The sequence below is a fragment of the Enterobacter sp. SCRI0065 genome (assembly GCF_059766475.1).
This window is the reverse complement of record NZ_JCBAJB010000001.1, coordinates 173,015-287,823: the sequence shown is the minus strand read 5'-3', so window position 1 is coordinate 287,823 and position 114,809 is coordinate 173,015. Positions and strand designations below refer to the sequence as shown.

Below are 114,809 nucleotides of genomic sequence, written 5' to 3'. Positions count from 1 at the left end.
CCCCAAGCAGGGTGATGACCAGCGCAATCACCATCGCGAAACGCGGGCGTTCAATAAAAAACGTCAGCATGATGGCTCCTTAAGGCAAAATCTGAACGGCAGCGCCGGGCTGCAACCGTTGCGCGCCATCGGTGACCACGCGCTCGTTCGGCTTGACGCCGCTGTTGATCGTAAACTGCTGGCCAACCTGTCCGGCCACCGTCAGCGGACGTCGTTCCGCTTTGCTCTCGTCATTCACCACCCAGGCAAAGAAGCCATCGCCGTTTTGCTGAACCGCTGCCGCCGGGAGCATTAACGTCTCCTGCCCGGCCTGCGGGCGCAGGATCACGTTGACGTTACCGCCGGGAAGCAGGCGATGCTGCGGATTGGCAAATTCGGCGCGCATCATCACGCTGGCGGTTCGAGGATCGATGCGGTTATCCACCGAGGTCAGCGTGCCGTTTTCACGCCGATCGCCGTTCTGGATCTGTGCCATCCACGCCTCTTTCAGCGCCGTGAGATTGGCATGTTCAACGGCCTTGGCCGCAAACGCCCCCTCTTCCAGCGCAAAGGCGATGCGAACCGGATCGAGTTGCACAATGTCCACCAGCACGCCGCTCGACGGATTCACCAGGCTGCCAACGTGATACTGGCTGTGCCCGACACGCCCATTAATCGGCGAGGTGATGCGGGTAAATCCGAGCGTCACGTTGCGCGCTTCAAGACGGGCTTTGGCCTGCTCCAGCGCAGCGCGAGCCACGTCGCGTTGCATGAGCGCATTATCGACGTCGTGGCGGCTGATAGCATTACTGGTGCCGAGGCTCTGAAAACGGGTGAGCTGTTGCTGGGCCTGACGCAGCGTGGCCTCGGCGCTGTTGACCTCCGCCTGCGCCAGACGCACCGCCGCGCGCGGCTCCGCGTCGTCAAGCTCAAACAGCACGTCGCCCTGTTTCACGGTTTGCCCGTCGCGGAAATGCATTTTGGTGATGACGCCTTCCGTGCGTGCGCGCAGCTCAACCGTGTGGATAGCCTCGATGCGGCCCGGGATCTGGCGCTCGGGGGCGTGGATCGCCTGTTCGACGGTAGCGACGCGCACCGGAACGGCAGCGGCAAAGGCGGGTTGCAGGGTACAGACGAGGAGCGCGCACAGGACAGGAATTTTCATGGCGTTTATCTCAGAAAATGTTTCCCCTCACCCCGACCCTCTCCCCAGAGGGGCGAGGGAGAGTACCAGACTGTCCCCTCTCCCCTTTGGGGAGAGGGTTAGGGTGAGGGGTAAGGTGTTAACGTTCGTTACGCAGTCTTACGGAACCTGCGGGTCAGTCGCTTCTCGATTTCAACGATAAAGAACATCACGCCAGCAATCGCCAGGGTCACAAACCAGTAGCGCAGCGGCAGGGCTTCGGTGCCAAACAGCATCTGCATAAACGGCAGGTAGATAATCGCCAATTGCAGCAGAAGCAGCACACCGGTCACCAGCCAGATGCCTTTATTTGCCAGCAGGCCGCGGTTCAGAGAGAACCCATCCGCGTTGCGGCAGTTGATCATGTACACCCACTGGGCGCTGACCAGCATTTGCAGCAGTACGGTACGGATAAACTCGGCGCTATGGCCGCGCGGCGCGAGCCAGGCTTCCAGCGCAAAGGCCGCTATCGCAATCATAGTTCCCACGAAGGCCACTCGCCACACGGCGAAGGCATCCATCACGTGCTGTCCGGTCTCACGCGGCGGACGCTTCATGATATTACGCTCGGCGGCTTCAAAGGCCAGGCCGAAGGAGAGCGTGGCGGACGTCGCCATGTTCATCCATAAAATCAGCACTGGCGTCAGCGGAATGATGTTCCCCGCCAGCAGCGCAATCACAATCAGCAGGCCCTGCGCCAGGTTGGTTGGCATAATGAACAGGATGGTTTTCTTGAGGTTGTCGTAAACGCGACGCCCCTCTTTTACCGCGCCAGCGATGGTGGCGAAGTTATCGTCCGTCAGCACCATGTCGGCGGCCTCTTTGGTCACCTCGGTGCCTTTGATACCCATCGCGATACCGACATCCGCCTGACGCAGCGCGGGCGCATCGTTAACGCCATCGCCGGTCATACCGACAATTTCGCCTTTGTCCTGCAACGCTTTGACCAGGCGCAGCTTATGCTCTGGGCTGGTACGGGCGAAAATATCAAACTCAACTGCCGCATTCGCCAGCTCCGCATCGTCCATTTTCTCCAGCTGATAGCCGGTGACCGCCTGCGCGCTGTTAGTAATACCCAACATCTGGCCAATGCTCATGGCGGTCTGCGGGTGGTCACCGGTGATCATCTTCACGCGGATCCCGGCCTGCTGACAGGCGTGGATAGCGTCGATGGCTTCCGGACGCGGTGGATCCATCATTCCGGCAATGCCAAGGAAGATCAGGCCGTTTTGCAGATCGTCGTGAGTCAGCGTTTGCTCACCTGATGCGGGTTTAAACGCAGCGGCGACCATTCGCAAGCCCTGGCTTGCGTAGCGCTCCATCTCGGCTTCCCAGTACGCGCGGTCAAAGGTGCTCGCACCGTCACGGGTCAGCTGCTGGGCGCATAGGTTGAAAATCACGTCCGGCGCGCCGGTAATCAGAATCTGCTCCTCGTCACCGATGCGGTGGTGAGTGCTCATGTACTTATACTGCGAGTCGAACGGGATTTTGTTGATGAGCGCGGTCGCCAGCGGCGCAAGGTTCGCTTTGGCGGCGAGCACCTTCAGCGCACCTTCGGTTGGCCCACCGGTAATGCCCCACAGGCCGCGCTCGTCCTGAATCATCTGGCTGTCGTTACACAAATCGATGGTGCGCAGGTACTGCTCCAGAACCGTACCCGGCTGGATCTGTACCGGCTCGTCGCTGCCTTCCAGATAAATATCACCCACCGGCTCGTAGCTGTTGCCTTCTACGCGGTAGCAGCAGTCGGCGGTGATGATCGCCTTGGCGGTCATCTCGTTCATGGTCAGGGTGCCGGTTTTGTCAGAGCACACCACGGTCATTGCGCCCAGCGTTTCCACCGTCGGCAGCTTGCGGATAATCGCTTTCTTCTGCGCCATCGCCTGTACGCCGAGCGACAGGATAATGGAGATAATCGCTGGCAGACCTTCCGGTACGGAGGCCACCGCCAGGCTAATCAGGGACAGCAGCAGCTCGCCCATCGGAATGTCGCGCAGCACCATGCTGAAGACAAACAGCGCCGCCATCATTGCCAGAATAATGGCAAAGATCGCCTTGCCGAGCTTGTCCATCTGCACCAGCAGCGGCGTGCGGTGTTTTTCGATACCCGCCATCATCTGGTTGATATGACCCAGTTCCGTATCCTGGCCCGTCGCCACGACCACACCCATGCCGCCACCCGCACTCACGGTAGTGCCGGAAAACACCATATTCGTGCGATCGCCCAGCGATAATTCACCGGTCAGCGGGAGAATATGTTTATCCACCACCGTAGACTCACCGGTCAGAATCGCTTCTTCAACGCGTAAATTATGCGCTTCGATAAGACGCATATCCGCCGGAATACGATCCCCGGCGCGCAGGATAATTATATCTCCAGGGACAATATCCTTCGTTGAGATGGTTTCGTGAGCGCCATTTCGAATAACCAGCGCATCGCTGGACAGCATATTTCGAATGCTCTTCAGGGATTTTTCAGCGTTACTTTCCTGAATGTGACCAATTAATGCGTTGATAACCGCCACGCCAAGAATCACCAGCGTATCGACCCAGTGCCCCATCACGGCTGTTAATACCGCGGCCGCGAGCAGAACATAAATCAACACATCGTTAAAATGGGCGAGGAAACGTAGCCAGGCCGGTTTGCCTTTTTTCTCTGGCAATGCGTTTGGCCCGTGCTGCTGCAAACGCGCCTGCGCCTCTGCGCGGTCCAGGCCGTTAGCCTGACTCTGCATATTTGCCAGCACCTGCTCTGCGGTCTGGTGGTAGGACGGGGTTTGCGAATTCATTTTTTTTGTCATTAATGCAATTCCTTAAATTTCCGGTGGACGCAAGCCTGAATTCCTTTCTGGCTTTAATAAATTGTTTTTAGACTTGCCGGGGGAAATATTCTCCCGCAATATATTCCTGTCTGGTTGATACCATTGATTTTTACAAAATGTTTCTAAACGAAAACTAAACGAGGAGATAGCATGCTGGGTATTTATCGCGGACGGCGTCTGGCTTTGTACATAGTTGTTGCCATTGTTATTGCGACGTTAATCGGATTTAGCACCTATACGTTTGTAAAATTACTTGCCTGATAATGACAGTAATTTACAGTACGAAAGAGTAATTTAATCCTGGCGATTTTTAGGGTTATTTTTTAGAAATAAAAGGCAAATAATAAATGCGTTTCTAATAATAACCCTTTATTCGCCGGATATTGCTTTACGTTGCAAGATGCAGGACAATAACTTTTTTAACTGACGATTAACATTTATATGAAACACCCGTTAGAATCGCTGTTAACGGCGGGCGGAATCCTGCTTATGGCTTTGATTTCGTGTTTGCTGCTCCCGGCCCCTTCCCTTGGGCTGGTGCTGGCGCAGAAGCTGGTCGCCACCTTTCACCTGATGGATCTGAACCAGCTCTACACCATTCTGTTCTGCCTGTGGTTTGTGATGCTCGGCGCCGTTGAGTTTTTCGTTCTGCGTTTCATCTGGCGCCGCTGGTTTTCACTGGCTGCGTAGTCCGGTTAAATCGCGCATGCCGTGGATCAACGCTTCGCACCAGGCCGCATAGTCGTGGCCGCTGGACCACGGATGGAAGCTCACGCGGTAGCCCTTATCGCGTAGCACCTGCTCAAAATCCTGCGTATTACGATAGATCCCACCGTTCGGCCCGCTGGTTTCAAATCGTCCGGCCTGTAGCCAAAAGCGAACCGGATACGGCGGCGACTGCTGATACTGCCGCGTCAGCCAGCCCGGTGCTTCACCCTGCGGCGCCCACCAGTACGATCCCGACAGGCTCAGTACGTTGCCAAACAGACGTGGATAACGCAGCGCCACCCATGACGAGGCAATTCCCCCGTAGCTCGACCCCGCCAGCACCGTTTTTTGCCGCTGCATCGCCATGCCCTGCCCACGCAGCCACGGCAACAGTTCGTGCGCCATAAAATCAGCAAAGTCGGGGTTAGGCGGTAACTCTTTTGCGCGACGCGCGTGATCGAGACTGTCGATAAACACCACGTTGACCGGCGGGAGATGATGACGGGCAATCAATCCGTCGAGCACGTTGGCAAAATGATACTCATCCTGATAAATCTGCCCGTCGAACAGCACCAGCGTCCAGCGTGCGGGCTGCGTGCCCCGTGGTTTATAGAGCATCACCTCTCGCGAATTACCCAAAATCTTACTGCTAATGCTGTGCCGCGTGAGCGTGCCTTGCACCAGCGACTGGGAGGTCGCCTGCGCCGAGCAGTAGCGCATCGGGCTCAGATCGAGCAGCGAGTAACGGTTCCAGCGATCGGCCTGTTGATCGCCATAGGTGTTGGGATTGAGCGGATCGGCCTGAGCGCTGACCAAAATAGCGCGGCGTTGATCGCGCGAGCTGCCCTCCACGCGAGGCACATCCGGGGCGAGTTTGTACTGCATGATCGTATCGGCGGGAACCACGTAGCTTCGAAACCACACGTCGGTATTGCCCAGGCGAAACAGGGGATCATGATCGCCCGCGGGTGAGCCCAGAATAAACACGTTGTTGCGTGCGCCGCGCCACAGGAAAGTGACGCGCTTGTGCGTGGCATCAAACGGCTCCACCATCGGCGTTCCCTGCCGAATCTGCGTCTGCCAGAACGCATCTGTTTCTCCACCGGCAGCAATCGTTTTAGCCAGTTTTTGCAGCGTGGGGCTTTCTGGCTCAAGAATTTGCGTACGAGGCAGTGGCAAGGTTTCTTTCATCCGCCACTCAAAACGCCACGGCTGGCCTTCTTCGCCATGTAAAACCAAAGAGGTGCTCTGCTGTACCGGAAGCGCAAACAGCAAGGAGTGTTCACCATCGCCAGGGCCGTTTTCAATCAGCGTGCGTATGCGACGGTTTTGCTCGTCCAGCAGGTTTGCGTCCGTCACCCCTTTTAGCGTGGCGGAGACATAGTTTTCGCCAAGCGCGGGAAGCACAAAACAGACCTCCCCACTGGCATCAAACTTGCCCTGTTGCTCGCCCTGAATGGACGAATGTTCGCACGTTGCCGCCATCGCTGGCAGCGTACTTATCCCTAACAGCAACCCACTCCACGCCCTTTTCATTCAACCCCATTCCCCACCATTATTTGCCACCAACGCTAATGCAAATGGTAATAATTTGCAATATCATCTGGCGAGTTATTCAGGTGTTTTAATGGCGATAGCAACCAAGGAAATATCACTAACATGTTTAAAAATAATAAGATAATGCAGCTCTGGGTCATGAGTCTGGCCGCCGGTAGCATGGTGGCGCAGGCACAAACGAAAGAAGAAACGATGGTGGTTACGGGAACGGCAAGTCAGGAACCGACCGCGCCAGTGAAAGGCATCGTGGCGACGAAAACGTTGTCTGCGACCAAAACCAGTGCGGAAATCGTGAAGACACCGCAGTCAGTTTCCGTCATTACCCGCGATCAAATGGAGCAGCTTGATGTCACATCCGTGTCACAGGCACTGCGCTATTCGGCGGGCGTGTTTACCGAATATCGCGGATCGTCCAACCGTAATGACGAAGTGTTTGTGCGCGGCTTTAGCTACGTGCCGAAATACCTCGACGGCCTAAGCTTTGGCGCGACCGCCTCTTCGCAAACCGGCAGCGTCGATCCGTGGCTGCTGGAGCGCGTAGAGCTGGTGCGTGGCCCGGCGTCCGTGTTGTTCGGCCAGGTTAATCCCGGCGGGCTAATTAGCATGACCAGCAAGCGCCCGACCAGCGAACCGATTCATAACATACAGTTCCGTACCGGCAATAACGACCTGGCAGAAGGTGCATTTGACTTCGGCGGACCGCTCAGCGACGACGGCCGCGTGCTGTACCGCGTAAACGGCATCGCCCGCACGCAGCATAACCAGGTTGAAGATTATAAAGAGACGCGCATGGCGATTGCCCCGGCGATCACCTGGTATCCGAACGATCAGACCCGCTTTACGCTGCTGACCAGCTACCAGAAAGATCCGGACGCGGGATATCGTAACTTCCTGCCGGCTTACGGCACAGTGACCAGCGCCGACGGTAAATACATCCCACGCGACTTTAACGTCAGCGATCCGGATTACAACCAGTCCTGGCGCGAACAGACCATGATCGGTTACGAACTGGAGCATCAGTTTGCCGACAACCTGACCTTCCGTCAGAACGCACGTTACGCCACCATCAAGCAAAAATACCGTTATCTGGTGTATGCCAATAGCGCGGCAAACAGCACCGTGCTGACGCGCCGCGCTCAGCATGAAGCGCGCACCACCAACGAGTTTGGCCTGGATAACCAGCTGGAATATCTGCTGAATACCGGTGAAGTGAGCCATACGTTGCTCGGCGGGCTGGACTACAAAACCAGCAAAGATAAACAACTGCTGGAACGCGGTATGGGGTCGCAGTACGACATGGACTGGACGAACCCGGTATATGGTATCAACGTTGATGAAAGCACTTTCAGCACGGCTACCGACGAACAGCAAAACCTGGATCAGATGGGCCTGTATTTGCAGGATCAGATGAGCTGGAACAGCTGGGAATGGCTGGTTTCCGGGCGCTACGACTGGAGCGAAGTGCGCACCAATGACTTTACCGACGACAGCTTTACCCAGCAGAACGATAACAAATTCACCTGGCGTACCGGCCTGCTGTACGCGTTCGACTTTGGCCTGTCACCGTATATCAGCTACAGCACCTCGTTCGAGCCAAGCCTGCAAACCAACCGCGCACCTGGCGTGGCACCGTTTAAGCCAACCACCGGCGAGCAAACGGAAATCGGCCTGAAGTATCAGCCGGTCGATTCCACGCTGATGACGTTAGCACTGTACGATTTAACCCAGGACAACGTGACGACCTACAACAGCGCCGAAGGCTGGTTTGAAAATGCGGGTAAAGTGCAGTCCAAAGGGGTAGAAGCTGAGATTCACTCTACGGTGATGGATAACATCAACCTGATAGGCTCGTATACCTATATCGATGCCACGACCAAGAGCACCACGGTAGCGGGAACCGAAGGCAAAACGCCAGCGCGTATTCCGGCGCATATGGCCTCTGCGTTCGCCAGCTATACCGTTCCGGGTGGCGCGTTGAAAAGCCTGACCGCAGGCGTAGGCATGCGCTATATCGGCACCAGCTACGGCGATGCGAAAAACACCTTTAAAGTGGGGTCGGTGGATCTGTATGACGCAATGGTGAGCTATGAGCTGGGTGAGCTAAACGTCAGCCTGAAAGGCGCGAGCGTTCAGTTCAACGTCAATAACGTGGCGGATACGAAATACGTAGCGTCCTGCGCCAGCGATACCGCGTGCTTCTACGGCATTGGCCGGACGATGACGGCGACGGTGAATTATAGCTGGTAAATTGTGCGGTCTGGGGTCCTCATCCTCACCCAGAGGGGATGAGAGTTCCCCAGAAAATTTGCCTACAAAAGCGATTTACATTGTTTCAGTAGAATTAAGTACTTACAGCGATGCTCTGGTCCGGCTGTAAATCGCTGAGTCGTTTCCTGAAGGCTGGGGAGAGGGGACGGTTTCGTGCAACGATTATTACTGGGGATCCCTCCCCCAGGGTAGAGAGAAATAACTCAGTGCGTCCGACTGTGATTTTCCTTGCGATACGCCCCCGGCGGCTGATTAAACGTGCGGGTAAAGATACGCGTAAAGGTCTGCTGAGAATCAAACCCATAGCGCAGACAGATATCGTACACGCGCTCGTCCGACTCGCGCAGATCGCGCGCCGCCAGCAGCAATTTGCGCTCGCGGATATAGCGCCCCAGGCTTTCGCCTTTGTATTGCATAAATAAGCGCTGGAGATGCCATTTGGAGTACCCGGCGTGGCGTGCAATCTCTTCAATGCGCAGCGGCTGATGAAGATTGTCGTCGATCCACTCGACGATAGTATCGATAACCTGAGCGGAAATAGTCATGCTGTTCTCCCCCTCGACTGCCTGATTAATCATCATTCCCACCACGCCCGAAATTGCTGCGTCGCATCATTAACCTGCACCGGCTCGCCGAGTTCTGGCGTCAACAAGCGATAGTTTTTGTTTTTGCTGGCCTTCGCCAACTGAATCAATGGATCGTTCCAGGTGTGCTTCGCCAGCACAAAGCGCCCGTTATGACCTGGTACCACGGCTTTGGCATTGATATCCGCCGAGGCCTGCGCGGTTTCATCCGGCAGCATGTGGATGTACTTCCAGTCCTGGTCATACTGACCGTTTTCCATGATCGCTACGTCCACTTCGCCAAACTGATCGCCAATCGCCTTAAAGTGCGGGCCATAACCGGAATCACCGCTGTAGTAGATTTTTTGCTCAGGGGTAACAAACATAAAGCTGGCCCACAGCGTCTGGTTGCGCTTTAAGCCACGCCCGGAGAAATGACGCGCGGGCAGCACGTGCACCGTCAGTTCATCGGTGATGCGCAGCGACTGGTTCCAGTCGCGCTCGTCGATAATGTTCGGGTTCATACCCCAATAACGCAGGTGCGACCCGACACCCAGCGGCGTGACCACGCGTTTCACCTTCGGCATCAGCGCCTTGATGGTGGCATAATCCAGATGATCGTAATGATCGTGCGAGATAATCAGCAGGTCGATCTCTGGCATCGACTCGGCGCGCCACGGGTATTCCCCGTCGAAAGCTTTATTGAGGAATGAAAACGGCGCGGCGTAGTTGCTCAGCACCGGGTCAATCAGGATGCGTTTCCCGGCCAGTTGCAGATACCAGGAAGAATGCCCGAGCCAGACCAGCGTGTCCTGTTCCAGCGGCAGACTGGCAAGATCGGTCTTCACCAGCGGCAGCGGCTTTGCCGGACGGGCATTTTCGGTTTTGGTGGTCAAAAACTCCCACATCGCCACCAGCATATTTTTGTCGCCGTTGTAACCCGGCGTGGGCAAGGTATTGTGAAACTGCCCTTCCCGATAATGGGGCGACGCCTCCACTTCGCTGAGCTGCTCACCCTGCGGCGGCTGACCAAATCCGGCATTGAGTACAAACGGTAAACTCGCCGCTGAAGCAATAATCATGACAAACACCACGCTAACAATAAGAGGCTTCTTCATATCCTGACCCGATGACGCGCTCCGTCCGATGGTTAACGCGGTTGAGCTTGATTATGAGTGAGTAAGCACTCATTATAGATACGATGAATATATCGTCAAGACGTTTTCGATCTTTGACATTCCGCGTTGCAGCGTGACAAAGCACGTGTTTCAATCAGGGTTTTTATTATTGACATGAGGGGAAAATGAGTGGCACGTCCGAAGAGTGAGGATAAAAAACAAGCGTTACTGGAAGCGGCCACCGTCGCCTTTGCGCAGTCCGGCATTGCGGCATCAACCGCGTTGATTGCCCGTAGTGCGGGCGTCGCCGAAGGCACGCTGTTTCGCTATTTTGCTACCAAAGACGATCTGCTTAATGCCCTCTACCTGCATCTGAAACAAGATCTTTGCCAGACCATGCTCGCCAATCTGGATCGCGCGCTGAGCACCCCGAAAGAACATACCCGCAATATCTGGAACAGCTACGTTGACTGGGGCATTCGCAACCCCATTGCCCACGGTGCCATTCGCCAGTTGGGCGTGAGCGAGAAAATCAACGCCGAAACAGAACAGGCGGTACACGAGATGTTCCCGGAACTCCACGAGCTGTGCCGTCGCTCTGTGCGCCAGGTGTTTATGTCCGATGAATTTAAATCCTTCGGTGATGCCATTTTCTTATCGCTCGCCGAAACCACCATGTCATTCGCCACCCGCGATCCGTCCCGGGCGACGGAATTTAAGGCCCTTGGATTTGAATCCATGTGGCGCGCGCTCGCTATCGAGGATGTTAATGGACAGTAAATCCCTACAGGAACATGCCAAACGCGTGGCGCTGGAGCAGCCGTTTACCGAGCACTGCTGGCCGTTTGGCCCGGAATATGACGTGTTCAAAGTCGGCGGCAAGATTTTTATGCTGATGGGCGTCGCCCGCGGACGGCCTCACGTTAGCCTCAAATCCGATCCCGAAAAATCGCTGTTAAATCAGCAGATTTATCGCGGCATCGAGCCTGGGTATCATCTGAGTAAGAAGCACTGGATCTCACTCTACGCGGCGGACGATATTACACCTGAGCTGGTGAGCGATCTGATTGCTGACTCGTGGAATCTGGTGGTCGATAAGTTGACGAAAAAAGAGCAAAAGCGAATTCGCCCAGACTGATTGTTCGTCACAGCCGAACAGTTTAAGCGCCCGAATCGCACTTATCATTTGCGGCTTACCCTTGTAATCTGCTTTCCTTTCGCGCCCGTGCGCGGGTGAATTTCATCATCAGGAGTTGTTATGGATATTATTTCTGTCGCCAAAAAGCGTCATTCCACCAAAGCATTCGATCCAGCCTTTAAGCTGAGCGCAGAACAGGCTGAGAAAATCAAAACTCTGTTACAGTTCAGCCCGTCCAGCACCAACTCCCAGCCGTGGCACTTTATCGTTGCCAGCACCGAAGAAGGTAAAGGGCGCGTCGCAAAATCAGCCGCCGGCACCTTTGTCTTCAACGAACGCAAAATGCTGGATGCCTCTCACGTGGTGGTCTTCTGTGCGAAAACCGCCATGGACGATGCGTGGCTTGAGCGCGTGGTCGATCAGGAAGAAACCGATGGCCGTTTTGCGACACCGGAAGCCAAAGCCGCCAACCATAAAGGCCGCTGCTACTTTGCCGACATGCACCGCGTGGATCTGAAAGACGACGACCAGTGGATGGCAAAACAGGTTTACCTGAACGTGGGTAACTTCCTGCTGGGCGTAGGCGCGCTGGATCTCGATGCAGTGCCTATTGAAGGCTTCGACGCCGCGATTCTGGATGAAGAGTTTGGCCTGAAAGAAAAAGGTTTCACCAGCCTGGTGGTGGTGCCGGTTGGCCGTCACAGCGTGGAAGATTTCAACGCGTCACTGCCGAAGTCCCGCCTGCCGCTGAGCACGATTGTGACTGAGTGCTAATATCGAATGGGCCGCTATGTGCGGCCCATTATGTTTTTCCGATCACCAACCTGCGATGCGGATGAACTTCACGATCGTAGCCCCACGCAAACGCAATCCAGCGTTCTTCCAGTTCAGCGTATGAATGAACAGGTGTTAATTGCCACTCTTCCCCTACCGTACCGTCTGCCACGCTAATCTGATAATTCATGGTAAACGCCCAATCGATCATGCGTAGCCAAAATCGTTGACCATCACCCGTTTGTTCGCTGTCAGACACAACAATGTCGTATTCGTTTAACAGCCACTGAAAGAATAATTGGGGTAGTCCGCTTATCACGCGTTGATGTACCGCGCGTGGCGTACGCCAGACCATAACTTGCGTAGCTGCACCGTGAGGATAGGTAATTTCTTTATGAAATGTCAGCCTCACGGCATACGCCGTGTAAGGTTTACCGTCATCGGTGGTCACAAGACGATATTCATCGCTATAACGCGATCTCAAGAGACGGTACCCTACAGGCAGCAAAAAACCCGGCAGATGAAAATCCTCCGTACCTCTCGCAAGGAACGCTTCGGTATGTTCAACGTTTCGGGAGATAAGGCCGAGTTTTTGGCTGAAATCTGCGGAATCAATCATCAGTGGCGACATCAGTGGTTTCTCATCGCATAAGTATAGTCCACTTTACTACTGATCAAAATGACATAGATTCAGTAGGTTGGTTTAATTCTGACCTCACCTTACGCGTTTTTAACCAACATAATAGAATCGGCGCTGATTCCCTGAAAGCCGCTCGCAAAAAGCTTATTTATCGACGCTCCCCGCGTGCCAAATCCGCTCCGCATAGCGACCTATCACCGCAAGCGAGGCCGCGAGAATCAGGAAAAACACCACCTTGTTCATCCCATCCCAGAAGTATTCGAAATAGCGTGTGTAGAGATTGATGGCGAGGAACGTCAGGCCAAAACCGCGCAGCATGCCGTCGTCGGTTTTGAGGCTGATGTAAATGCACACTATCGCTGCCACGGCGAAAAGCAGCGCCCAGGGCAGCAATGCTGCGCGGGTCATGCCGTACCAGTTGTCGATATCGTAGTTGCCAAAAATCGACATAATCCACAAGGCAACAAACAGATAGGTCAGCCCCATCGCTTTGCTGGTGGCGTAAAGATGGCGGCGTTGCAGCATCGTTCGCAGCAGCCAGCATAGCGCCAGCAATGCTCCGCCGAAGAAGATGAATCGTACCGGGTAGTTCATCCCCAGCCAGTACGCGCCCCAGCCAGACATGTAGCCTGTTTCCGCGCCAAACCAGTTACCGAGAGACAGCAAAAAGAACAGCCAGACCAGCCCCGATCGGCCAAAGAATCCCACCAGCCCGTATACCGCGCAGCCTGCAAGGAACAACGGTGCGATATGCCCGCTGCCGTTATCCAGCCGCTCTCCCAGTTGCCAGAGGGCTATCGCAGTAAACAACACGCCGAGAAAGAGAATCGACTCCGTACTGTAATGCCACTGGGTTTCTCGCCGCTGGCGGCTGAATCCCCACAGGTAAAATAGTGTAGCACTCAGCGCAGGCAGCCCAATGCGTGCGAGGGAGGAGAAAGACAAGAATTCGATAATCTGCGCCATCAGTTCGCTGTCGGCGAACAGACTGCCGATAGCGATAATCACACAGGCCATCGCGGTCCAGAAGGCGTAACGACTGAGCCGCTGCCAGTCCATCGAGACCCGCTTTAAGGTGCCAGACAGACGCTGGTGTTCATCGGCGCTTAATGCGCCCTCCTGCTCCCACTCGGTAAGTGCGCGGCGAAGGAGCCGTTCCTGTTTACGGGTGACGTTCATGTTCTGTCCCTGAATACGTTGGATTCAATTGAGTATAACAGCCTGTTCCGCCAGCCACGTTAGCGCCCGTTCCCCCACCTCATCCACCGGCAGATACACCAGCAGTCGCGAACCGTTACGCGGGGCAGAGTACCAGTACATCTGCTGCAAACTGAAATCCCCCAGTTCAGGGTGGCAGAACAGCTTCAGCTGATTTTCCACGCCACGCACGTCATTGCGCTGGTGCCACAGCGCTTCAAACTCTTCAGATACGGCAAAGAACCGTGCCAGCTTCGCTTCCCACTGCGGATCGCCACGGTGTTCCGCCATCGCCGCACGGAAGTAGGAGACAAAAATCGGCAGCACGTCGTCGCGTTTGCCCAGTCGGCTGCGCCATGCCGGATGAGTCAGAAAGAGGTAAATGCAGTTGCGGTCTTCCGCTGGGATCGCATTAAAGTCGACGCCCATAAGATGACCAAAGCTGTCGTTCCACGCCACGATATCGAAATTCGGTTTTTGGATACTGGCGGGTTTGGGCATCAGGGTATCGAGCAAACGCCTTGTGCCTTCGCTGATGCCCTCACAGCAGGCGGTCTGTGGCGCTTCACCCGGCGATAAACCGGCCAGCACAAACAGGTGTCGGGTTTCGGTGGGAGAGCATTGCAGCGCTTTTGCTACCGCCGCCATCACCACGCTGGACGGGTTAACGTCCCTGCCCTGCTCAAGCCAGGTGTACCAGGTCACGCCGACGTCGGCGAGCATGGCGACTTCTTCACGACGCAGCCCCGGCGTGCGGCGACGACCACTACGCGGCAGGCCAAGGCGCTGCGGGTCGAGGCTTTCGCGACGTGCGCGTAAAAACGCGCCAAGCTGCTTTCGGGTGTCATCCTGGAGTGAGATGACAGGTTCAGACATCAACGCCATAAATCCCCCTGCATGGTAGTACCAGTACCAGTATAAGCAAGAACTGGTACCCGTTTATTAGATAGTTGATGCTACGACCATCCGCTGAATGACGCAATGGAGTTCCCATGAATACGTCAGTTGTTTCACCGGGCCGCGCAGGCCTGATATTGCTGTTAACTGGCCAGATGCTGCCGCTGATTGATACGTCGATCACCAACGTGGCGCTGGATTCGATCACCCACTCGTTGCACGCCACCGCCACTGAACTTGAACTGATCGTCGCCCTTTACGGCGTGGCTTTTGCCGTTTGCCTGGCGCTCGGCAGCAAGCTTGGAGATAACCTCGGTCGTCGCCGCCTGTTTATGGCGGGCGTTGCCATTTTTGGTGTCGCCTCGCTGCTGTGTGGAATGTCGGGAAGCGTCGAACAATTGCTTGGCGCGCGCATCGTACAGGGCGCGGGTGCGGCGCTGATCATGCCGCAGATTCTGGCGACCCTGCACGTCACGCTGAAAGGCACTGCGCACGCCAAAGCGATCAGCCTGTTTGGTGGCATCGGCGGGATTGCCTTTATCGTCGGGCAGATGGGCGGCGGCTGGCTGGTGTCGGCGGACATCGCCGGGCTGGGCTGGCGAAATGCTTTCTTTATTAACGTGCCGATTTGCCTGGTGGTGCTGGCCTTGAGCCGTCGCTACGTGCCGGAAACCCGTCGTGATACCCCGTCGCGCATCGACTGGCTGGGCACCGCGCTGCTGGCAGTAATCCTGTGCTGTCTGCTGTTCCCGATGGCGCTCGGCCCGCAGTGGCACTGGTCGTGGCCGTTAAAGGCGGCGCTGATTGCCATTATCCCGCTGGCCCTGTTGATGGCGGCAAACGCACGTAAAAAAGAACGCGCGGGCGCGCACCCGTTAATCCCGCCGCGTTTATTGCAGTTGCACAGCATCCGCTTTGGGGTACTGATTGCGGTGCTGTTTTTCAGCGCCTGGTCCGGGTTTATGTTCTGTATGGCGCTCACCATGCAGACCGGTCTTGGCATGGCACCCTGGCAGTCGGGCAACAGCTTTATCGCTCTCGGCGTGACCTACTTTATCTCGGCGTGGTTTGCCCCGCGCCTGATTGCCCGCTATAGCACCAGTCATATTCTGCTGATCGGTCTGGCGATTCAGATTATTGGGCTGTTGGCGCTGATCGCCACCTTCCGTGTCTGGGGAATGGATAACACCGCGTTGACCTTAGCCCCGGCAACGGGTCTGGTGGGCTACGGGCAGGCGTTGATTGTGAACAGCTTTTACCGCATCGGGATGCGCGATATTCAGCCCGACGATGCCGGTGCCGCCAGCGCGATTTTGAGCACGCTGCAACAGGCCGCACTGGGCCTTGGCCCGGCGATCTTTGGCGCTATTTTGCTCCACGCGCTGCAAAGCCACCACGGGGATTACGCTCGCGCCATCGACGTCTTCTTGCTGGTTGAAACGGTGATGATGATTGGGCTGGCGCTGGCCACGCTGCGGATGCGCCATCGTCTGTGTATCCCAGTGGTCAAGCCCAGCCACGTAACAAAATAGGTCGACCTGAATTTGCATAATGAATCCGCAGCCGTCATCATGAGGCTGCATCAATACAGGAGACGTTATGCAGGAATTAATTGCTCAGGTTGAAGAGTTAGGGATTGAAATTAATCACACCACCTCGTTGGTGATTATCTTCGGTATTATTTTTCTTACCGCCATTGTCGTGCATCTTATTTTGCACAAGGTGGTGCTGCGCATCTTTGAAAAACGCGCGCAGGCCAGCAGCCATTTGTGGCTGCAAATCATCACCCAAAACAAACTGTTTCACCGTCTGGCCTTTACCCTCCAGGGGATTATCGTTAACGTCCAGGCGGTTCTGTGGCTGCAAAAAGGCAGCGAAGCGGCGGATATGCTCACCACCTGCGCCAAGCTGTGGGTGATGGTGTATGCCCTGCTGTCCTTCTTCTCGCTATTGGACGTGATTTTTAATCTGTCGCAAAAGCTCGCCACCGCGTCTCAGCTTCCGCTCAAAGGAATATTCCAGGGCGTTAAACTGGTCAGCGCCATTCTGGTCGGCATACTGATTATCTCCCTGCTGATTGGGCAGTCTCCGGCCATTTTGATTAGCGGCCTTGGCGCGATGGCCGCGGTACTCATGCTGGTGTTTAAAGACCCGATACTGGGATTAGTGGCCGGAATACAGCTCTCCGCCAACGATATGCTCAAGCTCGGCGACTGGCTGGAGATGCCGAAATACGGTGCCAACGGCACCGTGACGGATATCGGCCTGACCACCGTTAAGGTCAGCAATTTTGATAACACCATCACCACCATTCCCACCTGGGCGCTGGTGTCTGACGCGTTTATTAACTGGAGCGGCATGTCGGCCTCCGGCGGGCGTCGCATTAAGCGCAGCCTGAATATCGATACCACCAGCATTCATTTTCTTGATGAGCAGGAACAGCAGCAGCTGATTCAGGCAAAACTACTGAAACCTTATATGGCGGCTCGCCATGAAGAAATTAATCTGTGGAATCAGGAAAACGGTGAAGGTGAGTCGGTATTAAACCTGCGCAAGATGACCAATATTGGCACCTTCCGCGCGTACCTTAATGAATATCTGCGCAATCATCCACGTATTCGCAAAGATATGACCTTAATGGTTCGCCAGCTCGCGCCGGATAACAACGGCCTGCCGATTGAAATCTATGCGTTTACCAATACGGTCGTGTGGGCAGAATATGAAAATATTCAGGCCGACATCTTCGACCATATTTATGCGGTAGTGGAAGAGTTCGGCCTGCGTATTCATCAGTCACCCACCGGGAACGATATTCGCTCGCTGGCGGGGGCATTCACGCAATAAGCATCAGGTACTGGCGCGGGCCACAAAGCGCCAGTCCATCATCACCCTTTCCGTGGGCGCATCCGGGTTGTCGATTTTGTTCAGCAGCAGTTCGACCGCCTTGCGCCCGATATCCCGCGACGGCTGTTGGATTGTCGTCAGGGCAATCATCTCGGCAAGCTCCGTGCCGTCGAATCCAACCACCGCAATATCCTGCGGCACGCGCAGTCCCGCCTGCTGAATGGCGCGCATCGCACCTGCCGCCAGGGTATCCGACACCGCAAACACCGCATCCGGCGGGTTCTCTTTCAACAGCTTTTCCATCGCTGCCGTGCCCGCGCCGGAGCTAAGATCGCTGGCGTATTCCACCACCTGATAGTCCAGACTGCGCAGATGCAGCACGCTTTTATAGCCGCGCTCGCGCAGGCGAGCATATTTGTAGCTGAGATCGTGGTTAATCAGCGCAATGCGCTGGCGTCCACTATCTGCCAGCTGGCTGACCACGTGCTGGGACGCATCGACATCGTTAATCCCGACGCAGGAAACCGACCCGGCATCGGCATATTCGGCACACTGTACCCACGGTGCATTACCGATAAGCGCGGAGAGTTCCGGGAGTTTTGAGAAGGCATCCATGGTGATAATGCCATCGACGATTTTGCCGGAGAGCAGGCTCAAGCCCGAACGGGAGCGTGCAATATCGGAGCCGGAATTGCAAAGCAGGATGCGATAACCGCTTTTCTCGGCTTCTTCTTCGATGCCTTTTACCACTTCGGCACAGAACGGGTTGGCAATGTTAGAGACCATCACCAGCACCATATAACTGCGGGCGGTGCGCAGCTGGCGCGCCAGCAGGTTGGGCTGATAGTTGCTCTCTTTAATCGCCTGCAAAACGCGCTCGCGGTTTTTCGCTTTGACTGTGTCGCTGTTATTGAGCACACGCGACACCGTCGCCACCGACACCCCGGCCAGCTGAGCGATTTTCTGAATTGACATAACGACGACACATCCTGCGGTTAGCATTTTATGCAGGCTACCATAAATTTGTGCCCGGCGAACCGGGCAACACGTTATCGCTCCACGCTGACCCAGCGCTGCTGCTGATGGCTTTTCACAATCGCATCAATGATATACATCACGTTCGCTCCATCGTGGAAAGTGGCAAACAGCGGACTTTCGGGCATCGTGCCCGCCTGCACGGCGCGGTAGAACTGCGCCATCATGTTTTTAAACGCATCCGGCCAGCCTTCGATGTGCCCACCGGGGAAGTAGGCGCTGTCGGCGGCGTCGCGGTTCATCAGACCCGGATCGTCAGATAACGTCTGATTCGCCTGCGCGCGATGGCCAATCCACAACTGCTGAGGCACTTCCTGATCCCACGCAACGGACTTATCGCTGCCGTTGATTTCAAAGCTGAGGCGGTTTTTACGTCCAGCGCTAACCTGCGAGACGCTGAAGCTGCCCTTGCTGCCGTCGTCAAAGCGGAACAGCACCGAGCCGAAGTCTTCAGTGGTGACCAACTTATCCTCGTACTGCGCGTGTTGCTCCTGAGCAAACGTCTGATTGCCCTTCACACTGGATTTGCGCGTCGGCCAGATGATAGAGAGATCGGCCATCACCTCGACAATCCTGCGTCCGGTAACGAACTGTACCGTGTCACACCAGTGCGATCCGATATCCGCCACCGCTCGTGAGGCCCCGCCTAGCGCGGCATCCACACGCCAGTTGTAGTCAGTTTCCAGTAACATCCAGTCCTGTAAATAGCTGCCATGGGAGGCAAACAAGCGCCCGATGCTGCCCTCGCGCATCATGCTGGCCGCCTGGCGCACCATCGCAAACTGGCGATAGACAAAGCTCACGCCGTGGACAACGCCGGCTTGTTCTGCCAGCGCAACCAGCTCGCGCGCCTCTTCCGGCGTCATGCACAGTGGTTTTTCGGAGAAGACGTGTTTCCCCGCTTGCAGGATCTGGCGGTTGATTTGCGCATGCAGATGGTTAGGCGTGCAGTTGTGAACCACGTGTAAATCCGGGTGCGCGAGCAGTTCCTGTACGCTGCCGTAGGCGTGCGGCACGTTCAACGCCTGCGCTTTTTCTTGCGCCTGCTCAAGCGTGCCGTCGCACAATGCGACCACCTGCACAAAGCCCAGTCGCCTCAGCGCCTCAATGTGCGCCGGGCCAATAAACCCGCTGCCGATAATCCCAACATTAATCATCGGTACCTCCTGCGGCAAAATCGTCAAACGCGCGGGACGACACCGGAATAATATGGCGGCGGATAAACTCGCTGCCTTCGCTCGCGCCCGTGTCGCCGTCCTTCATGCAGCATTCCCACTCCAGCACTGCCCAGCCCTCAAAATCGTACTGGGTGAGCTTGCTGAAAATGCCTTTGAAATCGATCTGCCCATCGCCCAGCGATCGGAACCGCCCGGCGCGGTTGATCCACGGCTGATAGCCGCCGTACACGCCGCTGCGCCCGTTGGGCAAAAACTCGGCGTCCTTAACGTGGAACGCTTTGATACGCGAATGAAAGATGTCGATAAACGACAGATAATCCATCTGCTGCAAGAGCATGTGGCTGGGATCGTAGAGAATATTGCAGCGCGGATGGTTATCGACCAGCGCCAGAAAACGCTCAAACGTCACGCCATCGTGCAGATCTTCGCCCGGGTGCAGCTCGAAGCACAGGTCAACGCCGTGCTGATCAAAGACGTCCAGGATTGGCCGCCAGCGGTTTGCCAGTTCCTGAAATGCGTCCTGAAAACGCTGTTCGTTGTGCGGTGGCCACGGGTAGAAATACGGCCACGCCAGCGAACCGGAGAAGGTGGCGTGAGCGCTCAGTCCCAGCTTCGCCGACGCCGCTGCCGCCTGCTTCAACTTTTCTGTCGCCCATGCCTGGCGCGCGGCATCATTACCGCGCACCGCAGCCGGGGCAAAGTGGTCGAACGCTTCGCCGTAAACCGGGTTGACCGCCACCAGCTGTCCTTCCAGATGCGTGGACAGCTCGCTGATGACCAGCCCGTACTCCGCCAGCCTGCCGGTCACGTCATCGCAATAGGCCTGGCTTGTAGCGGCCTGTTCCAGATCGAAAATCTGAGGATGATTGCAGGGAATTTGCAGCGCTTTGTAGCCCTTTCCCGCCGCCCAGCCCGCCAGCCCATCGAGCGAGTTAAACGGGGCTTGCCCGCCGATAAACTGCGTCAGAAAAATGCCCGGTCCCTTAATCGTTCTCATACCACCTCCAAAAAATTACGCCTTGTCATCGTCATACTTGAACGAGAAAAGGAAAATCAGTGCGATAACGGCAGCGGCCACCGCCGGGATCCACCAGAATGTCACCCACGCCTGTGGCACAGTTTGGCCCGCGACCAGGCTGTTATACAGTGCGCCGGAAATCTGCGAGCCGAGCAGCATGCCGATGCCATAGGTGAACATCACGATCATGCTCTGCGCCTGGCCTTTGACCTTTTCGCCCGCCACGCGGTCGGTGTAGATAAAGCCGACAACAAAGAAGAAGTCATAGCACACGCCGTGCAGCAGGATGCCGAGATAGAGCAGGAAGCGCCCTTCCTCGCTCACGCCCAGCGCAAAGAAGGCGTAACGCACAAACCACGCCAGCATGCCGATCAGCAGCATGTATTTCACGCCCAGGCGGCGGAACAGCAACGGGATCACCAGCATAAAGACGATTTCGGACATCTGCCCGAACGACATCGCGGTGCTGACGTCTGCAATACCCGCATCCGCCAGGTAAGAGGCGGTATAGGCGTAATAGGTGCCCAACGGCACGGAAATCAGCATCGCGCACAGAGAGAAGATAAAGAAGTGACGCGTCTTGAGCAGCGCAAAGGCATCCGCGCAGAACAGATCGCGCACCTGTACCGGCAGCCCTTTCGCCGGCGCTGGCGTGTGCGGCAGCGTCAGGCTGTAGATTGCCAGCAGTACCGAACTGACCGCCGCCACCTGGAAAATGGTCACACTGGAAGAGACCCCGGTGACGCCGATAAAGATCCCGGCAACAATCCAGCCGATGGTGCCAAACACACGCACCACCGGAAAGGTTTTGTCCACGTTGTTCAGGCTGTGAAACGCGATGTTGTTGGTCAGCGCCAGCGTCGGCATGTAGCAGAGCGTATAGCCAAACAGCAGGCCAATCAGCAGCGCGCCGTTTTCCGCGATGAGTGCGCCAGGCACAAACCACAGCACCGCCGCACCGGCGAGGTGCATGACCGCCATGACTTTTTGCGAGGGAAAGAACCGGTCGACCAGCATCCCAAGTACGAACGGCGACAGTATTGACGCGATCGGCCCTGCGGAGAACGCATCACCAATCAGCAAAGACATGTTGTGCTGGGTCATCACCAGGCCGAGCGTGACCGACCAGCTACCCCAGATAAAGAATTGCAGAAACATCATCAGCGACAGGCGCGGCACCAGCAGCCGGTGCTGCCCTATCGCCTTTCCACTACTTTCGGTTGTTGACACCATGATAAGCCTCACCCAGAAAAAAAAGTAATCGATTACAAAACGGTTCAAATAAAAAGTAATCGATTACAAAATAAAGATCCCGTGGATCAAATCAGAAATGGGAGGGGGGTCACGATAAAGGAGGGTGATGTATTTTGGTCATAAAGTGCCTCTTGAAATTATAGCCTTTTAGCTATAAATTGATTATAGCTAAAAGGCTATAAAGGAATTCACGATGTGGGTAGTCGAAACGACGGATACGTTTGAAGAATGGTTTCACCGGCAAACGCTGGACTTGAAGGAAGATGTGCTGGCAGCAATGCAAATTCTTGCTGAGTATGGCCCACAGCTTGGGCGGCCCTATGTTGATACCGTAAATGCATCTTCTTATCCGAATATGAAAGAGTTACGGATTCAACATGCAGGCGATCCCGTTAGGGCCTTTTTTGCATTCGATCCTTTACGCAAGGCGATTGTGTTATGCGCTGGCGATAAGACGGGAAAGAATGAAAAAAAATTCTACAAAAACATGATCAAAATGGCTGACGCTGAGTTCAGTCAGCATCTGGAAAGTATGGAGGCCGTATGGCAACGCTAAAAGAACTGATGGCACAACAAAGCGAAGAAAGTCAGGAGCGCATCGCGGCTAAAGTGGAAGACATGCGCCGTGTTATCGCACTTAACCAACTGCGTGAAGAACTTAACATGTCTCAGACTGAGCTAGCCGCTGCAATGGGGGTTAAGCAACCTACCGTAGCAAAAATCGAGCAGCCCGGTAATGACCCTCGCCTTTCGACGTTGAAACGCTACGTCGCCGCGCTTGGCGGGGAATTGAGCATTGACGTCACGTTACCGAATGGAAAACGAATTGCCTTTCAGATTTAGCGGGGTATGTGCGGTCTGATGCCCTCCCCCCGGACCTTACACACCCACAGGGAGAGGGAGAAAACCGTGCTACTTTTTACGCGAAAGCTTAAACGCCACAAACAGGAAGACAATCCACACCGGCAGCAACATGGCTGACAGTCGCATGTCGTCGAGGGTACACATCAGCACCAGGATCATCGCCAGGAAGGCGATGCAGAGGTAGTTACCCGCCGGATAGAGCAGCGCTTTGAACTGTGTTTCGCGTCCTTTGCGACGCATCGCGGCGCGAAATCGCAGGTGTGCCAGGCAGATCATTATCCAGTTCAGCAGCAGCGTTGCTACCACCAGCGCCATCAGCAGGCCAAAGGCTTCTTTCGGTAGCAGGTAGTTAATCAGCACGACGAGTGAAGTGATGCCCCCAGAGAGTATCAGCGAGTTGACCGGCACACCGCGACGACTGACGCGGGTTAAGAACTTCGGCGCGTTACCCTGGACGGACAGCCCAAATAACATGCGACTGTTAGAGTAGACGCCGCTGTTGTACACCGACAGTGAAGCCACCAGAATCACGAAGTTCAGCGCAGACGCCACCAGGTTGCTGTTCATATCGTGGAAAATCATCACGAACGGACTGCTGTCAGATTTCACTTCGACCCACGGATAAAGCGCCAGCAGCACCACCAGCGAACCGATATAAAACAGCAGGATGCGATAGACCACCTGGTTAACCGCTTTCGGGATGCTTTTGTGCGGATCCTGCGCTTCTGCGGCGGTGATGCCGATTAGCTCCAGCCCGCCAAACGAAAACATAATCACCGCCAGCGACATGACAAGGCCCTTCCAGCCCGTTGCCAGGAAGCCGCCGTGCTTCCAAAGATTATCGATATTGGCGCGCTCGCCGCCGTGGCCGGAGAACAGCAGCCACAGGCCAAAGCCGATCATGCCGATAATCGCCAGCACCTTGATCAGCGCAAACCAGAACTCGGTTTCGCCGTACAGGCGCACGTTCACCAGGTTAACGGCGTTAATGATAATGAAGAAGGCTGCGGCCCAGATCCACGTCGGGACATCCGGGAGCCAGTACTGCATATAGATGCCGGCGGCGGTCAGCTCGGCCATGCCTACCAGCACGAACATCACCCAGTAGTTCCAGCCGGAGAGGAAGCCCGCAAACGGTCCCCAGTATTTATAGGCAAAGTGCGCGAACGAGCCTGATACCGGCTCCTCGACGACCATTTCGCCGAGCTGGCGCATGATCAGAAATGCGATAATCCCGGCAATGGCATAGCCCAGCAGTACCGCCGGCCCCGCCATTTGAATGGCAGGCCCGATACCGAGAAACAGCCCGGTACCGATCGCACCGCCCAGGGCAATTAATTGAATATGTCGATTTTGCAAACCACGTTGCAGCGTCGGAATCTGTTCCGATGAGGCTTCAGAAACGCTATTACCTGAAGCGGATGACGCGTCTTTCACGTCCTACCCCTGTCTCTTTTTATTGAAGGGGCACCTTTTAACACTTCGAGTCAGCAGGAGCAAGCTATAGGTCAGCGGAGGGATGGGGGCATCCTTGCCCCTGATAACGAGGATAAAGCTTAGAACTCGTAGCCGACAGAGACTTTAAAGGTGCGCGCTTCGCCCTGGAACACGTAGGTTCCCGAGTCGTCCACGCTTGACCAGTAGTTCTCGTCAGTCACGTTGTCGATGCCCGCACGAACGGTCATCTGGTTTTGATTCTGGTTCACCGCAAAGCGATAGCGCATGCCCAGATCCAGGGTGGTGTAGCTATCGAGCTTTTTAGTATTCGTCAGATTGGCATACTGTGAGCCGGAATGGTTCACGCGCGCGGTGGCGGTCAGGCCGTCGATCGGCTTGATGTCGTATTCGGCACCCAGTACCGCATAGAAGTTCGGCACGCCGACCGCATCGTTGCCCTGGTTCAGGCCGTTGTTGGTTTTGGTCAGCTCCGCCTGCAACCATGTGGCGCTGGCGTTCAGGCGCATCCCCAGCATTGGCTCACCGAACACATTCAGCTCCACGCCGCGGTTACGCTGTTCCGCATCCAGACCGTAGTGTTTGGTCTCTCTGTCGAGGATCGCCGACGGCATTTTGATTTCAAACAACGCAAGAGAACCGCCCACACGACCAAAGTCAGCCTTCACGCCCACTTCGTTTTGTTTGGAGTGAACGATACCGGTGCTCTGCCCGTAGTTGGTCGCGGTGTTTGGCGCGGTTTTACCCGGCTGGAGTGCTTCGGTGTGGTTAGCATAGAGGGAAATTTCATCCCACGGCTTGTACACCACGCCGTAGGTCGGCATCCAGCGGCTACCGTCAAAGCTGTCTGCTGCGTTTTCTACACCGGTGATTTTGTTATAACCACGGATCACCACCTTCTGATGGCGTGCCCCGGCGGTGAACAGCAGTTTGTCATCCAGTACGCCGAGGGTGTCACTCAACAACCAGCCCTGAGTACGCGTGCGACCGCTGGTGAGCGGATCGCTGTAATTGCCGCCCGACCCATTGAAGTTGCTACTGTCAGGCTTCTCCACGCCGTTATTGTGATAGATGTTGGTGACGGGGTTATCGGCCGCCGCCGACATCCTCCACGCGATTTTTTCGTTTTTGGTCTGCGCCGAGTAGCCTACGTTCACCTTGTGTGACACAAAACCGGTATCAAAGTTACCGCGGATCCCCGCCATGCCGCTGACCGAGTCGCTGATACGGTTGGTATCCAGGCGCGTTGCCGTCGCGTTGCCGCTCTTGTCGATTAGCTTCGCACCGCTGTACAGCCCTTCTTCATGGGCATGCTGTGCGCCGAGTCCGGTATAGGCCGTCCAGCTATCGGTGATGTCGTACTCGCTGCGCCACATCCCAAATTCGTTTTCGATATTGCTGTAAGCCCACTTCTGCGAATAGTTACGGTCGTTTTTGGGAGGCTCTGGTACGAAATCCACACCCGAAATATTGACGCCCGTTTCGCTGCCGTGGAAGGTTTTCTTCTGGTAGCCCAGATCGACAGAGGTGCGGAAGTTGTCACCCTGGTAGTCAAGGCCAGTTGAAAGCAGCGTGGTGCGACGACGATCGTTCGCCACCGGCGCTTCGCCTTCACGGTGGACCAGATTAACGCGCGCACCAAACTGGTCGCTATCGCCAAAGCGACGACCCGCATCAAGCGTCGTGCCAATCTGGGAATTGGAGGTGTAGTCTACGCCGACTTTCGCCTGCGGCACGTCGCCCGCGTGTTTCGGTTCGAGGTTGATCATCCCGCCAACGCCGGAGCTGGCCGCGCCGTTCATCAGCGAGTTTGCCCCTTTAAAGATCTCAATGCGATCTACCATTTGTGCGTCCACTACCTGGCGCGGCAGCACGCCGGAGAGGCCGCCAAAGGTCATATCGTCGCCGTCAAATTTCAGGCCACGAATGCGGTAGCTTTCGGCGCTGTTGCCGTAGCCCTGCACGGACTGCACGCCCGCATCATTCGCCACAACATCGGCAATGGTTTTTGCCTGCTGATCTTCAACCAGTTTAGCGGTGTAGCTGATAATGCTGAACGGCACGTCCATCGCATTTTGCTGGCCGAGCATCCCCATACGACCGCCGTTGGCAACTTGCCCATCGAGGAACGCCGGAACCAGTTGATCGCCGCCCGGTTTAAAATCATTCGCCGGGGCTGCCTGGACTACGACGGTCTCTTCTTTTGCCGTTTGCGCAGCAAAGGCGGGATGCATAACCGTGCCGATGGCGAGCGCCAGCAGCGTTTTGTTCATTGTGGTGTTGTTCATGATTAACTCGTTCAAATACGCGCAAAATGGCCCGTTTCCGGGCCTAATCTTTTTTATTTCAGAGCAATACGGACAACGCTGTCCGGCCCGTTAGTCGAGTGGTCTTTATTGAAAGCCTGCTTGACGGTGACGTACAGCGTCTGACCGTCTTCCGACAGCACCATGCTGTTAGGATTAGGCGGCAGATCCCAGGTTTGCTTCACGGCGTACGTGGTAGCATCCAGGCTCAGCAGTTTTCCGCTTTCACGCTGGGTGATGTACAGCTCATTGCGTTTGGCGTTGAATATCACCGCCAGCGAATCGCCCACTTCAAGCTGCTTAATCACTTTGCCGGTGTGGATATCCAGCACCAGCGTGGTTTTCGCCTGGGAGTTATCGGTGACAAACAAACGCCCGGTGGCGCTGTCTTCCGCCATGTTAAGCAGCAGCGCCGGTTTGTCGCCGAGCGGCTTCCAGCGTTTTTCGATGCGGTTGGTACGCGGGTTGATAATCAGAATTTCGCCGCCGCCGTTCGCCACATAAATGCGTCCGGTTTGTTCAGACCACAGCAGGCCAGTCACCCACTGACCGGCGTTTTTGATGGTTTTTTTGAGCTTCAGCGTTTCGGCATCCACCACCCAGACTACGGCAGGATCCGCGACGCCGCCGATGTACAGCAACCCATCATGCAGCAGCACCTGACGTGCGCCGTAAGGGAAGCCTTCTTTATTGCGCTCGGTGAACAGCAGACGATTTTTCACTTTGCCATCGGCGGTGCTAATGGCGCTGATACCGCCGTCCAGCGAGTTAGTGACATAAAGGGTTTGACCATCCGCAGAAATCGCGAGGGCGAAGTTTTTCAGATCCGTATGGCTGCGACCGATAGTTTTCAACGTCGTCGGATCGAGCTTGTAAACTACGCCGCCCTGCACATCTTTAAAGCCTTCGGAGCTGGCGACATACAGTGCGTCACCTTTCGGGCTGAGCACCATTTCGTACAAGCCGTCTGCCAGGTCGCGTTTCACCACGCCCGTTTCAGCCGGTGCGGTGACGGTGGTTTGTGCTTCAGGAGCAGGCTTTGCGGCATGTTGAGCGGCACAGCCGGAAAGAGAGGCAGCCACCAGCAATGCCAGCGCGGACAATTTTTTGGTCATCAGGAACATCCTTTACCGTTCAAAGAGATCAATCAGGCGGGGAACTGCGTCGCATACTGCTGTGCGATTGAGGTTTTGTTTACAGGCTGTGAGGCCAGTGCAGAATCCACCGTAAAACTCAGTGTTCCGTGTGAGATCTGCGCTCACTGTTTATGCGGGAGATGTCCATCTGCGCCCACAAACACTAAAGAGAATGAGAACTATACTCATTATCTATTTGTGATCAAGTGTAAACAGAGGAAACAGGATAAAAGTAGCCGGGAGATTGAAGGGATAAACTTCCCTTCACCCTTTGGCGCAATAAAAAAGAGGCGTGTTGGAATAGCTGAAGAAATAGCCGGCGGAATGTGCTGGCGTTATTTTAATTCGAATACCCCGATCGCGACTGTGGTAAAAATCAGGGATATTCAGGCGATAAGGCTCACTTTTCTTAGGCAGTTCATTGGTATCATTGGAGACCATGATAACGTCTCCCCCTTCCCGCCAGAAGGCAAAGCTAATTTGATTACTGATCGCCATCTGACTCGCGTCGTTTTTCACATATTCCCCGGATGAGCGTAATGTTCCCGCATCCCCCTTAAAGTTATAATTTGTCATAACGTCAACTACGGAATCATCATCCACGATGATCATATGTGCCTCGCAGCGAAAATGATTACGCTGATAATGGCTGTAGCCTGCGAATATCAGCGGAGTGATGATAGCAATCACAATCAGTGACCAGCGCAGCACGGGATGATTAATTCTCATAATACTTCTGCCTGTAAAAAATAGAGTCGCACTGCGCACCGCGCTCGTCAGGATGACGATCGCAGATAAAAACGGAACTGCCTAACTGAGAATGATTAAGCGACATCCAAACCATGCCCCCGGCCTGACACTGAATCGGATATCGCGATGAAAGCGTCATAAATTTAGTAAGGCTTTGCGCTTTATCCTGCCAGGAGGAATAAATTTCGCAGCCGTTACGTTTACCCACGTGCTGATAATTGGCAAATATCGGCTCATCGCTTTGAATAGCACTAAAAAGTACGCCACAGGAAATGAGAAATACAACGGCAGCAATCCAATAGGCAATGCGGGAGCGTAAGGCTGTTTTCTGAGTGACCTCTGACGTCGTTAACCTGGCGCCTTCCAGTTCAGTAGAAACCGCTGGAGAATCTTCATAGATAGCCGTTTTATGCGAAATGACAAACGTCGCCAGCTCACCTGTGCGAACCTGTGCGACAGACTTAAACCCTTCCTTAGGGATCGTTTTAATGATGTTCTCTTCAAGGCCCGCGGATTTCAGCGCCTTACGGATTGAGGCAATCGTCTGATAAAGCGCATTGGTGGTGACGACCGCACCGTGCTTCTCCCACACCGAGGTGAAAAGAAAACGCTGTGTCAGTACCTGTTGGTTGTGTTCGAGGAGCTGAAGCAGGCACTCACTTACCGGCCCGTGAAGCGTTGCCGCTCTGCGCGGATACTCTGCCAACGGTCCGAGGCGACGCAGTTCGGGCTCAAAAATCAGGGTCTCGTTGATAAGATAAACATTCTTCATGACGTACCCATTAGCGATGCAAAAAAATCTGATTCAGAATTTTATTCTTATCTATCAGTGCATTGAAATTTAAGCCATGCTCATCAGTTGATGAAACCGTCCTCCGCGCTCAGTTTATGATTCAGTATAAATCATATAACTTCACTCCTCTTTTTGTCAGGATCTTCTTATCTTTATCGCTATCGCCATCACAACAAGGACGATTCATTATCGGGTGCCGTACGCATCAGCTATTGATGCTGAATTGATCACTAAATTCACGATTTAATGTTGATGAGAAGATAAATCACGCATTTGCAGAATCTAAAACCTTAAAACAATGCAGCTATAGGGTTAAAGACTAAAAATAACGTTTATGTAAAACGAATCACTACGGAACCCGGTTTCATAACCGGTGCCTCATAGTGCACAGTGTTGTGTATTGGAAAGCACTCATCTCAGCCATATAATCCACCTTATAAAGAGTAAGGATTATTTCGCTGTATATCTGTCGACATACACACCAGGGTTTTCTTATCTAGGTATAATAGAGATGAGCTATCGTCTATATGGATTTATGATCGGTGCGGAAATTCATTTCGATATTTCAAATCGAAGGCTGTACCGATTGACGGGTAGCCATACTGATAAAAGCGTTTCCTTTGCATCAATTTATTTTAACGAAACAATGCTTAGATTGTTCTTGTATCTCCTTAAACATGCCAGATCAAAAATAGTCACTAAAGAAGAGTTATTTGAAAAAATCTGGGAGGATCATAACTTAAGTCCTTCAACTCAGCGATTATGGCAAGTCCTCCATAATTTAAACAACAAGCTTAGCTTGCTTGGATTGCCTGAGGATTTTATTCGAAACATTAAAGGGCGAGGTTACATCATTGATTATCCTGATGTGATCCCCGTTTATTACAGAATGAGTGAACTCCCGACTCATTCCGCTAAAAAAGAGGAGAAGACAGATACCCTGGATGAGTGATGTCAATCCAGCGGTTTTGCCCTGAGCACACGGTGCGAGGGGCTTTTTTTTTACCTTATCACGATGAACCCGTATTGCAAAAATGATAGCAAACAAAAGCACTGTTGCTCGGTAAATACCGACACTGGAAGAGTATATGAGCATATTAAACCGCTTTGTGAATTTGAAAATCAGCAAGAAATTATTTTTTGGTTATTCGACCGTCCTGTTAGTCACCCTTACCATTCTCACCACGGGCCTGATGGGGTTACTCAACGTTCAAGATAAAGTTGATAAAAACGGGCATACCACGGACCTGTTTAACGCCCTTTCTGCCGTACGGCTTGGTCGCACCAATTTTCAGTACACGTTAGATCAGAAATACCTGGAACAGACCAACGCGGCAACGGAACGGATGCAGGCCACCGTGGCTAAAATGGATACGTTTACCTGGACCCCGGAGGGTAAAACAGCCCTCGATAACACCACGCGGGCGGTTAACAGCTATGTTGAGACGCTGGCGGCGTTCACAAAATCACTTTCAGCTAAAAAAGACAGCGAGCGCAAGCTGAACACGCAGGGCCTGTGCGATAGCTCCACGGTTGCCGCTTCCCTGAGCCAAAATACTACGCTCGATCTTGCGCATTCGCTGATTGCTTCCGATCTCGCCTTTGTGATGAGCGATATTGATTCGCAGGTATCCACCTTCAAACAGCATCCTTCCGATGAACTTCAGCACAGCATTCTTTCCAGCATCGACAATGGCAAACGTGATGCCGACAGACTGCTCACCGTCGCCACGCAGGAGCACAAAGTGTGGATCCTCGCGAGCATAACTACCATGCAAAGCGTCGCCGCCGAGTTGGATAATTACAAAAGCGTTTGGACTGCCCAGTCAACGCTTTCAGACAGTTTAACCGGCAAGGCCGCAGTGCTCACGCAGGCGATTCAAACCCTGTTTAACATGCAGCAGAAATTGGTTGCCGAGACGGTGGGCGATGTTCAGATGCAGATGGGGATTGTTGCCTCGATAGGTATTGCGCTGGGCGTTCTGCTGGCGATGGGGATTACCTTATCGATTACGCGTCCGCTTAATGAAACGCTGCGCGTCGCCGAGCAGATCGCTAAAGGTGATCTGACCAGCACGCTGTCCAGTACCCGCCGCGACGAGCCGGGGCTGCTGATGCAGGCAGTGGCGACCATGAATGAAAATCTCAAGAACATCATTAATGACGTCCGCGACGGCGTGGATAGCGTAGCGCGATCGTCAACGGAAATCGCCGCAGGCAACATGGACCTCTCCGCACGTACCGAGCAGCAATCCGCAGCGGTGGTGGAAACCGCCGCCAGTATGGAAGAGCTGACGTCGACCGTAGCGCTGAATGCTGAGAACGCCAACCACGCACGCCTGTTGGCGGAAGAAGCCTCACTGAATGCCAACGAGGGTAGCCAGATTTCGAAGAAGGTGATCGACACCATGAAAAACGTGCGCACCAGTTCGCACCGTATTTCTGAGATAACCACCGTCATTAACAGCATCGCCTTCCAGACCAATATTCTGGCGCTGAATGCGGCGGTCGAAGCGGCACGCGCGGGCGATCAGGGTAAAGGCTTTGCGGTGGTCGCCGCCGAAGTCCGTACTCTGGCGCAGCGTAGCGCCCAGTCGGCGAAAGAGATCGAAAATCTGATCCTCGAATCTGTTGGGCATGTGGATACCGGATTTAACCTGGTGGAGGGTGCCGGGGAGGCGATGTCAAAAATCGAGACATCGGTTGCTCAGGTACGCGACATCATGAGCGAAATTGCCGCTGCCACCGACGAACAAAGCCGCGGAATAGCGCAGATTGCTCAGGCGATGGCCGAGATGGATACCACGACGCAGCAAAATGCTGCGCTGGTGGAAGAGTCTTCAGCGGCAGCCAGCTCGCTGGAAGATCAGGCCGTTCAGCTTGAGAAAGTGGTCTCCGTTTTCCGGGTCTCAAAAGAGGCCAATCCGCAGCGCGAGTCCCGGACCCTCGGTAAAAGCAGCATGGTGTCGTTGGCAACCAAAAAACATGCTACGGCCAACAATCATGATGACTGGGTCAAATTCTGACTTCGGCCTGATGATTTAGCCCAACCTCGCCAGGCTTTAGCCTGGCGACAGCGCGACACAAAAAAATGCCTAACACCTATAAAAAGAACACCTTCTTTCCTTCTGCCATAAGCTCGCTTTTGGCTCGCCATTCGTCATGGCGTAAATCAAAGCAGCTGTCCGTGCAGGTTAAAGCCCTACAAACTGCGATTGTTCAACGGCAAATCGTCCCGTTTTATCAGTCCTTTGTGAATGCAGAAACGGGGGCATTAGCCGGAATTGAAGTGCTCGCAAGATGGAAACATCCGCTGTGCGGCTATGTTTCCCCAGACATTTTTATTCCGCTGGCCGAGCAGCATCATCTTATCGTTGCGCTAACGCATTCACTGATGCAGCAGGTGATTTTCGATCTGCAATATCAGATCCACCGTTTCCCGACGGGCATCTATATTTGCATTAATATCAGCGCACAAAATTGCCTCGATCCTGGTTTTGAATCCGATACCTGCGAGCTATTAAAGAAATTTAATGCCAATCAAAGTCAGGTGGTTATAGAGATAACTGAACGGCACCCGTTGCATTTTACCCCTCAGTTGAGCGAGTGGTTTGCCGCACTAAGAAGAGCCAACGTCTCGGTGGCGCTGGATGACTTTGGCACGGGGTATTCAAATTTGTCATACATCTCGGCCCTTAATCCGGAATTCATTAAGATCGATAAAATGTTTGTCAGCCAGATTGGCGTCAGTTCCGATACTCGCCTGGTCGACAGTGTGATTGCGCTGGCAAAGAATATGCACCTAAAAGTGATTGCCGAAGGAGTCGAAACGGAAGCTCAGGTCGCATACCTGCGTGATAAACATATCGATTTCCTACAGGGGTTTTATTTTTCAAAACCGGTTCCGGCGGCCGAGCTGATTAACGCCGTGGTGAGCTAACGATTACCCCCGCGCCAGCGCGGGGGTAGCCGGTTAGAACAGATAGCTCATGCTCACCGACACGCTACGCGGTTCGCCATAGACAGCGGAATCGTCGAGATAAGAGTAATATTCACGATCGAACAGGTTGCTGATATTGGCCTGAACCGCCAGCTGTTTGGTCAGTTGATATTGCGCAAACAGGTCCACCAGCGGATAGCTGCCCTGATACAGACGCTGCGTTTCCCCATCCGGCCCGGTGACATCTTTATACACCCGGTTTTGCCAGTTAACGCCCCCGCCCAATGTCAGCTCCGCAAGCACCGGAAGACGATAGCGGCTGAAGAGTTTAAGCTGCGTTTGCGGCGCATAGCTGTTGAACCGACCCTCGGTATCCCGCGCAACGTAGCGTGTGGCGCTGAAGGTCAGTTGCAGGTTATCGGTCACTGCACCGTTCACCTCAAATTCCGCCCCTTTACTCACCGCCCCTTTTGTTGCGCGATAGGCCTGCTCGCTGGAGCCATTCACAAATTCACCGCTGATGGCTTCTGCTGCGTTTTCTTGTTCAATACGGAACACGGCGAAGTTGGTCGTCAGACGACCGTCCATCCAGTCGGCTTTCAAACCCGTTTCGTAGTTTTTGCCGGTCACCGGAGCGAGCCACGCGCCGTCTTTACTGCGCTTGGTTTGCGGGGCGAAGATTGAGGTGTAACTGGCGTAAGCCGATAAACTCTCGGTAAGGTCATACACTACGCCACCGTAAGGGGTGGTGTTGTATTTACGCATATCGCCGCTGCTGCCATTGGTGCTGTACTGGGTATAACGCGCGCCCAGGATCAGCGACAGCGGGTCGGCAAGCGAGAAACGGGCTGCCGTGTAGACCGATTTTTGACGCACAATATCATCCGCATTTTGATACCAGTCGCCCCACTCCGGCTCGGCCACGCTGCCATCCCAGTGATTATTGAATATACCGAGCTGGTCGCTGTCCATTGGCCCATCTTTACTGAACGTCGCGTTATGCTGGCGACTGTAGCTCGCCCCGGCCATCAGCTGATGCTGACGCCCCAAAAGCGCGAACGGCCCGCTGGCGTAAGAATCGAAAGAGTCCAGCGTGCGTTTTCCGCGATCTTTGCTTCCCCAGCCGCTCGCGCCCTCACCCGTGTCTGCGTCGGGGTTCCCCATCACGTAGAGCAGCGTATCGTTGAACGTTTGTTCGCCGTGGGTGCCGTTGAAGCGGAATGACCAGCCGTTATCCCAGTTATGCGTCAGGTTAGCGAAGACTTTCCGCGATTCAATGTTATACCCGGTCCAGTCTGCTGAGGTGTTCACATTGCGATCGTAATGCGTGCGCGAGCCGTTGCTGTACAGGCTCGGCAACCCACCCCAGGTAGGATTGGCGGTATTGGTTTGTTGGTAGTCCCAGCCGAGTGAAACCGTGGTGTTATCTGTGATATCAGCATCCATCACACCATAGAGGAATTTCTTACGCTTTCCGTAACGGTCCAGCCAGCTGTCTTGATCCTGATAACCGGCGATGACGCGCGCGCGCAGGCTGCCGTCTGCATTCAGCGGCGCAGAAAGATCGGCCACATAACGCTGTTTATTCCAGCTCCCGTAGCTGACGCTAAGATTACCGGCAACGGTTTTGCTGTCGGCACGCTTTCGCACCATATTCACAGAGGCTCCCGGATCGCCCGCGCCCGTCATCAGGCCCGCCGCGCCGCGCACCACTTCGATGCGTTCGTAAATCGCCGTATCTCCCGTCGCGTCGCCGAAGTTCCAGGCATCGCCCATCGATGTCGGGATATCGTCATAAGAGAAGTTGGTGATTTCAAAACCGCGCGAGAAGTAGTTTGAGCGTTCACTGTCAATCTGCTGCGACGAGACGCCCGTTGCGTTTGTCAGCACCTCATCGACGTTTTGCAGATCCTGATCCTGCATGCGCTGCTGCGTGACCACGCTAATGGACTGCGGTATGTCGCGCGGTGCCATCAGCATTTTGGTTCCCGCGCGGGTCGTTTTAACGGTGTAATCTTGCCGCTCGTCCGGGGTGCTTTCGGTCGCACCATAGACCACCAGATCCTGTTCACTGGTGTTCTCAGCCGCCAGCGCAGGATGCGCGACAGCCTGGATTGCCAGCGTCAGGAGCGAAATCGTAAAAGGTTTTTTGAATGCCAATGCGGGTAAAACCCCGCCATTATCCCTGTCATTGAAATACATGAATTTCCCATCCGGAATTGTTTTTGTGTGTAAATGAGAATGGAAATCATAATTATTTAATTTATTATGCGCAGGCTAATTTACTGGCAAAATGTAACCAAATGTTTACTTTATAAAAATCAGATTGTTATGACGGGAAATGGAGGGAGGGGTTGACCGCCCCATCGCGGGGCGGCCAGAAAGGCTTATTTTTTCTTGTAGATATCAGCAGTGCCGTGGATTTTTTTATCAGTATTGCCTGAGGTCAATACCAGCACATCAGCACCTTTTTCATCGGCTTTTTTGATGAGTTCTTCTTTTGCATCAGAGACGGCTGTTTCACCGGAGGTCGACACGGTCCCGATCTTTTCATACTGCGTTTCTACTTTCTTAAAATCTTCGCGAGTGAGCAGCTCGGCAGCGAAGGCGTTAGAGGTAAACAGAATGGCAGTTCCCAGCAGAATGGCAGTCGTCTTTTTCATAACCTAATTCCTTGTGATTAATAAGAAACAGCGTAAACCTCACTGCAAACAGCAAGGTTTAATCAGCATGGTCGAGAAATGAGAGAAGCGCCATTTCGGGAAGACGATTCTTTTATAACAAATGGCGTGAAGTTATAACGTGTCATCATCGGCTCAAATGGATTTTTTTGTCAGTCAACACACCACGACAGCAACATAATCCTGGCAAAGCACAAGCAGAGATAGCAGCTTCCCTCCCTCTCCATGACACCATGAAATCTCTTTTCACGTCCGACGATCGCCTGTCGGTCATTCGTTTTAAGAGATAAGGTCGTTGAGAAATGGCGAGTTCTTTTTTTTCTATTCCTAAAGTCTATTTTGGCGAAAACGCCATCGCAACGTTGCGCAGATTAAACCATAAGAAGGTCGGGATCGTGACCGATGACTTTATGGCGTCGACCGGTAAAACGCGCTATTTGATCAACGAGATGCCGTTGGCTTCTGTCTCTATTTTTAGCGACGTCAAACCTGACCCCAGCATTGAGATCCTGCAAGCAGGTGCCGCGCAATTTAAGCGTTTCAAGCCGGATGTGATCATTGCACTCGGCGGGGGATCATCGCTGGACGCCGCGAAAGGAATTAAGGTGACGCTGGAGGAGTATTTCTCCGACCACGCCATTGAACTCATTGCCATCCCCACCACCAGCGGCTCCGGATCGGAAGTCACTGCCTATGCCATTATTTCAGATCCGCAAAATGGCCGAAAATATCCTCTTGTCGCGGATGAACTGGTGCCAGATTGCGCCATTTTGGATCCCCATCTGGTGAGCTCCGTTCCCCGTCACGTCGCCGTTGATACCGGCATGGATGTCCTTACGCATGCCATCGAGGCGCTGGTCTCCACAGGGGCAAATGACTTTAGCGACGCGCTGGCGGAAAAAGCCATTGCGCTTGCCTGGCAGCACCTGCCCGTCATTTTTGCGGATGAGAAAAACAGTCAGGCACGCGCGCACATGCACAATGCCTCCTGCATGGCAGGGATGGCGTTTAATTCTGCGGGGCTGGGCCTGGTGCACGGCCTGGCGCACGCCATTGGCGGCATGCTCCACATTCCGCACGGCAAAATTAATGCCATGCTGTTGCCGTTGATTATTGAGGACAACGCTGAACATTCGCCCTATGCCTGCGAACGTTATCTGAGATGTGCCGCGATCATGGGTATTCAGGCTCCCACCCACCGGGAAACAGTCCGCGCGCTAGTCAATAGCCTTTGCGATATCAATCGCCACTTTGGCATTCCCGCCACGCTCGCCGAGCTTGGCACAGATCTGGCGACTCTCGAATCGTTACGCCAGCCGCTTATCGCAGCCGCGCTGGCCGATGGGTGTACAGCCTCAAATCCATATTCTCCCACGGCAAGCGATGTTGACCGACTCCTGACGCGGATCGCCGGGTAAATCTGGACAAGATTGTCATCTTTCTTTCCGGGCGGTCAAAAAACTCCTGCGTGAGGGCAAAAAGCGCAACGCGGGAACGAATACGCTAAATCAGCCCTATTTCATTCCTTATTCAGGTCGTTGACGTTATGAATACCAACCAGCAGCAAGCCGAATTGATTACCCAACAAATTATCCAGGAACTGAAAGCTCAAGGTGCAAGGCCTGCCATTCAGGCGGCCAACGCAGTACAGACTCTGGATATCCCGGTGGGGATTTCTAACCGCCATGTGCATCTTTGCCGGGAAGACATGGACGTTTTGTTTGGCTATGGCTCAACGTTAACCCGCATGAAAGCCGTCAAACAGCCAGGCCAGTATGCCGCCGTTGAGACCGTCACCTTGTGCGGCCCTAAAGGTGAATTGCAGAAAGTGCGGGTACTCGGCCCGTTGCGCAGCGCCACTCAGATTGAAATCTCCGTTTCCGATGGTTTTGCGCTCGGTATCAAAGCGCCGGTGCGGATGTCCGGCGATCTACAGGATTCACCGGGTATCGACATCATCGGCCCGTGCGGACGCGTGACAAGGCACGGCGGCGCAATTGTCGCCTGGCGCCATATTCACATTTCCCCTTCCGAAGCGGAGCAATTTTCCCTGCGCGATGGGATGGAGATTGACGTGCGGATTGATGGCCATCGCGGCGGTATTCTTAGCCACGTGCGAGTACGCGTTAGCGCCGATGCTGTGCTGGAAATGCATATTGATGTGGAAGAGGCCAACGGCTTTGGCCTCCGCAATGGCGACTGCGTGCGACGCGTGATAACGGAATGCCATTATGGATGAACGCCTGAAAATCAGGCTGCCTGGCAGAATCGCTGAGGTAAACCGGATCGACAACGATCGTTTTTCACAGCGAGTGGACGCCATCATCGATGAACTGTTGGCGCGTCGCCAGCAGCGCTTGCAAACGCATCAGGTCATGCGCGTAGTGGTGAGCGGAGAAGATCTCTCCACCCTACCCGCCACCCTGGAATGCCTCGCCGCACTGAGCAACGGGGGGTATTTATTGCTGCTGACCTTCTCGCATAGCGCCGCGTCTTCTTCCCTGCAAATGGCCTGTCTGGAAGGCCTTGCGCAACGCGGTATCGATGCCTTGTGCGATAACAGCGATCCCGCTCAGGCATCAAACGACTATTGCGCGCTTTACCTGCCGGCTTTGTCCAGCAACAGCATGAGCAAAATCGCCTTGGGGATTCGCGATAACCTGGTGTGCCGCTGGGCGTTCCATGCCCTGAGCCAGACCAAACAGATTGTTGTCACCCTTAACGCCGAATGCCAGGACACCACGGCTGGCGCATTTTCACCTGCCTTTCAGGCGCGTCTTTCGCTTTATGCTCAAACGCTTGTGGAATATGGCTTTACGGTCATCGGTAAAGCTATCGCCACCAGCAATACGCCAAACGTGCGCCGCGAGAAGCCGCTGATAACGCTTAGCGACGTACGACAAATGCAGGCAGGCCAGTCCATGCAGATAGGCAGTAACACGCTGATTACGCCGGCCGCCCGAGATGAAATACGGGATCGCGGCATCACCATTATTCAGTCTTCCTAGGGGGGGAATATGTATCTGGCTAAGGTCACAGGGGCATTGGTCTCCACGACAAAACATGCCTCACTCAATGGGGCGAAACTGCTGATTGTCGCCCGCCTGGACGAGCATTATCAGCCCACGGGGACAGCGCAGGTCGCCGTTGATTGCGTTGGCGCGGGGAACGGCGAAATTGTGATCGTGACGACGGGAAGTTCCGCCCGCATGAGTAACAGCAAAGAGCATTCGGTGATTGATGCGGCAGTGGTCGGCATCGTCGATGCTCTGGATATCAACGGGCAATCATCCACCGGTGAGAAATAGCATGAAACACAGTCTGGACCTCGAACTTGAGCACCGTATCAGCGACGCCATTTCTCGCCAGCTCTCATCACGACGGATTTCGCTGAGCCTAACGGATGCGGCTTCTCTGGCGAAATATGCCCACGAGGTGGCTGAGGACCGCAATGTTCCCATCGTATTCAGCCTGGTCGATGCGGGCGGTCAGCAACGCTACTTCTTTAGCATGGATAACGCCTTGCTCATCAGCCACACGCTTGCCGGTCAAAAGGCCTGGACGGCTGTCGCACTGAAAATGCCGACCCATATGTTGGCAACGGCTGTCCAGCCAGGTGCCAGCCTCTATGGTTTGCAGAATGAACCGGGCATCTGTTGCTTCGGCGGTGGCTTGCCCTGCTGGTCCAACGGCATTCTGCTTGGGGCAATTGGCATCAGCGGCGGCACCGTAGAAGAAGACATTGCGATCGCCAACACCACGTTAGCGCACTTTAGCCACGAGCATTTTCCGCTTTCCCCCTTTAACGCGTCATTGTCTTGAATGACAGGAGTCATCATGTCGTTAGCTTCACTGGTTTTGGTGATTAACTGCGGTTCTTCATCGCTTAAATTCTCCGTATTACCGCGCAACGAGGACGTGCCGCTGCTGTCCGGACTGGCAGAGAAACTGGGTCTACAGGACGCCAGCATCACCTTTCAAGACCCGGCGGGCCATAAAACGACCCAACCGCTTGAAGATGCCAGCCATACCAGCGCATTAACCGCGCTTTTTTCCATGCTTAATATGCAGGGGCTGTTGCCTCGCCTGAGCGCTATTGGGCATCGCGTGGCACATGGTGGCAGTGACTTTACGGAGTCGGTGTTAATCACGCCGTCCGTCATCGCACGCATTCGGGAACTCTCTGCCCTGGCCCCACTGCACAATCCGGCCAACCTGGTCGGCATCGAAGCGGCCATCTCGCTGCTGCCTGCGCTTGCGCATGTTGCCGTGTTCGATACGGCTTTCCATCAGACGTTACCGCCCGAAGCCTACACCTATGCCATCCCTCTGGAATATCAACAACAGCACCAGGTGCGCCGCTATGGATTTCACGGCACCTCGCATCGTTTTATCGCCGAAGAGGCGGTCGCTCGTCTGAATCTCGACCCTGACGATCATGGGATCCTCATTGCTCATCTGGGCAATGGTTCGTCGGTTTGCGCGGTTAAAAATGGCGAAAGCGTGGATACCTCGATGGGCATGACGCCGCTTGAGGGGCTGGTGATGGGGACACGATGTGGCGATCTGGATTTTGGTGCTGCCGCCTATATCGCCCGCACCACCGGACAGTCCATCGACGAGCTTTACACCATGGTGAATAACGAATCCGGGCTGCTTGGCCTTTCTGGTCTTTCCAGCGATTGCCGGACATTACAGGAGGCGCGAAGTCTTGGCTGCCCTCAGGCCAGCCTCGCAATTGACGTTATGGTCCACCGGCTTGCACGTCATCTTGGCGCACACCTCGCCTCGCTGCACCGCTTTGATGCCCTGATTTTCACCGGCGGCATTGGCGAAAACTCAGCGCTGGTTCGTGAGTTAACGGCACAACGCCTTGCCGTGTTTGGCGTCCGGCTCGATACCGCAAAAAATGCGCAGGTATTCGCAGGTCGGGACGGAGTGATTTCATTACCTGATTCGCCTGTCGTTGCCGTGATCCCCACCAATGAAGAAAAAATGATTGCCCAGGATGCGGCGACGCTTTCATTGACGATGTCCGCCGTTGCCTGATCGGGTTATTTCAGAACGGTTCAGAGAGAGGATTTTATTGTCCAGCCAGCAAGCGGAAAACAAGAAAGTCTCTCTGGCGGGCAAAACATTTTTTCCTCAGCGCAATAATATCGTAGTGCATGAATTATTAAGTCAATGGATGCCGCTTTGTTGGTTATTCCATTACTTGCTTTTACTCTCACCTGGAATATTGAGGTCATTATGCAACAAGAAGCATTAGGTATGGTTGAAACAAAAGGTCTGGTATCTGCAATTGAAGCCGCTGATACCATGGTTAAATCCGCAAACGTCACTCTGGTTGGCTATGAGAAAATTGGCTCAGGTCTGGTCACCGTAATGGTGCGCGGCGACGTGGGTGCGGTGAAAGCAGCAACGGATGCAGGCTCGGCCTCAGCAAGTAAAGTGGGTGAACTGGTCTCCGTGCATGTTATTCCACGCCCGCATATCGAAGTGGAAAAAATCCTGCCAAAAGCTGTCAGTTAATAAAGCCTAAGGATACTGACCATGAAAGATAATCTTGTTGAACAGATTATATCTGAAGTAATGAATAAACAGTCCGATGTTAGCGCAAATAAGAAATCGACAACCAGCATCGCCGGGTGTGGATTAACCGAATTTGTCGGCACCGCTCTGGGACACACGATTGGACTGGTTGTTGCCAACGTCGATCATCAGCTCCATGAAGTCATGAACATCGACAAGAAATATCGTTCGATCGGTATTCTTGGTGCACGCACCGGAGCCGGCCCGCATATTTTCGCTGCTGACGAAGCGATTAAGGCCACCAACAGCGAAATCCTCTCTATTGAGCTGGCACGTGATACTCAAGGTGGCGGTGGACACGGATGCATGATTGTTTTCGGCGCCTCTGATGTGTCTGACGTTCGCCGCGCAATTGAAGTCGCGTTGGCCGAAATTGAGCGAACCATGGGCGATGTCTATGGTTCTCCTGCGGGCCATCTTGAATTTCAGTACACCGCACGTGCCAGTTTTGCCCTTAATAAAGCCTTTGGCGCCCCGATTGGCAAAGCCTTCGGTATGACCTGCGCTTGCCCGGCAGCCATTGGTATCGTGGTAGCGGATGCTGCCGCGAAAGCCGCCGTTATTGAGCCCGTGGGCTACGCCAGCCCTGCCAGTGGTACCAGCTTTAGTAATGAAGTTATCTTCACCTTCGCCGGAGATTCAGGCGCCGTTCGTCAGGCCGTCATTGCCGCCAGAGATGTTGGGCTGGCGCTGCTGTCAACGCTGGATCCAACGCCTCTCAAATCAACGACAACGCCGTACATTTGATGGCACGACAATTAACGCGCAAAGCGATGTGAAGTAAGGAATGAACAGCATGAACGATCTTGAAATTTCTCAGGCCGTCTCCCGCGTTCTGAGCAAATACACGATAACAACAGCGCCAACACCAGATCCTGTCGTGCGACCGCCGCACGACAATATTGAGGAGATAGTGGCCAGCGTTCTGGCGAACCGGGCGCGCCCGGAATCGCTCGGCGTCACCTGCGCAAGCAGCGGTGCTTTTGCCACGATGGATGAAGCCATCGCCGCCGCTCAGCAAGCGCAGATTCAGTATCGTCACTGCACAATGCAGGATCGCACCAGCTTTGTTGACGGCATCCGCCAACTGTTCCTGCAAGAAGATGTTTTACAAGCTATTTCGCGAATGGCCGTGGATGAAACCGGGATGGGAAACTACGCGGATAAGCTGACCAAAAATCGGGTGGCGGCACAGAAAACCCCAGGAGTCGAAGATTTGGCAACCGGGGCGCTGAGCGGCGACGGCGGTCTGACTCTGACGGAGTACTCCGCCTATGGCGTTATTGGTTCAATCACCCCGACGACCAACCCGACGGAAACCATTATCAACAACTCCATCGGTATGCTGGCGGCGGGAAATACGGTTATCTTCAGCCCTCACCCGCGTTCACGTGAGGTGTCGCTCCACTGCGTTGCGCTAATCAATCAACGGCTGGCCCAGTTGGGGGCACCCGCCAATCTGGTTGTCACCGTGACAACGCCTTCCATCGATAACACCAACGCGTTAATCAACGATCCTCGCGTCAATATGCTGGTTGCGACGGGCGGCCCCGCCATCGTTAAAACCGTCATGTCGTCGGGTAAAAAAGCGATTGGCGCGGGAGCGGGTAATCCACCTGCCGTGGTGGATGAAACCGCCAATATCGAGAAAGCTGCTCGCGACATTATCAACGGCTGTAGTTTTGACAACAACCTGCCATGCGTCGCGGAAAAAGAGGTCATCGTCGTTAATGAAGTGGCGGATTATCTCATCCACTGCATGAAGAAAAGCGGCGCGCTGCTGTTGTGCGATAAACAGCACATTCAGCAGTTGCAGGCGCTGGTGCTCAACGACAAAGGAACGGGTCCGAACACGGCATTTGTCGGCAAAGATGCTCGCTATATTCTGCAACAAATCGGTATTAGCGCCCCCGAAGAGGTCAAAGTCATTTTGATTGAAACGGAGCGCGACCATCCGTTTGTCGTGCATGAGTTGATGATGCCGGTTCTGCCCATTGTGCGGGTCGAAAATGTCGATGAGGCCATCGAGCTGGCGATAAAAGTGGAACATGGCAATCGTCACACCGCCATCATGCACTCCACCAATGTCGAAAAACTCACCAAGATGGCACGGCTGATCCAGACCACCATTTTTGTGAAAAATGGTCCGTCCTATGCCGGAATTGGTGTCGGCGGTGAAGGCCACGCCACGTTCACTATTGCAGGTCCTACCGGTGAAGGGCTGACGTCGGCACGCACGTTCGCCAGAAATCGTCGGTGTGTGATGGTCGAAGCGCTCAATATTCGCTGATAAAGGCAGGATGGGTAAACCCTTGATGAAAAAACGCATTATCAACGCACCGACACCGGAAACGCTGGCGATGATCAAACGCCGTATGCCATCCGAGTCACGCAACCGACTGGATACAATCCGCATTGATGCCATCGGGTTGATCATGCTCCCCGTACCGGACTTGTACTTTTACGCCGATCGGGCCAGTAAAAGCGCGCATGTCGCGGTGTCGGAAATCTTTGGGAGTTGTCCGCAGCACATCACGACATTGGCCATATTCGGTGAAGTCGCCGCCGTGAATGAAGCCATGCACGTTATTGAGGATGATAATAGTACGTTCTGAGGACGGGCTATTTCACCATTCAGCCCGATATCGAGATGACAGGCGATATTTGGGTTAATGCCGCTGACGATGAAGCGATACAGGAAGTGAGGTTAAACCATTCAGGTGTGGTGTTATCACCATGCTCATATCATTTCGGGAGTTATTGTATGTTAGAGAAAGGCTTTACTCATCCGACCGATCGTGTTGTAAGACTCAAAAATATGATTCTGCACGCTAAACCTTACGTAGAATCAGAACGAGCCGTGCTGGCGACCGAGGCTTATAAAGAAAACGAACACTTACCTGCTATTATGCGCCGCGCAAAAGTCGTGGAGAAAATTTTTAATGAATTACCGGTAACGATTCGCCCTGACGAATTAATTGTCGGTGCGGTTACCATTAATCCACGTTCGACCGAAATTTGCCCTGAGTTCTCTTATGAATGGGTCGAAAAAGAATTTGATACCATGGCGCAGCGTGTTGCCGATCCGTTTATTATCCCTAAACAGACCGCATCAGAACTGCACGAAGCCTTTAAATATTGGCCCGGTAAGACCACCAGTTCCCTGGCGGCGTCTTATATGTCTGCTGAAACCAAAGAAAGCATGAGCAACGGCGTATTCACCGTTGGAAACTACTTCTATGGCGGCGTGGGGCACGTCAGCGTTGATTACGGCAAAATTCTGAAAATCGGTTTTCGTGGCATCATTAACGAAGTCACCCGAGAGCTGGAAAATCTTGACCGCAGCTCGCCGGATTACATCAAAAAAGAACAGTTTTATCACGCCGTGATTCTGAGCTACCAGGCGGCAATTGGCTTTGCTCACCGCTATGCTCAGGAGGCCACCCGCCTTGCCCGAGAAGAGCGTGACCCGGCACGTCAACGCGAACTGGAGCAAATCGCAAAAAACTGCACCCGCGTACCGGAATACGGCGCAACCACCTTCTGGGAAGCTTGCCAGACATTCTGGTTTGTTCAGAGCATGTTGCAGATTGAATCCAGCGGTCACTCCATCTCCCCTGGCCGTTACGACCAGTACATGTATCCGTACCTGGCCGGAGATCAATCCATCAGCAAGGAATTTGCTCAGGAGCTGGTTGACTGCTGCTGGATAAAACTTAACGACATCAACAAAACGCGCGATGAAGTATCTGCCCAGGCCTTTGCCGGTTACGCGGTATTCCAGAACCTGTGTGTCGGGGGGCAAACGGAAGACGGTCGCGATGCGACTAACGCGCTGACCTATATGTGTATGGAAGCCACCGCCCATGTGCGGTTGCCGCAACCCTCTTTCTCGATTCGCGTCTGGCAGGGCACACCGGATGAATTCCTGTTCCGCGCATGCGAGCTGGTTCGTCTGGGGCTCGGCGTGCCGGCCATGTACAACGATGAGGTGATCATTCCGGCCCTGCAAAACCGTGGCGTATCGCTGCGTGATGCACGCGATTACTGCATTATCGGCTGCGTGGAGCCGCAGGCACCCCATCGCACAGAAGGGTGGCATGACGCGGCCTTCTTCAACGTAGCCAAAGTACTGGAAATTACCCTGAACAATGGTCGTTCAGGCACCAAACAGCTGGGGCCCATTACCGGTGAATTGACGCAGTATACCGGTATCGATGATTTCTTTACCGCCTTCAAAAAACAGATGGCGCACTTTGTACATCAGCTGGTAGAAGCGTGTAACAGCGTGGACATTGCTCACGGAGAACGCTGTCCTCTGCCGTTCCTGTCCGCCATGGTGGATGATTGTATTGGTCGTGGTAAATCGCTTCAGGAAGGCGGAGCCATTTACAACTTCACCGGCCCGCAGGCCTTTGGGATTGCCGATACCGGAGATTCCGTCTACGCCATCCAAAAACAAGTCTTCGAAGATCGTCGACTGACGCTGCAAGAGCTGAAAAGCGCTCTTGATGCGAACTTTGGTCATCCTGTGGGGGGTAACCCGCACGCGGCATCGGCGAAATCCTCTCTGGGCGAGCAGGAAATTTATGAAGTGGTTAAACGCATTATCGACGAGCACGGTTCACTGAATCCGGCTGCGATTAAAAACGAAGTCTATCGCCAGCTTTCCAGCACCCATGCTGCGCCAGCCACCGGTAATTCTCGGTTCGAAGAAATTCGCCATATTCTGGAAAACACGCCGTGCTTTGGTAATGACATCGACGACGTTGACCTGGTTGCCCGGGAATGCGCGCTGATTTACTGCCAGGAAGTGGAGAAATATACCAACCCACGCGGTGGCCGCTTCCAGGCGGGGATTTACCCGGTTTCAGCCAACGTTCTGTTTGGTAAAGATGTCAGCGCCCTGCCCGATGGCCGTCTGGCGAAAGAACCGCTGGCAGACGGCGTTTCCCCTCGTCAGGGCAAAGATACCCTTGGCCCAACCGCTGCGGCGAACTCTGTTGCCAAACTTGACCACTTCATTGCCTCCAACGGCACGCTGTATAACCAGAAATTCCTGCCGTCGTCTCTGGCCGGGGAAAAGGGGTTACATCACTTTGGTGGCCTGGTTCGTAACTACTTCGATAAGAAAGGGATGCACGTTCAATTTAACGTTATCGATCGTAACACCCTGATTGAAGCTCAGAAAAACCCGCAGCAGCACCAGGATCTTGTCGTGCGAGTGGCAGGATACAGCGCCCAGTTCGTGGTGCTGGCCAAAGAAGTTCAGGATGACATTATCAGCCGTACCGAGCAGCAATTCTGATTTTGCGCTTCCCTGTTGGGCCATGCCAGGTTGCATGGCCCATTTTCAGACCCGATTTTGACGGTCGACACGTTGATAGCCTGACGGCCGCTTTTTTATGACGAGTGATGTTATGAATAGAGTCGAATACGATACGGAAGGCGTTTTATTCAATATTCAGCGCTATTCCCTGCACGATGGCCCAGGGATCCGCACCATTGCGTTTTTCAAAGGCTGCCCGCTAGCCTGTAAATGGTGCAGTAATCCAGAATCACAGCGCCCGCAGCCCGAGCTTATCTATAAAAAGAACGACTGTATTCGCTGCGGAAAATGTATTGATGTCTGCAAGCAGCAGGCATTGTCCACCAGCAATCCTTTTTTTATCGATCGTGAACGCTGCATTCAGTGCGGTGATTGCACCCGCGTTTGCCCGACACAAGCGTTAGAGATGAAAGGAAAACGGATGGCGGTTAGCGAAATCATTCGTGAACTACAGAAAGAAGAGAATCTGTTCCGTCGGTCTGGTGGTGGCGTGACGCTCTCGGGTGGAGAGCCGCTGGCGCAGCCAGAGTTCGCCAGAGAACTGCTGAAAGCCTGTAAATCGAAAGGCTGGCATACCGCCATCGAAACCACCGGATTCGCTACCAAAGAGGTGATCGAGGAGGTGTTCCCGTGGATCGATTTGGCGTTAACCGATATTAAAGCGATTAACCCCGCTATTCATGAAGAGAATACCGGCGTGAATAACAGCCGCATTCTGGAAAACCTGATTCGCATCTCTTTTATTACCAAAGTAATTGTCCGTATTCCAGTTATTCCCGGAGTTAATGACAATCCCGATGAAATTCGTAGTATCGCTGAATTTGCCAAACTCATGTCCGGCGTCGATACCATCCATTTATTGCCTTATCACACTTTCGGAGAGAATAAATACAGCCTGTTAGGACGAATCTACCCACTGGATGACGTTCAGTCTCACCCGGAAGAAAAAATGGAAAGCCTGAAGAAAATCGTAGAATCGATGGGTTTCCATTGCCATATCGGCGGTTAATGAGCAGCCATAACCTTGATGTAATTTTACTTATTATTATCCTCTCGTACTCAACATTCATTAAGTGATGAGTCCCTGCATCACTTAATACAGGAAACCATTATGAGTAACACTCTTGATTCAGTAAAAGGCCCCTGCATTGCCGAGTTTCTGGGTACCGGATTATTTATATTTTTCGGTACTAGCGTGTTATGCGCCGCAAAACTGGCAGGTGCCAGTTTCGGTCTGTGGGAAATTTGTCTGGTATGGGGGCTAGGCATCGCCCTCGCGGTATATCTGACATCCGGTATTTCAGGTGCCCATCTCAACCCGGCGGTGACGATTTCGTTATGGATGTTCGCCTCTTTTAGTGCCAAAAAAGTGCTGCCGTACATTCTGGCGCAGATGGCCGGTGCGTTTTGTGGGGCGGCACTCACCTACATGCTGTATCACAATCTTTTTGCCGAGTACGAACTGGCCCATCAGATGGTACGTGGAAGCGAGGATAGCCTGTACCTTGCCAGTATTTTCTCCACCTACCCGGCATCATCCATCAGCGTAGGGTTGGCCGCACTCGTGGAAATCGTCATTACCTCGATTCTGATGGGGCTGATTATGGCGCTGACGGATGATGGTAACGGCGTACCGAAAGGGCCGCTGGCACCGCTTTTAATTGGGATTCTGGTGGCGGTGATTGGCGCATCTACAGCACCGCTAACCGGGTTCGCAATGAATCCTGCGCGTGACTTCGGACCGAAACTCTTCACGTTCTTTGCTGGGTGGGGGAAAATTTCCATGACCGGCGCCAGAGATATCCCTTACTTTATCGTGCCGCTCATTGCGCCGATTATCGGCGGGCTTCTGGGTGCAGGGATTTACCGCTATTGCATCGTTCGCAACCTGCCTGCGGTGAAAGCCGCCAACGCAACGAAGACACCTTCTATCTGACGCATTGCCACTAATACAGTCCGTCTCACCGTAATCGGGAGGCGGATTTTTTTGCAGGTAGGAACGTCAAAAAGCCACCCGAAGGTGGCTCCTGTTTGCCTCGAAAAACTATCTACGCGAATTTTTGCCCCGCACCCGTAACGGTTTTTCCTCTTCCTGTATGTCATCTTCAACCGTAACGACAGGGATGGTCATCGCTTCAGGCTCCGGCTCCACGGCTAATGGTGCAACCTCGGTCTGAGGTGAAGTCTGTTGCAAAGACGGTACGCCATAGGTTTCCCGGGAGGCAATCAGGTTATCAATACCGGTCGCCGTACGCGCTATCACCTTCCAGGCATAGACGTTTCCGATCCGGCCTGCGGCCGCTACACCTGCCGCCACTGCGGCGTTCATGGCCCCCACTTCTCCCGCCAACTTTACGGTCACCAGCCCCCCGCCCTTGGTCAATTCATAGCCGACCAGTTCGACGTTTGCGGATTTCATGGCGGCATCTGCGGCCTCGATTGCCACCGCTAAGCCAACGGTTTCTATTAAGCCTAAACTTTGCCCGGACATAACTTTCTCCTGTTATTTCAATTCAGTGAGTCTCCACAGGAATACGTACCGCAAAGGCTGCTGCATCACGCAGCAGCGCGGCCTTGTCGGTGAGTTCCCATGGAAATATTTCCCGACCAAAGTGGCCGTAACATGCCGTCTGGCGATAGCGAGGTGCAAGTAGGTCGAGCTGCCTGATGATTCCATAAACACTGAGGTCAAAATGGTCTTCAACCAGCTGTGTCAGCACTGTTGACGCCAGACGCGCCGTGCCAAACATCTCAATACGCAGCGACACCGGGCGCGAAAGCCCAATAGCCCAGGCCAGCTGAACTTCGCAACGCGTTGCCAGCCCTGCCGCAACAATATTCTTTGCCACGTAACGTGCCGCGTAAGCTGCCGAGCGATCGACTTTTGAAGGATCTTTACCCGAAAAAGCACCACCGCCATGGCACGCCGCGCCGCCGTAGGTATCCACGATGATCTTCCGCCCGGTTAAACCGCAATCTGCCGCCGGGCCACCGTGAACAAACTCACCGGCGGGGTTAATCAATAACCGAGTGTCTGGCGTCAGCCAACGCGAGGGAATCACTGGCTTGACTATCTCCTCAATCACCGCCTCCCGCAGTGTGATGAGCGAGATATCCGCACGGTGCTGGGTGGAAATCACAATGGTATCGGCATTAATGATTTGGCCATCGCGATAGCGCAACGTCACCTGACTTTTGGCATCAGGCAGTAAGCCGTCAAGCTTGCGGGTTTTACGCAGCATCGCGTGGCGCTCCATTAATCGATGCGCGTACAACAAAGCAGCGGGCATGAGCTGGGGGGTTTCATTGCAGGCATATCCGAAGGTAATGCCCTGATCGCCCGCGCCGAGCGTGGTCGGATCGCTGGCGCGTATTCCCTTCGCAATATCGACAGACTGCCTGCCCAACATATTGATAACGGCGCAGGTTGCACCGTCAAAACCCTTTGAGGAGTGGTCGTAACCGATAGATTTAACCGTGGCCCGTACAATTGACTCGATATCGACATTTGCAATGGAGGTTATTTCTCCGGCCAGTATGACCGCACCGGTTTTAATCAGACATTCGCAGGCGACTTTTGCCCAGGGATCTTTCAGCAGATAAGCATCGAGAATGGCATCCGATATTTGGTCTGCCATTTTGTCCGGGTGCCCTTCAGCAACCGATTCAGAGGTAAAAAGATAATCATCCACGGCAGGGCCACTTAGTGATGGGAGTCTTTTATCTTAGTGGGAGTCGCTATTTGGAGCAGTACACTATATTGCTGAGAACGCGGACTTTTTTGCGCTCGCGTTGGGCGTAAGCGCAAAAAATCCCCTGCGGCATTAACAGATATCGGGTGAGATTGTCTTGCGGAAATCCGAAGGGGCAATCCCCGTTTCTTTTTTGAAGATCCGGCAGAAATAGTTCGCATCCTGCCAGGATAGCTCCAGTGCAATCGTGTTGACTTTTAAGTCACTGAACTGCAACAGTGATTTTGCCATACTGATTTTTCGACCGGTAATATAGCTAGAAAAGCCAATGCCCGTACTTTTCTTGAAGGCACGGCTCAAATAGCAGGGACTGACAAAGACTTTTGCCGCAATATCATCCAGCGTTAAATTACTGACAATATTTTTTTCAATATGAAATTGCGCGCGAGCAACAAAATCCATGCCGCTGCCAGAGAGTTTAAACGACTGGTTGAAAATAGCGTCACTGATGCTTAATAACGCATTAAGTACCCGCCAGTAATGGTTTTCCGACAGTCCTTGCTGGCGAATATTTAACACCAGCTCGGCAAGCTTATGCCGACATTCGGTATAGCTATCGCCCTGGCTTGCGAGATGCTGCTGAACGATTTCCAGCACGTCGGTGAGATGTCTGGAGCGATCATGACCTTGAGGGTGCTCGGCGTAGGCCGTATCAAGAACGCTGAATAAAAAGGTATTCCAGCGCGGATAATCGCAGGTATTTATCATCTCACCGATCTTCTTTCGCAGATCGCGCGTCGCGATAGCGACCTGTTCATCAACCTGCAGCGTCTTGCGAATGGTATCGTTCAGAATACTTTGCTTTACCGGTTTTAAGAGATAGTCATCCACTTTCAGGCTCAGCATATGGCGAACGATTTCAAAATCATCGTTGGCAGTGGTGACAATCACTTTGGTATCCGTATTTTTTTGCTTAAGGTACTCGATAACCTGGTTGCCATTAGGCAGCGGAATATTAATATCAACGAATATCATATCAATGTGGTTAAGCTGATCGATCAGCTGGATAGCCTTGTTACCTGTCGATGCCTCATGAATGACAGAGTTTTCAACACAGCGTGAAATAATGCGTTTAAGCGACTCCCTTTCAATGTGCTCATCTTCGACAATAACAATATTATACATATTTATACTCCGGGCTCAGGCAGGCACCATTGGAAAGCGTAGTTTTATTGTGGTGCCCTGCATCGGTTTATGGGGGCTAATAATTTGCAAGCCATAACTTTCCCCAAAGAGTAGCTGGAGGCGGTTTTTAATATTATTAATGCCAATGCCTCCTTTTTGTCGATTCTGGTTCCCTGACAGGATATATTCAATATCATCACGCGAAATACCGTCGCCGTTGTCGGTAATTTCAATTATCACATCCTTCCCATCGTCGGTTGCACGCAGAAAAATATGACTCTTGGTTTCACGTGGTTCTACTACATAATTAAAGAAATTCTCAACCAGCGGCTGAAGAATTAAAAACGGACAGACAACATCGTTATACTTCACCGGAATATCACAGACATAATCAAACCGGTCATTCATCCTGACTTTCTGAATAGCCATATAGCAATTAACGTAGTTCATTTCCTGGCCGAGGGTGATCAGACCATTGTTACTTTTGCGCAGCAGATAGCGCATCATATCGGAGAAATCATGGACCATGGTTTCGGTACGACTGGCATCCTCCAGGAACGCCAGCCGACCAATGGTATTCAGCACATTAAATAAGAAATGAGGGTTAATTTGATAGGAGAGCGCCTTAAATTCTGCATCATGTAATGAACGCTCTATCTCGACACGCTTGAGTAGCTCATTCGCTAATTCGTGATCTTTAGCGCGCAGTTCGCGCTGGATATTATTCGCATGCGCCTGGTCCACCAAATATGAAGCGACATGAAGTAACGTGTGGGCTGTAGATTCAAAACGCTCGTAGGGCATACGCTGCGTATTATGATGCAGATTAATAAGCCAGGGATTCTCTTCCCATAAATTGTTGTTATCCAGAATATAGGGAATGCTTTTTTCTTTTTCTTCTTCGACCTTAACCTGGCCCGAGATAAATGCGCCGAGATAGTGATTATTCACAAGGATCGGTACAGCAAACTCAACAAACCCACAGTAACAACGATAGACCACCGGTTCACCGGCACGCATCGCCGCCTCTCCCCCCGCGCTGTCGCTGTCATAACAATGCTTCGCGAGCCCCTCATTCATTCTGGAACGTGCGCAAAAATCGGAAAAGCCGCTAGGACGCGTCACCGGAACGCCGTCCTGGTCCACCACGACAAGGGCAATCATCATCGATTTACTAAAATTATCTTGTAGCGTTTGCAAGCGATCGACATCAAGAAATTCGTGCAATTTGTATTTGTTATTCATGATAGCGGCTCACTTAATTTCAACACCCTTAAACCTTACCTTATTTATGGATTTGAAAAAATGAAACGGCTCACAAACAATAAATGAGTTGTAGGCAACATGTTAATACAATGGTAAAAATGTGATAACTGAGAAGCGCATTAAGCCGATTCTTACCTCAGGTAAATTTTTGCAAATGATAGTGTATTTTTGCCAGGATCGTATTTCTATTGTCTATGAGATAAAGGTTATCCGTCCTGCAGGTTCTTATACTCATATTTTTATCATTATAAGGACGCAACATGGCCACTATTTCAATTAGCGCGTATGGAGCAGATGCCACTGCGCAACGGCTATCAACTTCCGCTATTCAGCAGGCAATTACTGACTCACAACGTAATGATACGGTGGTGATCCCCGCAGGACGCTTCCTCACGGGGGCCATTTTTCTTAAAAGCGGCATGACCTTGCACCTTGAAGCGGGTGCAGAGCTTATCGGTAGCCAAAATCTGGCCGATTACCCTGAGATTGATACCCGCGTGGCTGGGATCGATATGCGATGGCCTGCAGGCATTGTTAACCTTATCAACTGTGAAGATGTCAGCATCACTGGCGCGGGCACGATTGATGGGCAAGGGTTGGTCTGGTGGCAACGCTTTTGGGGCGATGACGAACAAAGCGGCATGTTGGGGGACTATAGTGCCAGAGGTCTGCGCTGGGTCGTGGACTACGACTGTCAGCGACCGCGCAATATCGTTGTTTATGAAAGCAAGAATATTGCGCTCCAGGACTTCACCAGTCGTGAGTCCGGTTTCTGGAATCTTCATCTCTGTTATTCAGAAAATGTATCCGTAGACGGTGTCCAGATTTGTAACTCTGCGGGGCCGAGCACCGATGGGATTGATATCGACTCTTGCGAACATGTGCGTGTGGAACGCTGTGTGGTTTCCTGTAACGACGACAATATCTGTATCAAAGCGGGGCGAGGCCGCGATGCGAAGCAAAATGCACGTGGCGCCAGAGATATCATTATCCGTGATTGCACGCTCAATAAAGGATCTGGCATTACCCTGGGCAGTGAAACATCAGGGGGCATCGAACGTGTGCTAATTGAACATAACCGCTTTAATGGCACCGGTGTGGGATTCCGTATTAAATCTGCTCGAAATCGCGGTGGTTTTATCCGTGATATCACCGTGCGCAATTTGCACCTTCTCGACGTGCGATTCCCGGTGTTAATCCAGCTTAACTGGTTTCCGCTGTATAGTTATGGGCAGACAGAAAACCTCCTGGATAAGCCCGCACACTGGCGTAAGCTGGCAGAAGGTGTTGACGGCGATGAAGGTCTGACTGACGTCTGTCGTCTGACGCTGGAGAACATTTCGGCACAACGTTCAGACCGTCAGCTATTTTCACGTGCGCTATTTATTGAAGGATATCCAGAACGGCCTATATCGGCGTTGACGCTTTCTTCACTTGATATCGATGCCAGCGAGTTTGGTAAAATTTCTGGCGTAGACGGGCTGATTTTTAACGACGTTCGGATCGTGGCTACTGACATCACGCTGGATAATAACGACAGTTATGAGCGCTAACGCTTTTTCCCCGATGGGATCTTTGCGCCTGTGCTTTTGCCACCATGGAATTTACAGCTCCCATTTGAATAGTTCACGCTATACCATCACCCACGCATATTATGGTTAATTATTGACAATCAATCGTTACATTTTCTTTATTCTGTCCGGAGTATGGTTAATTCAATCTTACAAACCAACACGGAGTTACCACAATGGCAATACCAGTTTATCTATGGCTTTACGAGGAGAACGGGAAGCTACTTAAAGGCGGTGTTGATGTTAACGGACGTGAGGGAAGCATAGAGCTGGTGGGTATGCAGCACGACGTGTTTATTCCCACAGACGATATGACCGGTGCAGCTACCGGTACACGCCAACATGAGGCATATACTTTCGAAAAAGAAATTGACCCATCATCCCCGCTTTTGTATCGCGCCCTGACAACCGGCCGCACGCTGGAAAAGGCTGAATTAAAATACTACCGCATCAACAATAACGGCATGGAAGAAGAATATTTTAATATATTGCTGGAGAACGTGAAGGTGTGCCACATAGTGCCAATAATGTTTGATATCCAAGATCCTGAGTTTAAAAAGCATGGTCATATTGAACACGTTGGCCTGCGTTACGAAAAAATCACCTGGAAATATGTCGATGGTAACATTCAACACCCTGACAGCTGGAAAGAGCGTAAAACTGCATAAGGAAATCACACATGGCAAACTGGAAATATAAGCAAAGCACTGGCGAGCTCTTCAAAGATGGCAAGCTGATTGAAACAGGTTACTCCGGCGCTCTCACTAATAAAAACAACCCTGACCGTGAAAATGTTCGAGAAATGGGGCCAATCCCTCGCGGTATGTGGAAGATCGGTAGCTCCGGCACCAGCAAAGGGCCGCTGACCATTACCTTGAAACATATCAGCGGTAGTTCCTACGCACGTGATATGCACACCTTCCGTATGCACGGTGATAAGCGTGTTGGTATTGCCGGATTCGCTTCCGAAGGCTGTATCATCATGAGCCATTCGACCCGCCTTCTTGTGAGCAAAGATACAGGGGCGTCACTGGAGGTTGTACGATGATCCGCAGCTATGAGCTAGCTATAGTGTTAATGCCTGTATGTGCAATGGCTGCAACTCCCGGTAGTGAATGCGCAGCGCCAGGGCATTATGTCGAAGGTATGTTACTGACCAGCATAAAGAACGATCTCGGCATAGACCTGACATCCATCCAGTACAGCAAAACAACCGTGGAAGTGCTTGATGTGCTGCCAGTATCTGATGTTTTCGCCAGAAAAATGGCGATTGCCGATAGCCAAGCCGATTTAAAGAAACCCGCCGATCTCAGGCTTTCTGAGAGCGATTATTACAGCATGTATCACGATAGGCATGTACTGTCCGTGACGGCTAAATATACGTTTACGGATAAAAACAGCAAACGTAATGAGTTCATTTCCTCAGCGTTCGCCAATGAAGATGAATGCTCGGTACGGTACAACGGATATATCACCTTATCACGAGAGTTTTGACGATCTTGGCCCGCATTACGCGCTGTAGCGGGCCAGCTTCATCGTTCATCTTACAAATGTGAATTTCAACAGAGAATGAGATGTGCCTTTAAGAACGCCGCTATCTGTTTTGCTGGAAATGGGTGGCTGGGAAGCATCGAGACGGTTCGTCGATATGCTCACCTGGCACCTAACCATTTAACCGAGCACGCACGGAAAATTGATGCCATTTTTGGCAATCACGACACAGATATGACACAAGGGGAAAATCAGGCAGACTTGAAACGGGCGTAACTATATGATTCTTAATGGCCCTGTAGGATTCGATAAAAACCAATAACACAATGTTATATAACAATATTTTTAAATAAACCAATTTAACATGCCCCCATTAATGCCCCCAAATGTTTTAGCGACCTGTATATGTGGCTATTTTTTGTACTTTATCAAAGCACCATCACCAAAGATGTAGAGTGCTGTAACGTTCTGGCCTGTCCAGTTTCACTTCACTCAGCGAAGCACGGACAATGCCTGTCTCCAGCTCCGCCGGCTGCTAACCCATCCCGATCTTCGCGCAGATGAAAATTTTAATTTCGCGGGTATAAAAATCCGACCAAGCGGGCCATCACACTGGCTATGGCTTCCAGAGATTTTCCTACCCCTTCACAACCAGATTTCGACATGTATGCCTTTGGACAAAGGCGGCTCGATGGCCGCCTGACGGTTTTAAGTATTACGCACCAGCCAAACTACCTTTTCCCCGAGGAATACAGCCACAGCCGCCGCCAACGCATTAAACACGATGTACATCGTGAAATAATTATACTCTACGCGATCAGGGTATGGCTCCAGCTTCTCAGTCGGGATGTAATTCATCAGGTTCGTGACGGTATATTTCAGGCTTTCGGCCAGCGGGTCGAATATCCCTGAAAGCATCAGGACAAATGTGATCGCCAAAAACACCAGGAGGCGTAACGACCACTTAGCCGGGCGTAACATCGCAGCTCCCCGACGTATTACCGATCACCGTCACTTCACCATAAGCCCAAAGTTTATCCCCCTGTAAAATACGGTGACGGTGGGCCTTTAGCAATGCAGCACGTACAACGTAAAAGTCACGCGAGAGGAAAAAGGTTATACAGCCCTCACTGATGCCAGAACCATCTGGTCGGGGCGGATGCAAACGGAAATGGCCGCGCTGGTAGTGATGGCGTGCATCGACGTCAAAATTCATGTAGTCATCTACGAGCCCATCCTTTCTGAACAGCGCAAACCAGTCGTAATAGTTATTACCTGTGAATGCATGTTTAAACCAGGTTTGGGTGTGGGAGTAAAACCCACCAGCCGGACGATCAACAATCCAGTAACTACCGGGCGGAACCGTGGCATTCGTCATATATGAACATTCTGGCCTGTTAGCTAAATCACCCAAGCCGGAAAACACCGGAAACGAACCTACGCCGCCAACATCCAGACGAGCTACACGCCCTTCGTCATAGAGGTGATTAAAATCGACTCTGCAACTAATCATCAGGCTACCACTCGCTGATTCCATGAGTCTGTATATGAAATATTCCCGTCGAGATAAAGCCATGTAATGCTTTCATAAGCCAGTGAGATGGATTCCGTAGGGTTGTTCATCTGGCCGCCAGTATTTTTAAAATTGTGCATTACTGGCGTGACGGCCACCACTTTGACGTTTTTCAAAATGATGTGCATAAATTCTTCTTCTACGCCAGCGTCATTAATTCGATACCATTTGATAATGGCTTGCTGGAGAGTTTCCCCCTGGCAGACTGCACGATTCAAATAAGGCGTGGCCTTGTCCAACTCTTTCGTGAAACTGAGCTGGTCATGCACACGAGTGCCAGTGAGTTTGCCGAAAGTATTATCGTAGGGAATGTGTACGCCGTGGTTAAAACTCTGCATTTCAATAGCACCCTCACGCAACAGAACGTTGCTACTTCCATGAATCAGGGTTCCAGCGGAGTTATAGAGCCAGATATATGCGGGAACAGCCATTTTATTATTCTTTCAGTGGGTTAGTTTTGCCACTTTTTTACACCTGAACAACGGTATTCCCAAAGCTAAAAATGCTATTTTTCATGTGGATATTCTGAAACCTTAATTCACTCAATGCTCCCGCAACTATGGATGTGAATACAACGGCGATAAATGCCATTTACCTGCCATGAAGCGGTTAGGGCGCTATTCATCGCTCCCCTCCAGACGACGAGCTAACCAACGCTGAGAAAGGCGGATCAACTCGGCCTTACGTTGTGGGTACGGCTGCGCCAGCTCAATCAACGTGATATTGGTTTGCTCAAGGTAAGAAAGATGTTCCAGCTGCGCCGAGCTCATATGGTCGCGTGGTTCTCCTGCGAGGCCGTTCGACTTTGCCCACTGTTTAGCCGTCATACCGCCCAACACGATACGTGCCAGCATGTTTGATTCAGTGGTGTAATGGTGGTGCTGCGTAGTTTTGCCCAGGTCGGTACGGTATGCCTCCAGTGCCTCGCACATAGGCTTAAAATAACTTGCTGCCGTAACACGGGCTTTCAATTCACGGCGCAGCGCTGCGGCCTGCCCTGGTGCTTTTCTGCGTAACTCTTCCTCACATTTAATGAAGTAGTGCCGGATAGCTCGCCCCTGCTCAGTGCGTTCTACCATCGACAGCTCTTTGCCCATACGCAGGGTGATCAGGTAGTCATGCGCTAAGCGTTTTCGCGATTTTGAGCTCACCAAATTGGGGGAGGTCAAATTTTCCACAACATCAAAATCGGCCCCTGCAGTAAAACCATATTCAGCAATTCGGTTTTTTATCCAGGTAGTAAAGTCGCGCCTTACACCCAGCGCCGCATGCAACGATTTGGCGCTCACAATCTCAGCGGTATGGCGGCCAATAACACCGGAAATTACCGGGATCATTTCGGCAAAATTATTCTCATGCTGGATTTTAGGTTGAGCGAAGTCCTGACCGGGAAGGCCACTATTTTTCGTGTTCACTTTGTTACTCCGTATCTTTGTCTAGTCCGGGAGAAGTAGAGCACTCGCCCGGCACTGCAACAAATCGTTCTCACAAGTATTGTTTGCGGAACCTAATTTACTGAATGAGGATTCTGCTTAATTAGGCCGATCGACGGCTTTCTGCAATTCGCTGTTCAATCCACTCGTCAACTTCACTTTCAACAAAGGCGATGGAACGCGAGCCAATTTTGATGGATGCAGGGAATTTCCCCTCACTCATAAGGCGATAGAGCCAAGCCTTACTATAACCAGTACGGCGTTGGGCTTCGGAAAAACGGATAAGAGATTGGGACATAATTACCTCGTAACGTCTATTGTGGTTTACGAGATAAATGATTGCATGGAAAAACGATTTATTTTCATACCCTTTGGCTTAATGGTGCTAAAGAGCATATTTACCCTAAAGGTGAAGGGGCAAAGCACCAATTCAGCAAGAAACTAACCCTGAGGGTAATGCCAAAACACCCTGAGGGTCATAGGCTTTGGCACCTTTTAACCCTGAGGGTAGGAGGTAAATCAACGTCGGATAGGGCAAGACACCAGCTCAATGGCCTCTGCCTGCCGCTTGTTAAACCCTTTGCTTTCCAGTTCTTGGGTTATCGCGGCTTGGCTACCTCTGGTCGCACGGTCATTATCAGGATCGTACTTAGCCCATTCGCTATTTCTTATCTGGATAGCCAGCAAAAGAGGATCATCTTCTCTAAAAGCTCCTAACAAAATTGGAACTTTCGCAGAAAGTTCTACTATTTTATTTTTCATCTGTCTGATTTCATCTTGTAGTGTCTCAACTGACACTTTTTTATCAGTAGCTGAATTTAACTTTTCAGCCAGTTTTTCCGCATTCCTTTTTATTTTATTTCTTGCATAACTTTCAAATTTCTCAAGGCAAGGAGGTAATTTAACATCAGCATCAATAAAAGAAGTAGCTAATTCCCGACCTTTAAAATAGAACCCATGATACCATCCATCACTCCAACCATGCCCTCCATCAAGCCTACGGTATACACCTTTATTTCCCGGCTCTTCCTCGTACTCTTCGCCGTTCGCCATGCTGCGCAGGAAGCTGAGCGACTGCATAGAAAAATCCCGGTCACGAATAAAGCCATCAACAACATCATATTTATACAAATAAAAGGGTTGATAAAAACTAAGTGGCACTTCACTATTATGCTCTTCAGCTTCACGAGCAATGACACCGCAAGCCTCAGAAAAAGTGATTTTCTCCTGATTAGCTATCTCACTAATCAATGTTTCAAAATGAATAAGTTCATTTTTCTCTTCATGAATTCGTTGAAACAGACCCACTTCGCCACCTCACGCCCTCTAATTTTGGCGGCTATGCCAGCCCGCAGAGGTGTACGGGTTTTCGGGGATCAGCCTAGACATAGCCTATTCTTTATTCGTCTACTGAAGTCTACAACCAACTACTTTTACTGTCTATTCATCCAGTCATGCCATTTTACCGAATGAGCCGTGAACCACACTTCCACCATTTTCCAAAGACTGCACATAGTCTGCATACCACTGGAGCATTTCCCGGCGGCCATCAAGGTATTGAGCGTGGTTGTAGGTTCCACGGATAGAGTTCTTATCGACATGTGCCAGCTGCGTTTCAATCCATGCAGTGTTATAGCCTTGTTCGTGCAGAATAGTGCTCATGGTGTGACGGAAGCCGTGGCCTGTTGCCTTACCATCGTAGCCGATGCGTTTGATCACCTGATTTATGCTGGCTTCACTCATTGGCTTGCCTGCATCGTTTCGTCCGGGGAATACATATTTCCCGCGCCCGGTGAGCTGGTGGACTTCCTCCAGCAGCTTTTTTACCTGGCTGGTGATCGGAATAATATGCGGTCTGCGCATTTTCATTCGCTCGGAGGGGATATTCCAGATTCCTTTTTCAAAATCAATATCAGCCCACCCTGAAGCGCGTAACTCGATAGTTCGCAGTCCGGTGAGCATAATCAAACGAGTAGCATTCCGAGTGACCAAACTGCCGCTGTATTCGCTTAGAGCCCGGAGAAAGCCCGGTATTTGATCGGCAAGAAGATGTGGGAAATGTTTTTGCTTTGGTGCCTTTAATGTGCTGGCGAGATCCACGACGGGATTATTCTCTGCTCTGCCATTAATAACCGCATAGGTGAATATCTGGCGGCAAGCCTGCCGGGTTTTCTTGAGTTTATCCAGAACGCCGCGCTGCTCCATTTTTCGCAACACGGCGAGCATTTCGGCAGGTCTGATATCGGCGTGGCTCTGAATGATACCGCATGCAGGGTATTACGAAATCAGATTGGGAAGAGCAAGGTTTGGGTGTTCGCTCACACAAAGGCTGCCACGCGTCCGAATGGGACTTTGACACCGGCGGTGAGGAAAATGCGCATTGATGACAACACCGCATGGAAGATTGGTCTGGGGAAAGCTGGCATTGAGGATTTCAGGTTTCACGATCTGAGACATACCTGGGCAAGCTGGTTAATTCAGTCCGGCGTTCCACTTTCTGTTTTGCAGGAAATGGGAGGATGGGAAAGCATCGAGATGGTGCGCCGATACGCTCACCTTGCGCCGAACCATTTAACCGAGCACGCACGGAAAATCGATGCCATTTTTGGCAATCACGACACAAATATGACACAAGGGGAAAATCAGGCGGGTTTGAAACTTGCGTAAGTGCATGATTATAAATGGTACGCCCTGTAGGATTCGAACCTACGACCTACGGCTTAGAAGGCCGTTGCTCTATCCAACTGAGCTAAGGGCGCACTGGGGATGTGCACTGCATGGTGAAGCGCCTGGAATTATACGGTCAATGGCAGGTGAGTCAATGCCTTTTAGCGTCCCTGCCTGTCTTCTCATTGGTTAGCTGACGATCGGGGGTTATTACGCTGATTTTTTCGGCATTTGTCCGTAACACCTCTTACTTTAGAAAACTGCGAAAAAGCTTAGCGGTTAATAAGTAACGCCTGGTATTTTCCTGTCATCGGGTTAAGCACACTAGTCTATGGTATCCCGGCACCCTGGAGGCCGGAAGAAACAGGACAGTGAAGTGGCCGCCTCGACTTTCTTTTCAAACTCAGATCTCCCTCGTAACAATTTCGCCTCCTTGCATGGCGTGGCGCATGAAATTGTGGGCATCAAACTTGAACCTATCGTCGCCCTCCCGACGTCCTGCATCGTGGGCATGGAGGTGCTCAGCCAGCTCTCAGCCCCCCACGACAATGAGCAGTTCTTCCAGCATTTATCCGCCAGCCAGTCGCTTAAGTTATTGAAGGCACAGCTTGCTACGCTAAAAAACGCACTTTACGTCCATGACCTTTTTATCAATCTGCCGATAACCGTACTAACCGGGATGGAATCCTTCTCGCAACTTCTGCCAATGCTCTCCCCTGAGTTGAATATTGAAATTGTCGAACCCGAATCGTTCTTCGAACTTAGCGAGAACTTACGCGAACGCGTTGTTCGACATTTAAGAATCTTATCCGATCGCGGTTGCCGCATATGGCTGGATGATGTTGACGAAGCAATAGCGCATCAGTTTTTAACCTGTCGTTTACCTCTGTGCGGGATCAAGATCGATAAAATGGCGTTCTGGCGGCTACGGGCTACCCCTGCGTTGGCGCAGTTAGTTAACCTGTGTTCACACATCGCGAATCATGTGCTTATCGAAGGCATTGAATCAAACAGGGATCGGGAATGCGCGCTGCAAGCAGGAGCGGGATTCGGTCAGGGATATTACTGGCCATCCATGGACTGGCCTGGAGAGTAAAAGGACAGTCGCCTGAGAGGGAATCTATGCGCATGACAGTACGCCGCTATCGGCGTCGTCGAACGGGAAGTGATTCGCTGGGATTCGCACACTCACACTTCAACTCTCCATTTTTTGATCGCCTTGTCTACCTGAGCCAGTCCATCAATCAGACACGCAAAACCGATGCTCCTTTTATTATCCTTGTCACGCGCGATAGCTTTCTTCGCACAGGATTTCAGCGTGGCCCCTCGCCCCTGAATAACTGCTGCGATTACGATACCTTGATACCGGCAATCAGCGCTCTCGAACACTGGCCAACGGCAAAGTTAGTTATCGATATCGACAGTCGGGCAGCGCCGCTGATGGAGATGCTTGATACGTTGCGTCGATTGATTTTGTATCCGCCTTTCGCATCGATAAACCTGCTGATACGGGCTGATGACTACGATACGCGGCTCTTTTGTAAGACCACCGGCCCTTTTGAGGTATTTGAGCGCCAGCTCTCGGCGAAGACCTTACAGCAGGCGCTGCTGGATCCCCCTGCGCGCAACACCAACCGTCATGACTGGTTTTCCAGGGATGAGTGGGCCATCCTGCAAAAGTTGTCTCAGGGTGAGTCTCTTAAACACATCGCCTTGCTGCACCAAAGACCTTATAGCAGGATTGTCTACCGCGTGGGTCGGATCGTCGATAAGTTAGGTCTACATCACCGCCAGGAATTAATACACCTCCTTCACCGCCTAGTGGCTTCAACCGATAACATCACGCTTTAACCTCTTAATTCCTAAAGATCTTTAGGAAAGTACTTAGGCATGAATGTTAATTTTATGTTTTATTTTTACATTTAATTAATGATTACAACTATTCCTAATTTCAGGTTTCAGGCGAAGTTAAATCCTGGAAAAAATTCACGATGCAGAATCTTCATCCAGAAGTTAAACATTTCACCAATCCGTTAATAAGATGATAATGGTGTAAAAACAAACAGATTCACCGATTTTCAGAAACGCCAAAGCTCAGCAACTAGCAGATTCTCCTGTCATCAGCATCGCTTTTGTCGATCTTATTTCTGGGCTTTCAAATGAAGGCATCACGCGGTAAACCGTGGTTTAGCAGAACGTCTGTAAGAGGCGAAAAGCAGCTGTTTACCCTAACTTATCGAAACAATAAATTAACATTCAGGCGTATGTATTATTTTTTGTTATTACATAAACATGATAAGTCACACTATGATAAATTAACAGCGATTTACCCCAAATTTGAAATAAAGGCTTTCCATATCCAGAAGATAATATTAAGAAATGTACTTAAGATAATTAACAGGCTTTTCGGAAAATACTTACACGGTATAATAAGAATGTTCCAGATATGAATAAGAAATAGCTTTAGTTACCAGTCAAATTAAAATTAAACCTCTACATTGGGGCAATGTTTTTATCACTACGTAAACAAGGATGCTTTCGCTCTTTCCAGGGAAATACCCCGTATAAGGATCTTAAGAATTATCCTTCCGGCTTACCAGGCGCTTTTTCAAAGTTCGTTAGCGCTCTAACAATCTGAGGCATAAAAATGAAACCGGCATCCGTTATCATTATGGACGAGCATCCTATCGTTAGAATGTCGATAGAAGTCCTGCTACAGAAAAATAAAAATATTGAAATCAAGCTCAAATCCGGAGACAGCCATCAAGTACTCGACTATATCCGTAATCATCACGTAGACCTGGTGATACTCGACATCGAACTCCCTGGCACGGATGGATTTTCTTTTTTAAAGAGAATCAAAAACTTAAATGATAAAATCAAAGTTCTTTTTTTATCATCTAAGTCCGAGTCTTTCTACGCCGGGCGCGCAATACGTGCCGGTGCGAATGGTTTTGTCAGTAAACGAAAAGATTTGGGAGATATCTACAATGCCGTTGACATGTTGCTGGCGGGATATTCATTCTTCCCTTCGGACACACTGAACTTTATTAATCACTTGGGTGTTCAAAGAGGAGGCATCGATGACATGCCATTATCGAACAGAGAGGTAACGGTGCTACGTTATCTGGCAAATGGATTATCGAATAAAGAAATTGCCCAGCAATTACTCCTTAGCAATAAAACAATTAGTGCCCATAAGTCGAATATCTATTCAAAATTAGGTGTCCAGACTATCATTGAGCTCATTGATTATGCCAAAGCGCATGAATTGCTATAACCTGAAAGCACTCCCCGCAGATCTTTCGAGCTGCGGGGAGTGCGGTTAGCCTCAGTAATAATTAATCATAAACGTCGCATCAGCGTCCGCACGACCTGGCTCAGGATTATCCGCCGTCGCAATATAATTAGCATAGAACGACAATGTCGCATTACCTTGCGTATCGACCTTTACGTCCTTACTGGCCTGCTGTAATGGCAGACGCAATTTATCGCGATCGCGAATTTCTACCGCAACATTGCTCGCCTGACTGGCATCGTTTAGCGCCAAAAGTTCGCTATTGGCCTCGCTCGCTTTCCCCGAGAAGGTAATCGAGGCTGCCCCCGGCGGACATCCTGTCAATTTCAACGTGAAGGGCATCGATTGGGTAGTGCTGCCCGTCGTTTTGAGCTGCTTCGTGGGCCAGGTTCCCAGCGTTACTGATTTAGCGCTGTCGCCCGCTTCAACCACGCAGGTGAAGTCAACAATGTTGCCATACAGTTCAATATTGATTTCGCCCAGTGGCGTCGCCGCCAGCGTATAGGCTGGCAGCAGAGACGCGGCGATGAAAAGTAGATTACGCATCGCGGTTCCTTAGTCGTAATCCACGCGCAAATAGCCGCGTGAGGTAAAACGTCCTTCGCTCGGTTTATTGCCGGTAATGCTCACCGGCCACGCGCTAATCCCCACCTGCGCCGAGGCGTTATCATCCAGGCGGAACGGTATTTTGCTGGCAAGATTATTCGGCGTCAGCGGCGTACCACTCTGATTAGCCACGATAAAACCTAAATCCGGATTATCAGACACCAGCGCATTGCCTTGCACTTTTTCCGATTCAATACGCATGGTCAGATAGGCGTTGGCTTCGACGTTAGTGCATTTAATGCCGATGGTCTGGCTCTTAGGCTGCACGCTCTGCGGACGATTCCCGGCCCCGGCCTGGCTAAACATCGACGCACCGATATCGCCAAAGTCAAACTCCACCACCGTCCCCGCATTGATGGCGCAGCTTTGCGGCACCTGGATCGTGCCGCTGTAGCTGATGGTATAAACCGGCGAACTGAGCGGGTCAGAAGATGTCGTGGTGACATACACGCGGAACATGGTTTGACGGGGAATTTCGACCATATTGATAAAACGCCGCGTCACTTTAAGTCGAAACACCAGGTTGGAGTCCTTTACGCCAAACGGCTTATTTTTCGAGACGTTAGGGTGGCTCCCCATCTGGATAAAGCTTTGCGGAGGATAAAACACCCCCGCGTAGCTGTCGGTGATTTTCATCGCCCCGTCGAGATAGTCATTCAGCTTAAGATATTTGTAATTATCCACGGTGTTGGTCACCGTAAAATCCGTCACGTAGCTACGCTTGGTGGTGTTACCGGACGTCCCTTTCGGGCATACCGCGTTCACACCGACCCACTGTGACTTTTCGCTGAGCGTCACAATCTGTCCAACCTGATTATTGGAGCTATTAAATTTGTCCGTCAGGTCGTAATGAACCTCGGTCGGCACACCATTTTCGTTAACGCAGACGCTGGCCAGCGCCTGCGCCGCCGGCAGCACCATCAAAAGTGCGCCAGTCAAATATCGCGGGTTAATCACAGCGTAGCTCCTTAAGCGTGATCGCCTGTTGCAGGCTTTTTTCTGGCAGGGTGTAGGACGCCCGGCATTGCGAATTCGCCCCATTTCCCCACTGAATCAACAGCTCACCGGCAAGCGGGAGTCCGCTCAGGTAAATCTGTCCGTCATCACCAACCATACTGGTCACGCCACTTTGGGTTTCACGTACCACCGCGCCAAAGGGTACGGGCTGATTGCCACGTTTGACGGTCAGCAATGCGCGCACGCCGATACGGGTATCGAAACTGGCACGTACCAGCGCGCCTTTGGTGGGCACCACGCTACTGACGTTATTTTCGATATCGGTATTGTTACTCATGGTGTTGGTATCCAGCGCCACGCGGTTATAGCGATACACCGTGGCGTACGGCATGACCGCATAGCCACGCCAGTCGGTTTTTACCCCGGTCTGGTTCTCGATGCTCACGCCCGATGCACCTGGCGCTTTGATCAATACGTTGGTGTCGCCCAGCGGCTGGCCTAACGTAATGCCGTCCGAATGGCCCACCACGCCGCCTGACATTTGCCAGTTAAGATCGTGTTGGTTGCGAGAATAGTTGTATCCCGCGCCCAGCGTGCCGTAGGTCGCTTGCCAGTTGGCGCTGGCGCTTCCGCTCGCCCCATTGCTGCTGGTATGGCCCTGAGTCACGCTGTAGTTGAGGTTACGATCGTCGAGCAATGTGCCGCTGACACCGGTCTGCCAGCTATTTTCGCCATCGCTATTACGGCTGGCAGAAGCCGTGGCATAGGCGCGATCGAACGCGCTGTCACGACGATATCCGTGACGGGAAAACAGGCTGAAGGGTATCGAGACGTTAAATGAGGCAATTCTGTCGGTGCCGCTAATGCCGACCGCCTGATTCCAGGACCATGACACGGAGTAGCTGATCCCCTGCAAACCACCCGCGTAGCCCAGTTGATACCAGATATTGGAATCGCTGGTGCCCCAGTAGGTCTGTTCGCTACCGGACACGTAAAGCGAGCCGTAGTCACCGAGCGACTGGGAAATATTGACCTGGAATCGCCCTTTTTTATTCCACGTCAGGTTGTGATAACTCTGCACATCCGGTACGCCGTCATCGTCTTTACTGTCGCCGTACTGGTAGCCTTCCATCGAGTTCCACGCCACATCGTCAAGGGTGTAAAACCCTTTGGTAGAATAGCGATAGCCCAGAAGCTGGAAGTTGGTGCCAAAACCATTCAGCGATTTGGCATAAAGGAAACGCAAAGATTGCCCTTCGTGGCGGCTGTCATCAGCCAGTTGGCTGCGGGCATGGGTGAAATCAAGGGAGACCGCTCCCCAGTCGCCCAGGTTTTTACCCGCCCCGATGGCGAGCGCGGTATAGCGTGAGGCTAACTGTGTACCACCGTACAGCGTGTAGCCATCAGCTATCCCGGCAATGAGGGTACCCTGCGTGAAGAACGGCGTGTCCTGCTCGCTGTTGCCGCTGCGGTAATCCCCGGCCACCAGATCGTATTTCAGACGACCTTCACGCTGGAGTAGCGGCACAGTGGAATACGGCATGGTATAGCGCTGCTGACTACCGTCCTTCTCTTCGACCGTCACTTCCAGGTCACCGCTTGACGACGTTGGGTTCAGGTCGCTAATCGCAAACGCTCCGGCCTGAACATAGCTCTGATAAATGACGTAGCCGTTCTGGCGGATAACGACCTTCGCGGGCGTACGGGCGATACCGCGCACGGTAGGTGCGTATCCCTGCATGCTGTCCGGATACATACTGTCGGAGGAGAAAAGACGCCCACCACGAAAACCGATGCTGTCAAAGACGTCATTACCCGTGTTGCTGTCACCCAGTACCAACTCGCTTTTCAGCGGGATAACCGTGCGCTGCGCCCAGGTGCCAATGTTTTGCCAGCTGCTATGGCGCTCGCCGTTGCCGCTGGTGTAGCGCCACGCGCCGTTGTTGCGCAGTCGCCAGGCACCGTAGTTCAGTCCACTTTGCAGGTTCAGATAATAACTGTCGTCGTCACTGCCCCGATTGCCGGTAAAGCTGTAGTTGACCAGCGCAGCCGGGATGCCTTCGTCCCACTGATCGGGTGGAATATACCCGCGCGCGCTATTTTGCATCGCCACCTGCGGCAGGTTAATACCCAGACGCAAAGAGGCAAAGTCGAAGACGATTTCCGTTCCCGGAATGGTAGTGCTGACCGGAATACAGCTTGCACCTGAATACTGAGCCAGATCGGGGAACGCGCTGATGTTAACGCCAAAACGTTCCAGCATCCCGTGGGTAATACAGGGTGCAAGCCCACCAGCGGCAGGCGCAGCAGACTCTTTTGCTTCTTCAAACTGCACGTCCTGAGTACCGAGAAACTCGTCGTTACGCCAGACATCCACGCGATAGGTTCCCGGAGCCTGCTGATGCCCTTTTTCAAAACGTGACAAATCCGCCACGCTGGCGGCATCGTCAGACAAGAAGCCCGGATTGAAATAACTTTCCCCCCACCCAATCTGCGGCCATAGCGCTGCCAGTAACGCCAGCGCCAGTGGACAGGGCGAATAAGGGAGTCGATAAGTGCTCATAGCCCCGGCTCTTTTCACAATTTGACGCTACGCGCCGGAGTAATCGCGCCATAGTCGTTCACGCTCTGCCAGGAAAGCATGCCGCTCGCGCCGACCGGCAGCGTCTGCTGTGCCGAGTTCTTTGGTGCGATCATGATATTTTCCAGCTTCTGCGCACCGAGCTGTAGGTTCACCAGCGTGACGTAATACGGAGAGGCATTGCTGATTTTTAAATGGTTGCCTGCTCGCTCAAATCGCAGATGTGAAAGCGCCTCTTCCGGCTGCATCGCCAGATTTTGTGGGCGCACGAAGAGTTTGATACGTGACAAAATCGCCAGTTGCAGAACGTTTTTACCCTCCAGATTCGCTTTGTTCACCGAAGGAATCGCCTTCACGTTCATAAAGAACAAGGATTCGCGATCGACAGGCAGCGCTGGACCGGCATAAATAATGCGGAGCGTATTTTCGCTGTCCGGCTCGCTGACAAACAGCGGCGGCGTGACGGCAAAGGTTTTTTCTTTTTGCCCCCGATCGTTATCAATCCACGCGTTAATTAAATAACGCTCCTGATTGTTACTGTTGGTGATCGCAAGCGAAGTCTGTTTAGCATCGGCAGGATAAATAACGCGCGTCGCCCCCAGCGCAATCCCGCCGGATGCACTCACGGGCAGGGAAATCATCATTAAAATAAGTGAAACTACCAAACCTGGTTTAAATAGGGTGTTCATCGCAACAATACCTTTAATAATGTGTTCGCAGGTGTGTACGGCGCTACGGATAAATTAAGGTGAACCAGACATCCGACTGAATATTGCCCGGCATAAGATGTTCGGAAATAACCCGGTAGCGAGCGCTAAAGTGCATAACCAGTTCGCTGGTATTGACAGGCAGCCAGCTTGCGGCAGTCGCATTAGGGATAATCTGGCGCTGCTCGGTATCAAATAATGCCAGCCCAACACCGCTATTCACGCTGGTGCCACCTGGGCGCGATGTGGCTAAAAATACCTGCGGATCTTCAGCAGGCGTGACGCCCTGAAACATGATGCCCACGGTGCGGGAGACATCCACGCTGCAATCCACCAGACGCAACGTAAAGGGCACATTAACCGTTGAAAAACTGCCTACGCCAGAAAAGGAGTTAGTGCGATATTGTCCCATCTCAACGCGCAGATTCTGACTATCAGGAGCAACAGCACAGCCGCCGTTGACCAGCTCGCCTTTGATATGTACTTTTCCGCCATCTACCACCACGGTATGCGCCATCACCGACGGCACGGCAACGAGCGTCAGCAGAAACAGAATCCCTTTGCTGGTCATCCTCGTCCCTCAGTTTCGCGTAATTGGGCCTCTTCCCTGAGGCCACTTTCATCCGTGAAAAAGGCTTATTCGTATTTCATTACGAAGGTTGCATCGGCGTTTGCCTGACCAGGGGTTGTGGTCGCTGCCGTGGCTTTGTAACGCGCGGTGAAGTTCAGCGTGTTGGAGCCTTCAATCAGATTTTTAGCAGCAGAGAAGCTTGCGCCGTCTGGCGTCAGCGTGGTGGAAGTGCTGTCCAGGATCTCGATACCCACACCCTGTGCGGTGTTATCGTTGTCGCCTGAAGTCACTGCCAGCAGGGTTTTGTCGGTCGCGTCGATCTGACCGGTAAACGCTACCGCGGCGGTTTTTGCCACAGCCGGGTCGCAATCATTCAGCACGATGGTGAAGGGAATATTTGACGTGGTGTCGCCTACTTTGGTGAATTTCGCCGTGCGATATTGACCCAGGGTGACAGTCTGCTCGGAAGATGCGGTATTAACGGAGCACGCTGCGTTAACTAATTCGCCTTTAAAATGAACGGTACCACCATTTACAGAAACCGGAGTTGGATCTTCTGCATGTGCGGCACTTGCGACCAGTACCAGAGAAGCAATAACGGTAGAAGCAATATTGCTGAGTTTCATGTCTATTCCTTTAAAATGTAAAAAGCCCTTCCCGGGTTAATCGGGAATAAAGAAAAACACTTCAATCACTGAATTGAAGACTTATTTCGGAGAACACAAAGTAGCCGAATATTACATTTAAAAATATGTCAAAACACTGTGACTTTGCCTGGCAACATCCTAATCGACCCTAGGAAAAGACCCGATAAAGCGCAGGGCCTTAGGCAGCCATGAAACGTTCGCAGTGGAAATGTCGCAATGGGTGACTGACAGCGGCCCTCGCTTCTGACAAAATATAGGCAATCCCCCTTTTAAACGTTACAGACGGAATCCTCTCTCTGATGGCAGCAAAGATTATTGACGGTAAAACGATTGCGCAGCAGGTACGCTCTGAGGTCGCGGAAAAAGTGAAGGCGCGTACAGCCGCCGGAAAACGCGCTCCAGGGTTGGCCGTTGTGCTGGTTGGCAGCAACCCGGCATCGCAAATTTATGTCGGCAGTAAACGCAAAGCGTGTGAAGAGGTAGGGTTCGTCTCCCGCTCCTACGATCTGCCAGAAACCACCAGCGAAGCAGAACTGCTTGAGCTGATTGATACCCTGAACGCCGACGATGTTATTGACGGTATTCTGGTGCAATTGCCGCTGCCCGCTGGCATCGACAATGTGAAAGTACTGGAACGCATTGCGCCAGACAAAGACGTGGATGGTTTCCATCCGTACAACGTCGGTCGCCTGTGCCAGCGTGCGCCGCGCCTGCGCCCGTGTACCCCGCGCGGCATCGTGACGCTGCTGGAGCGCTACAACATCGACACTTACGGCCTGAACGCCGTGGTGATCGGCGCATCCAATATCGTTGGTCGCCCGATGAGCATGGAGCTGTTGCTGGCAGGTTGCACCACCACGGTCACTCACCGCTTTACTAAAAATTTGCGCCACCACGTTGAAAACGCCGACCTGTTAATCGTGGCCGTCGGTAAACCGGGCTTTATTCCGGGCGAGTGGATCAAAGAAGGTGCGATTGTCGTGGACGTGGGCATTAACCGTCTGGAAAATGGCAAAGTAGTGGGCGACGTGGTGTACGAAGACGCGGCAGCGCGCGCGTCGTATATCACACCCGTACCGGGTGGCGTGGGTCCAATGACCGTCGCCACTTTGATTGAGAACACTTTGCAGGCATGCGAAGAGTATCACGACGTAGAGGAAGCGTAAGATGGCAACATTTTCATTAGGTAAACACCCGCACGTAGAGCTATGCGATCTGCTGAAGCTGGAAGGCTGGAGCGAAAGCGGCGCACAGGCCAAAATTTTCATTGCTGATGGCCTGGTTAAGGTCGATGGCGTGATTGAAACCCGCAAGCGCTGCAAGATTCTCGCCGGACAGACGGTGACTTTCGGCCAGCAGAGCATAACCGTAACCGCATAAACCTTTCTCAAAAGCCCGGTAGCACTCACGCCATCGGGCCATACGCCTCTGTTTTATCCTCTTAACTACTCCGCTAACAAATAGAACCACTAAAATTAATCTCAATACGCTGTGAAATTTCTTCAACTCATACAAACATGGGAGTGAGTTATTTTTCCCTGAAAAGATCCGTCATCAAATGTGTTTTTTAGTTGGGTCTGCATAATATAATTTGGCGCATGGGGAGGTCTTGTTAGATATCTCCTTGATGTTCAGTCTGGCAAGGCTGGGGACGTTATTTCACAGTAGATCATCGGTCATTGAAGAAGTAACGGGTTCGACTGCGCAGGTTAAAAGGGTTCATGTATCCGCATGAACCCTTTGTCCTGAAGAGGTTTCCCCTTCCCCTTCCACGTTAATCCTCACTTCCATCACGGTTAATTATCGATCAACTTCAAATAATCACTATTTCATCTGTCGAAATGTGAAAATTAAGTTGCACGTTTTTCGCGCTTTCCTCACGATAAGTAGAACGTTCTACTAAAACGTTCTACTTACAATAACAGCGCCAAAAAAAGCGCTACTCGGGGGAAATCAGCATGGGTCTGATATCAGGATTTGTTAAATCGTTGTCTAAGTTATCGATGATTGGTCGCGCATTAATGCTGCCAATTTCACTGCTTCCTGCTGCGGGTCTGCTGTTGGCCTTTGGCGATAAATTCCATATGCCACTGATGATGAACGCGGGCGGTGTTATCTTTGATAACCTGCCGATGCTGTTCGCGATTGGCTCGGCCGTTGGTCTGGCGTCAGAGTCAGGCATTGCCGCGCTGTCGGCGGCGGTCTCGGTCTTTGTCACCAACATTACCATCAGCACCGTGCTGACCATCACGCCAGAGATGGCGTCTCAGGGCGGTAAGTACGCCATGGTTGTAGGCATTCCCACGCTACAGATGGGCGTCTTTGGCGGCCTGATCTGCGGTATTCTCGCAGCATGGTGCTACAACCGTTTCCATACCTTGCAGCTGCCGGAGTTCCTCGGCTTCTTCTCTGGTAAACGCTTCGTCGCCATTGCCACCGCGTTTCTGTCGTTTATCCTTGGTCTGCTGCTGCCCTACGTCTGGCAGCATATTCAATCCGGGATCGATGCCCTTTCCGTGGTGGTTAACGGCGATAACCAGGCCGCCTCAACCTTTATCTTTGGCCTGGTCGAACGCGCGTTAATCCCGCTGGGGCTGCATCACATCTGGTATCCGTCCTTCTGGTACTCGTTTGGTGACTACACCACGCAGGCAGGCCAGGTGATCCACGGCGATCAGACTATCTGGTTCAAAATGCTGGAAGAAGGGGTGAAATCCTTTAGCAGCGATACCTACCAGAATGCCGGTAAGTTCATGCAGGGCGAATTCCCGCTGATGCTGTTTGCACTGCCAGCCGCTTGTCTGGCGATGTATCACGAAGCGCATACCAAGAATAAGAAAATTGCTGCCGGTATTCTGTTCTCTGCGGCGTTGACCTGCTTCCTGACGGGGATCACCGAGCCGGTTGAGTTTACCTTTATCTTCGTGGCACCAATCCTGTACGTCTTTAACGCCATCATGGCGGGCCTGGCATATATGACCATGTATCTATTGCATGCCCACATTGCCAAATCGTTCTCCGCCGGGTTTATCGACTATCTGTCATTCGGTATTCTGCCGTCGTTTAACGGCTATCAAACTAACTTCCTGAGCGCCGTGATCATCGGTATTCCGATGGCGTTGATTTACTACTTCACCTTCCGTTTCGTGATTCGTCGTTTCGATGTCAAAACGCCGGGCCGTACAGAAGTCACTGCCACAACGGACAATAAATCAGATACCGAACTCGCCACGGAGATCATCGGGTTGTTGGGTGGCGCGAAGAACATCGACTCAGTTGGGTCCTGCATCACCCGTCTGCGTCTGGAAGTCGCAAAAAGTGATGTTGTCGATAAAGATGGCCTTAATGGTCTGGGTGCTCGCGGCGTGGTCTTCGTCGGAGACAATGGAATCCAGGTGATTTTCGGTGCCAGAGCACAGTTTATCGCCCAAACCATGTCCACCATGATCGGCAAATAATAAGATGTCTGGCAAACACGTCTCCTGTACTCTGGAAAACGTGTTTGCCATATCAGGCTGATAATTGAGAAATTTCAGGGAGCGGGTTTGAAGAAAGTCAGCATTATTGATGTCGCAAAACAGGCAGGCGTATCGGTTTCGACCGTGTCGCTGGTTTTACGTCAGAAAGGGAAAATCTCAGAGGCAACGATTGAGAAAGTCCATGCCGCCATCAATTTGCTGGGCTATGTTCATAACGTTGCCGCGGCCAACCTTCGCGCCAACACTTCCAACCTCATCGGCCTGATCCTGCGTGACTTTAGCGACAGCTTTTCCATCAAAGTGATGGCGAGTATTGTTCTTGAACTTGAGAAAGAAGGTTATATGGTCTTTCTTGGCCAGCCGCTTAACGATCATGAACATCTTGAGCGTTGCCTGTTGTCGTTTAAGCAGCAGGGCGTGGCTGGCGTCATTTATCTCTCTTCCGATACGCGCACGTCACACCTGCCCGCCCAGATCCGCGACTGTCGCTTGCCGTTGGTCGTGGTGTCGCAATCGTTAATGAACGAATCCTGTAATCTGGTGATGCGTGATAATCGCCAGGCCGCCAATCTCGCCACCCGCTATCTTATCGAACGCGGTCATCGCAATATCGCCTACATTGGCGGGGTGGAAGGATGTTTAATTCGCGAGCAACGTTTGCAGGGCTTTCGCAGTGCAATGACGCAATACGGTCTGGTGAATCGTGAGGAATCATCTCCCGCCTGTAGTGACGATACCCGAGCCGCGGGTTATGCCGCGCGCCAGCTGCTGGAAAAAAACAACACCATTACCGCCCTGCTCTGCCACTCACCCGATGCAATGATCGGCTCGATATCGGGCATTCACCAGATGGGCCGTACGGTGGGTAAAGACGTGTTCTTAACGCAGCAGGTTGCCCTGGTAGGATTTGAAGATATGCTGCATGTAAACCTCACCTCCCCGTCGTTCACCTATGTTTCTTCCGCCAGTGAGGAAACCGGACGTCAGGCTGCCGGATTGATGATTCGAAAGCTGAAAGAACCGGATCTACAAACTCAGCGCATCACGCTTTCTGGTCAGCTTATCGCGCGGGAATCAGCGTAGGTTCAGAATTTATCAGGAACGATTCCCTCTCCCGCGGGAGAGGGTTTAGGGAAAATTACTTACGACGCCAGATGGTCCCCTGCGGGCCATCTTCAAGCACAATGCCCATTTCGGTCAGGCGATTACGCGCGGCATCTGCTGCCGCCCAGTCTTTTGCCTGACGCGCTTCAAGACGTGCAGTAATTAACGCTTCGATTTCTGCCACTTCGTCGCCATCAGCCTGAGCGCCGCTTTGCAGGAAGGTTTCTGGATCTTGCTCCAGCAGCCCCAATACCGCAGCGAGCTTACGCAGATGAGAAGCCAGCGCATTCGCAGCAGCCACATCCTCCACTTTCAGACGGTTAATCTCGCGCGCCATATCAAACAGCACCGAGTAGGCTTCTGGCGTGTTGAAATCGTCGTTCATCACGTCGATGAAACGCGCTTCGAACGCGTCGCCACCAGCAGGCGCGACGGTGGTGTCGGTGCCGCGTACCGCAATGTACAGGCGTTCCAGCGCGGAGCGAGCCTGTTTCAGGTTCTCTTCGCTGTAATTCAGCTGGCTGCGATAATGGCCGGACATCAGGAAGTAACGCACGGTTTCGGCATCGTAGTATTTCAGCACGTCACGCACGGTGAAAAAGTTATCCAGCGATTTGGACATTTTTTCACGGTCAACCATCACCATGCCGGAGTGCATCCAGTAGTTAACGTATTCGCCACCGTGTGCGCAGGTAGACTGAGCAATTTCGTTTTCGTGATGCGGGAACATCAGGTCTGAACCGCCGCCGTGAATGTCGAAGTGGTTACCCAGTTGCTTACAGTTCATCGCGGAGCATTCAATGTGCCAGCCCGGACGCCCTTCGCCCCACGGTGACGGCCAGCTCGGCTCACCCGCTTTAGACATTTTCCACAGCACAAAGTCCATCGGGTTGCGCTTAACATCTACCACATCAACGCGCGCACCGGCCTGCAACTGATCCAGATCCTGGCGGGAAAGCTGACCGTAGCTCGGATCGGTCGGCACCGAGAACATCACATCACCATTATCGGCAACGTAGGCGTGACCACGTTCAATCAGCTTTTCGGTGATCTCGATGATTTCGTGAATATGGTGGGTTGCACGCGGTTCGCTGTCCGGGCGCAGAATATTTAATGCATCAAAATCTTTGTGCATTTCGGCGATCATGCGATCAACTAACTCGACAAAGCTCTCGCCATTCTCATTAGCGCGCTTAATGATTTTGTCATCAATGTCGGTGATATTGCGCACGTACTTTAGCGTGTAGCCTAAGAAACGCAGGTAGCGGGACACCACGTCAAACGAGACGAAAGTACGGCCATGACCGATATGACAGAGATCGTAAACGGTAATACCACACACGTACATGCCGACTTCCCCGGCATGGATAGGTTTAAATTCCTCTTTTTGGCGAGTCAGAGTATTAAAGATTTTTAACATCGAAGATTCCATGTAGACACGTGTGTGGACGAAAACCGGGTATTCTACCCGTAATTCAAACCCGAAGCAGCACACTTTGCAAGGTGATCGCGCCGTGCGGTTATGCTATAACAAAGCCCTATATGTGACCCTCACTGGGGTCGAAGCACCACTATAACGGAACAGGATGCAAAAATGGTTACTCTCCACACTAATCATGGCGATATCGTTATCAAAACTTTTGATGATAAAGCGCCTGAAACAGTTAAAAACTTCCTGGACTACTGCCGCGAAGGTTTCTACGACAACACGATTTTCCACCGTGTTATTAATGGCTTTATGATTCAGGGCGGCGGTTTCGAACCTGGTATGAACCAGAAAGACACCAAAGAAGCGATCAAAAACGAAGCCAACAACGGTCTGAAAAACACCCGTGGCACGCTGGCAATGGCGCGTACTCAGGCTCCACACTCTGCAACCGCACAGTTCTTCATCAACGTGGCTGACAACGACTTCCTGAACTTCTCTGGTGAGAACCTGCAGGGTTGGGGCTACTGCGTGTTCGCAGAAGTGGTTGAAGGTATGGACGTTGTTGAGAAGATCAAAGGCGTGTCTACTGGCCGCAGCGGTATGCACCAGGACGTTCCTAAAGAAGACGTGATCATTACTAGCGTGACCGTTAGCGAGTAATTGGTGGCGACACTCTTTATTGCAGATTTACATCTGCAAACAGAAGAACCGGCGATCACCGCCGGTTTTCTGCGTTTTTTACAGGGCGAAGCGCGTACAGCGGACGCCCTGTACATTTTAGGCGATCTGTTTGAAGCCTGGATTGGCGACGACGACCCCAATCCCCTGCACCGTGAAATGGCTGCCGCCATCAAAGCGCTGGTCGATTCCGGTGTCCCTTGCTATTTCATTCACGGCAATCGCGATTTCCTGATTGGCAAACGCTTCGCGCGCGAAAGCGGCATGACCTTACTGCCCGAAGAAAAAGTCCTCGACCTGTATGGTCGTCGCATTCTTATTCTGCATGGCGACACGCTGTGTACCGACGACACGGGCTATCTGGCGTTTCGCGCTAAAGTCCATACCCCCTGGATTCAAACTCTGTATCTTGCCCTGCCGCTGTTCATCCGCAACCGCATCGCCGCCAAAATGCGCGCGGGCAGCAAAGCCGCGAACAGCAGCAAATCGATGACCATTATGGACGTGAACCCGAAAGCGGTCGTCGACGTGATGGAAAAGCATCGCGTGCAGTGGCTTATTCATGGTCATACCCATCGCCCGTACGTGCATACGCTCACCGCCAACGGCGAGCCCGCGCATCGCGTGGTATTGGGTGCCTGGCACAGCGAAGGTTCGATGGTCAAAGTCATGCCAGAAGGCGTCGAACTTATTCAATTTCCGTTTTAATCACCTCGTCTTTTTTGCCGCCATTCCGGTGACGCAACCGTTTTCCTTGCCTGTATATCGTGCTATTCTTTGTGCCCTCAAAGCAGTGTGTTTCGCATCACAGGAGTTTTAAGACGCATGTCTTCCCGCAATAATCCGGCGCGTGTCGCCATCGTGATGGGGTCCAAAAGCGACTGGGCTACCATGCAGTTCGCCGCCGAAATCTTCGAAATCCTGAACGTTCCACACCACGTTGAAGTGGTCTCCGCGCACCGTACTCCCGACAGACTGTTTAGCTTCGCCGAAGGCGCGGAAGAGAATGGCTATCAGGTGATTATTGCCGGTGCGGGCGGTGCTGCACATCTGCCAGGCATGATTGCCGCCAAAACGCTGGTGCCGGTTCTCGGCGTACCGGTGCAAAGCGCGGCGTTAAGCGGCGTTGATAGCCTTTATTCCATTGTGCAAATGCCGCGCGGTATTCCGGTCGGTACGCTGGCGATTGGTAAAGCGGGCGCAGCCAACGCGGCCCTGCTGGCCGCACAGATTCTGGCGACGCACGATAAAGATTTACACCAGCGTCTGGTCGAGTGGCGTCAAGCCCAGACCGACGAGGTGTTGGATAATCCAGACCCGAGAGGTGCAGCATGAAGCAGGTTTGCGTCCTCGGGAATGGACAGCTAGGCCGCATGCTGCGCCAGGCCGGTGAACCACTCGGCATTAGCGTCTGGCCCGTTGGGTTGGATGTCGAGCCGGAAGCGGTGCCGTTTCAGCAAAGCGTGATCACCGCGGAAATTGAACGTTGGCCGGAAACCCCCCTAACCCGCGAGCTGGCGCGCCACAATGCGTTTGTTAACCGCGATGTGTTCCCGATAATAGCCGACCGTCTGACGCAAAAGCAGCTCTTCGATAAGCTGAGTCTTGCTACCGCGCCGTGGCAGTTGCTGGCAGATAAAGGCGAATGGCCTGCGGTATTCGACAGGCTCGGCGAGTTGGCGATCGTGAAACGTCGCGTCGGCGGCTACGACGGACGCGGCCAGTGGCGTCTGCGCGCTGACGACACCGCAGAACTACCGGACGACTGCTACGGCGAGTGCATCGTTGAGAAGGGCATTAACTTTAGCGGCGAAGTGTCGCTGGTCGGCGCACGCGCGCATGACGGCAGCACGGTGTTTTATCCGCTGACACACAACCTGCATCAGGATGGGATCCTGCGCACCAGCGTCGTTTTCCCGCTCGCGAACGCTGAACAGCAGGCGCAGGCAGAAGCCATGCTGTCTGCCATCATGCAGGAGCTGGGCTACGTCGGCGTCATGGCGATGGAGTGCTTTATCACTCCGGCCGGTCTGCTGATCAACGAGCTGGCCCCGCGCGTACACAACAGCGGCCACTGGACGCAGAACGGTGCCTCCATCAGCCAGTTTGAACTGCATCTGCGCGCGATTACCGAGCTGCCGTTACCGCAGCCGGTGGTGAACAGCCCGTCGGTGATGATCAACCTGATCGGGACCGACCTGAACTACGACTGGCTGAAACTGCCGCTGGTGCATCTGCACTGGTACGACAAAGAGGTGCGTGAAGGACGTAAAGTCGGCCACTTGAACCTGAACGACGGTGACATCGGCCGCCTCAGCGCCACGCTGGAAGCCATTGTTCCGCTGTTGCCGCCAGAATATGCCAGCGGCATTGCCTGGGCGCAGACCAAGCTTAAATAAGCGATAAGTGCCGGGGAGTTGATCATTTTCTTCCCCGGCCTCTCCTCACGCGCGTAAAATCCCTCTCCATTGCTGTTTTGATTTCAGGATTTACCATGAACGATGGAACGGACTATCGCGCGATCCTCGCGTCCGATACCCCTTTAATCGACGTTCGCGCGCCGATCGAATTTGCACAGGGCGCGATGCCCGCCGCGCTCAACCTGCCCTTAATGAACGACGACGAACGCGCCGCCGTCGGGACCTGCTACAAACGTCAGGGACCGGAAGCTGCACTGGCGCTCGGCCATCAGTTAGTCAATGGCGATACCCGCGAGCAACGTCTGACCGCCTGGCGTGAAGCCTGCCTTGCCAATCCAAACGGATTTCTCTGCTGCGCGCGCGGGGGACAACGTTCGCACATCACTCAAGCGTGGCTGAAAGTGTCGGGAGTCGATTACCCGTTGATTGCGGGGGGCTACAAAGCGCTGCGCCAGACCGCTATTCAGGTGACCGACGAGCAGGTGAAAAAACCGATGGTGCTGATTGGCGGCTGTACGGGCAGCGGCAAAACGCTGCTGGTGAAACAGCATCCTGAGGGGCTCGATCTCGAAGGGCTGGCGCATCATCGTGGTTCGTCATTTGGCCGCACGCTACAGGCACAGCTATCGCAGGCCAGCTTTGAAAACGCGCTGGCGGTGGATCTGCTAAAAAAGGATGCCGGACGCTGGGTGATTGAAGACGAAGGCCGCATGATCGGCTCAAATCATCTGCCGGAATGCCTGCGTGAAAGCATGGTGCGATCGTCGATTGTGGTGGTCGACGATCCGTTCGATATCCGCCTTGAGCGCCTGCGCGAGGAGTATTTCGAGCGCATGTGGCATGACTTTGCCACCACCTATGGCGAAGAGGCAGGCTGGAAAGAGTACGGCGAATATCTGCATCACGGTCTGTTTGCGATCCGCCGTCGGCTTGGACTACAGCGTTTTGCACAACTTGCGGCACTGCTGGAGGGAGCACTCATCGAGCAGCGGCGCACAGGAAGTACCGAGGCGCACTATACCTGGCTTGCGCCACTGCTCAATGACTATTACGACCCGATGTACCTTTATCAGCTGGAGAAAAAAGCCGATAAGATTGTCTATCGAGGCACGTTTAACGAGGTCGCCGCCTGGTTGGCGGCCTGAATCACTAGCGCCGATCCCGTTTATCGGCGCGTTTTGCCAGCCAGTCGCCCAGCACCTGGACAACCTGCACCAGAATAATAAGCGCAACCACCGTGACGACCATCACCTGGGTTTCGTAGCGATAATAGCCGTAGCGGATCGCCAGATCCCCTACCCCGCCGCCACCGACAATCCCCGCCATCGCGGAATAACCTATCAAGCTCACCAGGGTAATAGTCAAGCCGCGCAGCAGTCCGGCACTCGCTTCTGGTAATAATACCGTGCAGATAATGCGCATTGGGCTGGCACCAAAGGCTTCTGCCGCTTCGATAATGCCTTTATCCACTTCGCGCAGCGCGCTGTCCACCAGACGGGCGTAAAAGGCAATCGCCGCCACAGAAAGCGGAACCGAGGCCGCAATCGGGCCAATGGTGTTCCCCAGCAGCAGCTGCGTAAGCGGCAACAGCAGCACCAGCAGAATCACAAACGGCACCGAGCGGATGATATTGACCAGCACGGAACTCACCAGATAGACAAAGCGGTTTTGCCAGAACAGATTTCTGTCGGTGACAAAAATCAAAAAGCCCAGCGGCAGACCGCCGACAATCGCCAGCACCGTTGAGATACTCAACATCTGGAAGGTTTCGTTAAACGCCAAGCCTAAATCGAGCAGTAAATCATCCACGGATCACCTCCACCTGGGCGGTACGTTGACGGATATGTTCCACAGCAAGCTCAACGGCAGCCGGATTTTCCGCTGCGGTAAGCTGCACCACTAAAATACCCAGCGCGCGCTCGCCGATATACTCGATTTTGCCGTGCAGAATGTTCACCGCCACACCAAACTTCACCGCCACTTCTGAGAGCACCGGCTGTTCGGCGGAGTCACCGATAAACAGAATTTTCAGCAGTTGTCCCGGAAGATGCTGGCGCAGGCGCTCCGGCAAGGTCAGGTTCAGCGTGTGCGACACCAGTTGCTGGGTAAACGCATGCTGCGGATGGGCAAAGACATCGAACACCTCGCCCAGCTCAACCACTTCGCCGCCGGACATCACCGCCACGCGATCGCAGATAGACTTGATCACGTTCATCTCGTGGGTGATCAGCACGATCGTGATCCCCATCTGCTGGTTGATCTTCTTCAACAGCGCCAGAATAGTGGCCGAGGTTTCGAGATCCAGCGCGGACGTGGGTTCATCGCAAAGCAATACGTCGGGATGGTTCGCAATACCGCGAGCGATACCGACGCGTTGTTTTTGCCCGCCGCTAAGCTGCACCGGATAGCGATTGGCCTTATCGGTCAGGCCCACCAGCGCGAGGATTTCCGCGACGCGCGGAGCGATTTTACTGCGCTCCCAACCTGCGGCCTTGAGGCTAAACGCGACGTTCTGCGCCACGGTGCGGGTGTGCATCAAATTGAAATGCTGGAAAATCATGCCAATGCGCTGACGCGCTTGACGAAGATCGGCACCTTCAAGCGCCGAAATTTCTACCCCGTTGACGTTAACGCTGCCAACGCTTGGTCGCTGTAGTGCATTCAGGGTACGCAGCAATGTACTCTTGCCCGCGCCGCTGGTGCCGACGATACCGAATATCTCGCCTGCGGCAATCGTCAGGCTGACGTCTGATACCGCGCGGGTGGAAGGTCCGCGTCCCGTCGAAAAATCGACGCACACCTTGTCTAACTTAATCATGACGACCTCAGAAATGCGAAAAGGGCAGACCGGCTGCCCTGTTTTTCGAAAACGCGATTACGGTTTTGCTGCCGTCATCCAGTCTGGTTTCTGGAAAGCGGTGTAAACATTTTTCGGATCGTCGATAACGGCGCGATATGCCGGAGACTGCACCACCGCCACGATATCCTTGGCAAAGGGTTTGTCCGCATCTTCGGAACGCACAGCAATAATGTTTTTCAGATTTTCGTCGAGCTGTTCCTGCGCCAGCGCGCTGGAGAGATCTAACCCAGCGGCAATGGCGAAGTTACCGTTGACCAGCGCGGCAGTCACACTATCCAGGGTACGCGGCAGCTGTGCGGCTTCCAGCGGTTTGAACACCAGCCCTTTCGGGTTGCTGGCGATATCACGCTCGGAGGCTTTGGTCGGATCGATGTTGTCTTTGATGGTAATCAGCTTCAGCGATTGCAGGAAGCGCAGGCCGCGAGCCAGGTTGGTCGGGTCATTAGACAGCGTGATGATGTCGCCCTTTTTCAGTTCATCCAGGCTTTTGACCTGACGCGAATAAAAACCCATCCCGGCCGTAGGCACGGTCAGCAGTTTGGTGAGCTTCAGCCCTTTATCTGCGGTGAACTTGTTGAAATAGAGCGAGTGCTGGAACAGGTTGGCATCGATGCTGCCGTTAGACAGTGCCATGTTCGGCTGGACGTAATCGCTAAATTCGCGAACGACAACCTTGTAACCTTTCTCTTTCAGCGAAGGGGCAATCGCCTGCTTGACCATGTCGCCGTACGGCCCCGGCGCGACGCCGAAGACGATAGTATGTGGATCGCTGTTAGCCTGGGCTGTCTGTAAACCGCAGAGCAGCAATAGCGCGCCGGCAGCGGCGCGAAGCGTGTGACGTAATCCCATGAGATCTCCATTTCAAAGCGGTGTTGCGTTGTGTGGGTGCGCCGTACGATGCGGCGCAGTTCCCGTTAACATGACACAGATCACAGGCTCCGTCCTTGAAATTATTTCATGATGTTGCAGATTATGTCTTTGAATGTACTGAAGATGGGTTATGCGATTTTCGGCAATGTTTGCCCAGACTGAAAGGAGTAGCCCCGGCAGGCAAGCGCTACCGGGGACTGACGACGCTAACTTAGAAGTCGTAGCGCAGACGTACCAGGTTCATATCGCCCAGGTTGTCGGTGCTGGAGGTGAACACGTGCTCGTAATCCACGCGGAAACCGTAATCCAGCTGGAGGCTAATCCCCACGCCGTTGTCGATGCGCTGGTAGTTACGACCATTCACATATTGAATACGATCGCCCATAAAGTACGGCTGGATGGATTTCACCGCATACTGACCAATGGGGAATTTGTAGCCCGCGAAGTACTCAATACCCCACGCGTCACCGGCAAAGTAGTCGTTAACGGACACTTTTTTGGTGGTCATGAAGTTCTGATACCAGCCGCCGCCTGCGGAGAAGGTCCAGTTATCCGGCGTCCAGCTCAACGCGGTGCCCAGGATGTTCTGGTCGTAGGATTTGCTGTCGCCGTTGTCCGGGTTACGCATATCCGCGCGGGTGTAGTTCCACGCTGCACCCCAGGTCAGATCGGTGGTCAGGTGATAATCCAGACCCAGTGAACCGCCGCCTTTACGCTTGTAACGCAGGCCGTTGCCCGGCAGGTATTCACTGTCTTCAAACAGGTAAGACGCATAGATATCTGCATCGCCCACGGTTTTCTTATATTTCAGCATCTGGCGTGAACGATACGAGCCGTCGTAGTCACCGTTGATCCCGTTACCCGATGCCTGACCAACCATGTCGTAGTCCCAGATATCGGTTTTCGCGCCAACCACATCATAGTAAACGCTGTTCTGTTGACCGAAGGTCAGCGTACCCCAGGTATCGCTTTTCAGGCCGGTGTACAGCATACGGCGAGAGGTGTCGTTTGCCCCTTCGGCGTGATGACTATCCCAGTCAAACAGGGCCGGAATATTCACGCCCAGCTCGTAGTAGCTTATCCAGCTGATGTCGTCGAACAGGTAGTAATCTGCTGCGAAGCGGAAACGGGTGCCGCCGTCAAAGCCGTTACGCTTGTAGCTATTTTTGCCGTCGTCGCCGGTCATGTTCTGGAACTGGGGACGAATGCTGCCGCCAACGGTGAAGTTCAGACGGCTCAGCGGGTTACCCGCCTGAGGGTCTTGCTTAAGAACGGTGATTTCTGCCTGGGACGCGAAAGACGTCATTGCCACTGCTGCGCCAATCGTTGCCGCCAGCGCTGTTTTTTTTATGGTCATTCTTTTTCCTTGATAGACACGCTGCTAAATATTTAGCAGGTGAATAATATCCGGAATTAAACAGGTCGTGGTGGCGGGTTTTTAATGATTTGTGCTGCTAAATGTGGGTGTATTATCGATTTGTGCTACTAAAAGATTACGCACCAGTATAAAAACCGATGCGTAATCATCACGAGAGGGAATTAACTGACGAACTGACGGAACAACGCTTTGCCTTTTAGCAGACGGGTTCCCAGCCAGCCGCCGCAGAGCGACAGCAGCAGCGCGCCGCATAATGGCAGCGTCAGCCACAGCCGCCAGTCAGGCTCCCACGGGAAGTCAAAGACTTTGGTCTGAAGCACCGCCAGCGCGGTCTCTGCCCCAATCGCCGCCACCAGACCGGACACCAGCCCCAGCAACGCAAACTCGCACCACAGCGTGGTTCGCAGCAGTTTTTTGCCCGCGCCAAGCGTGCGGTAAACCACCAGTTCCTGATGACGCTGGCGCATCCCAACCTGCACCTGAGCCAGTAATAGCAACATGCCGCAGGCGGTGACCAGCACCACCATCACTTCCAGCGCTCGACTGACCTGATCCAGCACCTGCCCGACCTGTTTGAGGATCGCGCCGATATCCAGCAGGCTCACCGTCGGGAACTCGCGGTTGAGCTGCGTGAGCATGCCGTTACCGTTTTCCCAACGGAAACTGGTCAGCCAGCTTTGTGGTTGCCCGTCGAGCGCGCCGTCAGGGAAGATAAAGAAGAAGTTGGGTCGCAGGCTTTCCCAGTCAACTCTACGCAAGCTGGTCACCTTCGCGCTGAAGTCCTGAGTGTCGCCCGTGAAGGTGACGGTATCGCCTAAGCCGACCTTCAGCCGCCCCGCTAATCCTTCCTCCATCGACACTTCGCCCGCTTTTGGCGGCCAGGTTCCGGCGGTGATCGGATTATGGTCCGGGCGTTTTTCCTGCCAGGTCAGGTTCAGTTCACGGTTGAGCGATTCGTCCTGACTGCCTTCGGTCGGCTGACCGTTAATCTGCGTCAGACGCGCACGAACGATAGGATAGAACGACTCCGGTACGATCTGATGTTCAGACAGGAATCCCTTCAACGGCGTGACCTGTTCCGGCGCGATGTTGATCAGGAAATAGTTCGGGCTTTCTGGCGGCAACTGCTGCTGCCAGCGGTCCAGCAAATCGCCGCGCAGCACCAGCAGCATCGCCAGCAGCATAAACGACAGTGAAAATGCTGAAAGCTGGCTCAACGTCGACCATGGCTGGCGCAGCAGACGGTTCACCGCCAGGCGGACCGGCAGTGATTTGACCGTCAGCCTTTTCAGCACGTTGAGTAGGATCCAGCCCAGCACGCCGCATAACAGCGCCAGTACCACGGCTCCTGCGAGCACCGCCCACAGCAGCATACTCCCGCCCATTAGCCACGCCAGAAGCACCACCACCACACAGGCGATAACAGGTAGATAGATTTTCATCGGCCAGACGTTAGCTACCACATCGCGACGCAATACGCGCAACGGTTGAGTGGCGAGCAACAGGCGATACGGGCGCAGCCCCACCAGCAGAGAAATCACCACCATCGCGCCGATGGACCACAGCCACGGCCACAGGCTGGCAGCCGGGAGTTCCGCCGGAAGTACCGGCTTGAGTAGCAGCATCAATACCTTTTCAAACAGCAGGCCGATGATCCCGCCCGTGATGGCAGACAGCGCCAGCACAGCCAGCCACTGCCCGACGATCAGCTTGCGCAGCTGTACTCTGCCCGCGCCGAGCGTTTTGAGGATCGCCACCAGATCGTAACGGCTGCGGCAGTAGTGCCCCATCGCCACGGCCACGGCGGCCACTGCCAGTAGCAGGGTTAGCAAGGCAGAAAGCAGTAAGAACTGCTGTGAACGCTCCAGGGATTTACCCAGCGCGCCATCGTCCTGCTCCAGCCCAATCCAGCGATGTTCGGGCTTGAGCTGCGGTAAGAGCCATTTTTCATAAGATTCAAGCTGCGACGGCGTACCGCCAAACTTGTAGCGCCAAGTGACGCGGCTGCCGGGCTGCACCGCGCCGGTTTTCTCGACATCGGCAGTATTCATCAGTAAACGAGGCGCCATCTGGAACGGGTTAAAGCCGGTATCTGGCTCCTGAACCACTTCACCAGCAATCTTCAATGTCGCATCACCTACGTCAATGTTGTCGCCGGTTTTCAGATTCAATAGCGCCATCAGGCGCGGAGCGAGCAGTACCGAGCCTGCGGCTGGCTTGAGGCCCGGCGGGTTAGTTTGTAACTCACCGTACATTGGATAGATATCGTCAACGGCTTTGACGCTGGCGAGCTGCGGCGTATCGCCGGCAAAGGTCATGGTCTGGAAAGTCAGCTGTTTGCCCACGTTGAGCCCTTGCTTGCGAGCCTCGTCAAGCCAGGCCTGCGGCACGTCGCGGGAGCTGCTCAGGGTTCTGTCCCCCGCCATAAATTCACGGCTTTGTTGGCTAAGCCCCTTTTCCATACGATCGCTGACGCTGCCGAGCGCCAGCACGCAGGCCACCGCCAGGCTCAGCGCCAGCCAGACAATCAACAGCGAGGGCGAACGCCATTCTCGCCAGAACCAGCGTGCGATCATGCTTCCTCCTGCAGTTGGCCGTTCACCAGACGCAGGCGGCGGTCACAGCGGGCCGCCAGCTGCGGATCGTGCGTCACCAGAATCAGAGTGGTGCCGTGCTCGCGGTTCAGGGTGAACAGCAGGTCAGCAATTTTATCGCCCGTCTGGCGGTCAAGGTTGCCGGTCGGTTCATCGGCGAACAGCACGTCAGGGCGGCCATTAAAGGCGCGAGCCAGCGCCACGCGCTGCTGCTCCCCGCCGGAAAGCTGTGCCGGAAGATGGTCGAGGCGTTTGCCCAACCCCAACTGTTCGAGCAACGCTTTGGCATTGCTACGGCTTTGACTGGTGTTTTCACCGCGCAGCAGGCCGGGCAGTTCAACGTTTTCCAGCGCGTTTAGCGTTGGGATCAACATGAAAGACTGAAAGACGAAACCAATATGCTTTGCGCGGAGCGCCGCGCGCGCCTCTTCGTCCAGACGATGCAGCGGCTGCCCCACAAGATTGACCTCGCCGCTGCTGCCATCGTCCAGACCAGCCAGAATCGCCAGCAGCGTGGACTTCCCGGAGCCGGATTCACCAATCAGCGCAATGCTCTGCGCGCGTTTGACAACGAGTTCAACTCCGGTGAGGATGGACAGCTCGTGTTCCCCCTGACCGACGGACTTCTTAAGATGATGAACTGCAACAATGTTTTCCGCTGGCATTTGCCCTTCCTGTTTCTGATTCTGATGACCTTCCGCGTCGCCGCAGCGGACACGTTACTGGTTCTGGGTGACAGCCTGAGTGCGGGCTACCGAATGGCGGCCACTGCCGCCTGGCCTGCGCTGCTTAACGATAAGTGGCAGACAAAAACGCCGGTGATTAACGCCAGTATCAGTGGCGATACGTCGCAGCAGGGTCTGTCCCGCCTGCCTGCCCTGCTTAAACAACATCAGCCGCGTTGGGTGCTGGTAGAACTGGGCGGCAATGACGGACTACGCGGATTTCAGCCGCAGCAAACTGAAGAGACCCTGCGAAAAGTAATTCAGGATATTCAGGCTGCCGATGCACAACCGCTATTAATGCAAATTCGTCTGCCCGCGAATTACGGTCGTCGTTATAATGAGGCCTTCAGCGCGATCTATCCTAAGCTTGCCAAAGAATTCGATATTCCGCTGCTGCCATTTTTCATGGAGGAGGTCTACCTGAAACCACAATGGATGCAGGACGACGGTATTCACCCCAACCACGACGCCCAACCGTTCATTGCTGACTGGATGGCAACACGACTCGCCCCATTAGTAAAACATGACTCTTAATTCAGCGGAGATCCTGACAGGTAAAGTTATGCAAAAATCAGTCTTAATTACAGGATGTTCCAGCGGTATTGGCCTTGAAAGTGCACTTGAGCTTAAACGCCAGGGATTTTGGGTGTTAGCCGCCTGCCGCAAACCCGATGATGTCGAACGAATGAACAACAAAGGCTTCAAGGGCGTTTTACTGGATCTGGATTCACCAGAAAGTATTGACCGCGCTGCCGCCGAGGTTATCGCTCTGACCGACAATCGGTTATACGGCCTGTTTAATAACGCAGGCTACGGCGTGTATGGCCCGCTGCAAACCATTACCCGCGAGCAGCTGGAACAACAGTTTTCCGCCAATTTTTTTGGCGTACATCAACTGACGATGGCGCTGCTGCCGGCCATGTTGCCGCACGGCGAAGGCCGTATTGTGATGACCTCCTCCGTGATGGGGCTTATCTCTACGCCAGGCCGGGGCGCGTATGCTGCCAGTAAATACGCGCTGGAGGCGTGGTCCGACGCGCTTCGTATGGAACTGCGCCATAGCGGCATCAAGGTCAGCCTGATTGAACCAGGCCCGATTCGAACCCGCTTCACCGAGAACGTCAACCAGACGCAGTCCGACAAGCCGGTCGAAAATCCCGGTATTGCCGCACGCTTTACGCTGGGGCCAGAGGCGGTTGTCGCCAAAGTGCGCCATGCTTTTGAAAGCGAACGTCCTAAGATGCGCTACCCCGTGACGCTGGTCACCCACGCCGTCGGCTGGCTCAAACGCCTGCTGCCAGGGCGCGTGATGGATAAAATTTTACACGGTTGAGTTGAAGCCTCGCTCCTCACCCCCATGTATTTATCAAACCGATAAAAGAGAATGCCGTATGTCCGCACAGAATATTGTCAACATTACCGAAGCTAACCTGCAACAGACCCTTGAACAGTCGATGGTCAAACCCGTGCTGTTTTATTTCTGGTCCGAACGCAGCCAGCATTGCCTGGAATTGACCCCCGTTCTGGAACGGCTTGCGACGCAGTACAACGGTCAGTTTATCCTCGCAAAACTGGACTGTGACGCCGAGCACGTGGTGGCCTCGCAGTTTGGCCTGCGCGCAATCCCTACCGTTTATTTGTTCCAGAACGGTCAGCCGGTCGACGGTTTCCAGGGGCCGCAACCTGAAGACGCTATTCGTGCTTTGCTGGACAAAGTGCTGCCGCGTGAAGAAGAGTTGAAAGCCCAGCAGGCGCTTGAATTGATTCAGGAAGGCAAACACGACGAGGCGCTGCCGCTGCTGAAAGACGCCTGGCAGCTGTCGAATCAGGACAGCCAGATTGGTCTGCTACTTGCCCAAACTCAGATCGAACTGAACCGCTCGGAAGAGGCTGAAGCGGTGCTAAAAACCATTCCGTTACAGGATCAGGATACGCGTTATCAGGGTCTGGTCGCGCAGATTGAGCTGTTAAAACAGGCAGCTGACACGCCGGAAATCCAGCAACTGCAACAGCAGGTGGCTGAAAACCCGGACGACGCAGCGCTGGCGAGCCAGCTGGCTTTACAGCTGCATCAGGTCGGTCGTAACGAAGAAGCGCTGGAGCTACTGTTCACCCATCTGAGAAAAGATCTCGCCGCCGCCGATGGTCAGGCTCGCAAGATGTTCCAGGAGATCCTCGCCGCACTCGGAACCGGTGATGCGCTGGCATCGAAATACCGTCGCCAGCTATACGCCCTGCTTTACTAAGCATGATGCCCGGTGGCGATGTCACCGGGCTTTTTTCAATTGCGTCACCACCAACTGATGTCGCACATTATAGAACTTCCGATACGTTAAATAGCAGGCAATAATCGTCGACAGACTGGCGGTTGAGAGCAGCATAAACGTCACCATAATCTGGTACTTAATCGCCTTCACCGGATCAATACCTGCAAAAATCAGCCCCGACATCATCCCCGGTAAACTCACCAGCCCGACCGTTTTCGCTGAATCCACCGTTGGAATCAACGACGCGCGAATACTCTCTCGCATCAATCGTACCGAAGCCATTTTTGGCGTCGCGCCAAGGCTAAGCTTTTCCTGAATTTGCTGCTGCTCGCTGCTAAAGCGCTGCCCCAGATTGTTGTAGCAAAGCCCCACCGCCACCATCGCATTCCCGGCAATCATCCCGGCGATCGGGATGACCTGCATCGGAGCAAACTCAATCGAGCCGGAAAGCACCAGCACCGTCAGCGTTAAAGCTGTTCCGGTTGTAATCGCAATAAACGACGAGATAAAAGCTTTATCGATGTATTTACTGCGCTTTTGCGCATTCCAGGCTGCGTTGAAGCAGATAAACATCACCATCAACAGCGTGAGCACGGCGTGATCAACGTTGAAAATGTATTTCAGTACATAGCCGACAACGATCAGTTGAATCACTGCCCGACAAATACTCCAGATAATCTCTTTTTCCAGGCCGAGTTTTTCCCGGTAGCTGACGACAATCGCCACCAGCACCAGCAGCATCGAAAAGGCCAGTGATTCATTGGTGATGTTATGCTCGCCCATCAGTCGTCTCCTGTACTTTTCCGCCCTGGGGTTTAAGGGTCATGACGTCATCCGCATGTTTGATTTCCTGGGCGTCGTGAGTGACCCATAACACGGCGATATTTTGCTCTTTAGCGTAGCGATGAATGATGTCGTTCACGTTTTGCTTATTGCTGTCATCCAGCGCGCTGGTCACTTCATCCAGCAATAGCACCTTTGGCAGAAATTGCAGATTGCGAATCAGGGAGACACGCTGCTTTTCCCCACCTGACAGTTCAGAGACGGATTTGGTGAGCGTTTCCTGCGACAGGCCAAAACGTTCTAAATCTGCCTGTAACGCTTCTGGTTCCGGCGTTTTGCCGCGAACCTGCCACGGGAAAATAAGGTTGTCGTAAACCGTGTCGCCAAACAGTGAGGGGGTTTGTACGCAATACGAAACCTGCTGACGGTAGCGCTCGGGTGAGAGCGTTGAGATATCGTTGCCTTCGAAGAGAATTTTGCCTTCTGTAGGGCTGAGTAAAGAGGCAACAATCTTAAGTAACGTGCTTTTACCACAGCCTGAGGGGCCGGTGATTAACCTGAATTCTCCCGGTGAAAGGCTCAGATTGATGTGCTGTAGTATCGTGAAACCTACGGCGTGATATCCAATATCGTCAAGCTCCAGAATCGCTTTATCGTCCTTCATATTATTCTCATTTCAGTCTTACCGTATGAGCGAAGTGTAACTCGGTTCGCCCGTTGACGGCGACATCTCCTCAAGCGGTAGGATAACGTTTCACTGGTACTTAAATTAGGCAGGGACTCACTAAATCCAGATGCGCCAAGTCAGTCAACCCTCTTTCACAGATGAACAAACCCACCAACAAATAAAAAACAAATCCATTCAAAACCATTACAAAAAATCAAAATAAAAACATAAAACAGTCATAGACATGTCTAACAAAAGTCTATTTAACTTTCATATGAAATAAGTCAAATAAAAGACTTTAAATTGACTTGATCCAATTTAATTCGTCACTGTATGATAATTGAACTTAGACTTACAAAAAGTCACAAACAAACATCAAATGACTTATAAAAGTCATTAATGGAAGAAAATCATTTACAGACTGCGGGCAGTAAAAGCAATTGGTCGAACAAACATGGTCTAGCGCATCGCTGATCTGAATGTGAAAAAAATCATATACCTTTAGGAATGAAAAAAATGAGTACCTCCGTAAAGCTGTTGGCAATTATGGTCGCGCTGTCCGTTGCTTCTCCTTGCGCTCTTGCACTGACGTCTGAGCAGGCCACTGCTAATCTTAAGGGCGCTATCGAGTTCGCGCACATTGCTCACAAAACCTATAGTGCTGCAATCAGGAGCGAGTACGCTGCAAGCATTGATGCCGATAATGCCCTCAATACGCCAAACGAAAATGCCATGATCGATGCGCACCTTGCTGCACGTGCTCACTTAACGGATGCCCGTCAGGATCAGAAGTTCGCTGAGCAACAGTTACAAGCTGCCCGACAGGCGTTCAAAGATGGATCAATCGCCCCTGTTGCCGCACCACAGCAATCACCATTACAGCCGAACAAAGCTCCGCAAAAAACGCCATCAGCAACGCCTGCGGCAATACCGGTTAAAATGAACGCTCCCGTTGCTGTTACGCAAGCCGTGCCATCTAAGACGCCTGCGATGACAGTTCAACTGACACCGCAGCCAATGAATGTTCCGGTTGCTACCGTACAGTCCGTGCCGTCTAAGACGCCGGTGGCACCAGTTCAGCAGACGCCACAGGCGATGAATGTTCCGGTTGCTACCGTCCAGTCTGTGCCAAATAAGGCACCGGTGATGCCAGCTCAGCTGACACCGCAGCCAATGAAAGCACCGACCACGCTCGTCCAGTACGTACCAAATAAATCACCGGTAATGCCAGTTCAGCTGACACCGCAGCCAATGAAAGCACCGACCGCGATCGTACAGTCCGTGCCGTCTAAGACACCGGTGGCACCAGTTCAGCAGATGCCACAGGCGATGAATGTTCCGGTTGCTACCGTCCAGTCTGTGCCAAATAAGGCACCAGTGATGCCAGCCCAAGTGACACCGCAGCCAATGAAAGCACCGACCACGATCGTGCAGTCAGTGCCAAATAAAGCACCGGTGATGCCAGTTCAACTGACACCGCAGCCAATCAAATCACCAACCGCGATCGTCCAGTTCGTACCAAATAAAGCACCAGTAATGCCAGCTCAACTGACACCGCAGCCAATGAAAGCACCGACCACGCTCGTCCAGTACGTACCAAATAAATCACCGGTAATGCCAGTTCAGCTGACACCCCAGCCAATGAAAGCACCGACCACGATCGTGCAGTCCGTACCAAATAAAGCACCGGTGATGCCAGTTCAACTGACACCGCAGCCAATGAAAGCACCGACCGCGCTCGTGCAGTCCGTGCCAAACAAGGCACCGGTGATGCCAGTTCAACTGACACCGCAGCCAACGAAAGCACCGACCGCGATCGTCCAGTCCGTACCAAACAAGGCACCAATGATGCCGGTTCAGCTGACGCCGAAGCCATTGAAAGCACCGGTTGCGGTCACGCAGTCCATGCCTCAAAAAACACCGGTCCTTCCGACTCAATTGACGCCTCAGCCTAAAACCGTACCGACCGCTGTCGTGCAAACCACACCGCATACCGCACCGACGCAACCGTCCGGGCAGCAATCAAACGGCACAACCTACAATGTTTTGAGCATCAATCAGATGAATAGCATCTATGTTGATCAAACCAACAGTCGCCAGATGTCCAACACTAACCAGCGCATTGATAGCAATAGCCAACGCATCGACAGCAACAGCAAAGCTATTTCTCGGAATGCGAAAGACATTGATGAGACTAAAGAGGAACTCAAACGCGGATTGAATAACGCGGCAGCCATGTCTAGCCTGCATTATCACTCTGATAACGCATGGGCACTCTCAACAGGGACCGCAAACGGAGACGGCGCAGCGCTGGCTGGTGGTTTACAGAAAGGAGTTACTGAACACGTTGCAGTTAACGTTCAAGCATCATCCTCGTTTGATAACGGTTGGATGGCAGGTGCGGGTATCACTGGAGATTTCTAATCCAGGCAAGAACAACAACCCTTGAAGGCCATCTGAGAAGATGGCCTTTAACTTTTACCACTCATTAGTTTTCATTAAGTCTTAAAGAAAAACTTCTGCTTCCTTGCTTTTACCTTCAGAAAATAGACTTATCAATGTCTACATTTATTGACGACTTTCCAGCCTGAGTAAGTTTTTTCTTCCATTTGTGATCAAGCAAACTTCCCGCACACGTAGCTAATGGCCTCACTCCTTCAGAGGTGTTAAACTTTTTCGCGATTAGATAGACACGCTTATAACTATAGGAAGTAGCAGGCATGACACACATTTTTTATGAGTTCACATCACTTAAGCCAGGCGTACCTAATGTAGAAACATTAATGGAAGTCATCAATTCCTCTGCTGAGACCAGTTTCGTTATCAGTGCGGAGGTTGTTGATTTCGTCAAAAAGGCATTAATAGTCAACACCACTATTGGCAGCTTCAAAAATTGCAGGTTTGCCTTCAATAATGGCGCACATTTTGTCGAATTCGACAGTAAAGGAAAATCGAAGCGCTACGACGAAAAGCCAACCTGGTATGTGTCACCTGAAGAATTTTCCCGCTCACAGTGGCTTATCAACCATAACTTATCCGACGTTGCCGCGACTGAATTTATTAGCGTACTTATGTCATATCCGTTAAAGGAGCGCCGTGCGCACTGTAACCTTCTGTTCGGATTAGACTTACATAAGACTGGTGCTGTACAGCAAGGTGCCACGACGGTCAGCAAAATGGGCAATAAGAACGGGAAAACCACAAAATCTAAAATTATCGATCTGGGTTCATTTGAGTTATTCAATCAGTTCTTCGGACGCTTAAAAAGTGCAGTCTTTGCCGACGAGTTTCCAACATTGCAGCGTCTCACTGAGATCGACAATCTTGCCAAAGCACCGAATCACTTAAAGCAAGGAATCAGGACGTGGTTCAAGGCGATCACAGGCGATCTTCCCCCTAATAACAAGCGAGTCGGTGCCGGAAATGCCGAGTTGTTTTGTGCCCCAATACGTGAGCAATTACAGCAAATAGAGGCAATCGGGCTCGATAAATATTATCAGGATCTTTCCAAAGCCATTAATCGCTCCGATGAGAAGTACATTTCAGACTTTTCATTCACTTATAAAAAAGATAATTGATATCAAAGCGTATCGATGTCATGAGCATTCATGGGCGAATTCCCCTCCGATAACCGATATACTGATGTTCAACAAATGAACATTTTTCATTACGACACGGAATTCTAAACAGGAGGTTTTTTATGATGATCGTTATTCCCATCCTTATTTTTGTGGTGCTGGTTATCGTCGGCGCAGGCGTAAAAATTGTGCCACAAGGTTATCAGTGGACGGTTGAACGCTTTGGCCGCTACACCAACACGCTCCAGCCAGGCCTCAATATTGTCGTCCCGTTCATGGACCGAATTGGTCGCAAGATCAATATGATGGAGCAGGTGCTGGATATCCCTTCACAGGAAATCATCTCCAAAGATAACGCCAACGTTACCATCGATGCCGTGTGCTTCATCCAGGTTATCGACGCGCCAAAAGCGGCCTATGAAGTCAGCAACCTTGAGCTGGCTATCATGAACCTGACGATGACGAACATTCGTACCGTTCTCGGTTCAATGGAGCTTGACGAAATGCTCTCCCAGCGCGACAGCATCAATACGCGTCTGCTGCATATCGTCGATGAAGCCACTAACCCGTGGGGTATTAAAGTCACCCGTATCGAAATCCGCGATGTGCGCCCACCGGCAGAACTGATCTCATCGATGAACGCGCAGATGAAGGCCGAGCGTACTAAGCGTGCCTATATCCTTGAGGCAGAAGGTATTCGTCAGGCCGAGATCCTCAAAGCCGAAGGGGAAAAACAGTCGCAAATCCTTAAAGCCGAGGGCGAACGTCAGTCTGCATTCTTACAGGCTGAAGCCCGTGAACGTTCGGCAGAAGCAGAAGCCCGCGCAACGCAAATGGTATCGGAAGCTATCTCTGCGGGTGATATTCAGGCGATCAATTACTTTATCGCGCAGAAATACACTGATGCGTTGCAGCAAATTGGCTCAGCCAATAACAGTAAAGTGGTGATGATGCCGCTTGATGCCAGCAGTCTAATGGGCTCCATCGCCGGTATCGCGGAACTGGTGAAAGACAGTGGAAACGAGCGCAAAAAATGATTGAAACGATTGCAGCACATCCGCACGTGTTCTGGTTGAGTTTGGGTGGCTTATTGCTGGCGGCAGAAATGCTCGGCGGCAATGGCTATCTGCTCTGGAGCGGAGTGGCAGCGGTGATGACTGGGATCGTCGTCTGGCTGCTACCGTTCGGCTGGGAATGGCAGGGCGTTCTTTTTGCCGTGCTGACACTGGTCGCCGCGTGGCTGTGGTGGAGATGGCTGACGCGTCAGGTTCGCGAGCAAAAGCCCGCCGATGCGACACTCAATCAACGAGGCCAGCAGTTAGTGGGTAAACGCTATACGCTGGAGACCACGCTAGTCAACGGTCGTGGGCACGTGCGCGTGGGTGATAGCTCATGGCCGGTCGTGGCAGACGATGACCTTATTGCAGGTACTCAGGTTGAAGTGACGGCGGTCGAAGGTATTACGCTGCACGTCAAAGCCTGTTAAGCATTCGCCTTACGATGGCAGCAGCCGGAAAGATTATCCATAATCGGGCAATCGGCGCTGTCATCTCCCGGACAAGACTCGGCCAGCGCCAGAAGCTGCTTGCGCATCGCTTCAAGTTCAACGATATGACGTTCAATTTCCGCGACTTTTTCGAGCGTGCGACTTTTGACGTCTGCGCTGTGGCGTTTGGGATCGTTAAACAGATGCACCAGCTCGCCGCACTCTTCCAGGTTAAACCCTACCTGCCTCGCCTGGCGTAGCAGCGTCAGTTCATCCAGATGCTTTTGTGCGTAACTGCGATAGCCGTTTTCGCTACGCAGCGGCGGCGTGACCAACCCCTTCTCCTCGTAAAAACGAATCGCTTTACTGGTTAACCCGGTCTTTTTTGCAACGTCACTGATATTCACATTTCCCCCTTGACCTTCCCCTTGATGGAAGGTTTAACCTTCATTACTGTTAGATAAAAACATTATGTCGGTCAATAACTGGCCGAATAATTATACAGGAGTTTAGCTATGTCTCACACAATCGACCTGAAGCTGGATGGCCTCACCTGCGGCCACTGCGTCAAACGCGTTAAAGAGAGCCTGGAGCAACGCCCGGACGTTGAAAGCGCCGACGTCACCGTCGATCGCGCCCAGGTCATTAGCAGTGCCAGCGCAGAGGCGCTGATCGACACCATCAAACAAGCCGGATACGGGGCGGAGCTTAGCCACCCAAAGGCTAATCCGCTGACAGAGTCATCAATCCCGTCGGAAGCACTGACAGCGGACACTTCTGAGCTTCCGGCAGCCGATGGCCTGGATGACAGCCAACAGCTGTTGATCAATGGCATGAGCTGCGCCAGCTGCGTCTCTCGCGTACAAAATGCATTGCAGGCCGTACCGGGTGTGTCACAGGCACGGGTCAATTTAGCGGAGCGCACTGCGCTGGTCATGGGCAGCGCGTCCGCCTCCGAACTCGTTCAGGCGGTCGAAAAAGCGGGCTACGGTGCCGAAGCGATTGAAGATGATATCGAACGTCGCGAACGTCAGCAGGAAAACGCGATTGCCACCATGAAACGCTTCCGCTGGCAGGCGATTGTCGCGCTGCTGGTAGGTATTCCGGTGATGGTATGGGGCATGCTCGGCGACAACATGATGGTCACCGATGAAAACCGCACTCTGTGGCTGGTTATTGGTGTGATCACGCTCGGCGTGATGGTTTTTGCAGGTGGGCATTTTTACACCAGCGCCTGGAAAAGCCTGAAGAACCGAACCGCCACGATGGATACGCTGGTTGCGCTGGGTACAGGAGCGGCGTGGCTCTATTCAATGAGCGTTAACGTCTGGCCGCAATGGTTCCCGATGGAAGCACGCCATCTCTATTATGAAGCGAGCGCGATGATTATCGGCCTGATTAACTTAGGCCATATGCTCGAAGCGCGCGCCCGTCAGCGCTCATCGAAAGCGCTGGAAAGATTACTCGATCTCACACCGCCGTCTGCTCGCGTGGTGACGGATGATGGTGAAAAAACGCTGCCGCTTGCCGAGGTTCAACCCGGCATGACGCTGCGTCTGACGACCGGCGATCGCGTCCCGGTCGATGGGGAAATTACCCAGGGCGAAGCCTGGCTGGATGAAGCCATGCTCACCGGGGAACCTGTACCCCAGCAAAAATCCGCAGGCGATGTGGTCCATGCCGGAACCGTGGTACAGGACGGTAGCGTGTTATTCCGCGCCAGCGCCGTGGGTAGCCATACCACGCTGTCGCGCATTATTCGCATGGTGCGCCAGGCGCAAAGCAGTAAACCGGAAATTGGCCAACTGGCCGATAAAATTTCTGCCATTTTTGTGCCGGTCGTCGTAGGTATTGCTCTGTTCAGCGCGGCTATCTGGTATTTCTTTGGCCCCGCGCCGCAAATCGTCTATACGCTGGTCATCGCTACCACGGTGCTGATCATCGCCTGTCCTTGTGCGTTGGGTCTCGCGACGCCGATGTCGATTATCTCGGGCGTGGGTCGCGCCGCCGAATTTGGTGTGCTGGTGCGCGATGCCGATGCATTGCAGCGGGCCAGCACTCTCGACACGCTGGTGTTTGATAAAACCGGGACGTTGACCGAAGGCAAACCGCAGGTCGTGGCGGTGAAAACGGTAGGCCTCACCGAGGCGGAAGCCGTCAGGCTTGCCGCTGCGCTCGAACAAGGATCCAGCCACCCGCTGGCGAGGGCGATTATCGAGAAAGCCAGCTCCGCAGCCCTGCCACAGGTGAGTCACTTTCGCACCCTGCGCGGTCTGGGCGTGAGCGGCGAAGCTGAAGGTCATACCTTACTGCTCGGCAATCAGGCGCTGTTGAATGAAAATGGCGTTGATACCTCAGCGCTTGAAGATGAACTGAAAGCGCAGGCCTCGCAGGGTGCGACGCCGGTTCTGCTGGCCGTTGATGGTCAAGCGGCAGCGCTGTTGGCAGTGCGCGATCCGCTACGTCAGGACAGCATTGCAGCGCTAAAACGCCTGCACCGCGCAGGTTATCGCCTGGTGATGCTGACCGGCGATAACCCAACGACCGCCTATGCTATCGCCAAAGAAGCGGGCATAGACGAGGTGATTGCAGGCGTGTTGCCGGATGGCAAAGCGGATGCAATCAAAAAATTGCAGAACGAAGGTCGCCAGGTGGCGATGGTCGGCGATGGCATTAACGATGCTCCGGCGCTGGCACAGGCGGATGTGGGAATTGCGATGGGCGGCGGAAGCGACGTAGCCATTGAAACGGCAGCAATTACTCTGATGCGCCACAGCCTGATGGGCGTTGCCGACGCGCTGGCCATTTCCAAAGCTACGTTGCGCAACATGAAACAAAACCTGCTTGGCGCATTTATCTATAACTCGTTCGGTATTCCAATTGCCGCCGGGATCCTGTGGCCACTGACGGGAACCTTACTGAACCCTGTTGTCGCAGGGGCTGCGATGGCGCTGTCCTCCATTACCGTGGTCAGTAACGCCAACCGACTGCTGCGGTTTACACCGAAGGATTGAACCTAACCCTCCTACGCGCTAGCATGAGCCTTTGCATTCATGGAGCGCGTATGAGCCTGTTTAATCGTATAAAAGCCACGTTCCGCGCCCTGTTTCCCCGCCGTTATCCCTGGCCGGGGATGGATATTTCGCTTCCAGGCGGACAGCATTTACACCTGGTCGGCAGCATCCACATGGGCACGCGCGACATGTCGCCGCTGCCTCCCGCGCTCATAAAACTGTTGCGCAATGCCGATGCTCTGGTTGTCGAAGCTGATATCTCCGGTCACGAATCCCCGTTTGCCAATCTCGATCCTGCCCCGCCGCTGAATGAGCGTCTTAGCGATACGCGGCTGGCCGAACTTGAGCGCGTCGCTGACGAACTGGGGCTCTCGCTCTCCATGCTGGAAACCCAGCCGTTGTGGCAAATCGCGATGGTGCTTCAGGGAACGCAGGCGCAACGTCTGGGTTTGCGCGGCGAATATGGTATCGATTATCAGTTGTTGAACGCCGCCCGGGCCCGTGATTTGCCGATAATCGAACTGGAAGGTGCTGACAGCCAGATTGCGCTTTTACGCGAACTGCCTGATGACGGCATTTTGCTACTGGACGATACATTAACTCACTGGCACACCAACGCACGTCTGTTGCAAACCATGATGAGCTGGTGGCTGGACACGCCACCGGATAGTGACAAGCTGGCGCTACCCTCGACATTTAGTGAGTCGTTGTATGATGTCTTAATGCATGAGCGTAATCAGGCGTGGCGAACCGCATTGCATGCCTTACCCGCAGGTCGCTATGTTGTTGCCGTCGGTGCGCTGCATCTCTATGGAGAGGGAAATTTACCGTCGCTGTTGACGTAAAAAAATGGCCAATATTTCTATTGGCCCGTCAAAGAGGAATTTCATCGTTATTATTATGCCGAAGGAGACCTTCGGTGTGAGCCGATTGTCGCTCAAACTCTGCATCTCTGCCAATACTATTGCGCAAGATGGTGCTATTTTTTAGACAACCGTCAAGCGTATGCTTAACGCGATAATTGTCTGTGGTAAGAAGGATCACTATGACTCCCGCCGTTAAATTACTCGAAAAAAACAAGATTCCTTTCCAGATTCATACTTACGATCACGACCCAAGTGAGACCAACTTTGGCGATGAAGTCGTGCGTAAACTGGGGCTAAATGCCGACCAGGTCTATAAAACGCTGTTAGTCGCGGTGAATGGTGATATGAAGCACCTTGCCGTGGCGGTGACGCCCGTGGCAGGTCAGTTAGATCTCAAGAAAGTGGCTAAGGCGCTAGGTGCCAAAAAAGTCGATATGGCCGACCCGATGGTTGCGCAACGGACCACAGGCTATCTGGTTGGCGGCATCAGCCCATTGGGGCAGAAAAAACGCCTGCCGACGCTGATTGACGCGCCTTCGCAAACGTTCGATACCATTTACATTTCTGGCGGTAAACGCGGGCTGGATATTGAACTAGCCGCCAGCGATCTGGCAAAAATGCTGGATGCTAAATTCGCCGATATTGCACGCAGAGAGTAAGTTAAACATTCACGGAAAGTAGGCCGGGTAAGGCGCAGTTCAACGCCGCTACCCGGCACAAACCCCGTTTACTGCCAGCTCACTTCACCTTTCGGCTCGTAAGCATTCACATCTATCGGCGAGTTCTGCTGAATAAACTGCTTCAACACCTCGGCATCAATAAACCCAGTATTCACATAGCCTGGTTTATTATCGATATGCGGATAGCCATCGCCACCGGTGGCATTAAAGCTTAACGTCGCCAGGCGATACGTTTTGGCGGGATCAATCGGTTCGCCTTTGATTTTCAGGTCGTTTAACGTGCCGTCCTTCGCCGTAAAACTCACGTTGGCAAATTGCGGATAGGCACCAGAATCGGGCTTCATCTGCGCGACGGCGGTAAGATACTCGATGACCTCTTTACCGCTCATGTCCGCGTACACCACCACGTTGCCAAACGGCTGTACCTTCAGCACATTTTTATAGGTGATATCACCGCCTTCAATGGAATCACGAATGCCACCGCCGCTCATTACGCCAAAATCGGCATTCGTTCGCGCCACTTGTGCCGCCAGCAGCAGGTGACCCATGTTGGTTTGCACGAAGCGAACTTTACTGCGGTCCCCTTCCAGTCGTCCGTTGAGTGTGCCAATTTTAACGTCTAGCTGCGCTTTTCCTTTATTCTGGAACGGCGTCAGCAGGGACAGCATCTGGCTATTTTCAGCAATTTCAGGCGTATAAAGTACGCGCTCACTTTTGCCGTCGTCGTAGGTGACTTTCTTCTTCAGGTTCACTGGAATCAGCTGGTAATGCACCAGTTTCATTTCGCCGTTGCGGAATTCAAAATCGGCACGACCCACGTATTTGCCCCACTCGTGAGCCTGCACAATCCAGATTCCATTCTGACGATCCGGCGCGCAAGGCGTGCCTGGTACGTAATCAGCCTGTTTTTTATTCTCCGATGCCATACAGACAGGATCTTGTGAGTGACCACCCACAATCATTGCCAGCGCGCCCGTTGGAAGGCTGCGAGCCATTTCCACATCACCCGGCGCGTTTGAACCGTGCTCGCCGTTATCGTAATGCCCCATATGGGTGGTTGCGATAATTACATCGGGTTTTTCGTTCTGATTCAGTTCCTGAATGACCAGCTTTGCTTCCTCTGCTGGCTTACGGAATTCGATGTCGGTGAAATATTCAGGATTACCAATTTTTGCCGTGTCGTCGGTGGTTAAACCAATTACCGCGATTTTTAAATCCTGACGTTTAAATAATGCCCAGGGTTTAAACAGGCGCTCACCGGTACTTTTTTGATAAATATTGGCGGAGAGGAAAGGAAATTTCGACCACTTCTCCTGCTGGCGAAGTACCGTTAACGGATTATCAAATTCATGGTTGCCGACGGCCATGGCGTCATAGCCAATCAGGTTCATGCCGCGGAAATCCGGTTCTGCATCCTGCAAATCTGACTCTGGTACGCCGGTATTAATATCTCCACCGGACAGCAACAGCACGCTACCCCCCTGCGCTGCCACGTCTTTGCGAATACCATCCACCAGCGTTTTTTGCGCCGACAGGCCATATTCACCGTATTCGCTGCGCCAGAAATGACCGTGGTGATCGTTGGTATGCAGGATCGTTATTTTATAGGTTTTATATTTTTCATAGGCCTGAGCCGGCAGGCTTGCCAGACCCCATGCGGCTATCAGCGCCAATGCGACGCCTCGCTTCATTAACTTCATCATCTCGCTCCCTGACCAAAAGACAAACGCTGAAATTACAGCGAGTCACAAGAATAGACAAATATGTTTTCAGAATTGCGACTTTCTTCAAATCCCACAGAAAGGTATGTTAGTCGGATAATAATGACATCCTGCACTTCTCATCACTCAATACGTGGTATTTATGGCAATCACTGAATCACCTCAGCCCGCTACGGGCTCTGCGGCGTTAACACCTAAAGCGCGCACCTCGTTTGGTATATTAGGTGCCATCAGTCTTTCACATCTGCTGAACGATATGATCCAGTCGTTAATTCTGGCGATATATCCGCTACTGCAATCCGAGTTTTCACTCACCTTCGTACAGATTGGGATGATCACGTTAACGTTCCAGATGGCCTCATCTCTGCTGCAACCGGTTGTCGGTTACTGGACGGATAAATATCCGATGCCGTGGTCGCTACCGATTGGCATGTGCTTTACCTTATGCGGCCTGATACTGCTGGCGATGGCGGGTAGCTTTGAGATGGTGCTGGTGGCCGCTGCGCTGGTCGGTACTGGCTCGTCGGTGTTCCATCCTGAATCATCCCGCGTGGCGCGTATGGCCTCCGGTGGGCGTCATGGTCTGGCGCAGTCATTGTTCCAGGTCGGGGGAAACTTTGGCAGTTCGCTTGGCCCCCTGCTTGCCGCCGTCATCATTGCGCCATACGGAAAAGGTAACGTGGCGTGGTTTGTGCTGGCCGCGTTGCTGGCTATCGTCGTACTGGCACAAATCAGTCGTTGGTACGCCGCGCAGCACCGGGTAAATAAAGGGAAACCAAAAGCCCCCGTTATCAATCCGCTGCCACGTGACAAGGTTATTTTAGCCGTATCAATACTACTGATGCTGATTTTCTCGAAATACTTCTATATGGCGAGCATCAGCAGCTATTACACCTTTTATCTGATGGAAAAATTCGGATTATCGGTACAAAACGCGCAGTTCCACCTGTTTGCCTTCCTGTTTGCCGTTGCGGCTGGCACGGTGATTGGCGGCCCTGTAGGGGATAAAATAGGACGTAAATACGTCATTTGGGGCTCCATTCTCGGTGTTGCGCCGTTTACGCTCGTTTTACCCTATGCAAACCTCGAATGGACGGGGATTTTGACGGTGATTATTGGATTTATCCTCGCCTCTGCCTTTTCGGCGATCCTGGTGTATGCGCAGGAGTTGATGCCGGGCCGTATCGGTATGGTTTCCGGTTTATTTTTCGGTTTCGCCTTCGGCATGGGAGGCCTTGGAGCCGCAGTCTTAGGGCTCGTTGCAGACCATACCAGTATCTTTTTAGTCTATAAAATCTGTGCTTTCCTTCCGCTTCTGGGGATACTGACCATATTCCTACCTGATTATCGGCATAAAGCGTAGTTATCCTGAGGCCAAAGCTAAACTTTGGCCTCAGCCCAGCCTACTGCCATAAGGCTTTCCTCTTCATCCTCGTGTTAATTTGTCCTAATCTGCTTTTTTTAACGCTTATTGCTGTTTTCTTCAAAGTTCAACAATTATTCATAAACATAATGGCCAAAATTGTCATAAACTATTAATCGGCCTTTTGGTTTTTACGCCAAAAATGGAACACCCCACGACGAAAGGAGACGGAATGCATCACGCCACACCGCTTATCACCACCATTGTTGGTGGCCTTGTACTCGCTTTTATCCTCGGCATGATTGCCAATAAGTTACGTATTTCTCCTCTCGTGGGCTATCTCTTAGCCGGTGTTCTGGCGGGTCCTTTTACGCCTGGTTTTGTCGCGGATACCAAGTTGGCACCAGAACTGGCGGAATTGGGCGTGATTCTGCTGATGTTCGGCGTAGGTTTGCATTTCTCGTTGAAGGATTTAATGGCGGTAAAGGCCATTGCCATTCCCGGCGCGATCGCTCAGATAGGCGTAGCGACACTGTTGGGTATGGCGCTTTCAGCGATGCTGGGCTGGTCACTGATGACCGGCATCGTGTTTGGACTGTGTCTCTCAACCGCCAGTACCGTGGTGTTGCTGCGCGCGCTTGAGGAGAGGCAGTTAATAGACAGCCAGCGTGGGCAAATTGCCATTGGCTGGCTGATTGTTGAAGATCTGGTGATGGTCTTAACGCTGGTCCTGCTGCCCGCCGTCGCCGGGATGGTTGAAAAAGACAACGTCGGTTTTGCCTCGCTGGCGTTAGATATGAGCATTACCATCGGGAAGGTCGTTGCCTTTATCGCGATCATGATGGTGGTTGGGCGTCGTCTGGTACCGTGGATTATGTCGCGCAGCGCGGCAACCGGCTCTCGTGAGTTGTTTACCCTTTCCGTGCTCGCGCTGGCGCTTGGTATTGCATTTGGTGCAGTCGAGTTCTTTGACGTTTCCTTTGCGCTGGGCGCGTTCTTCGCCGGGATGGTGCTGAACGAATCCGAACTGAGCCACCGGGCCGCGCACGACACGCTGCCGTTACGTGATGCCTTTGCGGTATTGTTCTTTGTCTCCGTCGGTATGTTATTCGACCCACTTATTTTGATTGATCAGCCGTTGGCCGTACTGGCGACGCTGGCGATTATTATCTTCGGTAAATCCGTCGTGGCTTTCTTCCTGGTCCGCATGTTCGGCCACTCACCGCGCACGGCACTGACCATCGCGGCAAGCCTGGCGCAGATTGGTGAATTTGCCTTTATCCTGGCGGGTCTGGGCATGGCGCTGAACCTGCTGCCGCAGGCCGGGCAGAATCTGGTGCTGGCCGGGGCGATTCTCTCTATCATGCTTAACCCGGTACTGTTTGCACTGCTGGAGAAATATCTCGCTAAAACCGAGACGCTGGAAGATCAGACGTTGGAAGAGGCGACTGAAGAAGAGAAGCAAATCCCGGTGGACATCTGCAACCATGCGCTGCTGGTCGGTTTTGGTCGCGTCGGGAGCCTGCTGGGCGAGAAGCTGATGGCACAGGGCATCCCGCTGGTCGTGATTGAAACGTCGCGCACCCGCGTGGACGAACTGCGCGCACGTGGCATCCGAGCGGTGCTGGGTAATGCGGCAAACGAAGAAATTATGAATCTTGCACACCTGGACTGCGCTCGCTGGCTGCTGCTAACCATTCCTAACGGCTACGAAGCCGGTGAGATTGTCGCAACCGCGCGTGAGAAGTGCCCGACGATTGAAATTATCGCCCGCGCGCATTATGACGATGAGGTTGAATATATTACCGAACGTGGCGCGAATCAGGTGGTGATGGGCGAGCGTGAAATCGCTAATACGATGATCATGCTGATTGAGAAACCGCCAATTGAAGAGGCGGTTACGGGTTAATTTGTGCGGTCTGGGCCTCTCCCCCTAAGGGGCGAGGGGTCTTCGTTTACCTGTCCCAGTACGACTCTTCCAGGCTGTCTTCCCTTTCCGGCAAGCCGCGCGTCAGGCGTGGTGAATGCTGGTTCAGCACCTGATAACTGACGCGGTTCGCATATTTACACACCTGTGCCAGCGACGAGTATGTCAGCCAGCTGATCTTATGTTTGCTGGAGTTAGGGACATTGGTTCTGTGGTAGGCATTGGCGGTGATATCGTGCAGCAGCGCGGCCAGCGCGCCATCGCCGGCGCCGTTGGTGTTCATGATCTTCTCCGGCCCACCCATATAAGGGGCGATATGGGAGTAAATACGCAGCGGATTTTCGCAATCCTTGTGGCGCATCGCACGGCTGAACTCATACTGGTTAAACTCGGCAATCGCCCCAGGCAGCAGCGGATGCTGGGTTTTACGTTTGCTCTCTTCTTCGGTAAAGCCGGCCATATAAAGCCCAACCGGTCCGGCGGTACACAACACCAGATCAACCCAGTCCAGCGCTTTATCAGACGCCAGTAGCGGATCGTTTTCACCGGTTAGCGCTTCGGCTTCTTCTTCGTTCATCGCCAGAATCGAGACGTGCTCCTTCAGGAACGCCTGCCACCATTCAGGGTTATCGGCGATCACAAATTTTGTCCCGAGCGTCAGCACCACCGGCACATTGTATTTTTTGGCGTATTCAATCGCCTTCATGGTGGCTTCTGGCATCGGTTCGCCTGGCTTACAGCGCACCAGATAGGAAGTCAGAACCAGCGCTGATGCCCCCGCAATGACCTCTTCCGGAATACTTTCGGCACGTAGCTTATTCATGTGACCAGGGCTAATGGCAAAAGTACGCTCACCGGAATCGCTAATCAGCGTAAAGCAGCGACCAATCGCCCCATCAACACCTTGCAGGTAGTTTAGATCGGTGCGACTGGAGGTATTACAGAGGTAACGGTAGGCATAGCCACCGATGTCGATATTGCTGCACATTACGCCGAGCAGAACCGAACGATCGTCGGCCAATACGGAGTAGTTGTGCATGGTATTGCCGATGGTGCCACCGGCAAACTGATGAGTGATCAGGTTTTCCCGTACCAGTTCCTGATACAGTGCTTCGGCGACATCATCTTCGATAACCAGCGAATGGCCAGAACTTAGCCCATAACGTGCAACAAACGCATCATCAACTTTAGCTTCGATATCCACCAGCGTCTGATCGATACCCACCACCCACGCCGCATTGGTTTCATTGACCGGCTGGAACTGTTGCAGTAGCGGGTCACGGGCGTTGACGGGGAAATAGTGTTTGGATTTGCGTTTACCGGGAAATTTCATTTTCTGGGCTATGTGTGACGAATGGGCCGGAAATGGTAGCACAAACCCGGCCCGATGCGCGATTAGCGGCTTGTGGTCGCCAGCGAGACCATCATTTCGATATGTTCAGGAGAGTCGTTAAGTGCCGGAATGTATTCGTACTTTTCGCCACCCGCCTCAAGGAAAAATTCCCGGTTTTGCACCGCGATTTCTTCAAGCGTTTCGAGACAATCAGCGGAGAAGCCTGGGGACATCACCTGGATGTGCTTCACGCCCTTTTCGCCCAGCATTTTAAGCGTTTCGTCAGTGTACGGCGTTAACCACGGTTCACGGCCAAAGCGAGACTGGAAGGTCATCATCACCTTCTCTGGCGGGAATTCCAGTGCGGAGACCAGTTCGCGCGTGGTATCACGACAGCGCTGCGGATAGTCATCGCCTTCATCGGCATAACGCTGAGGGATACCGTGGTAGGAGAGCAGCAACATATCTGGCTCGCCGTGCTCGGCAAACGATGCGCGGACGCTGCTGGCAAGGGCGGCGATATACATCTCGTTATCGGCATAGTCGCGAATAAAGGTGATGCCCGGAACATAGCGACGCGTCGCCATAATGCGCGCCAGTTCGTCCCAGACGGCCGCTACCGTCGAGCAGGAATACTGTGGATAGAGCGCCAGCACCACGATATGCTCAACGCCCTGCGCCAGCAGGTTCTCTACGGCGCTTTTCAGAGAAGGCTTGCCGTAGCTCATGCCCAGCGCAACAGGGACATCGGGCAGTCGAGCCGCCAACGCTTTTTCCTGACGACGGCTGTAGACCATCAGTGGAGAACCTTCTTCCATCCAGACGGACTGGTACAGCTTTGCCACACGTGGAGAACGAATCGGCAAAATCACACCGCGCAGCAGCGGCCACCACAGCAGTTTTGGAGTATCCACAACGCGTGAATCGCTCAAAAACTGGCGCAGATAGCGTTTAACTGCCGCAGGGGTGGATGCTTCGGGAGTGCCTAAATTGGCAAGTAAAATGCCGGTTTTTGCCTGACTCATTCACGCCTCTTAACCATTTGAATAGCTGCTAATTGTAGCGGAAATGCGGGTAAACGGAACCCATTGCTGCGATAGGAAATATGAGAATATTTCTCACCCGGAGGACCCGGGTGAGAGGAACGTGCTTAGCCGAGGATTTTTTCCAGCTCTGCACGAACTTCAGCGACCGGCTTAGTGCCGTCAACTTTCGCATACTGGGTGTTACCCGCCTGCGCTTCTTTCGAGTAGTAGCCGATCAGCGGCGCGGTCATCTGATGGTATTCCACCAGGCGTTTACGCACGGTCTCTTCCTGATCGTCTTTACGCGTGCTCAGCTCGTCACCGGTCACATCGTCTTTGCCTTCAACCTTCGGTGGGTTGAATTTGATGTGGTAAACGCGGCCAGAGGCAGCGTGAACGCGACGACCAATAATGCGGTCAACGATCAGCTCGTCCGGTACGTCAAATTCCAGAACGTAATCCACTTTGATGCCTGCTTCTTTCATAGCATCAGCCTGTGGAATGGTACGCGGGAAACCGTCCAGCAGGAAACCGTTACGGCAATCTTCCTGAGTGATGCGTTCTTTTACCAGCGCGATAACCAGTTCGTCAGTCACCAGCTTGCCTGCGTCCATGATGTCTTTCGCTTGTTTACCCAGCTCGGAGCCAGATTTAACAGCGGCACGCAGCATGTCACCGGTAGAGATTTGCGGAATACCGTATTTCTCCATGATGAACTGTGCCTGAGTTCCTTTACCCGCGCCCGGAGCGCCAAGCAGAATAATACGCATTGCGAAAATCCCCTCAAAAGTTGGTTCAATTTTTCAAAAGCGCTAAACAATACCATCAGAACGAGTGTGGCTCAAGGAAGGCGGGACGGCTGAAACGGTTAACGGGGGAGATTATTTGGGATAGTGCGGAAGATTTCCCCTCCCCCCAGAGGTGAGAGGGAACCGATCGAGCCCCTCGCCCCCTTGGGGGGAGGGGCGATGTTTTATTACGCCAGCAGCAGCGCGTTCACACGTTTGATGAACAGGTTTGGATCTTCCAGCGTGCCGCGTTCGGCCAGCAGGGATTGATCCAGCAGCAGCTCAACCCACTCGGCGAAGCGCGCTTCATCCTGGGTATCCGCCGCACGTTTCACCAGCGGGTGATCCGGGTTCAGCTCGAAGATGTATTTCACTTCTGGCATCGCCTGGCCCGCAGCGGCGAACAGTTTCGCCATCTGCGTACCCATTTCGTCGGCTTCAGTGGTGACAATCGCCGGGGTATCGGTCAGACGGTGAGTGAAACGCACTTCTTTGACGCGATCGCCCAGCAGGGTTTTCACGCGCTCCACGAACGGTTCCAGTGCTTTCTCTGCTTCTTTCGCGGTGTCATCTACGTCATCCGCCAGTTTGTCGATAGACTCATCGGCTTTGGCAACGGACTGGAAGCTTTTGCCGTCGAACTCGGTCAGGTAGTTCATCATCCACTCATCAATGCGGTCAGAAAGCAGCAGCACTTCGATGCCTTTCTTACGCAGCAGTTCCAGGTGCGGACTGCTCTTCGCAGCAGCGTAGCTGTCAGCGGTGATGTAGTAGATTTTCTCCTGCCCTTCTTTCATACGGGACACGTAATCTTCGAGCGAAACGGTCTGCTCAGAAGAGTCGGTGTGCGTAGAGGCAAAGCGCAGCAGTTTAGCGATAGATTCAACGTTCGCAGAATCTTCCGCCGGGCCTTCTTTCAACACCAGGCCGAACTGTTTCCAGAAGGTCTGGTATTTTTCCGCGTCGTCTTTCGCCAGCTTGTCCAGCATCTGCAGGGTACGCTTAGTCAGCGCGGTACGCAGGTTGCGGGTCACGGTGCTGTCCTGCAGGATTTCACGCGAGACGTTCAGCGGCAGATCGTTAGAGTCGATCAGGCCACGGGTGAAACGCAGGTAGTTCGGCATGAACTGCTCGGCTTCGTCCATGATGAACACGCGCTGTACGTACAGCTTCAGACCGTGCTTATGATCGCGGTTCCACATGTCCCACGGTGCCTGCGCCGGGATATACAGCAGGCTGGTGTACTCCTGCTTACCTTCCACTCGGTTGTGGCTCCAGGTCAGCGGATCGGTAAAGTCGTGGGCAATATGCTTGTAGAACTCGTTGTATTCGTCGTCTTTGATCTCAGACTTGTTACGCGTCCACAGCGCCTGCGCCTTGTTGATTTTCTCCCAGGAGACAACGGTTTCACCGTCCTGCTCTTCCTGTTTTTCAATTTCTACCGGCAACGCGATATGGTCAGAGTATTTGCTGATGATCGAGCGCACGCGCCAGTCGTTCAGGAAATCGTCTTCGCCTTCACGCAGGTGCAGGGTGATTTCGGTACCGCGATCGGCTTTGGTGATGTCGTCGACGGTGTATTCACCTTCGCCGTGGGATTCCCAGAACACGCCGTTTTCAGCGCTTTCGCCCGCCGCACGGGTACGCACGGTGACTTTGTCCGCCACGATAAACGCAGAATAGAAGCCCACGCCAAACTGACCAATCAGTTGGCTGTCTTTTGCCTGATCGGATCCCATGGATTCGAGGAACGATTTGGTGCCTGATTTAGCGATGGTTCCAAGATGGTCTATCACTTCATCACGGCTCATGCCAATACCGTTGTCGGCAATGGTCAGGGTGCGGTTTTCTTTATTGAAAGAAACACGCACGCGCAGCTCACCGTCGCCTTCATACAGATCCGGTTTAGACAGCGCGCGGAAGCGCAGCTTGTCCGCCGCATCCGAGGCGTTCGAAATCAGCTCACGCAGAAAGATTTCTTTATTGGAATACAGGGAATGGATCATCAGGTGCAGAAGCTGTTTCACTTCTGACTGGAAACCACGGGTTTCTTGTCCTTTCATCTTAAGTCGACCTCAACAGTGCCATTTAATGGGGTTTAAAAGCGTTGAGTGAGAGATGGGGATACGGGGGGAGAATTTCAAGCGGAGGCCACGATTGCAGCCTCCGTTTGGTCAGAAATTAATCTTACGACGTCCAGCCAGAGAGTGCGACAGCGTGGTGCCATCGACCATCTCCAGCTCACCACCGACCGGCACGCCGTGGGCGATACGGGTAGCCTCGACGCCATACTGGCCGCAGAGATCGCCGATGTAGTTCGCCGTCGCTTCGCCTTCCACCGTGGGGTTGGTGGCCAGAATGACTTCCGTCAGCGATTCTGACTCAAGACGCTGCTCAAGCCTATCGAGACCGATATCATCAGGACCAATACCATCCAGCGGAGAAAGGTGGCCCATCAATACGAAGTAGCGACCAGAAAACTGCCCGGTTTGCTCAATGGCGTATATGTCCGCAGGACTCTCCACCACGCAAATTTGGCCATTTTCCTGGCGACGCGGATTCGAACAGATGTTACACACGTCCTGCTCGGTAAAAGTGCGGCAATCCGTACAGTGACCAATTTCTGACATGGCGCGGGTCAATGCCTGCGCCAGTCGCATTCCGCCGCTACGATCGCGCTGCAACAGCGTAAACGCCATCCGTTGCGCTGACTTAGGGCCAACGCCCGGCAGACAGCGTAACGCTTCCATTAACTGCGTGAGCAGCGGGCTGGTTTGCATCAGAACGGCATCTTAAAGCCTGGTGGCAACTGCATACCGGAGGATACAGACGCCATTTTTTCTTTCTGAGTTTCATCGATACGACGCGCAGCATCGTTAAATGCAGCAGCAACCAGATCTTCCAGCATATCTTTGTCGTCTTCGAACAGGCTTGGGTCGATTTCCACACGACGGCAGTTATGCGCGCCATTGATGGTCACTTTCACAAGACCGGCACCGGATTCGCCAGTGACTTCCAACTGGGCGATTTCTTCCTGCATTTTCTGCATTTTGTCTTGCATCTGCTGGGCCTGTTTCATCAGGTTACCCAGACCGCCTTTACCACCAAACATAGGCTACTCTCTTCAGTCACGTTAAGGATTACAACCGTCAGTCAGACTCACGGTCAAACAGGGCGAATACTCTCTTCATCCAGATCTGCGTCGAAGAATCGGCGCAGGGTCTGGATGTTGTTATCCGCAGTAATTGACTCACGCGCCTGCGCGAGCTTTTCTTCATAAATGGCCTGACGCCACTCAAGCGGCGTACGTATTGCCGGATTATCATCTTCAATGATAGTCAATTCAACCGGCGCACCCTGTAATGCGGTGAGCGCTTCAGTCAGCACGTTTTGCGCGGACGGGGAATTGAGGTGCCGCTGGCTCGGACGCAGGTGCAGGCAAACGTGATTACCGTCCTGCTCTTTCCAGGCGTTGAGCGCGACCTGCTCGACCAGCTTCGGCAGTTGTAATTTGCTGACTTCGGCGGCCCAGGCATCACGCACCAGAGCCTCTTCAGCCAGTTTCGCCGCAAGCTCCGGCGTTTTGTCATGTTCCAGCGCTTTTTTGAGCGCTTTCGGTGTGGCGACTTCCACTTTCACCTCTTGGGTGATCGTGGTCGACTTCCACCGATAAGCCTCTTTCTTCGCCGGGGCTTTTGGTTCGAGCGTGGACGATGACGGGCGCGATTGTACGCGTTCCGTTACCGATGCCAGTCGTTCGAGTGCGGCGTTGTTAACCGGCCGCGCTCTTCCTGGCGCTGCCGGTTCACTCTTTTTTGGCTTGGTTACTCCCTGCGCGCGCTGTAGCTGGCTACGGGCGGCGAGCACCGAACTGGTGGCATCCGACAGCGGCATGTCCGACCCCGGAGGCGGCGCGGATGGCTGCGGTACCTGTGGCGGCGTCAATACGGCGGTTGGCGCAACCGGTGCAAAGGATTGTTGCGGTACCTCTGGCTCTGGCAGCGGCTTGCGCGGGTGGAACGCCAGAGCCCGCAGCAGCGTCATTTCTACGCCCATGCGTCGGTCTGGCGCAAACGGCAGCTCTTTGCGGCCAATCAGTAGCGTCTGGTAATAAAGCTGCACGTCGGCGGGAGGAACGGTGCGGGCAAGTTCACGCATCCGATGCTCAATCGCCGCCATATCAGCGCCTATCGCTGCTGGAGAAAGCTGTAGCATGGCAATCCGATGAAGCAGCGCGAGCATTTCCACCAGTAGCGCTTCCCACTCCACGCCACGGGAAGCCGCGGCGTTGACCAGCGTCATAACGCTTTCGCCGTTAGCGTCAATGACAGCCTCAATCAGCGACAGCGCTTGATCGTCGTCCAGCGTGCCGAGCATGGTGCTCACGGCCTCGGTAGACAGCTGGCCGTCACCGCTGGCAATCGCCTGATCGGTTAAGCTTAACGCGTCGCGCAAGCTGCCATCGGCGGCTCGCGCCAGCAGTTGCAGCGCGCGCGGCTCGTGGACAATT

107 protein-coding genes, 1 tRNA gene, 4 pseudogenes and 1 other annotated feature (2 of these 113 running past the window's edge) are annotated in these 114,809 nt (G+C 53.1%); of the genes and pseudogenes, 55 read left to right on the top strand and 57 right to left on the bottom strand.

The annotated features are described in order from the left end of the window. From AC6EMZ_RS01370 to AC6EMZ_RS01360, 3 genes are all read right to left on the bottom strand, one after another. Positions 1-70 carry the 5' end (the start) of an efflux RND transporter permease subunit gene (locus AC6EMZ_RS01370; protein WP_498400602.1) on the bottom strand. 3,026 nt of this gene lie to the left of the window's left edge, so 70 of the gene's 3,096 nt are visible here — the first part of the coding sequence; it begins with the start codon at positions 68-70; its stop codon lies off the left edge, out of view. Between the two features lie 9 nt (positions 71-79). Further along, entirely contained in the window at positions 80-1,144 is a 1,065-nt protein-coding gene (locus tag AC6EMZ_RS01365) for an efflux RND transporter periplasmic adaptor subunit (RefSeq protein WP_498400601.1), read from the bottom strand. A gap of 128 nt (positions 1,145-1,272) precedes the next feature. Next, positions 1,273-3,963 carry a cation-transporting P-type ATPase gene (locus tag AC6EMZ_RS01360; RefSeq protein WP_498400599.1) on the bottom strand — a complete coding sequence of 897 codons (2,691 nt, stop codon included), beginning with the start codon at positions 3,961-3,963 and terminating at the stop codon, positions 1,273-1,275. Positions 3,964-4,425: 462 nt separating this feature from the next. Here AC6EMZ_RS01360 and AC6EMZ_RS01355 point away from each other — a divergent pair, with 462 nt between their 5' ends. Next, positions 4,426-4,674, top strand: a complete 249-nt coding sequence (locus tag AC6EMZ_RS01355) for a DUF1158 domain-containing protein (RefSeq protein WP_498400598.1) — start codon at positions 4,426-4,428, stop codon at positions 4,672-4,674. On the opposite strand, the gene AC6EMZ_RS01350 is transcribed toward AC6EMZ_RS01355, so the two are convergent. Beyond that, positions 4,660-6,228, bottom strand: a complete 1,569-nt coding sequence (locus AC6EMZ_RS01350) for an alpha/beta hydrolase-fold protein (RefSeq protein ID WP_498400597.1) — start codon at positions 6,226-6,228, stop codon at positions 4,660-4,662. The genes AC6EMZ_RS01355 and AC6EMZ_RS01350 overlap by 15 nt on opposite strands. A 123-nt stretch (positions 6,229-6,351) precedes the next feature. Between AC6EMZ_RS01350 and AC6EMZ_RS01345 the strand changes: the two genes are divergently transcribed. Further along, positions 6,352-8,496 carry a TonB-dependent siderophore receptor gene (locus AC6EMZ_RS01345; protein ID WP_498400596.1) on the top strand — a complete coding sequence of 715 codons (2,145 nt, stop codon included), beginning with the start codon at positions 6,352-6,354 and terminating at the stop codon, positions 8,494-8,496. 224 nt (positions 8,497-8,720) lie between these two features. On the opposite strand, the gene AC6EMZ_RS01340 is transcribed toward AC6EMZ_RS01345, so the two are convergent. After that, on the bottom strand, positions 8,721-9,062 hold the full coding sequence (locus AC6EMZ_RS01340; RefSeq protein WP_020885132.1) for a RamA family antibiotic efflux transcriptional regulator: 342 nt from the start codon (positions 9,060-9,062) through the stop codon (positions 8,721-8,723). A 32-nt stretch (positions 9,063-9,094) separates the two neighbouring features. Further along, positions 9,095-10,198, bottom strand: coding sequence for an MBL fold metallo-hydrolase (locus tag AC6EMZ_RS01335; RefSeq protein ID WP_498400595.1), 1,104 nt, complete (start codon positions 10,196-10,198; stop codon positions 9,095-9,097). 189 nt (positions 10,199-10,387) lie between these two features. On the opposite strand from AC6EMZ_RS01335, the gene AC6EMZ_RS01330 reads away from it, so the two are divergent. The 3 genes from AC6EMZ_RS01330 to nfsB all read left to right on the top strand — a co-directional run bounded on the left by AC6EMZ_RS01330 (position 10,388) and on the right by nfsB (position 12,110). Continuing rightward, on the top strand, positions 10,388-10,978 hold the full coding sequence (locus AC6EMZ_RS01330; protein ID WP_498400594.1) for a TetR/AcrR family transcriptional regulator: 591 nt from the start codon (positions 10,388-10,390) through the stop codon (positions 10,976-10,978). Beyond that, on the top strand, positions 10,968-11,336 hold the full coding sequence (locus AC6EMZ_RS01325; RefSeq protein WP_498400593.1) for an MmcQ/YjbR family DNA-binding protein: 369 nt from the start codon (positions 10,968-10,970) through the stop codon (positions 11,334-11,336). The genes AC6EMZ_RS01330 and AC6EMZ_RS01325 overlap by 11 nt, the downstream gene beginning before the upstream one ends. Before the next feature lie 120 nt (positions 11,337-11,456). Then, positions 11,457-12,110 carry an oxygen-insensitive NAD(P)H nitroreductase gene (gene nfsB / locus AC6EMZ_RS01320; RefSeq protein WP_498400592.1) on the top strand — a complete coding sequence of 218 codons (654 nt, stop codon included), beginning with the start codon at positions 11,457-11,459 and terminating at the stop codon, positions 12,108-12,110. 28 nt (positions 12,111-12,138) lie between these two features. Here nfsB and AC6EMZ_RS01315 read toward each other — a convergent pair whose 3' ends face one another. The 3 genes from AC6EMZ_RS01315 to AC6EMZ_RS01305 form a co-directional block, all read right to left on the bottom strand. After that, a complete protein-coding gene (locus AC6EMZ_RS01315; RefSeq protein ID WP_498400591.1) occupies positions 12,139-12,741 on the bottom strand; it encodes a hypothetical protein in 603 nt (200 codons plus the stop codon). Positions 12,742-12,894: 153 nt separating this feature from the next. Then, complete coding sequence (locus AC6EMZ_RS01310; protein WP_498400589.1) at positions 12,895-13,929, bottom strand: DUF2157 domain-containing protein; 1,035 nt, start codon at positions 13,927-13,929, stop codon at positions 12,895-12,897. Positions 13,930-13,953: 24 nt separating this feature from the next. Further along, on the bottom strand, positions 13,954-14,832 hold the full coding sequence (locus AC6EMZ_RS01305; RefSeq protein ID WP_498400588.1) for a helix-turn-helix transcriptional regulator: 879 nt from the start codon (positions 14,830-14,832) through the stop codon (positions 13,954-13,956). Between the two features lie 107 nt (positions 14,833-14,939). Between AC6EMZ_RS01305 and AC6EMZ_RS01300 the strand changes: the two genes are divergently transcribed. Together AC6EMZ_RS01300 and AC6EMZ_RS01295 are read left to right on the top strand one after the other, a co-directional pair. Beyond that, on the top strand, positions 14,940-16,376 hold the full coding sequence (locus AC6EMZ_RS01300; protein WP_498400586.1) for an MFS transporter: 1,437 nt from the start codon (positions 14,940-14,942) through the stop codon (positions 16,374-16,376). A gap of 67 nt (positions 16,377-16,443) precedes the next feature. Beyond that, on the top strand, positions 16,444-17,688 hold the full coding sequence (locus AC6EMZ_RS01295; protein WP_498400584.1) for a mechanosensitive ion channel family protein: 1,245 nt from the start codon (positions 16,444-16,446) through the stop codon (positions 17,686-17,688). A gap of 3 nt (positions 17,689-17,691) precedes the next feature. On the opposite strand, the gene AC6EMZ_RS01290 is transcribed toward AC6EMZ_RS01295, so the two are convergent. From AC6EMZ_RS01290 to AC6EMZ_RS01275, 4 genes are all read right to left on the bottom strand, one after another. Then, entirely contained in the window at positions 17,692-18,663 is a 972-nt protein-coding gene (locus tag AC6EMZ_RS01290) for a LacI family DNA-binding transcriptional regulator (protein WP_498400583.1), read from the bottom strand. Positions 18,664-18,737: 74 nt separating this feature from the next. Beyond that, complete coding sequence (locus tag AC6EMZ_RS01285) at positions 18,738-19,880, bottom strand: Gfo/Idh/MocA family protein (RefSeq protein WP_498400581.1); 1,143 nt, start codon at positions 19,878-19,880, stop codon at positions 18,738-18,740. After that, complete coding sequence (locus AC6EMZ_RS01280; RefSeq protein ID WP_498400579.1) at positions 19,873-20,898, bottom strand: sugar phosphate isomerase/epimerase family protein; 1,026 nt, start codon at positions 20,896-20,898, stop codon at positions 19,873-19,875. The genes AC6EMZ_RS01285 and AC6EMZ_RS01280 overlap by 8 nt, the downstream gene beginning before the upstream one ends. A gap of 15 nt (positions 20,899-20,913) precedes the next feature. Then, a complete protein-coding gene (locus tag AC6EMZ_RS01275; RefSeq protein WP_498400577.1) occupies positions 20,914-22,152 on the bottom strand; it encodes an MFS transporter in 1,239 nt (412 codons plus the stop codon). 214 nt (positions 22,153-22,366) lie between these two features. On the opposite strand from AC6EMZ_RS01275, the gene AC6EMZ_RS01270 reads away from it, so the two are divergent. Both AC6EMZ_RS01270 and AC6EMZ_RS01265 read left to right on the top strand, forming a co-directional pair. Then, positions 22,367-22,729 carry a type II toxin-antitoxin system RelE/ParE family toxin gene (locus AC6EMZ_RS01270; protein WP_498400576.1) on the top strand — a complete coding sequence of 121 codons (363 nt, stop codon included), beginning with the start codon at positions 22,367-22,369 and terminating at the stop codon, positions 22,727-22,729. After that, on the top strand, positions 22,717-23,016 hold the full coding sequence (locus tag AC6EMZ_RS01265) for a helix-turn-helix domain-containing protein (RefSeq protein WP_498400574.1): 300 nt from the start codon (positions 22,717-22,719) through the stop codon (positions 23,014-23,016). Before AC6EMZ_RS01270 ends, AC6EMZ_RS01265 begins: the two co-directional genes overlap by 13 nt. A gap of 69 nt (positions 23,017-23,085) precedes the next feature. Here AC6EMZ_RS01265 and pheP read toward each other — a convergent pair whose 3' ends face one another. From pheP to AC6EMZ_RS01240, 5 genes are all read right to left on the bottom strand, one after another. Further along, positions 23,086-24,474, bottom strand: coding sequence for a phenylalanine transporter (gene pheP / locus AC6EMZ_RS01260; protein ID WP_498400572.1), 1,389 nt, complete (start codon positions 24,472-24,474; stop codon positions 23,086-23,088). Positions 24,475-24,593: 119 nt separating this feature from the next. Next, the gene (locus tag AC6EMZ_RS01255) at positions 24,594-26,780 is read right to left on the bottom strand and encodes a TonB-dependent receptor (RefSeq protein ID WP_498400570.1); all 2,187 of its coding nucleotides are present in this window, start codon (positions 26,778-26,780) and stop codon (positions 24,594-24,596) included. A 53-nt stretch (positions 26,781-26,833) separates the two neighbouring features. Further along, positions 26,834-27,913, bottom strand: a complete 1,080-nt coding sequence (locus AC6EMZ_RS01250; protein WP_498400568.1) for a YncE family protein — start codon at positions 27,911-27,913, stop codon at positions 26,834-26,836. Between the two features lie 285 nt (positions 27,914-28,198). Beyond that, complete coding sequence (locus AC6EMZ_RS01245) at positions 28,199-28,663, bottom strand: YqeJ family protein (RefSeq protein ID WP_498400567.1); 465 nt, start codon at positions 28,661-28,663, stop codon at positions 28,199-28,201. Beyond that, positions 28,653-29,456, bottom strand: coding sequence for a winged helix-turn-helix domain-containing protein (locus AC6EMZ_RS01240; protein WP_498400565.1), 804 nt, complete (start codon positions 29,454-29,456; stop codon positions 28,653-28,655). Before AC6EMZ_RS01240 ends, AC6EMZ_RS01245 begins: the two co-directional genes overlap by 11 nt. Positions 29,457-29,988: 532 nt before the next feature. Between AC6EMZ_RS01240 and AC6EMZ_RS01235 the strand changes: the two genes are divergently transcribed. The 3 genes from AC6EMZ_RS01235 (at position 29,989) to AC6EMZ_RS01225 (ending at position 33,417) form a co-directional block, all read left to right on the top strand. Beyond that, positions 29,989-30,429, top strand: coding sequence for a winged helix-turn-helix domain-containing protein (locus AC6EMZ_RS01235; RefSeq protein WP_498400564.1), 441 nt, complete (start codon positions 29,989-29,991; stop codon positions 30,427-30,429). Between the two features lie 136 nt (positions 30,430-30,565). Next, positions 30,566-32,503, top strand: a complete 1,938-nt coding sequence (locus AC6EMZ_RS01230) for a methyl-accepting chemotaxis protein (protein WP_498400563.1) — start codon at positions 30,566-30,568, stop codon at positions 32,501-32,503. A 161-nt stretch (positions 32,504-32,664) separates the two neighbouring features. Next, a complete protein-coding gene (locus AC6EMZ_RS01225) occupies positions 32,665-33,417 on the top strand; it encodes an EAL domain-containing protein (RefSeq protein ID WP_498400562.1) in 753 nt (250 codons plus the stop codon). Between the two features lie 33 nt (positions 33,418-33,450). On the opposite strand, the gene fhuE is transcribed toward AC6EMZ_RS01225, so the two are convergent. After that, entirely contained in the window at positions 33,451-35,619 is a 2,169-nt protein-coding gene (gene fhuE / locus AC6EMZ_RS01220; protein WP_498400561.1) for a ferric-rhodotorulic acid/ferric-coprogen receptor FhuE, read from the bottom strand. A 185-nt stretch (positions 35,620-35,804) separates the two neighbouring features. Continuing rightward, on the bottom strand, positions 35,805-36,080 hold the full coding sequence (gene yahO / locus AC6EMZ_RS01215; protein WP_498400559.1) for a DUF1471 family periplasmic protein YahO: 276 nt from the start codon (positions 36,078-36,080) through the stop codon (positions 35,805-35,807). 320 nt (positions 36,081-36,400) lie between these two features. Here yahO and AC6EMZ_RS01210 point away from each other — a divergent pair, with 320 nt between their 5' ends. The 13 genes from AC6EMZ_RS01210 to AC6EMZ_RS01150 all read left to right on the top strand — a co-directional run bounded on the left by AC6EMZ_RS01210 (position 36,401) and on the right by AC6EMZ_RS01150 (position 48,955). Beyond that, on the top strand, positions 36,401-37,516 hold the full coding sequence (locus AC6EMZ_RS01210) for a 1-propanol dehydrogenase PduQ (RefSeq protein ID WP_498400558.1): 1,116 nt from the start codon (positions 36,401-36,403) through the stop codon (positions 37,514-37,516). Between the two features lie 128 nt (positions 37,517-37,644). Further along, positions 37,645-38,337, top strand: coding sequence for a phosphate propanoyltransferase (pduL, locus tag AC6EMZ_RS01205; protein ID WP_498400557.1), 693 nt, complete (start codon positions 37,645-37,647; stop codon positions 38,335-38,337). Beyond that, positions 38,330-39,106: a hypothetical protein gene (locus AC6EMZ_RS01200; protein ID WP_498400556.1), complete on the top strand. Its 777-nt coding sequence runs from the start codon at positions 38,330-38,332 to the stop codon at positions 39,104-39,106. Before pduL ends, AC6EMZ_RS01200 begins: the two co-directional genes overlap by 8 nt. Before the next feature lie 9 nt (positions 39,107-39,115). Further along, positions 39,116-39,406 carry a EutN/CcmL family microcompartment protein gene (locus tag AC6EMZ_RS01195; protein ID WP_498400554.1) on the top strand — a complete coding sequence of 97 codons (291 nt, stop codon included), beginning with the start codon at positions 39,116-39,118 and terminating at the stop codon, positions 39,404-39,406. 1 nt (position 39,407) lies between these two features. Next, positions 39,408-39,920 carry a GlcG/HbpS family heme-binding protein gene (locus AC6EMZ_RS01190; RefSeq protein ID WP_498400553.1) on the top strand — a complete coding sequence of 171 codons (513 nt, stop codon included), beginning with the start codon at positions 39,408-39,410 and terminating at the stop codon, positions 39,918-39,920. 15 nt (positions 39,921-39,935) lie between these two features. Then, a complete protein-coding gene (tdcD, locus tag AC6EMZ_RS01185) occupies positions 39,936-41,147 on the top strand; it encodes a propionate kinase (protein ID WP_498400552.1) in 1,212 nt (403 codons plus the stop codon). A 201-nt stretch (positions 41,148-41,348) separates the two neighbouring features. Beyond that, a complete protein-coding gene (grpH, locus tag AC6EMZ_RS01180) occupies positions 41,349-41,630 on the top strand; it encodes a propanediol utilization system shell hexameric protein GrpH (RefSeq protein ID WP_319606415.1) in 282 nt (93 codons plus the stop codon). A gap of 21 nt (positions 41,631-41,651) precedes the next feature. After that, a complete protein-coding gene (pduB, locus tag AC6EMZ_RS01175; RefSeq protein ID WP_498400551.1) occupies positions 41,652-42,437 on the top strand; it encodes a propanediol utilization microcompartment protein PduB in 786 nt (261 codons plus the stop codon). Between the two features lie 49 nt (positions 42,438-42,486). Next, on the top strand, positions 42,487-43,980 hold the full coding sequence (locus AC6EMZ_RS01170; protein ID WP_498400550.1) for an aldehyde dehydrogenase family protein: 1,494 nt from the start codon (positions 42,487-42,489) through the stop codon (positions 43,978-43,980). A 25-nt stretch (positions 43,981-44,005) separates the two neighbouring features. Continuing rightward, on the top strand, positions 44,006-44,305 hold the full coding sequence (locus AC6EMZ_RS01165) for a BMC domain-containing protein (protein WP_498400549.1): 300 nt from the start codon (positions 44,006-44,008) through the stop codon (positions 44,303-44,305). 149 nt (positions 44,306-44,454) lie between these two features. Then, a complete protein-coding gene (gene grpM / locus AC6EMZ_RS01160) occupies positions 44,455-46,998 on the top strand; it encodes a glycyl radical diol dehydratase GrpM (RefSeq protein ID WP_498400548.1) in 2,544 nt (847 codons plus the stop codon). A gap of 112 nt (positions 46,999-47,110) precedes the next feature. Continuing rightward, on the top strand, positions 47,111-48,028 hold the full coding sequence (locus tag AC6EMZ_RS01155) for a glycyl-radical enzyme activating protein (protein ID WP_498400546.1): 918 nt from the start codon (positions 47,111-47,113) through the stop codon (positions 48,026-48,028). A gap of 102 nt (positions 48,029-48,130) precedes the next feature. Continuing rightward, positions 48,131-48,955, top strand: a complete 825-nt coding sequence (locus AC6EMZ_RS01150) for an MIP/aquaporin family protein (RefSeq protein ID WP_498400545.1) — start codon at positions 48,131-48,133, stop codon at positions 48,953-48,955. A 291-nt stretch (positions 48,956-49,246) separates the two neighbouring features. Here the strand turns inward: AC6EMZ_RS01150 and AC6EMZ_RS01145 are convergent. The 4 genes and pseudogenes from AC6EMZ_RS01145 to AC6EMZ_RS01130 all read right to left on the bottom strand — a co-directional run. Continuing rightward, positions 49,247-49,510: pseudogene (locus AC6EMZ_RS01145) on the bottom strand (BMC domain-containing protein); the annotation flags it as partial. A gap of 22 nt (positions 49,511-49,532) precedes the next feature. After that, positions 49,533-50,711 carry a methionine adenosyltransferase gene (gene metK, locus AC6EMZ_RS01140; protein WP_498400544.1) on the bottom strand — a complete coding sequence of 393 codons (1,179 nt, stop codon included), beginning with the start codon at positions 50,709-50,711 and terminating at the stop codon, positions 49,533-49,535. Positions 50,712-50,843: 132 nt separating this feature from the next. Continuing rightward, positions 50,844-51,896, bottom strand: coding sequence for a response regulator (locus tag AC6EMZ_RS01135; RefSeq protein WP_498400543.1), 1,053 nt, complete (start codon positions 51,894-51,896; stop codon positions 50,844-50,846). Positions 51,897-51,911: 15 nt separating this feature from the next. Further along, entirely contained in the window at positions 51,912-53,141 is a 1,230-nt protein-coding gene (locus AC6EMZ_RS01130; protein WP_498400542.1) for a sensor histidine kinase, read from the bottom strand. 281 nt (positions 53,142-53,422) lie between these two features. On the opposite strand from AC6EMZ_RS01130, the gene AC6EMZ_RS01125 reads away from it, so the two are divergent. Further along, positions 53,423-54,715, top strand: coding sequence for a glycoside hydrolase family 28 protein (locus AC6EMZ_RS01125; protein ID WP_498400541.1), 1,293 nt, complete (start codon positions 53,423-53,425; stop codon positions 54,713-54,715). On the opposite strand, the gene AC6EMZ_RS01120 is transcribed toward AC6EMZ_RS01125, so the two are convergent. Then, positions 54,712-54,792, bottom strand: a complete 81-nt coding sequence (locus AC6EMZ_RS01120) for an HGGxSTG domain-containing protein (protein WP_498401452.1) — start codon at positions 54,790-54,792, stop codon at positions 54,712-54,714. The two genes, AC6EMZ_RS01125 and AC6EMZ_RS01120, sit on opposite strands and share 4 nt — an antisense overlap. Before the next feature lie 117 nt (positions 54,793-54,909). Between AC6EMZ_RS01120 and AC6EMZ_RS01115 the strand changes: the two genes are divergently transcribed. From AC6EMZ_RS01115 to AC6EMZ_RS01100, 4 genes and pseudogenes are all read left to right on the top strand, one after another. Continuing rightward, complete coding sequence (locus tag AC6EMZ_RS01115; RefSeq protein ID WP_498400540.1) at positions 54,910-55,401, top strand: Hcp family type VI secretion system effector; 492 nt, start codon at positions 54,910-54,912, stop codon at positions 55,399-55,401. An 11-nt stretch (positions 55,402-55,412) separates the two neighbouring features. Beyond that, complete coding sequence (locus AC6EMZ_RS01110; RefSeq protein ID WP_498400539.1) at positions 55,413-55,781, top strand: tlde1 domain-containing protein; 369 nt, start codon at positions 55,413-55,415, stop codon at positions 55,779-55,781. Continuing rightward, positions 55,778-56,227 (top strand): Shiga toxin A subunit, encoded by a 450-nt coding sequence (locus AC6EMZ_RS01105; protein WP_498400538.1) that lies wholly within the window; start codon positions 55,778-55,780, stop codon positions 56,225-56,227. The genes AC6EMZ_RS01110 and AC6EMZ_RS01105 overlap by 4 nt, the downstream gene beginning before the upstream one ends. 97 nt (positions 56,228-56,324) lie before the next feature. After that, a pseudogene (locus tag AC6EMZ_RS01100) lies at positions 56,325-56,500 on the top strand (integrase); the annotation flags it as partial. Positions 56,501-56,932: 432 nt separating this feature from the next. Here the strand turns inward: AC6EMZ_RS01100 and AC6EMZ_RS01095 are convergent. From AC6EMZ_RS01095 to AC6EMZ_RS01065, 7 genes and pseudogenes are all read right to left on the bottom strand, one after another. Further along, complete coding sequence (locus tag AC6EMZ_RS01095; RefSeq protein ID WP_498400537.1) at positions 56,933-57,205, bottom strand: hypothetical protein; 273 nt, start codon at positions 57,203-57,205, stop codon at positions 56,933-56,935. Further along, positions 57,189-57,737, bottom strand: coding sequence for a DUF2778 domain-containing protein (locus AC6EMZ_RS01090; protein WP_498400536.1), 549 nt, complete (start codon positions 57,735-57,737; stop codon positions 57,189-57,191). Before AC6EMZ_RS01090 ends, AC6EMZ_RS01095 begins: the two co-directional genes overlap by 17 nt. After that, complete coding sequence (locus tag AC6EMZ_RS01085) at positions 57,737-58,228, bottom strand: Hcp family type VI secretion system effector (RefSeq protein ID WP_498400535.1); 492 nt, start codon at positions 58,226-58,228, stop codon at positions 57,737-57,739. Before AC6EMZ_RS01085 ends, AC6EMZ_RS01090 begins: the two co-directional genes overlap by 1 nt. 186 nt (positions 58,229-58,414) lie before the next feature. Then, a complete protein-coding gene (locus tag AC6EMZ_RS01080) occupies positions 58,415-59,212 on the bottom strand; it encodes an antA/AntB antirepressor family protein (protein WP_498400533.1) in 798 nt (265 codons plus the stop codon). A gap of 121 nt (positions 59,213-59,333) precedes the next feature. Then, positions 59,334-59,528 (bottom strand): helix-turn-helix transcriptional regulator, encoded by a 195-nt coding sequence (locus tag AC6EMZ_RS01075; protein WP_498400532.1) that lies wholly within the window; start codon positions 59,526-59,528, stop codon positions 59,334-59,336. Between the two features lie 221 nt (positions 59,529-59,749). Further along, positions 59,750-60,538 carry a hypothetical protein gene (locus tag AC6EMZ_RS01070; protein ID WP_498400531.1) on the bottom strand — a complete coding sequence of 263 codons (789 nt, stop codon included), beginning with the start codon at positions 60,536-60,538 and terminating at the stop codon, positions 59,750-59,752. Positions 60,539-60,682: 144 nt separating this feature from the next. Further along, a pseudogene (locus AC6EMZ_RS01065) lies at positions 60,683-61,474 on the bottom strand (tyrosine-type recombinase/integrase); the annotation flags it as partial. Between AC6EMZ_RS01065 and AC6EMZ_RS01060 the strand changes: the two are divergent. Further along, positions 61,472-61,897 (top strand): annotated as a pseudogene (locus AC6EMZ_RS01060) (tyrosine-type recombinase/integrase); the annotation flags it as partial. The pseudogenes AC6EMZ_RS01065 and AC6EMZ_RS01060 sit on opposite strands and share 3 nt — an antisense overlap. Before the next feature lie 15 nt (positions 61,898-61,912). Here AC6EMZ_RS01060 and AC6EMZ_RS01055 read toward each other — a convergent pair. After that, positions 61,913-61,989, bottom strand: a tRNA-Arg gene (locus AC6EMZ_RS01055). A gap of 341 nt (positions 61,990-62,330) precedes the next feature. Between AC6EMZ_RS01055 and AC6EMZ_RS01050 the strand changes: the two genes are divergently transcribed. The 3 genes from AC6EMZ_RS01050 (at position 62,331) to fimZ (ending at position 65,177) form a co-directional block, all read left to right on the top strand. Beyond that, positions 62,331-62,993, top strand: coding sequence for an EAL domain-containing protein (locus AC6EMZ_RS01050; protein ID WP_498401451.1), 663 nt, complete (start codon positions 62,331-62,333; stop codon positions 62,991-62,993). 26 nt (positions 62,994-63,019) lie between these two features. Next, positions 63,020-63,748: a helix-turn-helix transcriptional regulator gene (locus AC6EMZ_RS01045; RefSeq protein ID WP_498400529.1), complete on the top strand. Its 729-nt coding sequence runs from the start codon at positions 63,020-63,022 to the stop codon at positions 63,746-63,748. A gap of 796 nt (positions 63,749-64,544) precedes the next feature. Further along, the gene (fimZ, locus tag AC6EMZ_RS01040) at positions 64,545-65,177 is read left to right on the top strand and encodes a fimbria biosynthesis transcriptional regulator FimZ (protein ID WP_498400528.1); all 633 of its coding nucleotides are present in this window, start codon (positions 64,545-64,547) and stop codon (positions 65,175-65,177) included. 51 nt (positions 65,178-65,228) lie between these two features. Here the strand turns inward: fimZ and sfmF are convergent, their stop codons facing one another. The 6 genes from sfmF to fimA all read right to left on the bottom strand — a co-directional run bounded on the left by sfmF (position 65,229) and on the right by fimA (position 71,243). Beyond that, a complete protein-coding gene (gene sfmF, locus AC6EMZ_RS01035) occupies positions 65,229-65,741 on the bottom strand; it encodes a fimbria assembly protein (RefSeq protein ID WP_498400527.1) in 513 nt (170 codons plus the stop codon). A gap of 9 nt (positions 65,742-65,750) precedes the next feature. Next, positions 65,751-66,722, bottom strand: a complete 972-nt coding sequence (gene fimH, locus AC6EMZ_RS01030; RefSeq protein ID WP_498401450.1) for a type 1 fimbria D-mannose specific adhesin FimH — start codon at positions 66,720-66,722, stop codon at positions 65,751-65,753. Between the two features lie 28 nt (positions 66,723-66,750). Further along, positions 66,751-69,321, bottom strand: coding sequence for a fimbrial biogenesis usher protein (locus tag AC6EMZ_RS01025; protein ID WP_498400525.1), 2,571 nt, complete (start codon positions 69,319-69,321; stop codon positions 66,751-66,753). 14 nt (positions 69,322-69,335) lie between these two features. After that, positions 69,336-70,028, bottom strand: coding sequence for a type 1 fimbria chaperone FimC (gene fimC / locus AC6EMZ_RS01020; protein ID WP_498400524.1), 693 nt, complete (start codon positions 70,026-70,028; stop codon positions 69,336-69,338). A gap of 43 nt (positions 70,029-70,071) precedes the next feature. Then, positions 70,072-70,617, bottom strand: coding sequence for a type 1 fimbrial protein subunit FimI (gene fimI, locus AC6EMZ_RS01015; protein WP_498400523.1), 546 nt, complete (start codon positions 70,615-70,617; stop codon positions 70,072-70,074). Positions 70,618-70,682: 65 nt separating this feature from the next. Continuing rightward, the gene (gene fimA / locus AC6EMZ_RS01010) at positions 70,683-71,243 is read right to left on the bottom strand and encodes a type 1 fimbrial major subunit FimA (protein WP_498400522.1); all 561 of its coding nucleotides are present in this window, start codon (positions 71,241-71,243) and stop codon (positions 70,683-70,685) included. A gap of 320 nt (positions 71,244-71,563) precedes the next feature. Between fimA and folD the strand changes: the two genes are divergently transcribed. The 4 genes from folD to malI all read left to right on the top strand — a co-directional run bounded on the left by folD (position 71,564) and on the right by malI (position 75,826). After that, on the top strand, positions 71,564-72,430 hold the full coding sequence (gene folD, locus AC6EMZ_RS01005; protein ID WP_498400521.1) for a bifunctional methylenetetrahydrofolate dehydrogenase/methenyltetrahydrofolate cyclohydrolase FolD: 867 nt from the start codon (positions 71,564-71,566) through the stop codon (positions 72,428-72,430). 1 nt (position 72,431) lies between these two features. Continuing rightward, entirely contained in the window at positions 72,432-72,644 is a 213-nt protein-coding gene (gene ybcJ / locus AC6EMZ_RS01000; protein ID WP_498400520.1) for a ribosome-associated protein YbcJ, read from the top strand. A gap of 578 nt (positions 72,645-73,222) precedes the next feature. Then, a complete protein-coding gene (locus tag AC6EMZ_RS00995) occupies positions 73,223-74,722 on the top strand; it encodes a PTS transporter subunit EIIC (protein ID WP_498400519.1) in 1,500 nt (499 codons plus the stop codon). Between the two features lie 87 nt (positions 74,723-74,809). Then, the gene (gene malI / locus AC6EMZ_RS00990; protein ID WP_498400517.1) at positions 74,810-75,826 is read left to right on the top strand and encodes a Mal regulon transcriptional regulator MalI; all 1,017 of its coding nucleotides are present in this window, start codon (positions 74,810-74,812) and stop codon (positions 75,824-75,826) included. Positions 75,827-75,881: 55 nt separating this feature from the next. Here malI and cysS read toward each other — a convergent pair whose 3' ends face one another. Continuing rightward, positions 75,882-77,267, bottom strand: a complete 1,386-nt coding sequence (cysS, locus tag AC6EMZ_RS00985; protein WP_498400516.1) for a cysteine--tRNA ligase — start codon at positions 77,265-77,267, stop codon at positions 75,882-75,884. Positions 77,268-77,441: 174 nt separating this feature from the next. On the opposite strand from cysS, the gene ppiB reads away from it, so the two are divergent. From ppiB to mnmH, 5 genes are all read left to right on the top strand, one after another. Next, positions 77,442-77,936: a peptidylprolyl isomerase B gene (ppiB, locus tag AC6EMZ_RS00980; RefSeq protein ID WP_498400515.1), complete on the top strand. Its 495-nt coding sequence runs from the start codon at positions 77,442-77,444 to the stop codon at positions 77,934-77,936. A 3-nt stretch (positions 77,937-77,939) separates the two neighbouring features. After that, positions 77,940-78,662: a UDP-2,3-diacylglucosamine diphosphatase gene (gene lpxH / locus AC6EMZ_RS00975; RefSeq protein ID WP_498400513.1), complete on the top strand. Its 723-nt coding sequence runs from the start codon at positions 77,940-77,942 to the stop codon at positions 78,660-78,662. Positions 78,663-78,779: 117 nt separating this feature from the next. After that, entirely contained in the window at positions 78,780-79,289 is a 510-nt protein-coding gene (purE, locus tag AC6EMZ_RS00970; RefSeq protein ID WP_498400511.1) for a 5-(carboxyamino)imidazole ribonucleotide mutase, read from the top strand. Further along, positions 79,286-80,353: a 5-(carboxyamino)imidazole ribonucleotide synthase gene (gene purK / locus AC6EMZ_RS00965; protein WP_498400510.1), complete on the top strand. Its 1,068-nt coding sequence runs from the start codon at positions 79,286-79,288 to the stop codon at positions 80,351-80,353. Before purE ends, purK begins: the two co-directional genes overlap by 4 nt. Positions 80,354-80,448: 95 nt before the next feature. Beyond that, positions 80,449-81,519: a tRNA 2-selenouridine(34) synthase MnmH gene (gene mnmH / locus AC6EMZ_RS00960; RefSeq protein ID WP_498400509.1), complete on the top strand. Its 1,071-nt coding sequence runs from the start codon at positions 80,449-80,451 to the stop codon at positions 81,517-81,519. A gap of 4 nt (positions 81,520-81,523) precedes the next feature. Here mnmH and AC6EMZ_RS00955 read toward each other — a convergent pair whose 3' ends face one another. The 6 genes from AC6EMZ_RS00955 to ybbA form a co-directional block, all read right to left on the bottom strand. Next, a complete protein-coding gene (locus tag AC6EMZ_RS00955) occupies positions 81,524-82,183 on the bottom strand; it encodes a methionine ABC transporter permease (RefSeq protein ID WP_498400508.1) in 660 nt (219 codons plus the stop codon). Beyond that, on the bottom strand, positions 82,176-83,192 hold the full coding sequence (gene sfbB / locus AC6EMZ_RS00950) for a virulence-associated ABC transporter ATP-binding protein SfbB (protein WP_498400507.1): 1,017 nt from the start codon (positions 83,190-83,192) through the stop codon (positions 82,176-82,178). The genes AC6EMZ_RS00955 and sfbB overlap by 8 nt, the downstream gene beginning before the upstream one ends. A 57-nt stretch (positions 83,193-83,249) precedes the next feature. Beyond that, a complete protein-coding gene (locus AC6EMZ_RS00945; protein WP_498400506.1) occupies positions 83,250-84,083 on the bottom strand; it encodes a MetQ/NlpA family ABC transporter substrate-binding protein in 834 nt (277 codons plus the stop codon). A gap of 232 nt (positions 84,084-84,315) precedes the next feature. Next, positions 84,316-85,461 (bottom strand): porin, encoded by a 1,146-nt coding sequence (locus AC6EMZ_RS00940; protein ID WP_498400505.1) that lies wholly within the window; start codon positions 85,459-85,461, stop codon positions 84,316-84,318. 182 nt (positions 85,462-85,643) lie between these two features. Continuing rightward, entirely contained in the window at positions 85,644-88,058 is a 2,415-nt protein-coding gene (ybbP, locus tag AC6EMZ_RS00935) for a putative ABC transporter permease subunit YbbP (RefSeq protein ID WP_498400504.1), read from the bottom strand. Next, entirely contained in the window at positions 88,055-88,741 is a 687-nt protein-coding gene (ybbA, locus tag AC6EMZ_RS00930; protein ID WP_498400502.1) for a putative ABC transporter ATP-binding protein YbbA, read from the bottom strand. The genes ybbP and ybbA overlap by 4 nt, the downstream gene beginning before the upstream one ends. Between ybbA and tesA the strand changes: the two genes are divergently transcribed. Genes tesA through AC6EMZ_RS00915 form a run of 3 tightly spaced genes read left to right on the top strand, consistent with a single transcriptional unit; the run spans position 88,712 to position 91,047 of the window. Beyond that, a complete protein-coding gene (gene tesA, locus AC6EMZ_RS00925; protein ID WP_498401449.1) occupies positions 88,712-89,335 on the top strand; it encodes a multifunctional acyl-CoA thioesterase I/protease I/lysophospholipase L1 in 624 nt (207 codons plus the stop codon). The two genes, ybbA and tesA, sit on opposite strands and share 30 nt — an antisense overlap. Beyond that, positions 89,325-90,134, top strand: a complete 810-nt coding sequence (locus AC6EMZ_RS00920) for an SDR family oxidoreductase (protein ID WP_498400501.1) — start codon at positions 89,325-89,327, stop codon at positions 90,132-90,134. The genes tesA and AC6EMZ_RS00920 overlap by 11 nt, the downstream gene beginning before the upstream one ends. 58 nt (positions 90,135-90,192) lie before the next feature. Beyond that, entirely contained in the window at positions 90,193-91,047 is an 855-nt protein-coding gene (locus AC6EMZ_RS00915; RefSeq protein WP_498400500.1) for a co-chaperone YbbN, read from the top strand. Positions 91,048-91,068: 21 nt separating this feature from the next. Here the strand turns inward: AC6EMZ_RS00915 and fetB are convergent, their stop codons facing one another. Both fetB and fetA read right to left on the bottom strand, forming a co-directional pair. Further along, a complete protein-coding gene (gene fetB / locus AC6EMZ_RS00910; RefSeq protein WP_498400498.1) occupies positions 91,069-91,851 on the bottom strand; it encodes an iron efflux ABC transporter permease subunit FetB in 783 nt (260 codons plus the stop codon). Next, the gene (fetA, locus tag AC6EMZ_RS00905) at positions 91,838-92,515 is read right to left on the bottom strand and encodes an iron efflux ABC transporter ATP-binding subunit FetA (RefSeq protein WP_498400497.1); all 678 of its coding nucleotides are present in this window, start codon (positions 92,513-92,515) and stop codon (positions 91,838-91,840) included. The genes fetB and fetA overlap by 14 nt, the downstream gene beginning before the upstream one ends. A gap of 519 nt (positions 92,516-93,034) precedes the next feature. Between fetA and AC6EMZ_RS00900 the strand changes: the two genes are divergently transcribed. From AC6EMZ_RS00900 to AC6EMZ_RS00885, 4 genes are all read left to right on the top strand, one after another. Then, positions 93,035-94,942, top strand: a complete 1,908-nt coding sequence (locus AC6EMZ_RS00900; protein WP_498400496.1) for a hypothetical protein — start codon at positions 93,035-93,037, stop codon at positions 94,940-94,942. Positions 94,943-95,238: 296 nt separating this feature from the next. Continuing rightward, positions 95,239-96,096, top strand: a complete 858-nt coding sequence (locus AC6EMZ_RS00895; protein ID WP_498400495.1) for a hypothetical protein — start codon at positions 95,239-95,241, stop codon at positions 96,094-96,096. Positions 96,097-96,218: 122 nt separating this feature from the next. Next, positions 96,219-97,133, top strand: coding sequence for an SPFH domain-containing protein (locus AC6EMZ_RS00890; protein WP_498400494.1), 915 nt, complete (start codon positions 96,219-96,221; stop codon positions 97,131-97,133). Beyond that, positions 97,130-97,582 carry an NfeD family protein gene (locus AC6EMZ_RS00885; RefSeq protein ID WP_498400493.1) on the top strand — a complete coding sequence of 151 codons (453 nt, stop codon included), beginning with the start codon at positions 97,130-97,132 and terminating at the stop codon, positions 97,580-97,582. The genes AC6EMZ_RS00890 and AC6EMZ_RS00885 overlap by 4 nt, the downstream gene beginning before the upstream one ends. Here AC6EMZ_RS00885 and cueR read toward each other — a convergent pair. Beyond that, the gene (gene cueR, locus AC6EMZ_RS00880; RefSeq protein WP_498400492.1) at positions 97,579-97,989 is read right to left on the bottom strand and encodes a Cu(I)-responsive transcriptional regulator; all 411 of its coding nucleotides are present in this window, start codon (positions 97,987-97,989) and stop codon (positions 97,579-97,581) included. The two genes, AC6EMZ_RS00885 and cueR, sit on opposite strands and share 4 nt — an antisense overlap. Before the next feature lie 108 nt (positions 97,990-98,097). On the opposite strand from cueR, the gene copA reads away from it, so the two are divergent. The 3 genes from copA to ybaK all read left to right on the top strand — a co-directional run bounded on the left by copA (position 98,098) and on the right by ybaK (position 102,121). Then, positions 98,098-100,596: a copper-exporting P-type ATPase CopA gene (gene copA, locus AC6EMZ_RS00875; RefSeq protein WP_498400490.1), complete on the top strand. Its 2,499-nt coding sequence runs from the start codon at positions 98,098-98,100 to the stop codon at positions 100,594-100,596. Between the two features lie 50 nt (positions 100,597-100,646). Next, entirely contained in the window at positions 100,647-101,441 is a 795-nt protein-coding gene (locus AC6EMZ_RS00870) for a TraB/GumN family protein (RefSeq protein WP_498400489.1), read from the top strand. 200 nt (positions 101,442-101,641) lie between these two features. Continuing rightward, positions 101,642-102,121: a Cys-tRNA(Pro)/Cys-tRNA(Cys) deacylase YbaK gene (gene ybaK, locus AC6EMZ_RS00865; RefSeq protein ID WP_498400488.1), complete on the top strand. Its 480-nt coding sequence runs from the start codon at positions 101,642-101,644 to the stop codon at positions 102,119-102,121. A gap of 68 nt (positions 102,122-102,189) precedes the next feature. Here ybaK and ushA read toward each other — a convergent pair whose 3' ends face one another. After that, positions 102,190-103,842: a bifunctional UDP-sugar hydrolase/5'-nucleotidase UshA gene (gene ushA, locus AC6EMZ_RS00860; RefSeq protein WP_498401448.1), complete on the bottom strand. Its 1,653-nt coding sequence runs from the start codon at positions 103,840-103,842 to the stop codon at positions 102,190-102,192. Between the two features lie 163 nt (positions 103,843-104,005). Here ushA and AC6EMZ_RS00855 point away from each other — a divergent pair, with 163 nt between their 5' ends. Both AC6EMZ_RS00855 and ybaL read left to right on the top strand, forming a co-directional pair. Continuing rightward, positions 104,006-105,226 carry an MFS transporter gene (locus AC6EMZ_RS00855; protein ID WP_498400487.1) on the top strand — a complete coding sequence of 407 codons (1,221 nt, stop codon included), beginning with the start codon at positions 104,006-104,008 and terminating at the stop codon, positions 105,224-105,226. 232 nt (positions 105,227-105,458) lie between these two features. Next, entirely contained in the window at positions 105,459-107,135 is a 1,677-nt protein-coding gene (gene ybaL / locus AC6EMZ_RS00850) for a YbaL family putative K(+) efflux transporter (protein ID WP_498400486.1), read from the top strand. Positions 107,136-107,181: 46 nt separating this feature from the next. Here ybaL and AC6EMZ_RS00845 read toward each other — a convergent pair whose 3' ends face one another. The 7 genes from AC6EMZ_RS00845 to dnaX form a co-directional block, all read right to left on the bottom strand. After that, entirely contained in the window at positions 107,182-108,486 is a 1,305-nt protein-coding gene (locus tag AC6EMZ_RS00845; protein WP_498400485.1) for an inosine/guanosine kinase, read from the bottom strand. 62 nt (positions 108,487-108,548) lie between these two features. Then, complete coding sequence (gene hemH / locus AC6EMZ_RS00840) at positions 108,549-109,511, bottom strand: ferrochelatase (protein ID WP_498400484.1); 963 nt, start codon at positions 109,509-109,511, stop codon at positions 108,549-108,551. Between the two features lie 125 nt (positions 109,512-109,636). Next, positions 109,637-110,281, bottom strand: a complete 645-nt coding sequence (gene adk / locus AC6EMZ_RS00835; RefSeq protein ID WP_498400483.1) for an adenylate kinase — start codon at positions 110,279-110,281, stop codon at positions 109,637-109,639. A 206-nt stretch (positions 110,282-110,487) separates the two neighbouring features. Beyond that, on the bottom strand, positions 110,488-112,362 hold the full coding sequence (gene htpG / locus AC6EMZ_RS00830) for a molecular chaperone HtpG (RefSeq protein WP_498400482.1): 1,875 nt from the start codon (positions 112,360-112,362) through the stop codon (positions 110,488-110,490). Positions 112,363-112,473: 111 nt separating this feature from the next. Beyond that, positions 112,474-113,079: a recombination mediator RecR gene (recR, locus tag AC6EMZ_RS00825; RefSeq protein ID WP_498400481.1), complete on the bottom strand. Its 606-nt coding sequence runs from the start codon at positions 113,077-113,079 to the stop codon at positions 112,474-112,476. Further along, positions 113,079-113,411 (bottom strand): YbaB/EbfC family nucleoid-associated protein, encoded by a 333-nt coding sequence (locus AC6EMZ_RS00820; RefSeq protein WP_271267765.1) that lies wholly within the window; start codon positions 113,409-113,411, stop codon positions 113,079-113,081. The genes recR and AC6EMZ_RS00820 overlap by 1 nt, the downstream gene beginning before the upstream one ends. A gap of 53 nt (positions 113,412-113,464) precedes the next feature. Continuing rightward, on the bottom strand, positions 113,465-114,809 hold the 3' portion of the coding sequence (gene dnaX / locus AC6EMZ_RS00815; protein ID WP_498400480.1) for a DNA polymerase III subunit gamma/tau. 584 nt of this gene lie beyond the right edge of the window; only the last 1,345 of its 1,929 coding nucleotides appear in the window; the start codon falls outside the window, past its right edge; the stop codon is at positions 113,465-113,467. Then, positions 114,071-114,135, bottom strand: a sequence feature (DnaX frameshifting element). (Overlaps the previous gene by 65 nt.)

What these genes read in the sequence shown, in the direction of transcription:
- AC6EMZ_RS01365 (WP_498400601.1), bottom strand. Translation starts at nt 1,144, where the DNA reads ATGAAAATTCCTGTCCTGTGCGCGCTCCTCGTCTGTACCCTGCAACCC.
- AC6EMZ_RS01360 (WP_498400599.1), bottom strand. Translation starts at nt 3,963, where the DNA reads ATGACAAAAAAAATGAATTCGCAAACCCCGTCCTACCACCAGACCGCA.
- AC6EMZ_RS01355 (WP_498400598.1), top strand. Translation starts at nt 4,426, where the DNA reads ATGAAACACCCGTTAGAATCGCTGTTAACGGCGGGCGGAATCCTGCTT.
- AC6EMZ_RS01350 (WP_498400597.1), bottom strand. Translation starts at nt 6,228, where the DNA reads ATGAAAAGGGCGTGGAGTGGGTTGCTGTTAGGGATAAGTACGCTGCCA.
- AC6EMZ_RS01345 (WP_498400596.1), top strand. Translation starts at nt 6,352, where the DNA reads ATGTTTAAAAATAATAAGATAATGCAGCTCTGGGTCATGAGTCTGGCC.
- AC6EMZ_RS01340 (WP_020885132.1), bottom strand. Translation starts at nt 9,062, where the DNA reads ATGACTATTTCCGCTCAGGTTATCGATACTATCGTCGAGTGGATCGAC.
- AC6EMZ_RS01335 (WP_498400595.1), bottom strand. Translation starts at nt 10,198, where the DNA reads ATGAAGAAGCCTCTTATTGTTAGCGTGGTGTTTGTCATGATTATTGCT.
- AC6EMZ_RS01325 (WP_498400593.1), top strand. Translation starts at nt 10,968, where the DNA reads ATGGACAGTAAATCCCTACAGGAACATGCCAAACGCGTGGCGCTGGAG.
- nfsB (WP_498400592.1), top strand. Translation starts at nt 11,457, where the DNA reads ATGGATATTATTTCTGTCGCCAAAAAGCGTCATTCCACCAAAGCATTC.
- AC6EMZ_RS01315 (WP_498400591.1), bottom strand. Translation starts at nt 12,741, where the DNA reads ATGTCGCCACTGATGATTGATTCCGCAGATTTCAGCCAAAAACTCGGC.
- AC6EMZ_RS01310 (WP_498400589.1), bottom strand. Translation starts at nt 13,929, where the DNA reads ATGAACGTCACCCGTAAACAGGAACGGCTCCTTCGCCGCGCACTTACC.
- AC6EMZ_RS01305 (WP_498400588.1), bottom strand. Translation starts at nt 14,832, where the DNA reads ATGGCGTTGATGTCTGAACCTGTCATCTCACTCCAGGATGACACCCGA.
- AC6EMZ_RS01300 (WP_498400586.1), top strand. Translation starts at nt 14,940, where the DNA reads ATGAATACGTCAGTTGTTTCACCGGGCCGCGCAGGCCTGATATTGCTG.
- AC6EMZ_RS01295 (WP_498400584.1), top strand. Translation starts at nt 16,444, where the DNA reads ATGCAGGAATTAATTGCTCAGGTTGAAGAGTTAGGGATTGAAATTAAT.
- AC6EMZ_RS01290 (WP_498400583.1), bottom strand. Translation starts at nt 18,663, where the DNA reads ATGTCAATTCAGAAAATCGCTCAGCTGGCCGGGGTGTCGGTGGCGACG.
- AC6EMZ_RS01285 (WP_498400581.1), bottom strand. Translation starts at nt 19,880, where the DNA reads ATGATTAATGTTGGGATTATCGGCAGCGGGTTTATTGGCCCGGCGCAC.
- AC6EMZ_RS01280 (WP_498400579.1), bottom strand. Translation starts at nt 20,898, where the DNA reads ATGAGAACGATTAAGGGACCGGGCATTTTTCTGACGCAGTTTATCGGC.
- AC6EMZ_RS01275 (WP_498400577.1), bottom strand. Translation starts at nt 22,152, where the DNA reads ATGGTGTCAACAACCGAAAGTAGTGGAAAGGCGATAGGGCAGCACCGG.
- AC6EMZ_RS01270 (WP_498400576.1), top strand. Translation starts at nt 22,367, where the DNA reads ATGTGGGTAGTCGAAACGACGGATACGTTTGAAGAATGGTTTCACCGG.
- AC6EMZ_RS01265 (WP_498400574.1), top strand. Translation starts at nt 22,717, where the DNA reads ATGGCAACGCTAAAAGAACTGATGGCACAACAAAGCGAAGAAAGTCAG.
- AC6EMZ_RS01255 (WP_498400570.1), bottom strand. Translation starts at nt 26,780, where the DNA reads ATGAACAACACCACAATGAACAAAACGCTGCTGGCGCTCGCCATCGGC.
- AC6EMZ_RS01250 (WP_498400568.1), bottom strand. Translation starts at nt 27,913, where the DNA reads ATGACCAAAAAATTGTCCGCGCTGGCATTGCTGGTGGCTGCCTCTCTT.
- AC6EMZ_RS01245 (WP_498400567.1), bottom strand. Translation starts at nt 28,663, where the DNA reads ATGAGAATTAATCATCCCGTGCTGCGCTGGTCACTGATTGTGATTGCT.
- AC6EMZ_RS01240 (WP_498400565.1), bottom strand. Translation starts at nt 29,456, where the DNA reads ATGAAGAATGTTTATCTTATCAACGAGACCCTGATTTTTGAGCCCGAA.
- AC6EMZ_RS01235 (WP_498400564.1), top strand. Translation starts at nt 29,989, where the DNA reads ATGAGCTATCGTCTATATGGATTTATGATCGGTGCGGAAATTCATTTC.
- AC6EMZ_RS01230 (WP_498400563.1), top strand. Translation starts at nt 30,566, where the DNA reads ATGAGCATATTAAACCGCTTTGTGAATTTGAAAATCAGCAAGAAATTA.
- fhuE (WP_498400561.1), bottom strand. Translation starts at nt 35,619, where the DNA reads ATGTATTTCAATGACAGGGATAATGGCGGGGTTTTACCCGCATTGGCA.
- yahO (WP_498400559.1), bottom strand. Translation starts at nt 36,080, where the DNA reads ATGAAAAAGACGACTGCCATTCTGCTGGGAACTGCCATTCTGTTTACC.
- AC6EMZ_RS01210 (WP_498400558.1), top strand. Translation starts at nt 36,401, where the DNA reads ATGGCGAGTTCTTTTTTTTCTATTCCTAAAGTCTATTTTGGCGAAAAC.
- pduL (WP_498400557.1), top strand. Translation starts at nt 37,645, where the DNA reads ATGAATACCAACCAGCAGCAAGCCGAATTGATTACCCAACAAATTATC.
- AC6EMZ_RS01200 (WP_498400556.1), top strand. Translation starts at nt 38,330, where the DNA reads ATGGATGAACGCCTGAAAATCAGGCTGCCTGGCAGAATCGCTGAGGTA.
- AC6EMZ_RS01195 (WP_498400554.1), top strand. Translation starts at nt 39,116, where the DNA reads ATGTATCTGGCTAAGGTCACAGGGGCATTGGTCTCCACGACAAAACAT.
- AC6EMZ_RS01190 (WP_498400553.1), top strand. Translation starts at nt 39,408, where the DNA reads ATGAAACACAGTCTGGACCTCGAACTTGAGCACCGTATCAGCGACGCC.
- tdcD (WP_498400552.1), top strand. Translation starts at nt 39,936, where the DNA reads ATGTCGTTAGCTTCACTGGTTTTGGTGATTAACTGCGGTTCTTCATCG.
- grpH (WP_319606415.1), top strand. Translation starts at nt 41,349, where the DNA reads ATGCAACAAGAAGCATTAGGTATGGTTGAAACAAAAGGTCTGGTATCT.
- pduB (WP_498400551.1), top strand. Translation starts at nt 41,652, where the DNA reads ATGAAAGATAATCTTGTTGAACAGATTATATCTGAAGTAATGAATAAA.
- AC6EMZ_RS01170 (WP_498400550.1), top strand. Translation starts at nt 42,487, where the DNA reads ATGAACGATCTTGAAATTTCTCAGGCCGTCTCCCGCGTTCTGAGCAAA.
- AC6EMZ_RS01165 (WP_498400549.1), top strand. Translation starts at nt 44,006, where the DNA reads ATGAAAAAACGCATTATCAACGCACCGACACCGGAAACGCTGGCGATG.
- grpM (WP_498400548.1), top strand. Translation starts at nt 44,455, where the DNA reads ATGTTAGAGAAAGGCTTTACTCATCCGACCGATCGTGTTGTAAGACTC.
- AC6EMZ_RS01155 (WP_498400546.1), top strand. Translation starts at nt 47,111, where the DNA reads ATGAATAGAGTCGAATACGATACGGAAGGCGTTTTATTCAATATTCAG.
- AC6EMZ_RS01150 (WP_498400545.1), top strand. Translation starts at nt 48,131, where the DNA reads ATGAGTAACACTCTTGATTCAGTAAAAGGCCCCTGCATTGCCGAGTTT.
- AC6EMZ_RS01135 (WP_498400543.1), bottom strand. Translation starts at nt 51,896, where the DNA reads ATGTATAATATTGTTATTGTCGAAGATGAGCACATTGAAAGGGAGTCG.
- AC6EMZ_RS01130 (WP_498400542.1), bottom strand. Translation starts at nt 53,141, where the DNA reads ATGAATAACAAATACAAATTGCACGAATTTCTTGATGTCGATCGCTTG.
- AC6EMZ_RS01125 (WP_498400541.1), top strand. Translation starts at nt 53,423, where the DNA reads ATGGCCACTATTTCAATTAGCGCGTATGGAGCAGATGCCACTGCGCAA.
- AC6EMZ_RS01115 (WP_498400540.1), top strand. Translation starts at nt 54,910, where the DNA reads ATGGCAATACCAGTTTATCTATGGCTTTACGAGGAGAACGGGAAGCTA.
- AC6EMZ_RS01110 (WP_498400539.1), top strand. Translation starts at nt 55,413, where the DNA reads ATGGCAAACTGGAAATATAAGCAAAGCACTGGCGAGCTCTTCAAAGAT.
- AC6EMZ_RS01105 (WP_498400538.1), top strand. Translation starts at nt 55,778, where the DNA reads ATGATCCGCAGCTATGAGCTAGCTATAGTGTTAATGCCTGTATGTGCA.
- AC6EMZ_RS01095 (WP_498400537.1), bottom strand. Translation starts at nt 57,205, where the DNA reads ATGTTACGCCCGGCTAAGTGGTCGTTACGCCTCCTGGTGTTTTTGGCG.
- AC6EMZ_RS01090 (WP_498400536.1), bottom strand. Translation starts at nt 57,737, where the DNA reads ATGATTAGTTGCAGAGTCGATTTTAATCACCTCTATGACGAAGGGCGT.
- AC6EMZ_RS01085 (WP_498400535.1), bottom strand. Translation starts at nt 58,228, where the DNA reads ATGGCTGTTCCCGCATATATCTGGCTCTATAACTCCGCTGGAACCCTG.
- AC6EMZ_RS01075 (WP_498400532.1), bottom strand. Translation starts at nt 59,528, where the DNA reads ATGTCCCAATCTCTTATCCGTTTTTCCGAAGCCCAACGCCGTACTGGT.
- AC6EMZ_RS01045 (WP_498400529.1), top strand. Translation starts at nt 63,020, where the DNA reads ATGCGCATGACAGTACGCCGCTATCGGCGTCGTCGAACGGGAAGTGAT.
- fimZ (WP_498400528.1), top strand. Translation starts at nt 64,545, where the DNA reads ATGAAACCGGCATCCGTTATCATTATGGACGAGCATCCTATCGTTAGA.
- sfmF (WP_498400527.1), bottom strand. Translation starts at nt 65,741, where the DNA reads ATGCGTAATCTACTTTTCATCGCCGCGTCTCTGCTGCCAGCCTATACG.
- fimH (WP_498401450.1), bottom strand. Translation starts at nt 66,722, where the DNA reads ATGGTGCTGCCGGCGGCGCAGGCGCTGGCCAGCGTCTGCGTTAACGAA.
- AC6EMZ_RS01025 (WP_498400525.1), bottom strand. Translation starts at nt 69,321, where the DNA reads ATGAGCACTTATCGACTCCCTTATTCGCCCTGTCCACTGGCGCTGGCG.
- fimC (WP_498400524.1), bottom strand. Translation starts at nt 70,028, where the DNA reads ATGAACACCCTATTTAAACCAGGTTTGGTAGTTTCACTTATTTTAATG.
- fimI (WP_498400523.1), bottom strand. Translation starts at nt 70,617, where the DNA reads ATGACCAGCAAAGGGATTCTGTTTCTGCTGACGCTCGTTGCCGTGCCG.
- fimA (WP_498400522.1), bottom strand. Translation starts at nt 71,243, where the DNA reads ATGAAACTCAGCAATATTGCTTCTACCGTTATTGCTTCTCTGGTACTG.
- folD (WP_498400521.1), top strand. Translation starts at nt 71,564, where the DNA reads ATGGCAGCAAAGATTATTGACGGTAAAACGATTGCGCAGCAGGTACGC.
- ybcJ (WP_498400520.1), top strand. Translation starts at nt 72,432, where the DNA reads ATGGCAACATTTTCATTAGGTAAACACCCGCACGTAGAGCTATGCGAT.
- AC6EMZ_RS00995 (WP_498400519.1), top strand. Translation starts at nt 73,223, where the DNA reads ATGGGTCTGATATCAGGATTTGTTAAATCGTTGTCTAAGTTATCGATG.
- cysS (WP_498400516.1), bottom strand. Translation starts at nt 77,267, where the DNA reads ATGTTAAAAATCTTTAATACTCTGACTCGCCAAAAAGAGGAATTTAAA.
- ppiB (WP_498400515.1), top strand. Translation starts at nt 77,442, where the DNA reads ATGGTTACTCTCCACACTAATCATGGCGATATCGTTATCAAAACTTTT.
- purE (WP_498400511.1), top strand. Translation starts at nt 78,780, where the DNA reads ATGTCTTCCCGCAATAATCCGGCGCGTGTCGCCATCGTGATGGGGTCC.
- purK (WP_498400510.1), top strand. Translation starts at nt 79,286, where the DNA reads ATGAAGCAGGTTTGCGTCCTCGGGAATGGACAGCTAGGCCGCATGCTG.
- mnmH (WP_498400509.1), top strand. Translation starts at nt 80,449, where the DNA reads ATGAACGATGGAACGGACTATCGCGCGATCCTCGCGTCCGATACCCCT.
- sfbB (WP_498400507.1), bottom strand. Translation starts at nt 83,192, where the DNA reads ATGATTAAGTTAGACAAGGTGTGCGTCGATTTTTCGACGGGACGCGGA.
- AC6EMZ_RS00945 (WP_498400506.1), bottom strand. Translation starts at nt 84,083, where the DNA reads ATGGGATTACGTCACACGCTTCGCGCCGCTGCCGGCGCGCTATTGCTG.
- AC6EMZ_RS00940 (WP_498400505.1), bottom strand. Translation starts at nt 85,461, where the DNA reads ATGACCATAAAAAAAACAGCGCTGGCGGCAACGATTGGCGCAGCAGTG.
- ybbP (WP_498400504.1), bottom strand. Translation starts at nt 88,058, where the DNA reads ATGATCGCACGCTGGTTCTGGCGAGAATGGCGTTCGCCCTCGCTGTTG.
- tesA (WP_498401449.1), top strand. Translation starts at nt 88,712, where the DNA reads ATGAACTGCAACAATGTTTTCCGCTGGCATTTGCCCTTCCTGTTTCTG.
- ybbA (WP_498400502.1), bottom strand. Translation starts at nt 88,741, where the DNA reads ATGCCAGCGGAAAACATTGTTGCAGTTCATCATCTTAAGAAGTCCGTC.
- AC6EMZ_RS00920 (WP_498400501.1), top strand. Translation starts at nt 89,325, where the DNA reads ATGACTCTTAATTCAGCGGAGATCCTGACAGGTAAAGTTATGCAAAAA.
- AC6EMZ_RS00915 (WP_498400500.1), top strand. Translation starts at nt 90,193, where the DNA reads ATGTCCGCACAGAATATTGTCAACATTACCGAAGCTAACCTGCAACAG.
- fetB (WP_498400498.1), bottom strand. Translation starts at nt 91,851, where the DNA reads ATGGGCGAGCATAACATCACCAATGAATCACTGGCCTTTTCGATGCTG.
- fetA (WP_498400497.1), bottom strand. Translation starts at nt 92,515, where the DNA reads ATGAAGGACGATAAAGCGATTCTGGAGCTTGACGATATTGGATATCAC.
- AC6EMZ_RS00900 (WP_498400496.1), top strand. Translation starts at nt 93,035, where the DNA reads ATGAGTACCTCCGTAAAGCTGTTGGCAATTATGGTCGCGCTGTCCGTT.
- AC6EMZ_RS00895 (WP_498400495.1), top strand. Translation starts at nt 95,239, where the DNA reads ATGACACACATTTTTTATGAGTTCACATCACTTAAGCCAGGCGTACCT.
- AC6EMZ_RS00890 (WP_498400494.1), top strand. Translation starts at nt 96,219, where the DNA reads ATGATGATCGTTATTCCCATCCTTATTTTTGTGGTGCTGGTTATCGTC.
- AC6EMZ_RS00885 (WP_498400493.1), top strand. Translation starts at nt 97,130, where the DNA reads ATGATTGAAACGATTGCAGCACATCCGCACGTGTTCTGGTTGAGTTTG.
- copA (WP_498400490.1), top strand. Translation starts at nt 98,098, where the DNA reads ATGTCTCACACAATCGACCTGAAGCTGGATGGCCTCACCTGCGGCCAC.
- AC6EMZ_RS00870 (WP_498400489.1), top strand. Translation starts at nt 100,647, where the DNA reads ATGAGCCTGTTTAATCGTATAAAAGCCACGTTCCGCGCCCTGTTTCCC.
- ybaK (WP_498400488.1), top strand. Translation starts at nt 101,642, where the DNA reads ATGACTCCCGCCGTTAAATTACTCGAAAAAAACAAGATTCCTTTCCAG.
- ushA (WP_498401448.1), bottom strand. Translation starts at nt 103,842, where the DNA reads ATGAAGTTAATGAAGCGAGGCGTCGCATTGGCGCTGATAGCCGCATGG.
- AC6EMZ_RS00855 (WP_498400487.1), top strand. Translation starts at nt 104,006, where the DNA reads ATGGCAATCACTGAATCACCTCAGCCCGCTACGGGCTCTGCGGCGTTA.
- ybaL (WP_498400486.1), top strand. Translation starts at nt 105,459, where the DNA reads ATGCATCACGCCACACCGCTTATCACCACCATTGTTGGTGGCCTTGTA.
- AC6EMZ_RS00845 (WP_498400485.1), bottom strand. Translation starts at nt 108,486, where the DNA reads ATGAAATTTCCCGGTAAACGCAAATCCAAACACTATTTCCCCGTCAAC.
- hemH (WP_498400484.1), bottom strand. Translation starts at nt 109,511, where the DNA reads ATGAGTCAGGCAAAAACCGGCATTTTACTTGCCAATTTAGGCACTCCC.
- adk (WP_498400483.1), bottom strand. Translation starts at nt 110,281, where the DNA reads ATGCGTATTATTCTGCTTGGCGCTCCGGGCGCGGGTAAAGGAACTCAG.
- htpG (WP_498400482.1), bottom strand. Translation starts at nt 112,362, where the DNA reads ATGAAAGGACAAGAAACCCGTGGTTTCCAGTCAGAAGTGAAACAGCTT.
- recR (WP_498400481.1), bottom strand. Translation starts at nt 113,079, where the DNA reads ATGCAAACCAGCCCGCTGCTCACGCAGTTAATGGAAGCGTTACGCTGT.
- AC6EMZ_RS00820 (WP_271267765.1), bottom strand. Translation starts at nt 113,411, where the DNA reads ATGTTTGGTGGTAAAGGCGGTCTGGGTAACCTGATGAAACAGGCCCAG.